This is a genomic window from Variovorax paradoxus EPS, from assembly GCF_000184745.1.
GTDB classification, from domain to species: Bacteria; Pseudomonadota; Gammaproteobacteria; order Burkholderiales; family Burkholderiaceae_C; genus Variovorax; species Variovorax paradoxus_C.
Genome location: NC_014931.1, coordinates 2,032,000 through 2,143,191 on the forward strand (window position 1 = coordinate 2,032,000; position 111,192 = coordinate 2,143,191).

104 protein-coding genes and 1 pseudogene (2 of these 105 cut by a window edge) are annotated in these 111,192 nt (G+C 66.8%); 36 read left to right on the forward strand and 69 right to left on the reverse strand.

Annotated elements, in window-relative coordinates:
• The 3 genes in view from VARPA_RS09240 to VARPA_RS09250 are tightly spaced (each overlapping or abutting the next) and all read left to right on the forward strand, a layout consistent with a single transcriptional unit that may run on beyond the window.
• A protein-coding gene (locus tag VARPA_RS09240; RefSeq protein WP_144298958.1) for an autotransporter outer membrane beta-barrel domain-containing protein crosses the window boundary here: on the forward strand, positions 1-1,468 show its end. The gene continues 1,640 nt to the left of window position 1, outside the view; the window shows 1,468 of its 3,108 coding nt (coding positions 1,641-3,108); its start codon lies off the left edge, out of view; it ends in the stop codon at positions 1,466-1,468.
• A complete protein-coding gene (locus tag VARPA_RS09245) occupies positions 1,468-2,094 on the forward strand; it encodes a hypothetical protein (RefSeq protein ID WP_013540291.1) in 627 nt (208 codons plus the stop codon). The genes VARPA_RS09240 and VARPA_RS09245 overlap by 1 nt, the downstream gene beginning before the upstream one ends.
• A complete protein-coding gene (locus VARPA_RS09250; RefSeq protein WP_013540292.1) occupies positions 2,091-3,248 on the forward strand; it encodes a serine hydrolase domain-containing protein in 1,158 nt (385 codons plus the stop codon). The genes VARPA_RS09245 and VARPA_RS09250 overlap by 4 nt, the downstream gene beginning before the upstream one ends.
• Positions 3,249-3,252: 4 nt before the next feature.
• Here VARPA_RS09250 and VARPA_RS09255 read toward each other — a convergent pair whose 3' ends face one another.
• The 6 genes from VARPA_RS09255 to VARPA_RS09280 are packed head-to-tail and all read right to left on the reverse strand — an operon-like array spanning position 3,253 to position 7,438.
• Entirely contained in the window at positions 3,253-3,600 is a 348-nt protein-coding gene (locus tag VARPA_RS09255) for a DOPA 4,5-dioxygenase family protein (RefSeq protein ID WP_013540293.1), read from the reverse strand.
• Between the two features lie 7 nt (positions 3,601-3,607).
• Entirely contained in the window at positions 3,608-4,258 is a 651-nt protein-coding gene (locus VARPA_RS09260; RefSeq protein WP_013540294.1) for a DUF4166 domain-containing protein, read from the reverse strand.
• Positions 4,255-5,304, reverse strand: a complete 1,050-nt coding sequence (locus tag VARPA_RS09265; RefSeq protein ID WP_013540295.1) for a polyketide cyclase — start codon at positions 5,302-5,304, stop codon at positions 4,255-4,257. The genes VARPA_RS09260 and VARPA_RS09265 overlap by 4 nt, the downstream gene beginning before the upstream one ends.
• Positions 5,305-5,336: 32 nt before the next feature.
• Positions 5,337-6,293, reverse strand: coding sequence for a class I SAM-dependent methyltransferase (locus tag VARPA_RS09270; RefSeq protein ID WP_013540296.1), 957 nt, complete (start codon positions 6,291-6,293; stop codon positions 5,337-5,339).
• A 59-nt stretch (positions 6,294-6,352) separates the two neighbouring features.
• The gene (locus VARPA_RS09275; RefSeq protein ID WP_013540297.1) at positions 6,353-6,784 is read right to left on the reverse strand and encodes a thiol-disulfide oxidoreductase DCC family protein; all 432 of its coding nucleotides are present in this window, start codon (positions 6,782-6,784) and stop codon (positions 6,353-6,355) included.
• Positions 6,785-6,844: 60 nt separating this feature from the next.
• On the reverse strand, positions 6,845-7,438 hold the full coding sequence (locus VARPA_RS09280; protein ID WP_013540298.1) for a GbsR/MarR family transcriptional regulator: 594 nt from the start codon (positions 7,436-7,438) through the stop codon (positions 6,845-6,847).
• 118 nt (positions 7,439-7,556) lie between these two features.
• Between VARPA_RS09280 and VARPA_RS09285 the strand changes: the two genes are divergently transcribed.
• Complete coding sequence (locus VARPA_RS09285) at positions 7,557-8,654, forward strand: PA0069 family radical SAM protein (protein WP_013540299.1); 1,098 nt, start codon at positions 7,557-7,559, stop codon at positions 8,652-8,654.
• A 69-nt stretch (positions 8,655-8,723) separates the two neighbouring features.
• On the opposite strand, the gene VARPA_RS09290 is transcribed toward VARPA_RS09285, so the two are convergent.
• From VARPA_RS09290 to VARPA_RS09315, 6 genes are all read right to left on the reverse strand, one after another.
• Positions 8,724-10,067: an MFS family transporter gene (locus VARPA_RS09290; RefSeq protein ID WP_013540300.1), complete on the reverse strand. Its 1,344-nt coding sequence runs from the start codon at positions 10,065-10,067 to the stop codon at positions 8,724-8,726.
• Positions 10,068-10,200: 133 nt separating this feature from the next.
• A complete protein-coding gene (locus VARPA_RS09295; protein ID WP_013540301.1) occupies positions 10,201-10,818 on the reverse strand; it encodes a response regulator transcription factor in 618 nt (205 codons plus the stop codon).
• Positions 10,815-12,977 (reverse strand): ATP-binding protein, encoded by a 2,163-nt coding sequence (locus VARPA_RS09300; RefSeq protein WP_013540302.1) that lies wholly within the window; start codon positions 12,975-12,977, stop codon positions 10,815-10,817. Before VARPA_RS09300 ends, VARPA_RS09295 begins: the two co-directional genes overlap by 4 nt.
• An 82-nt stretch (positions 12,978-13,059) precedes the next feature.
• Positions 13,060-14,472 carry an efflux transporter outer membrane subunit gene (locus VARPA_RS09305; RefSeq protein WP_013540303.1) on the reverse strand — a complete coding sequence of 471 codons (1,413 nt, stop codon included), beginning with the start codon at positions 14,470-14,472 and terminating at the stop codon, positions 13,060-13,062.
• Positions 14,469-15,722 carry an efflux RND transporter periplasmic adaptor subunit gene (locus tag VARPA_RS09310; protein WP_013540304.1) on the reverse strand — a complete coding sequence of 418 codons (1,254 nt, stop codon included), beginning with the start codon at positions 15,720-15,722 and terminating at the stop codon, positions 14,469-14,471. The genes VARPA_RS09305 and VARPA_RS09310 overlap by 4 nt, the downstream gene beginning before the upstream one ends.
• 4 nt (positions 15,723-15,726) lie before the next feature.
• A complete protein-coding gene (locus VARPA_RS09315; protein ID WP_041942834.1) occupies positions 15,727-18,948 on the reverse strand; it encodes an efflux RND transporter permease subunit in 3,222 nt (1,073 codons plus the stop codon).
• Between the two features lie 282 nt (positions 18,949-19,230).
• Between VARPA_RS09315 and VARPA_RS09320 the strand changes: the two genes are divergently transcribed.
• Positions 19,231-19,998, forward strand: coding sequence for a TetR/AcrR family transcriptional regulator (locus tag VARPA_RS09320; protein WP_013540306.1), 768 nt, complete (start codon positions 19,231-19,233; stop codon positions 19,996-19,998).
• A complete protein-coding gene (locus tag VARPA_RS09325; RefSeq protein WP_013540307.1) occupies positions 19,995-20,435 on the forward strand; it encodes a DUF2000 domain-containing protein in 441 nt (146 codons plus the stop codon). Before VARPA_RS09320 ends, VARPA_RS09325 begins: the two co-directional genes overlap by 4 nt.
• On the opposite strand, the gene VARPA_RS09330 is transcribed toward VARPA_RS09325, so the two are convergent.
• Positions 20,432-20,989, reverse strand: coding sequence for a GNAT family N-acetyltransferase (locus VARPA_RS09330; protein WP_013540308.1), 558 nt, complete (start codon positions 20,987-20,989; stop codon positions 20,432-20,434). The two genes, VARPA_RS09325 and VARPA_RS09330, sit on opposite strands and share 4 nt — an antisense overlap.
• A 4-nt stretch (positions 20,990-20,993) precedes the next feature.
• Positions 20,994-22,415: a decarboxylating NADP(+)-dependent phosphogluconate dehydrogenase gene (gene gnd / locus VARPA_RS09335; protein ID WP_013540309.1), complete on the reverse strand. Its 1,422-nt coding sequence runs from the start codon at positions 22,413-22,415 to the stop codon at positions 20,994-20,996.
• 140 nt (positions 22,416-22,555) lie between these two features.
• Here gnd and VARPA_RS09340 point away from each other — a divergent pair, with 140 nt between their 5' ends.
• Complete coding sequence (locus VARPA_RS09340) at positions 22,556-23,548, forward strand: helix-turn-helix domain-containing protein (protein ID WP_041942835.1); 993 nt, start codon at positions 22,556-22,558, stop codon at positions 23,546-23,548.
• 2 nt (positions 23,549-23,550) lie between these two features.
• Here the strand turns inward: VARPA_RS09340 and VARPA_RS09345 are convergent, their stop codons facing one another.
• The 5 genes from VARPA_RS09345 to VARPA_RS09365 are packed head-to-tail and all read right to left on the reverse strand — an operon-like array spanning position 23,551 to position 27,536.
• Positions 23,551-24,744, reverse strand: coding sequence for an MFS transporter (locus tag VARPA_RS09345; RefSeq protein WP_013540311.1), 1,194 nt, complete (start codon positions 24,742-24,744; stop codon positions 23,551-23,553).
• Between the two features lie 16 nt (positions 24,745-24,760).
• On the reverse strand, positions 24,761-25,483 hold the full coding sequence (gene arsH / locus VARPA_RS09350) for an arsenical resistance protein ArsH (protein ID WP_013540312.1): 723 nt from the start codon (positions 25,481-25,483) through the stop codon (positions 24,761-24,763).
• Complete coding sequence (gene arsC, locus VARPA_RS09355; RefSeq protein WP_013540313.1) at positions 25,467-25,898, reverse strand: arsenate reductase (glutaredoxin); 432 nt, start codon at positions 25,896-25,898, stop codon at positions 25,467-25,469. The genes arsH and arsC overlap by 17 nt, the downstream gene beginning before the upstream one ends.
• Positions 25,895-27,187: an arsenic transporter gene (locus VARPA_RS09360; protein WP_013540314.1), complete on the reverse strand. Its 1,293-nt coding sequence runs from the start codon at positions 27,185-27,187 to the stop codon at positions 25,895-25,897. The genes arsC and VARPA_RS09360 overlap by 4 nt, the downstream gene beginning before the upstream one ends.
• 19 nt (positions 27,188-27,206) lie before the next feature.
• Positions 27,207-27,536, reverse strand: a complete 330-nt coding sequence (locus VARPA_RS09365) for an ArsR/SmtB family transcription factor (protein ID WP_013540315.1) — start codon at positions 27,534-27,536, stop codon at positions 27,207-27,209.
• A 164-nt stretch (positions 27,537-27,700) separates the two neighbouring features.
• On the opposite strand from VARPA_RS09365, the gene VARPA_RS09370 reads away from it, so the two are divergent.
• The gene (locus VARPA_RS09370) at positions 27,701-28,429 is read left to right on the forward strand and encodes an alpha/beta fold hydrolase (protein ID WP_013540316.1); all 729 of its coding nucleotides are present in this window, start codon (positions 27,701-27,703) and stop codon (positions 28,427-28,429) included.
• A gap of 12 nt (positions 28,430-28,441) precedes the next feature.
• Here VARPA_RS09370 and VARPA_RS09375 read toward each other — a convergent pair whose 3' ends face one another.
• The 10 genes from VARPA_RS09375 to VARPA_RS09420 all read right to left on the reverse strand — a co-directional run bounded on the left by VARPA_RS09375 (position 28,442) and on the right by VARPA_RS09420 (position 35,626).
• Complete coding sequence (locus VARPA_RS09375) at positions 28,442-29,062, reverse strand: 3'-5' exonuclease (protein ID WP_013540317.1); 621 nt, start codon at positions 29,060-29,062, stop codon at positions 28,442-28,444.
• Positions 29,059-29,484, reverse strand: a complete 426-nt coding sequence (locus tag VARPA_RS09380; protein WP_013540318.1) for a TfoX/Sxy family protein — start codon at positions 29,482-29,484, stop codon at positions 29,059-29,061. Before VARPA_RS09380 ends, VARPA_RS09375 begins: the two co-directional genes overlap by 4 nt.
• Positions 29,481-29,870 (reverse strand): VOC family protein, encoded by a 390-nt coding sequence (locus VARPA_RS09385; protein WP_013540319.1) that lies wholly within the window; start codon positions 29,868-29,870, stop codon positions 29,481-29,483. Before VARPA_RS09385 ends, VARPA_RS09380 begins: the two co-directional genes overlap by 4 nt.
• Positions 29,871-29,895: 25 nt before the next feature.
• Positions 29,896-30,390: a GNAT family N-acetyltransferase gene (locus VARPA_RS09390; protein ID WP_234974980.1), complete on the reverse strand. Its 495-nt coding sequence runs from the start codon at positions 30,388-30,390 to the stop codon at positions 29,896-29,898.
• 45 nt (positions 30,391-30,435) lie between these two features.
• Positions 30,436-31,314 (reverse strand): S-formylglutathione hydrolase, encoded by an 879-nt coding sequence (fghA, locus tag VARPA_RS09395; RefSeq protein ID WP_013540321.1) that lies wholly within the window; start codon positions 31,312-31,314, stop codon positions 30,436-30,438.
• Positions 31,311-32,231, reverse strand: coding sequence for an alpha/beta fold hydrolase (locus tag VARPA_RS09400; protein WP_013540322.1), 921 nt, complete (start codon positions 32,229-32,231; stop codon positions 31,311-31,313). Before VARPA_RS09400 ends, fghA begins: the two co-directional genes overlap by 4 nt.
• 19 nt (positions 32,232-32,250) lie before the next feature.
• On the reverse strand, positions 32,251-33,357 hold the full coding sequence (locus VARPA_RS09405) for an S-(hydroxymethyl)glutathione dehydrogenase/class III alcohol dehydrogenase (protein ID WP_013540323.1): 1,107 nt from the start codon (positions 33,355-33,357) through the stop codon (positions 32,251-32,253).
• A 61-nt stretch (positions 33,358-33,418) separates the two neighbouring features.
• A complete protein-coding gene (locus VARPA_RS09410; protein ID WP_013540324.1) occupies positions 33,419-34,069 on the reverse strand; it encodes a glutathione S-transferase family protein in 651 nt (216 codons plus the stop codon).
• Positions 34,066-34,929 (reverse strand): aromatic ring-hydroxylating oxygenase subunit alpha, encoded by an 864-nt coding sequence (locus tag VARPA_RS09415; RefSeq protein WP_013540325.1) that lies wholly within the window; start codon positions 34,927-34,929, stop codon positions 34,066-34,068. Before VARPA_RS09415 ends, VARPA_RS09410 begins: the two co-directional genes overlap by 4 nt.
• 10 nt (positions 34,930-34,939) lie before the next feature.
• On the reverse strand, positions 34,940-35,626 hold the full coding sequence (locus tag VARPA_RS09420; RefSeq protein WP_041942836.1) for a Rieske 2Fe-2S domain-containing protein: 687 nt from the start codon (positions 35,624-35,626) through the stop codon (positions 34,940-34,942).
• 70 nt (positions 35,627-35,696) lie between these two features.
• Here VARPA_RS09420 and aroQ point away from each other — a divergent pair, with 70 nt between their 5' ends.
• A complete protein-coding gene (gene aroQ, locus VARPA_RS09425; RefSeq protein ID WP_013540327.1) occupies positions 35,697-36,137 on the forward strand; it encodes a type II 3-dehydroquinate dehydratase in 441 nt (146 codons plus the stop codon).
• A 10-nt stretch (positions 36,138-36,147) separates the two neighbouring features.
• Here the strand turns inward: aroQ and VARPA_RS09430 are convergent, their stop codons facing one another.
• The 19 genes from VARPA_RS09430 to VARPA_RS09520 form a co-directional block, all read right to left on the reverse strand.
• A complete protein-coding gene (locus VARPA_RS09430; protein ID WP_013540328.1) occupies positions 36,148-37,698 on the reverse strand; it encodes a SpoVR family protein in 1,551 nt (516 codons plus the stop codon).
• Between the two features lie 61 nt (positions 37,699-37,759).
• Positions 37,760-39,052: a YeaH/YhbH family protein gene (locus tag VARPA_RS09435; protein ID WP_013540329.1), complete on the reverse strand. Its 1,293-nt coding sequence runs from the start codon at positions 39,050-39,052 to the stop codon at positions 37,760-37,762.
• Positions 39,053-39,198: 146 nt separating this feature from the next.
• Positions 39,199-41,121 carry a PrkA family serine protein kinase gene (locus VARPA_RS09440; protein WP_013540330.1) on the reverse strand — a complete coding sequence of 641 codons (1,923 nt, stop codon included), beginning with the start codon at positions 41,119-41,121 and terminating at the stop codon, positions 39,199-39,201.
• 729 nt (positions 41,122-41,850) lie between these two features.
• Positions 41,851-42,990, reverse strand: coding sequence for a molecular chaperone DnaJ (gene dnaJ / locus VARPA_RS09445; protein WP_013540331.1), 1,140 nt, complete (start codon positions 42,988-42,990; stop codon positions 41,851-41,853).
• Between the two features lie 108 nt (positions 42,991-43,098).
• Positions 43,099-45,036, reverse strand: a complete 1,938-nt coding sequence (gene dnaK / locus VARPA_RS09450; RefSeq protein ID WP_013540332.1) for a molecular chaperone DnaK — start codon at positions 45,034-45,036, stop codon at positions 43,099-43,101.
• A 121-nt stretch (positions 45,037-45,157) separates the two neighbouring features.
• Positions 45,158-45,724, reverse strand: a complete 567-nt coding sequence (grpE, locus tag VARPA_RS09455; protein ID WP_080559369.1) for a nucleotide exchange factor GrpE — start codon at positions 45,722-45,724, stop codon at positions 45,158-45,160.
• A 154-nt stretch (positions 45,725-45,878) separates the two neighbouring features.
• Positions 45,879-46,229 (reverse strand): FKBP-type peptidyl-prolyl cis-trans isomerase, encoded by a 351-nt coding sequence (locus VARPA_RS09460; protein ID WP_013540334.1) that lies wholly within the window; start codon positions 46,227-46,229, stop codon positions 45,879-45,881.
• Positions 46,230-46,307: 78 nt separating this feature from the next.
• Positions 46,308-46,721: a winged helix-turn-helix transcriptional regulator gene (locus tag VARPA_RS09465; RefSeq protein ID WP_013540335.1), complete on the reverse strand. Its 414-nt coding sequence runs from the start codon at positions 46,719-46,721 to the stop codon at positions 46,308-46,310.
• Between the two features lie 179 nt (positions 46,722-46,900).
• Positions 46,901-47,752 (reverse strand): archaetidylserine decarboxylase, encoded by an 852-nt coding sequence (gene asd / locus VARPA_RS09470; RefSeq protein WP_041942837.1) that lies wholly within the window; start codon positions 47,750-47,752, stop codon positions 46,901-46,903.
• 112 nt (positions 47,753-47,864) lie between these two features.
• Complete coding sequence (locus VARPA_RS09475; protein ID WP_013540337.1) at positions 47,865-48,857, reverse strand: Bug family tripartite tricarboxylate transporter substrate binding protein; 993 nt, start codon at positions 48,855-48,857, stop codon at positions 47,865-47,867.
• Between the two features lie 47 nt (positions 48,858-48,904).
• A complete protein-coding gene (locus VARPA_RS09480; protein WP_013540338.1) occupies positions 48,905-49,969 on the reverse strand; it encodes a lactonase family protein in 1,065 nt (354 codons plus the stop codon).
• 10 nt (positions 49,970-49,979) lie between these two features.
• Positions 49,980-50,963 carry a Bug family tripartite tricarboxylate transporter substrate binding protein gene (locus VARPA_RS09485; protein WP_013540339.1) on the reverse strand — a complete coding sequence of 328 codons (984 nt, stop codon included), beginning with the start codon at positions 50,961-50,963 and terminating at the stop codon, positions 49,980-49,982.
• Between the two features lie 72 nt (positions 50,964-51,035).
• Positions 51,036-51,797: an SDR family NAD(P)-dependent oxidoreductase gene (locus tag VARPA_RS09490; protein WP_013540340.1), complete on the reverse strand. Its 762-nt coding sequence runs from the start codon at positions 51,795-51,797 to the stop codon at positions 51,036-51,038.
• Between the two features lie 20 nt (positions 51,798-51,817).
• Positions 51,818-53,395, reverse strand: a complete 1,578-nt coding sequence (garD, locus tag VARPA_RS09495) for a galactarate dehydratase (RefSeq protein WP_013540341.1) — start codon at positions 53,393-53,395, stop codon at positions 51,818-51,820.
• Positions 53,396-53,414: 19 nt separating this feature from the next.
• A complete protein-coding gene (locus tag VARPA_RS09500) occupies positions 53,415-54,710 on the reverse strand; it encodes a TRAP transporter large permease (protein WP_013540342.1) in 1,296 nt (431 codons plus the stop codon).
• A gap of 8 nt (positions 54,711-54,718) precedes the next feature.
• The gene (locus tag VARPA_RS09505) at positions 54,719-55,207 is read right to left on the reverse strand and encodes a TRAP transporter small permease (RefSeq protein ID WP_013540343.1); all 489 of its coding nucleotides are present in this window, start codon (positions 55,205-55,207) and stop codon (positions 54,719-54,721) included.
• A 143-nt stretch (positions 55,208-55,350) separates the two neighbouring features.
• Positions 55,351-56,328: a TRAP transporter substrate-binding protein gene (locus tag VARPA_RS09510; protein ID WP_013540344.1), complete on the reverse strand. Its 978-nt coding sequence runs from the start codon at positions 56,326-56,328 to the stop codon at positions 55,351-55,353.
• Between the two features lie 65 nt (positions 56,329-56,393).
• The gene (locus tag VARPA_RS09515) at positions 56,394-57,284 is read right to left on the reverse strand and encodes an SMP-30/gluconolactonase/LRE family protein (protein WP_013540345.1); all 891 of its coding nucleotides are present in this window, start codon (positions 57,282-57,284) and stop codon (positions 56,394-56,396) included.
• Complete coding sequence (locus VARPA_RS09520) at positions 57,274-58,101, reverse strand: NAD-dependent epimerase/dehydratase family protein (protein ID WP_013540346.1); 828 nt, start codon at positions 58,099-58,101, stop codon at positions 57,274-57,276. Before VARPA_RS09520 ends, VARPA_RS09515 begins: the two co-directional genes overlap by 11 nt.
• A gap of 171 nt (positions 58,102-58,272) precedes the next feature.
• Between VARPA_RS09520 and VARPA_RS09525 the strand changes: the two genes are divergently transcribed.
• The 8 genes from VARPA_RS09525 (at position 58,273) to VARPA_RS09560 (ending at position 66,835) form a co-directional block, all read left to right on the forward strand.
• Entirely contained in the window at positions 58,273-59,130 is an 858-nt protein-coding gene (locus tag VARPA_RS09525) for a FadR/GntR family transcriptional regulator (protein WP_013540347.1), read from the forward strand.
• Positions 59,131-59,254: 124 nt separating this feature from the next.
• Positions 59,255-60,244, forward strand: a complete 990-nt coding sequence (locus tag VARPA_RS09530; protein ID WP_013540348.1) for a Bug family tripartite tricarboxylate transporter substrate binding protein — start codon at positions 59,255-59,257, stop codon at positions 60,242-60,244.
• A 148-nt stretch (positions 60,245-60,392) separates the two neighbouring features.
• A complete protein-coding gene (gene kdgD, locus VARPA_RS09535) occupies positions 60,393-61,304 on the forward strand; it encodes a 5-dehydro-4-deoxyglucarate dehydratase (RefSeq protein ID WP_013540349.1) in 912 nt (303 codons plus the stop codon).
• Positions 61,305-61,367: 63 nt separating this feature from the next.
• Positions 61,368-61,823: a nuclear transport factor 2 family protein gene (locus VARPA_RS09540; protein WP_013540350.1), complete on the forward strand. Its 456-nt coding sequence runs from the start codon at positions 61,368-61,370 to the stop codon at positions 61,821-61,823.
• A gap of 13 nt (positions 61,824-61,836) precedes the next feature.
• A complete protein-coding gene (locus VARPA_RS09545; RefSeq protein ID WP_013540351.1) occupies positions 61,837-62,823 on the forward strand; it encodes a Bug family tripartite tricarboxylate transporter substrate binding protein in 987 nt (328 codons plus the stop codon).
• Between the two features lie 15 nt (positions 62,824-62,838).
• Positions 62,839-64,197, forward strand: coding sequence for a glucarate dehydratase (gudD, locus tag VARPA_RS09550; protein ID WP_013540352.1), 1,359 nt, complete (start codon positions 62,839-62,841; stop codon positions 64,195-64,197).
• Between the two features lie 49 nt (positions 64,198-64,246).
• Positions 64,247-65,344, forward strand: a complete 1,098-nt coding sequence (locus VARPA_RS09555; protein WP_013540353.1) for an SMP-30/gluconolactonase/LRE family protein — start codon at positions 64,247-64,249, stop codon at positions 65,342-65,344.
• Between the two features lie 54 nt (positions 65,345-65,398).
• Positions 65,399-66,835: an aldehyde dehydrogenase family protein gene (locus VARPA_RS09560; RefSeq protein WP_013540354.1), complete on the forward strand. Its 1,437-nt coding sequence runs from the start codon at positions 65,399-65,401 to the stop codon at positions 66,833-66,835.
• Between the two features lie 89 nt (positions 66,836-66,924).
• Here the strand turns inward: VARPA_RS09560 and VARPA_RS09565 are convergent, their stop codons facing one another.
• Complete coding sequence (locus VARPA_RS09565; protein WP_013540355.1) at positions 66,925-68,481, reverse strand: glycine betaine ABC transporter substrate-binding protein; 1,557 nt, start codon at positions 68,479-68,481, stop codon at positions 66,925-66,927.
• A gap of 109 nt (positions 68,482-68,590) precedes the next feature.
• Between VARPA_RS09565 and VARPA_RS09570 the strand changes: the two genes are divergently transcribed.
• A complete protein-coding gene (locus VARPA_RS09570) occupies positions 68,591-69,682 on the forward strand; it encodes an ROK family protein (protein WP_049794372.1) in 1,092 nt (363 codons plus the stop codon).
• Here the strand turns inward: VARPA_RS09570 and VARPA_RS09575 are convergent.
• The 5 genes from VARPA_RS09575 to VARPA_RS09595 are packed head-to-tail and all read right to left on the reverse strand — an operon-like array spanning position 69,666 to position 76,305.
• Positions 69,666-71,204, reverse strand: coding sequence for an efflux transporter outer membrane subunit (locus tag VARPA_RS09575; RefSeq protein WP_013540357.1), 1,539 nt, complete (start codon positions 71,202-71,204; stop codon positions 69,666-69,668). The two genes, VARPA_RS09570 and VARPA_RS09575, sit on opposite strands and share 17 nt — an antisense overlap.
• A 15-nt stretch (positions 71,205-71,219) precedes the next feature.
• A complete protein-coding gene (locus VARPA_RS09580; RefSeq protein ID WP_013540358.1) occupies positions 71,220-72,338 on the reverse strand; it encodes an ABC transporter permease in 1,119 nt (372 codons plus the stop codon).
• Between the two features lie 18 nt (positions 72,339-72,356).
• Positions 72,357-73,493: an ABC transporter permease gene (locus tag VARPA_RS09585; protein WP_013540359.1), complete on the reverse strand. Its 1,137-nt coding sequence runs from the start codon at positions 73,491-73,493 to the stop codon at positions 72,357-72,359.
• Positions 73,490-75,289 carry an ATP-binding cassette domain-containing protein gene (locus tag VARPA_RS09590; RefSeq protein ID WP_013540360.1) on the reverse strand — a complete coding sequence of 600 codons (1,800 nt, stop codon included), beginning with the start codon at positions 75,287-75,289 and terminating at the stop codon, positions 73,490-73,492. Before VARPA_RS09590 ends, VARPA_RS09585 begins: the two co-directional genes overlap by 4 nt.
• Entirely contained in the window at positions 75,289-76,305 is a 1,017-nt protein-coding gene (locus tag VARPA_RS09595; protein ID WP_013540361.1) for an HlyD family efflux transporter periplasmic adaptor subunit, read from the reverse strand. Before VARPA_RS09595 ends, VARPA_RS09590 begins: the two co-directional genes overlap by 1 nt.
• Before the next feature lie 99 nt (positions 76,306-76,404).
• Between VARPA_RS09595 and VARPA_RS09600 the strand changes: the two genes are divergently transcribed.
• A complete protein-coding gene (locus tag VARPA_RS09600; RefSeq protein WP_013540362.1) occupies positions 76,405-77,118 on the forward strand; it encodes a TetR/AcrR family transcriptional regulator in 714 nt (237 codons plus the stop codon).
• On the opposite strand, the gene VARPA_RS09605 is transcribed toward VARPA_RS09600, so the two are convergent.
• The 3 genes from VARPA_RS09605 to VARPA_RS09615 are packed head-to-tail and all read right to left on the reverse strand — an operon-like array spanning position 77,096 to position 80,324.
• A complete protein-coding gene (locus VARPA_RS09605) occupies positions 77,096-78,475 on the reverse strand; it encodes a phospholipase D-like domain-containing protein (RefSeq protein ID WP_013540363.1) in 1,380 nt (459 codons plus the stop codon). The genes VARPA_RS09600 and VARPA_RS09605 overlap by 23 nt on opposite strands.
• A gap of 34 nt (positions 78,476-78,509) precedes the next feature.
• Positions 78,510-79,175: a glutathione S-transferase family protein gene (locus VARPA_RS09610; protein ID WP_013540364.1), complete on the reverse strand. Its 666-nt coding sequence runs from the start codon at positions 79,173-79,175 to the stop codon at positions 78,510-78,512.
• Positions 79,176-79,202: 27 nt separating this feature from the next.
• Positions 79,203-80,324: a 5-methyltetrahydropteroyltriglutamate--homocysteine S-methyltransferase gene (locus VARPA_RS09615; protein WP_013540365.1), complete on the reverse strand. Its 1,122-nt coding sequence runs from the start codon at positions 80,322-80,324 to the stop codon at positions 79,203-79,205.
• Between the two features lie 147 nt (positions 80,325-80,471).
• Here VARPA_RS09615 and VARPA_RS09620 point away from each other — a divergent pair, with 147 nt between their 5' ends.
• The 9 genes from VARPA_RS09620 to VARPA_RS09660 all read left to right on the forward strand — a co-directional run bounded on the left by VARPA_RS09620 (position 80,472) and on the right by VARPA_RS09660 (position 90,400).
• Positions 80,472-81,581: an aromatic ring-hydroxylating dioxygenase subunit alpha gene (locus VARPA_RS09620; RefSeq protein WP_013540366.1), complete on the forward strand. Its 1,110-nt coding sequence runs from the start codon at positions 80,472-80,474 to the stop codon at positions 81,579-81,581.
• Positions 81,578-82,351, forward strand: a complete 774-nt coding sequence (locus VARPA_RS09625) for a GntR family transcriptional regulator (protein WP_013540367.1) — start codon at positions 81,578-81,580, stop codon at positions 82,349-82,351. The genes VARPA_RS09620 and VARPA_RS09625 overlap by 4 nt, the downstream gene beginning before the upstream one ends.
• Positions 82,352-82,390: 39 nt before the next feature.
• Positions 82,391-83,377 (forward strand): PDR/VanB family oxidoreductase, encoded by a 987-nt coding sequence (locus VARPA_RS09630; RefSeq protein WP_013540368.1) that lies wholly within the window; start codon positions 82,391-82,393, stop codon positions 83,375-83,377.
• 404 nt (positions 83,378-83,781) lie between these two features.
• Positions 83,782-84,966, forward strand: coding sequence for an ABC transporter substrate-binding protein (locus tag VARPA_RS09635; protein WP_013540369.1), 1,185 nt, complete (start codon positions 83,782-83,784; stop codon positions 84,964-84,966).
• Positions 84,967-85,290: 324 nt separating this feature from the next.
• Positions 85,291-86,163: a branched-chain amino acid ABC transporter permease gene (locus VARPA_RS09640; RefSeq protein ID WP_013540370.1), complete on the forward strand. Its 873-nt coding sequence runs from the start codon at positions 85,291-85,293 to the stop codon at positions 86,161-86,163.
• Position 86,164: 1 nt separating this feature from the next.
• Complete coding sequence (locus VARPA_RS09645) at positions 86,165-87,178, forward strand: branched-chain amino acid ABC transporter permease (RefSeq protein ID WP_013540371.1); 1,014 nt, start codon at positions 86,165-86,167, stop codon at positions 87,176-87,178.
• Positions 87,175-87,969, forward strand: coding sequence for an ABC transporter ATP-binding protein (locus tag VARPA_RS09650; protein WP_013540372.1), 795 nt, complete (start codon positions 87,175-87,177; stop codon positions 87,967-87,969). Before VARPA_RS09645 ends, VARPA_RS09650 begins: the two co-directional genes overlap by 4 nt.
• On the forward strand, positions 87,962-88,666 hold the full coding sequence (locus VARPA_RS09655) for an ABC transporter ATP-binding protein (protein ID WP_013540373.1): 705 nt from the start codon (positions 87,962-87,964) through the stop codon (positions 88,664-88,666). The genes VARPA_RS09650 and VARPA_RS09655 overlap by 8 nt, the downstream gene beginning before the upstream one ends.
• A 33-nt stretch (positions 88,667-88,699) precedes the next feature.
• Complete coding sequence (locus VARPA_RS09660) at positions 88,700-90,400, forward strand: tannase/feruloyl esterase family alpha/beta hydrolase (protein ID WP_013540374.1); 1,701 nt, start codon at positions 88,700-88,702, stop codon at positions 90,398-90,400.
• 7 nt (positions 90,401-90,407) lie between these two features.
• Here the strand turns inward: VARPA_RS09660 and VARPA_RS09665 are convergent, their stop codons facing one another.
• From VARPA_RS09665 to VARPA_RS09675, 3 genes and pseudogenes are all read right to left on the reverse strand, one after another.
• Positions 90,408-91,133, reverse strand: a complete 726-nt coding sequence (locus tag VARPA_RS09665) for a DsbA family protein (RefSeq protein WP_013540375.1) — start codon at positions 91,131-91,133, stop codon at positions 90,408-90,410.
• Positions 91,127-92,020: pseudogene (locus tag VARPA_RS09670) on the reverse strand (MBL fold metallo-hydrolase); the annotation flags it as partial. The gene VARPA_RS09665 and the pseudogene VARPA_RS09670, both read right to left, overlap by 7 nt.
• Positions 92,021-92,135: 115 nt before the next feature.
• Positions 92,136-93,053: a LysR family transcriptional regulator gene (locus tag VARPA_RS09675; protein WP_013540377.1), complete on the reverse strand. Its 918-nt coding sequence runs from the start codon at positions 93,051-93,053 to the stop codon at positions 92,136-92,138.
• Between the two features lie 109 nt (positions 93,054-93,162).
• Here VARPA_RS09675 and VARPA_RS09680 point away from each other — a divergent pair, with 109 nt between their 5' ends.
• The 3 genes from VARPA_RS09680 to VARPA_RS09690 are packed head-to-tail and all read left to right on the forward strand — an operon-like array spanning position 93,163 to position 96,327.
• On the forward strand, positions 93,163-94,110 hold the full coding sequence (locus VARPA_RS09680; RefSeq protein ID WP_013540378.1) for a hydroxymethylglutaryl-CoA lyase: 948 nt from the start codon (positions 93,163-93,165) through the stop codon (positions 94,108-94,110).
• Positions 94,107-95,306, forward strand: a complete 1,200-nt coding sequence (locus VARPA_RS09685; protein ID WP_013540379.1) for a CaiB/BaiF CoA transferase family protein — start codon at positions 94,107-94,109, stop codon at positions 95,304-95,306. The genes VARPA_RS09680 and VARPA_RS09685 overlap by 4 nt, the downstream gene beginning before the upstream one ends.
• Before the next feature lie 34 nt (positions 95,307-95,340).
• Positions 95,341-96,327: a tripartite tricarboxylate transporter substrate binding protein gene (locus tag VARPA_RS09690; RefSeq protein ID WP_013540380.1), complete on the forward strand. Its 987-nt coding sequence runs from the start codon at positions 95,341-95,343 to the stop codon at positions 96,325-96,327.
• A gap of 10 nt (positions 96,328-96,337) precedes the next feature.
• Here VARPA_RS09690 and sugE read toward each other — a convergent pair whose 3' ends face one another.
• The 3 genes from sugE to VARPA_RS09705 are packed head-to-tail and all read right to left on the reverse strand — an operon-like array spanning position 96,338 to position 99,067.
• On the reverse strand, positions 96,338-96,658 hold the full coding sequence (gene sugE / locus VARPA_RS09695; RefSeq protein ID WP_013540381.1) for a quaternary ammonium compound efflux SMR transporter SugE: 321 nt from the start codon (positions 96,656-96,658) through the stop codon (positions 96,338-96,340).
• Between the two features lie 29 nt (positions 96,659-96,687).
• On the reverse strand, positions 96,688-97,818 hold the full coding sequence (locus tag VARPA_RS09700; RefSeq protein ID WP_013540382.1) for an HPP family protein: 1,131 nt from the start codon (positions 97,816-97,818) through the stop codon (positions 96,688-96,690).
• Between the two features lie 13 nt (positions 97,819-97,831).
• Positions 97,832-99,067, reverse strand: coding sequence for a multidrug effflux MFS transporter (locus tag VARPA_RS09705; RefSeq protein ID WP_013540383.1), 1,236 nt, complete (start codon positions 99,065-99,067; stop codon positions 97,832-97,834).
• 138 nt (positions 99,068-99,205) lie between these two features.
• On the opposite strand from VARPA_RS09705, the gene VARPA_RS09710 reads away from it, so the two are divergent.
• Positions 99,206-100,381: a hypothetical protein gene (locus VARPA_RS09710; RefSeq protein WP_013540384.1), complete on the forward strand. Its 1,176-nt coding sequence runs from the start codon at positions 99,206-99,208 to the stop codon at positions 100,379-100,381.
• A 107-nt stretch (positions 100,382-100,488) separates the two neighbouring features.
• On the opposite strand, the gene rpoD is transcribed toward VARPA_RS09710, so the two are convergent.
• A complete protein-coding gene (gene rpoD, locus VARPA_RS09715) occupies positions 100,489-102,825 on the reverse strand; it encodes an RNA polymerase sigma factor RpoD (protein WP_013540385.1) in 2,337 nt (778 codons plus the stop codon).
• A 299-nt stretch (positions 102,826-103,124) separates the two neighbouring features.
• On the reverse strand, positions 103,125-105,116 hold the full coding sequence (gene dnaG, locus VARPA_RS09720) for a DNA primase (protein WP_013540386.1): 1,992 nt from the start codon (positions 105,114-105,116) through the stop codon (positions 103,125-103,127).
• A gap of 86 nt (positions 105,117-105,202) precedes the next feature.
• Between dnaG and VARPA_RS09725 the strand changes: the two genes are divergently transcribed.
• The gene (locus VARPA_RS09725; protein WP_013540387.1) at positions 105,203-106,156 is read left to right on the forward strand and encodes a YihY/virulence factor BrkB family protein; all 954 of its coding nucleotides are present in this window, start codon (positions 105,203-105,205) and stop codon (positions 106,154-106,156) included.
• Here the strand turns inward: VARPA_RS09725 and VARPA_RS09730 are convergent.
• Together VARPA_RS09730 and VARPA_RS09735 are read right to left on the reverse strand one after the other, a co-directional pair.
• Entirely contained in the window at positions 106,104-106,862 is a 759-nt protein-coding gene (locus VARPA_RS09730; RefSeq protein ID WP_013540388.1) for a 3-hydroxyacyl-CoA dehydrogenase, read from the reverse strand. The two genes, VARPA_RS09725 and VARPA_RS09730, sit on opposite strands and share 53 nt — an antisense overlap.
• 130 nt (positions 106,863-106,992) lie before the next feature.
• On the reverse strand, positions 106,993-107,544 hold the full coding sequence (locus VARPA_RS09735; RefSeq protein ID WP_013540389.1) for a phasin family protein: 552 nt from the start codon (positions 107,542-107,544) through the stop codon (positions 106,993-106,995).
• 178 nt (positions 107,545-107,722) lie between these two features.
• Here VARPA_RS09735 and VARPA_RS09740 point away from each other — a divergent pair, with 178 nt between their 5' ends.
• Together VARPA_RS09740 and VARPA_RS09745 are read left to right on the forward strand one after the other, a co-directional pair.
• Positions 107,723-108,649: a histone deacetylase gene (locus VARPA_RS09740; protein ID WP_200861453.1), complete on the forward strand. Its 927-nt coding sequence runs from the start codon at positions 107,723-107,725 to the stop codon at positions 108,647-108,649.
• Positions 108,646-109,095 carry an acyl-CoA thioesterase gene (locus tag VARPA_RS09745; protein WP_013540391.1) on the forward strand — a complete coding sequence of 150 codons (450 nt, stop codon included), beginning with the start codon at positions 108,646-108,648 and terminating at the stop codon, positions 109,093-109,095. Before VARPA_RS09740 ends, VARPA_RS09745 begins: the two co-directional genes overlap by 4 nt.
• 72 nt (positions 109,096-109,167) lie before the next feature.
• On the opposite strand, the gene VARPA_RS09750 is transcribed toward VARPA_RS09745, so the two are convergent.
• Together VARPA_RS09750 and VARPA_RS09755 are read right to left on the reverse strand one after the other, a co-directional pair.
• The gene (locus VARPA_RS09750; protein WP_013540392.1) at positions 109,168-109,575 is read right to left on the reverse strand and encodes a hypothetical protein; all 408 of its coding nucleotides are present in this window, start codon (positions 109,573-109,575) and stop codon (positions 109,168-109,170) included.
• 56 nt (positions 109,576-109,631) lie between these two features.
• A complete protein-coding gene (locus VARPA_RS09755; protein ID WP_013540393.1) occupies positions 109,632-109,865 on the reverse strand; it encodes a CsbD family protein in 234 nt (77 codons plus the stop codon).
• A gap of 182 nt (positions 109,866-110,047) precedes the next feature.
• Between VARPA_RS09755 and pncB the strand changes: the two genes are divergently transcribed.
• Positions 110,048-111,192, forward strand: the 5' portion of a protein-coding gene (gene pncB, locus VARPA_RS09760; RefSeq protein WP_013540394.1) for a nicotinate phosphoribosyltransferase. It continues 76 nt past the right edge of the window; 1,145 of the gene's 1,221 nt are visible here — the first part of the coding sequence; its start codon is at positions 110,048-110,050; the stop codon falls past the right edge of the window.

Sequence of the window (111,192 nt, forward strand, 5' to 3'; positions counted from 1 at the left end):
GCTCGACATCCAGAGTTCGACGAATGCGGCGACCGTCAACCTGGGGGACGGCGCCACCTTTCGCATCCTCAGCGATGTGCGCAACGGCGTGGCCGACAGTATTCGGTTCGGCAGCGGCGTGAGGGGCTTCAACGCGACCGGAACGCAGGTGGTCAACGTGGTGTACGACCCCGCGCTCAACGACACGAGCTGGGTCAACGCCGCGACGACGAAGACCGGTACGGTGATCCCGGCAAGCAAACCCATCGTCGTGATCGACGCCACGGCGGCCGGCGGCGGCACGGCGCGGCTGCAGGCCGTCCAGGGCGCAACGAGCTCGTGGACCTACGAGAACGACCTGGTGCGCTTTACCTACGCGCCCAATGTGGCGCTCAGCGCGGACGGCAGCCAGGTCGTGCTGAACGGCTTGACCATCGCGGGTTCGGGCACGGCCGCGGCGACCGGCACCGATGGAGCGGCCGGCATCGTGAGCGGCAGTTCAGGGTTGATCGCAAGCGCGGTCGGTGCTGCCGGTGCTGCGGCGAGCATCACACCCTCGGAGTCCGTGAAGACCGCCGCCGAGGCCGGCGACAGCCTTCGCAATCTCTGGGCGCTGCGCGCCAACGGCATCGCGCGCCGGACCGAGGCGCTGCGTCGCGACACAGCCCCCGAAGCCACCGGCATCTGGGCCGAAGTGGACGGCGGCGGCTTCGATGCGCGCACGGGCTACGCGAGGTCGTACAGCCAGAGCTATGGCGCCCTGTCCGCCGGCGTCGACCGGCGCCTGGGCGACCTCGGCGGCTGGAAAAGCCATGCCGGCGGCTCCGTGAGCTACATCAATTCGAGCGCCGGCTATGAGCGTGGAAACGGCAAGGCCTCCGCGATCGAACTCGCCGGCTACGGCATGTGGGTCAACGGCCTCGGCACCTATGTGCAGATCGGCGCACGCACTGCGTCGCTGGAGAACAAGTACGCGTCCACCGATTCGCTTTCGCGGCGCGTCACCGGCACCTACAAAACCCAGGGCTACGAGGTCAGTGCCGAAGCCGGGCATCGCTTTCCGCTGCCGCAAGACGCCTTCGTGGAGCCGCAGGTCGCGCTGACCGCCAGCCGCCTGGCGGCCGACGCGCACACCGCAAGCAACGGCGTTGCCATCAGCCAGGAGGGCCTCGACGCGGGCTCGGTCAGGGTCGGCATGCTGCTGGGCAAGTCGGTGCGCTTTCTCGAGCTGAGCGGCGACGTGTATCTCAGGCTCTCGGCGATCAACTACTTCGGCGACAACCTGGCGATCACGGCGGCCAAGGGCGGCGGCAGCCTTCCCGTCGAGACCGAAAGCCGCAACGGCACCGGCGGCGAAGTCGGGCTGGGCGGCCGCTTTGCCTTTCTGCCGCGCCGGGGCTTTGTCTACTTCGAGGCGTCCAGCCTCGCGGCCAGGGGCATCCGGCGGACGTGGACCCTGCGCTCGGGTCTTCGCTACGAGTGGTCCTGATGGAAAATCCGCATCAACGGGCGGCCGCGCGTCGGCGCGGCCGGGGCGCGTGGGCGGCACTGCTGTTCGCCGTCGGCGTGGCTTTCATGCCCGGCCTCTCGACCGCCGCCGAGGGAGACGGCAAGAACTTCGCCTGGGGCACGCAGGTGACGCGGGACAACGTCGCCTTCGAATTCCAGGAGGCCAGGTATGCCAACCTGGTTGTCGACAGCAGCGGCGGCGAATCGCCCAGGCAATACAAGGGCGACTTCGTCCTGCTGCAGGTCAACATCACGAACACCGCGGAGCAACCGCTTTTCGCGCGCTTCCAACCCGTGTTCCGATTGATCGATGCCAAAGGGGCGCTCTACGAGCCGCACGAACTGCTGACGAAGCTGGTCAACCCGCCACAGGAAGGCCAGGTGCCTTTCGGCGATCCGCTTGCAGCGGGGCAGAGCATGCAACGGCGCGTGCTCTTTTCCGTGCCGAAGCAGCCCTACAGGGCCGTCGTGATCGTTCCACGCAGCACCGAAAAGGCCGACGACGGCGTCGTGACGTACGCGGGGCCGTACTTCTTCTATGACCTGGCACCGCTTCGTTCTTCTTTGCCGGCAAGGAGCGCCAGGACGGCTCCGAAGAACCCATGACCAATCCCCGCTCTGTCGGCCGCCGGATGCCAGGCAGCACCGCCTGCCCGCTGTGGATGCGGACGCTGTACTGCGCCGGCGCCTTCGCACTTCTTCTCGCGAGCGGGTGCGCGGCGACAACGCCCGCACCGCAGGCGACATTCCCGAGCGCGTCCTGGGAGGCAACGCCCGAGGCGGAACTCGGGCCGGCCTGTCGCCGCGACCTCGACGCCACTCGCGACTACGTTCGCACGCTGGACACGACCGCCCTCATGGCCGTGCAGGGTGGCCGCGTGCTGTTCAGCCAGGGCCCGGTCCAGGCGGTCAGCATCGTTTTCTCGGTGCGCAAGAGCGTGCTGTCGATGATGTACGGCAAGTACGTGGTGAACGACACCATCGACCTCGACCGCACGCTGGCGGATCTGGGCATCGACGACACGGGTGGCCTGCTGCCCATCGAACGGCAGGCGAGATTGCGCGACCTGCTCGCCGCGCGTTCGGGCGTCTACCACGCGGCCGCCAACGGTGGCGACGATGCGGCCGCCGCACCTGCACGCGGCTCCAAGGCGCCGGGCAGTTACTTCCTCTACAACAACTGGGACTTCAATGCCGCCGGCACCGCCTTCGAGCGCCTGACCGGGCGCGGCATCTATCAGGCCTTCGCGACGGATCTGGCCGCGCCGCTGCAACTGGAAGACTTCGATCCCGCCCGCCACAAGCGCAGCGGCAACGCCAGCCGGTCGGAGCACCTGGCCTATCCCTTCTTCCTGTCCACGCGCGACATGGCGCGCCTGGGCTACCTGATGCTGCGCCAGGGCAACTGGCGCGGGCAGCAACTGGTTCCAGCCGACTGGGTGGCGCAGATCACGCGGCAGACCACGCCGGCCGCGCAGATGCATCCGGCGCACACCGCGCGGCGCGGTTTCGGGTACGGCTACCTTTGGTGGCTGCTCGAAGAACCGCCGGACTCACCGCTGGTCGGTGCCTACATGGCTTGGGGCGTGCACGGCCAGTACATCCTCGTCGTGCCGAAACGGGCGATGGTGATCGCGCACAAGCGCCAGGTGCCGGTGGCCGGCAACTGGGATGTCAGCTGGGTCGGCCCGACCGAGTTTCTGCGCGCCGCGCGCATGCTGGCCGCGGCACCCTGCCGGGCAGGCGAAGAGCAGCGCTGAAGCGTCAGCGCCGGAACATCCGCAGATCGAGCGCGCTTTCCTCGCCGAGCCACATCGCATGCGCCGTGTGGTCGGCGAGGTCGTCGCCCGTCACGCCGTGCACGAAGATGTCGAGGCCGTTGCGGTTGGCATCGAGCCACCCAATCACCTGATCGAACTCGGCCGCGTCGAAGGCGAGCTGGCAGCTCCAATGCGGATGCGGGCCCACGAGCCGCTCGTGCACGCGGCCGACGACGACCATCAACTCGCGGCCCGCGCGCTCGCAGAGGTCACGCGCTTGTGCCACCGTGGCGGGGGCGAAGTAAACGTGGGCGTGGTACTGGGGGTAGAGGTTTTCGGGGCGGCGCGGCATGGTGCGCTCATTGTGATCCCGTGCGCGATGCCGGGGACGAAGGCAGGTGAAAGCGCCCGCTGTAGCGGAACACGTCGCCGAACCAGCGGTGGCGCAGCAGCATCTTCATCGTGAAGTGCTCGGGGCTCGTTGGGTCGGGCCGTTCCTCGACATAGGCCGTGCCCATGAAGAGCCCGAGCGGCAGCGGAATGCGAAGGCCCGCGACGCGCCAGATGTAGCCCTGGTCGCGGAACACCAGCGCGCCGTCTTCCGCACTCACCGCCAGGCGCATGCCGATGCCGAAGCGCACGTACTCGATGACCTCGGCGCCGTGCGCGGCGGTGTGTTCCATGTGCGAGCGAAAGTGAAAGGGCTTGCGGCCCGCGAAGTGGAAGACGCGGTCCCAGTACAGGTTGGCATCGCCAGGGCTGCAGCGGTAGTGCACTTCGATCGGCACGTCGGTTCCGGTGTACGGCACGAGCGCGCCGAAGAGGCGACCGAAGGGCATCAGCAGCGCGGCCCATGGCGCGTGATGCACCTCGTTCATGGTGCCGCGGACGCACACGTAGTCGTCGGAGAACGGCGTCATCGTGTAGTGGCGGCGGATCACGTCGCCGAGCTTTTCCCAGGCAGATCCGAGCGCCTGCTGGAAGACGGGCTGCGTGTGGTTGCGCGTCATCCCGCCACCGCCATGGCGCCTTCGCTGCGCACCTTGTAGAAGTGCAGGATGTGCTCGGAGAAATCTCCGAGCAGGAACTGCGCGACGCGGTCCGCATACCAGTTGAATCGCGTGCTCACGCGCCACGACACGTCGATGCGCAGTTCGGTGCCGCCGTCGCGGGGCGTCAGCGTGAAGGCCGAGTCGCGCAGGTCGAAGTAATGGCCGCCGATCACGACGTGGTCGTCGAGCGCGCCCGCGGGGAACGAGTCGGGCGCGAAGCGGTACTGCCACTTCATGTGCTGCTGCGGCTGCCACTCGGTGACGAGTTCCTCGAAATGCACGTCCTTCTGCCATTGCACCTGGCGCACGCGGCCCTCGGGCGTTTCGTGCGTCACGCCGGCCACGGGCATCGGCACGCCGATGCGGTAGGCCCAGGCATCGCCGACTTCGTCGGGGCGGATGTCGCGCGCATTGTTCAGCTCGTGCCACACGCGCTCGGCGGGCGCGGCGATGAAGAGCGTGCGCGAGGTGTTCGAGAACAGGTCCGGGTTGGGCAGATGCGGCTCGATGGCGCCGAGCGCCAGCGGCAGCATCGCGAAGCTGTAGAGCGCGGGCTTGGGCCAGTTGGTGACGCGGCACACCAGCCCCATCGCCAGGCCGCCGACGCTGCCCATGACCGCGAAGAGCGGCACGATGACGACGGCGCAGATCATCCCCTCGATGAAGACCAGCAGCGTGCCGATGACGAAGAGCGCGGTCGACACCCACGGCGCCCAGATGTAGTAGCCCCAGCTTCGCCGTTCCATGCGCTCGGCCATGTACACCGTGACGGCGCCGCACACCGCGGGCGCGAGGTAGATGAAGGCACCGAGCATCGCCGAGAACGGTCGGCCCGGCCCGCCGCTGAAGGCGATGCGCAGCACGAGCGCGGCGGCCGCGCCGACCAGGAGCGGCCAGAACCACGCGAAGGGCATGCGGCGGCGGGGTTTGTCTTCGTTCTCGTGTGGATGGGCGTCCAGAGGAGCGAGCTCGGAGAGCCTGCTTTCTTCGGGTTCGGTGCTCATGGAAACGTCTTCTCCTCGTGTGTTTTGTTTTTTCAGCAGCCGGCGCGTCTGGCGGTCACCATGCAGTAGTCGAAGTCGCGCCAGAACATGCCCAGCGCGAGCGCGCAATAGCTCGCGACGATGTGCTTGCGGCGCCATGGGCTCAGCCTGCCGCGCGCCTTCCAGAGTTCGGCCAGCGTGAAGCGCGTCGCCAGCACCGGGATGTGCAGCGCGCTCGGCGCAACGCGCCAGCGCAGCGACTTGCATTCGATGTCCTCGAAACCGTTGTCGCGCAGGGCCGCGGTGAAGTCGTCGCGCACGGCGAGCGTGGGCACGGCCCAGCTGTCGGCCCAGAGGCGGTGCAGCCAGGCGGCGATGCGGCCGGGGTTCTTGCGCAGGAGGAAGCCATCGACCACCACGAGCCGCGCGCCGGGCTTGAGCAGGCGCGCGGCCTCGCGCACGAAGTCGGCCTTGGCCGCGCCTTCGGCATAGCAGGCGCTCTCCACCGCCCAGGCGCCGTCGGCTTGCGCGGCAGGCAGGCCGGTGCGGGTGTAGTCGGCTTCGATGTGGGCCATGCGGTCGGCCACGCCGGCTGCGGCATCGAGCCGCGCGGCGATGCGGTTCTGCACGGGCACGTTGGTGACGGTGACGGCGTAGAGCGAGGCGTCGTCGCCGACCAGCGTGCGCGCGGTGGCGCCGGCGCCGCAGCCCATGTCGATCACGCAGCGGCGTTGCCGGCCCGCGGCGGGTTGCGATTCATCGAGCCGCAGCGCGCGGCCGACGGCACGGTTCATCTCCACCAGCATGCCTTCGCGGCGCAGCGGGTTGAGCCCCGCGCGCCAGAAGCCGAAGTGCATGTTGTAGCTCGGGCTCCAGGCGCTGTAGTCGACCGCGACTTCGGTGAAGTAGTCCTGCGTTTCCTCGGCCGTGATGGGGGCGCCCGTGGTGTTCACGGGTGCGTGCGTCGCACTGGCCGGCATGCGGAAGTCGGGCTGGAAGACGGTGGGCATCGAGGCTCCTTCTGGCGTTGGTTCTTGTGATTCCCTGGGGGCGTGACAGCGTGATCGGTTCAGAGGCCGCACTGGTCGTCGGCGCAGTTGGTGGGCGCGATGGCGCCGCGGCCCGCGAGACGTGCGACAAGCCAGCGCGGCAGCCGGTAGCGGTTGCGTGCGAGCAGGGCATAGGCGCGGTCGGCGAGCGCGCCGACGATGGGCAGGTCGAGCAGTGCGCCTCCCGCCGGCATGCCCACGGCCGCGCGGCAGGCGCGGATCGCCGCAACGCCGGAGAGCACGCGTCCGGATGCATCGACCGCGTGCATGGCCGTCATCAATGCCTCGCGCGGGGCGGGACCGGCAGAGAAGCCGAGGGGCGAGCAGTCGACGAGGTTCAGCCGGCCGGCCGCATCGCGTGCATGCATGGCGCCCATTTCCGCCACGCACAGCGGGCAGGTAGCGTCGTAATAGACGGTCAGTGGATAGATGGCGGGGGCGATGCGCGTCATGGTGTTCTTGGCTCTCGATATTTCAGTCAAAACAGAAATAGACAGGCAAAAAAAGAGAACTCAGATCATCGGCAGGCTGGCGTGGTGCGCGTCGGGGTCTTCTCCCTTGCCGGTTGGTGCTGCGGGAGCCGCATCGCCACGCACGAACTTCTGCACGCTGGCTCCGAGCGTCAGCACCTTGTCCAGCGTGCCGGGCGAAAGCCGCAGCATCTCGTCGGCCCAGGTGGCGAGCTTGTCCATGAGTTCCATGGTGGAGCGGATGCGGTCCTGCGCATCGGCCGGCTCCTTCTGGAAATCGGGGCTGGAGACCAGCTCGCGCAGCACGCGGATGGTGGGATCGAATTCGCGCTCCTTGCGCTCACGCACCACGGTGCGGAACAGCTCCCACACATCGACGCTGGTCTCGAAATAGTCGCGCCGGTCGCCCAGGATGTGGGTGATGCGCACGAGGTTCCAGGCCTGCAGTTCTTTCAGGCTGTTGCTGATGTTGGAACGGGCCACGCCCAGCGTTTCGGAGAGTTCCTCGGCGTGCATCGGCTTGCCGTGCGCAAAGAGCAGCGCGTGGATTTGCGAAACGGTGCGGTTGACGCCCCACATGGAGCCCATTTCGCCCCAGTGGACGACGAACTTGCGTTGAATTTCTGTGAGTTCCATGGCGTCGAGTCTAGGATTTCCTGAATTTCTGTCAATAGAGAAATAGAAAAATCACCGGCCGCTGATGAATAGTGAAATACTGTATGAATACACAGTAAATTCATCGAGAGGATTTGCCATGCCACCCGCATCCCCCGTTCCCATTCACATCATCAAAGGCCGAGGTGCAGCCACGCGGCTGGCGCACCGTTTCTCCAAAGACGAGCGCAACGCGTTCGACGACGGCTGGGGCACGCTCGAAGAGGGCGTGGCCGAGGCCGGGGAACTCATGCCTCTCGCGACCGAGGTGCGCTTCGAGGACGTGAAGTCGGTGCTCACCGAAAACGACTCGCCCGACATCTACTTCGATCGCGCGCTCAATCCGTACCGCGGCTGCGAGCACGGCTGCATCTATTGCTTCGCGCGGCCCACGCACAGCTACCTCAATCTCTCGCCCGGCCTCGATTTCGAGACCAAGCTCATCGCCAAGCGCAACATCGTCGAGGTGCTGCGCGCCGAACTCGGGCGCAAGAGCTACCGGCCGAGCCAGATCGCCATCGGCACCGCCACCGACTGCTACCAGCCGATCGAGCGCGAGTTGCGGCTCACGCGCTCGGTCATCGAGTTGCTCCAGGAAGTGCGGCATCCGTTCGCGCTGGTCACCAAGTCGAGCGCCATCGAGCACGATCTCGACCTGATCGCGCCGATGGCGGCCGAGCACCTCGCCGCGGTGTACGTGACCGTGACCACGCTCGACGGTGAACTCGCCCGCAAGCTCGAGCCGCGCGCCGCCGCGCCGCACCGTCGGCTGCGCACGATCCGCACGCTGGCCGAAGCGGGCGTGCCGGTGGGCGTGAGCGTGGCGCCGCAGATTCCCTTCGTGACCGAAGACATGGAGCACGTGCTCGAAGCCGCCTGGGAGGCTGGTGCGCGCAGCGCCTTCTACACGGTGGTGCGGCTGCCGTGGGAGGTGGCGCCGCTCTTCAAGGAATGGCTCGCGCTGCACTACCCGCAGCGCGCGGACCGCATCATGGCGCGCATCCACGAGATGCGCGGCGGCAAGGACTACGACGCCGATTTCGCCACGCGCATGAAGGGCTCGGGCCTGTGGGCCGACCTGATCCACCAGCGCTTCCAGAAAGCGACGAATCGCCTGGGCTTCAATCGAGAGCGCATTCCGATGGACACCACCGCGTTCCGGCCGCCGGGGGCGGCGGGGCAGGGCAACCTGTTCTAGCGGATCTGCGCGCGGTGGCGGCCTTCGCTCGGCGCCGTTCGAGCATCAGGCCGTTTCTGTGTTCTGCTCTTATTTGTCGTGATGCAGATACGTCGCGCGGCGCGGCAGCAGCAGGCTGACCGCGAAAACCACCGCCATCATGGCTGTCACGTACCAGTAGAAGTACGACTCGTGGCCGATCGACTTCAGGCCCAACGCCACGTATTCCGCGCTGCCGCCGAAGATGGCGTTGCCCACCGCGTACGACAGCCCTACGCCCAGCGCGCGCACTTCGGGAGGGAACATCTCGGCCTTCACGATGCCGCTGATCGAGGTGTAGAAGCTCACCACCGCCAGCGCCACCACGATCAGGATGCCGGCGAGCAGCGGGCTGGTCACGTTCTGCAGGCTGGTCAGCACGGGCACGGTGATCAATGCGCCGAGTGCGCCGAACAGCAGCATGTTGCTGCGCCGGCCGATGCGGTCCGACAGCGCGCCGAAGAGCGGCTGCATGCACATGTAGATGAAGAGGCACGCCGTCATCACGTTGCTGGCCGTCTTGATCGACATGCCGGCCGAGTTCACCAGGTACTTCTGCATGTAGGTGGTGAAGGTATAGAAGATCAGCGAGCCGCCGGCCGTGTAGCCCAGCACCATGAAGAAGGCGCGCTTGTGATGCTTGAACAGCTCGCCCATGGTGCCGGCGCCCTTGACGGCGCGGGTCTCGGTGCTGGCCGTCTCGGTGAGCGAGCGGCGCAGCATGAGCGCCACCACCGCGGCCACCGCGCCCAGCACGAAGGGAATGCGCCAGCCCCAGGCCTTGAGTTCGGCGTCGTCCAGGAACTGCTGCAGCACCACCACGACCACCACGGCCAGCAACTGGCCGCCGATGAGCGTCACATATTGGAAAGACGAGAAGAAGCCGCGCTGTCCGCGCATCGCCACTTCGCTCATGTAGGTGGCCGTGGTGCCGTATTCGCCACCGACCGACAGACCCTGCAGCAGCCGCGCGGCCAGCAGCAGCACCGGTGCCGCCGCGCCGATGCTGGCGTAGGTGGGCAGGCAGGCGATGACCAGCGAGCCCACGCACATCATCGTCACCGAGACCACCATCGAGGTCTTGCGGCCCTTGCGGTCGGCCAGCCGGCCGAAGATCCAGCCGCCGATCGGGCGCATCAGGAAGCCGGCGGCAAACACGCCTGCCGTGTTCAGCAACTGCGCCGTCGGGTCCGACTTGGGAAAGAACGCGGGCGCGAAGTAGATGGCGCAGAACGCGTAGACGTAGAAGTCGAACCACTCCACGAGGTTGCCCGACGAGGCCGCGAAGATCGCGAAGATGCGCTTGCGCTTTTCCTCGAAGGTGTAGGGCGTGGAAGACGTGTCGGGGGCGGATGCGTCCGGGCTGGAGGCACCGGCGCTGGCGATGGCGGTCATTGGAGGTCCTTGTCTCTGGGCGCGGCCCGTGGGACCGCTTGAAGCTTGTCCCCGGAGTCTCTTTCGCCGCCGCCGCGCCGTCGTCCGTAGCCGCCCGCCGCGCTGCTACGTACGTGTACGCAAGGGTAAATACCTAGAGTGCGTGTTCCCGCAGGAACCGGTCGAGCTCGTGGCTGTTCGACAGGCCCAGCTTGGCGAACACGTGGGCGCGGTGCGTCTCCACCGTGCGCAGTTCCAGCGGCGCGAGTTCGAGCGCGATCTTCTTGTTGGGCTTGCCCTCGGCGACCAGCCGGGCCACCTGCATCTCGCGCGGCGTGAGCTTGGCCCACAGCAACTGCGCGGCCTGCCGCGCCTGCCGGCGCACGGCAATGGCTTGTGCCTGCTGCAAGGCCTTGGCGATGCTCTCGAGCAGGCGCTCGTCGTTGCAGGGCTTCTCGAGCCAGCCGAACGCGCCGTTCTGCACCGCCTCGATGGCCATCGGAATGTCGCCGTGGCCGGAGAGGAACAGCACGACCAGCGGGCTGTCCTGTGCGCGCAGCGCGTCGAACACCTGCAGGCCGCTCATGCCTTCCATGCGCAGGTCGAGCACGACGCAGCCCGCGCGCTGGATGTCGGCGCTGGCCAGGAACGCCTCGCCCGAGGCGAAGGTCTGCACCGCGTAGCCGCGCGACAGCAGCAACAGGCCCAATGATCGGCGCACGGCCTCGTCGTCGTCGACCACGCACAGGTTGTTGGCAAGGGTGGCATTCACGTCGATACCTCCAGTTCCAGGGTGAAGACCGTGCCGCCGCCGGGCCGGTCCGCAAAAGACAGCCGCCCGCGGTGGGCCTCCACGATCGTGCGGCAGATGTTCAGGCCCAGCCCCAGCCCGCCGGCCTTGGTGGTGAAGAAGGGCGCGAACACCTGTTCGGCGAGCGACGCATCGATGCCCGGGCCGCGGTCGGCCACGCGGATGTGCACGCGGCCCTCGACCACCTCGGCCTCGACCTCCACCATCCGCAGTTCGGGCGACGTGGCCTGCATGGCCTGCAGGCTGTTGGACAAGAGGTTCAGCAGCACCTGCTCCAGCAGCACGCGGTCGCCGCGCACCGTGGGCAGAGCGGGCGGAATGCGGACCTCGGCGCGCACCTGCCGCAGCCGCATCTCGCCTTGCAGCAGCGCCATCGCATTCGCCACCAGCGCGCTCACCGCGCAGTCCTCGGCACCGGCCGTGCGCTGGCGCACGAAGCCGCGGATGCGCCGCACGATCTCGGCGCTGCGCTGGGCCTGCGCCACGGTCTCGTCGAGGCTGTCGGCCAAGAGCGCCTGGTTGCCCTGCTCCGCGAAGGCCTTGGCGGCGCTCGCGAAATTGCTCAGCGCCATCAGCGGCTGGTTCAGTTCGTGGGCGAGGGTGGAGGCCATCTCGCCCAGGCTCGCCAGGCGCTGCGCGTGCTGCAGCTGCTCGTCGTTCTCGCGCTGGCGCAGTTCGGCGCGTTTCTGCGCGGTGATGTCCACCACCGAGCTCATCCAGCCGCTGTGCTGGCCGCCGGCATCGATGAGGCGCGCGGTGTAGACCATGGTGATCACCTCGTGGCCGTCCCGGTGGCGCAGGCGCGATTCGAAGCCCGAGAGGTCGGTCTGCCCGCTCAGCATGGTGTCGTTGTGGCGCCAGTGCTGCGCCACGTCGTCGGGGTGCCAGTAAGGGTAGGGCGGCAGCCGCCCGAGCAGCTCGTCGGCGCCGTAGCCGACCATCTCGCAGAAGGCCGGGTTGACGTAGATGATCCGGCCCTCCAGGTTGCGCGCGCGCATGCCGACCAGCAGCGAGTCTTCCATCGCCTTGCGGAAGGCGTGCGCCTCGTCCAGCGCGCGCGTGCGCTCGCGCACCCGCTGCTCCAGGTCGCGCCGTGCATCGCGCTGCTCGGCGAAGCGGCGCTCTCGCAACTGCCAGTACAGCCCGCCCAGCAGCAGCACGCCGGCACCCAGCAGCCCGAGCATCCAGGTGCGCTCGCGCGCGGCGGTCACCTCGTCGTGGTCGGCCATCACCGTCAGGGTCCAGCCGAGATCGGGCAGCGCCTCGTCCACCGCGAGGAAGCGGCGCGACCGGCTATCGATGTCGGTGCGCACGAGGTAGGCGGGCTTCTCGCCGTCGCCGCGTTCCACGGTCCAGGGCACCGCCGGGAAGCGGTTGCGGTCGCCGTACTGCTGGTGGCGCTGCACCTCGCCCAGGTCCGCCTCGCTCAGCGCCCGCGTGGCGCGGTACATCCACGATGGCACCGAGCTCAGGAACACGATGCCGTGGGCGTCGGTCAGGAGGATCGGGTCACGCAGGAACGCCCACGCCGCCTGGCGCAGGACGACCTTGGCCGCCATCACGCCCAGCACCGCACCGCTCTCCGAACGCACGGGCGCGGAAACGAAAAGCCCGGGCTCGCCGGTGGTCTGGCCAACGCCGTAGAACAGGCCCTGGCGCCCCGCGAGCGCATCGATGAAGTAGGGCCGGTTGGCATACGACTGGCCGACGAAGCTCTGCGGCGTGGCCCAGTTGCTCGCCGCGAGCGTGAAGCCCTGCGGGTCGATCAGGTACAGCACGTCGGAGCCCGCATCGCGGTTCACTTCCTCGATGTAGCGGTTCGCGCGCTGGCGCACGGCCGCGTCCTGCGGATGCGCGAGCGCGGCGAGCACGTCGGGGTGCATGCCCGCGGTGAGCGGCAGGTAGCCGTACTTGCCGGCGGTGTCGCGCAGGCCCAGCACATGGACCTCCATCGCGCGGCGGATCGAGTCCGTCTGGAAGGCCGTTTCGCGGTTCGCGGCCCACTGGCCCGCGGCGGCGATCAATGCCACGGTCAGCGCGATGGCCGTTGCCCAGGCGAACAGCGCGCGGCGGCCGGAGCGGGCGTGGGAAGTCGGCGGTTCAGGCGTGAGAGGCGGCATGGGAAGCGGGGCCGGCGGGCGCGGCGGATGAGATTCTGCACGCGGCGTCCTCTGGGGCCCGCGCCCCGCGCGCCGCAATCGCTCAGGCCGGCGCGTCCCAGTCGCCGCCGAGCGCCTTCACGAGAAACACAGAGGTCAGCAAGCGCTGGCCTTGCAGTTGCGCAGCCTGCCGCTCGACGGTCAGCAGCGACTGCTGCGCGGTGATCACATCGAGGTACGTCGATGCGCCGCCTTCGTAGCGGCTGGTCGCCATGTCGAGCACCCGGCGCGCGGCGGCAACGGCGGCCTGCGCCTGCGTGGTGGCGCTGTCGAGCGCGGAAAGGCCGGTGATGCCGTCTTCCACTTCCTGCATCGCGACGAGCACCGTGCGGCGGTAGTTGCCCACGGTGGCGTCATAGCCGGCCTTGGCGAAATCGACGTTCGCGCGCACGCGCCCGCCGTCGAACAGCACCTGCGTGGCCGACACGCCCACCGACCACAACAGGCTCGGCCCGTTGAACAGCGACTCGATCAACCGGCTGTCCACGCCCACGGTCGGCGAGATGATGAAGCTCGGGTAGAAGGCCGCGGTTGCCACGCCGATCTGCGCATTGGCCGCGGCCATCGACCGCTCGGCCGAAGCCACGTCGGGCCGGCGCTGGAGGATTTCGGACGGCACGCCCAGCGGCACCGCGGGCGGGCGGATCTCGCGCAGGTCCACCGGCAGCGCGAAGCTGGGCGCGGGCGTGCCGGTGAGGGTGGCGAGCGCGTGCTCGTACTGCGCGCGCTGCTTCTTCAGCACATCGACCTGCGTCAGCGTGGTCTCGAGCAGCGCCTGCTGCTGCGCGACGTCGAGGCCCGACACGGCGCCCAGGTCGTGCCGCGCGGTGACCAGTTCGAGCGCGCGGCGCTGCAGGCCGATGGAGCGCGCGAGCACATCGAGTTCGATGTCGGTCGAGCGCAGGTTGAAGTAGTTGTTCGCCACGTCGGCGGTGAGCACGAGGCGCGTGTTCGCGAGGTCTGCGGCCGATTGCTCGGCCGATGCCGTCGCGCCTTCGACGGTGCGCTGCACGCGGCCCGCGAGGTCGAGCTCGTAGCTGGCGTTGAGCGACAGCGCAAAGTCGTTCTGCACCGTCGATGCGTTGGTGGTTGCGTAGTTCGTGAGCGGACGGTTGGCGGAAATCTTCAGGCGCGAGGCGCGGGCGCCGAGGCCCAGCTGCGGAAACCGGCTGGCCGAGCTTGCATCGAGATTGGCGCGCGCCTGGGCGAGCCGCGCGTTGGCGATGACCAGCGTCGGGCTGCCGGCGAGGGCCTTGTCCTGCAGCGCATCGAGCTGCGCATCGTTGAAGCGCTTCCACCATGCGCCCTTATCGGCCACGTCGTTAGGCGTGGCCTGGCGCCAAGGCGCTTCGAGCTTCCAGCTGACGGGCAGCGGTGTCTCGGGTGCCTTGTAGTCGGGGCCGACCGCGCAGCCCGCGGCCAGCAGCGCCGCGGCGGCAATGACCAGCAGTCTCACGCCGGTTCCTTCTTGGCGGGCGCCTTCGGGTCCGCGGGTGGTGCGTCGGGCGCCACCGTCACCACATCGCCTTCGGCCAGCGAGTCGGAGGGGTTGAGCACCATCCGGTCGTTGGTGCCGAGGCCGTCGATCACCTCGACGTTCTCGCCGTAGTTCCGGCCCAGCGTCACGGGGCGCAGGCCGATGCGGCCCTGCGCATCGACCACCGCGATGCGCGTGCCCTCGGCGCGGAACAAGAGCGCATTGGCCGGCACCGTGATCGTGCGGGCCGCGGCCAGCGGCAGCGACACCTGCACATAGGCGCCCGGCAGCAGCGCGCCGTCGCGGTTGGGCAGCGACACCTCGACCTGCATCATCCGCGTGGTCGCGTCGATGGCGCCGGAGGTGCGCGCCACTTCGCCCTTGAACGTCTGGCCCCGCAGCTCGGCCTGCGTCACCACCACCGGCTGGCCGGCCTTCACGAGCTGCGCGTAGGCCTGCGGCACGTTGATGTACACGCGCAGCGGATCGGTCTGCGCCAGCATGAAGAGCGCCCGCCCGGCGCCGCCGCCCGCGCCCGCATCGATCAGGTCGCCCACGTCGACGTTGCGGCGCGTGATGACACCCGCGAACGGCGCGACGATGCGCTTGAAGCCCTCGGTCTGCTTCAGGCGCTGCACGTTGGCATCGGCGGCCGCCACGTTCGAGGTGGCCTGCGCGACGGCGCTGCGGCGCTCGTCCAGGTCCTGCTGCGAGACCACGTCCTTCTTGCGCAGGTTTTCCCAGCGCTCGGCCGTGCTCTGCGCGAGCGCGAGGCCCGAGGCGGCCTGCGCGCGCGCGGCCACGGCTTGCGAGAGCTGCTGGTCGATTTCCGGCGTTTCGATTTCCGCGAGCAGCTCGCCCTTTTCGACGCGGCTGCCGATGTCCTTGGTCCAGCGCTTGAGGTACCCGCTCGCGCGCGCCGAGATCGGCGACTGCACGAAGCCCTGCAGCGTGCCCGGCAGCGCCAGCGTCTGGCCAGCGGTGGGCGTGCGCGGCAGGGCGGTCTGCACATGGAGCTTGGCGCGCTCCGAGGTGCCCGCTTCGAGCGCACGCGCGTTGGCGATGCGCACGAACACCGTGCGCGCCGCACCGAGCGCCAGCAGCACGAGCACGATCACGACGAGCCAGCGCGTGCGCTTCACGATCTGCCGGCGGCGCAGCAATTCGCCCTCGCCCTCTTCGACGGCGATGGGGTGGATGGCCAATGCCGAGTGGCGTTGCTCCGTCATGAAATCAGTTCTCCTGGGGCGCTGCGCCCGCTGGCGTGTGACCCGAATGGCCGGCTTCTTCGCGTGCCGCCTTGCGATGCGCAAGCCGACTGTGCACCCCCGCGAACACGGCGGGCACGAAAAACAATGTCGACACCGTGGCAAAAAGCAGGCCACCGATGACCGCGCGGCCGAGCGGCGCGTTCTGCTCGGCGCCTTCGCCCAGGCCGAGGGCCATGGGGATCATGCCGATGATCATCGCCAGCGCCGTCATCAGCACCGGGCGGATGCGGGTGGCGCCGCCTTCGAGCGCCGCCGAGAGCGGCGGAATGCCGGCCTGCAGCCGTTCGCGGGCGAACGACACCAGCAGGATGGAGTTGGCCGTGGCCACGCCCATGGTCATGATCGCGCCCGTGAGAGCGGGCACGCTCAGCGTGGTGCCGGTGATGAAGAGCATCCACGCGATGCCCGCGAGCGCCGCTGGCAGGGCGGTGATGATGATGGCCGCATCGAGCCATGACTGGAAGGTGACCACGATCAGCAGGTACACCAGCACGATCGCCATCGCGAGCCCCACGCCCAGGCCGATGAACGACGACTGCATCGTCTGCACCTGCCCGCGGATGGTGACCTGGCTGCCGCGCGAGAGCTTGGGCCGCATCTCGTCGACCAGCACCTGCACCTTGGAGGCGACGCTCGCAAGGTCGGTGCCCTGCACGCTCACGTAGACGTCGATGACCGGCGCGATGTTGTAGCGCGACATCACGGCCGGCTGGCGCGCCGCCTGCGCATCGACCAGGTTACCGAGGAGCTGCTGCGAGGCGCCGCTTGCGGCCGCTGTACCGCCCGTGCCCACCGGAATGTTGAGCAGCGAATCGAGCGAGTCGATGTTGTATTGCGGCGTCTGCACCGCGATGCTGTAGACCACGCCGTTCACCGGATTGAGCCAGAAGGCAGGCGCCGTCTGCGAACTGCCCGAGAGCGCGATCAGTACGTTCTGCCCTACGTTGGCGGCCGTGAGCCCGTACTGCTGCAGCCGCGTGCGGTCCATCTGCAGGTTGAGGCTGGGGCCGTCGAGCCGCTGATGCACATGTGCATCGACCGCGCCCGGAATCTGCTTGATCGCTTTCGTGAGCTCGGCCGCGCGCGCCGCGTTGCCCGCGATGTCGGCGCCGCTGAACTGCACGTCGATGGCCGCGGGCAGGCCGAAGTTCAGGATCTGCGTGACGATGTCCGCGGGCTGGAAGAAGAACTCGATGCCCGGAAATCGCTTGGGCAACTCCGCGCGCAGCAGCGTGACGAACTCCTCGGTGGGCCGGTGGCCGTCCTTCAGCGATAGCAGCAGTTCGGCGTCGAAGGTGCCGATGGTGCCGGCGTTGCTGTACGAGAGGTTGATGCCGCTGTTGGGAATGCCCAGGTTGTCCAGGATGGTCTCGAGCTGGTCGGCCGGCACCAGCTCGCGGATGGCGACTTCGACGCGATCGGTCAGGCGCGCTGTTTCCTCGATGCGGGTGCCAGTGGGGGCACGCACGTGCAGGCGGATCTGGCCGGCGTCCACGGTCGGGAAGAAGTCGCGGCCCAGCACCGGGTACAGCAGACAAGAGAGCAGGCAGAAGCCGAGGAAGAGACCGATGAAACCGCCGCGCTTGGAGAGCACCACCGACAGCAGCAGCGTGTAGGCGCGGCGCACGCGTTCGAAGCGGCGATCGAAGCTCTGATAGACGCGCTGCAGTGCGCTCGGCTTCTTGCCCTCGACCGGCTGCGCATGCACGCCGCCCATCAGCAGCATCACCAGCGTCGGCACCAGCGTGCGCGAGAGCAGGTACGAAGCCAGCATCGCGAATACCACCGCCTCGGCCAGCGGCACGAACAAAAAGCGCGCCACGCCCGAGAGAAAGAACATCGGCACGAACACGATGCAGATGCACAGCGTGGAAACGAAGGCGGCGCTGCCGATCTCCCCGGCGCCGACCTCGATGGCTTCCCGCAGCGGCGTGCCCATGTGCAGGTGGCGCTCGATGTTCTCGATGGTCACGATCGCCTGGTCCACCAATATGCCCACCGAGAGCGCGAGGCCCCCCAGCGTCATGAGGTTGAGCGTTTCGCCGAGCGAATACAGCACCAGGATCGAAGCCAGGATCGACAGCGGAATCGTGAGGCCGATGATGAGCGTGCTGCGCCAGTTGCCAAGGAACAGCAGCACCATCGCCGCCGTGAGCGCGGCCGCCAGGATGGCCTCGAACACCACGCCCTTGACGGCCGCCTTCACGAACACCGACTGGTCGAAGAGCGGCGTGACCTTGATGTCCTGCGGCATCGACTGCGTGGCGATCGGCAGCATGGCGCGGATGTTCGCCACGATGTCCAGCGTGGAGGCGCCGCCGTTCTTGAGCACCGACAGCAGCACGCCGCGCACGCCGTCCTGGCGCACGATGTTGGTCTGCGGCGAGAAGCCGTCGCGCACGTAGGCCACGTCGCGCACGTAGACGGTGGCGCCGTTCACGGTGCGGATCGGCAGGTCGTTGAGTCCCGCGATGGCATCGGGCGAGCCGTTCATGCGCACGCCGTACTCAGTGGCGCCGAACTTGGCGGTGCCCGAGGGCAGGATCAGGTTCTGCGTGTTGATCGCGTTCACAACGTCCGACGGCGCGAGGCCGCGTGCCTGCATCGCCTGGGTGTCCAGGTCGACAGAGATCAGCCGGTTCTTGCCGCCGTAGGGAAAGGGAATGGCCGCGCCCGGCACCGTGATGAGCTGCGGGCGCAACTGGTTGACGGTGGCGTCGAAGAGCGAGTTTTCAGACCGGGTGGGGCTGGAGAGCGCCAGCTGGATCACCGGTACGCTGGAGGCCGAATACTTGATGACCAGCGGTGGCGTGATGCCCGGCGGCAGCTGCCGCACCTGCGCCTGCATGGAGGCCACCACCTGCGAGATCGCCATCTCGATGTTGGCCGTGGGCTGGAAGAACACCTTGATGATCGACACGCCCGCGAGCGACTGCGATTCGATGTGCTCGATGTCGCTCACCGTGGTGGTGAGCCCTCGCTCGACCTGGCCCGATATGCGCTGGCCCATCTCCTGGGCCGGCAGGCCCGTGTAGTTCCAGATGACGCTGACCACCGGGATGTTGATCTCCGGAAAGATGTCGGTGGCCATGCGTGCCAGGACAAAAGGCGTGGCCAGCACGATCAGCATCGCCATGACGATGAAGGTGTAAGGGCGACGCAACGCGAGCTGGACCATGGACAGGGCTCTCTGCTTCCGGCGGAAAAAGGTTTCGCATCATAAGGAAGTAGATTTAAGTTTGCTCCCGCCATTTCTTTGGTGTGGCGCTTTACCAAAAGCTCGCATGTGGACGCAGTTCGGCTTGTGGCTGCGAGGTGCAGGGGGCGCAGCGCCGGCCGCAGTTTTCGGCGTGTTGCTCATCTTCGGCAGCGAGTCCAGGGTATCTAAGCGAGGCTCAATTTATTATGGTGTGCAATGATATTGAGAGTGAAATATGATTAAGCAACACTCAAAAACTCATTCGCCATGCCTCGAGACGACATCGCCAGTGCGCCGCGTTCCGCACGCACCGAGAAATCCGGCCGCCGCATCGAGAGCCTGCTCGCGGTAGCCAGGGAAGTCTTCGCCGAGAAGGGCTTCGAGCGCGCCACCACGCTGGAGATCGCCCAGCGCCTGGGCGTCTCCGAGGCCACCGTGTTCACCTACTTCGGCAGCAAGCGCGAGCTGTGCCTGGAGGTCATCCGCCGCTGGTACGACCAGATCTCCGGCGAGGTCGAGCGCGAGCTGCCGCAGATCAACGGCCTGCGCGCACAACTGGCCTTTGTCGTGCGCAAGCACCTGGTCAACCTGATGGGCGAGGGCGCCGGCATCTGCGCGCTGGTGCTGAGCGAAGGGCGCACGGCCGACGCGGCGTTCGGCGGCGTCATCGCCGACCTCAAGCGCCGCTACACCGCGCCGTTCATGCATGCGCTGGCCGCTGCACGCGAAGCCGGCGAGCTGCGCGAGGGCGTGCCGCTGCGGCTGCTGCGCGACATGGTCTTCGGCTCGATGGAGCACGTGCTCTGGGACTACGTCGTCTCCGGCAAGAAGCCCGACATCGAGGAGACCGCATCGCAGCTCACCGACCTGCTATGGAGCGCCTTCGTGCCCGCCGATGCGTCGCTGCATGCGCTCTCGCAGTTCCGCGCCGAGGTCGGCCATGCGCTGCGGCGGCTCGACGCGGCCGTCCCTTCGTCGCCGTCATCGCCTTCATCGCCTTCATCGTCTCCCACGCCTCGCAAGGCTTCTTCATGAACGACTCTGTACTTGCCCCTTCGCCCGCAGTGCCCGAACGCTGCGTGATCGTCGTCGACAACGCACTGCCCGCCGGGCTCGCCGCCAACGCTGCAGCCGTGGTGGCGCTCACCGTGGGCCAGCGCCATCCGGGGCTTGTCGGCGCGCCGCTGCTCGATGCGTCGGGCGGCGTGCATCCGGGCTTGATCCCCATCGGCATCGCCGTGCTCGGCGCGAGCCAGGAGGAACTGGCCGCGGTGCGCCACAAGGCCATGGCGACCACCGAATGCGACGTGGTCGACTTTCCGGTGCAGGGCCAGCAGACCACCAACTACGCAGCCTTCGGCGACGCCGTGGCTGCGGTGCCTGGGGAGGCGCTCCGCTACGTTGCGGTGGCGCTCGTCGGCGAGCGCAAGCCGCTGGGCAAGGTGGTGTCGAAGCTCGGATTACTTGGCTAGGAGCGCGCGGGCGCATCGAGCGCCAGCCGCAGCCGCGTGACGTTCGGATTGCCCGGGTCGCGCTGCACCTTGAACCCCAGCTTGCGCGCGAGCGCCAGCATGCCGACGTTGTCGTAGAGCGTGATGTCCGCCAGCTGCTTCACGCCAGCTTCGGCGGCTGCGTCGATCAGCTTGCGCATCAGCTTCATGGCAACGCCGCGGTGCTGCCAGGCATCGCCGATCACGACGGCGAATTCGGCGACGTGCGCTGTATCGGGAGTGTCGCCGCGCACATAGCGCACCACGCCCATCTGCTGCTCCGCGCCATCGACCATGGTGGTCGCGATGAGCGCGAGCTCGCGGTCGTAGTCGATGTGGGTCATGCGCCAGAGCTCGTCGGGCTGGGGCTTGCGCGGCGAGAGGAGACGGTGATAGCCGGTTTCGTTCGACAAACCCGCGACGAACGCCGTGTGCATCGGCAGGTCGTCGGCGTGGATCGGGCGGATGCGAACGTGCGTGCCGTCGGCGAGGTGCCAGTCCTCGATGAGGTGACTGGGGTAGCCGACGGCGGGCATGGCATCAGCCGATGACTTCGGGCCAGTCGGTGTGGAAGAACTGGCCTTCGGGCTTGTCGGTGCGCTCGTAGGTGTGCGCGCCGAAGAAGTCGCGCTGCGCCTGCAAGAGGTTCGCCGGCAGCCGCTCGGTGCGGTAGCTGTCGTAGTAGGCGAGCGAGGCGCTGAACGCCGGCACCGGAATGCCGTTGCTCACCGCCAGCGCCACCACTTCGCGCCAGTTCTGCTGCGTGCGGTTCAGCAGGTCCTTGAAGAACGGATCGAGCATCAGGTTGGCCAGCGCCGGGTCGGTGCGGAAGGCGTCGGTGATGCGGTTCAAAAAGCGCGCGCGGATGATGCAGCCGCCGCGCCAGATCGACGCGATGCCGCCCAGGTCGAGCTTCCATTCCTTCTTGTCGCCCATCGTCTTGATGAGGTCGAAGCCCTGCGTGTAGCTGATGACCTTCGACGCATAGAGCGCGTCGTGCACCTTGGCCACCAGCGCCTTCTTCTCAAGAGAGAGTTCGACCTTCGGCCCCTGCAGCACCTTGCTGGCGGCCACGCGCGCCTTCTTCTGCGACGAGAGCACACGCGCCTCGACGGCGGCGTTGATGGTGCTGATCACCACCGCGTTCTCTGCCGCGTTGATGAGCGTCCACTGGCCCGTGCCCTTCTGGCCGGCCTTGTCGAGGATCAGGTCGACGATGGGCTTGCCCGTTTCGGGGTCCTTCTGCTCCAGCGCCTTGGCGGTGATCTGGATGAGGTAGCTCTGCAGCTCGCCGTCGTTCCACTCGTTGAAGATGGCGGCCATCTCTTCGGTCGTGAAGCCTGCCGCCTTGAACAGGCTGTAGGCCTCGCAGATGAGCTGCATGTCGCCGTACTCGATGCCGTTGTGCACCATCTTCACGTAGTGGCCCGCGCCGCCCGGGCCGATGTGAATGACGCAAGGCTCGCCGTCCACCTTGGCCGCGATGCTCTCGAAGATCGGCTTCATCACCTCCCAGGTGGAAAGCGGGCCGCCCGGCATGATCGAGGGCCCCTTGCGCGCGCCTTCCTCGCCGCCCGAGACGCCCGCGCCGATGAAGCGCAGGCCCTTGCTGCTCAGGTACGCGTCGCGTCGCTCGGTGTCGGTGTAGAGGCTGTTGCCGCCGTCGATGACGATGTCGTCCTTCTCCAGCAGCGGAATGAGTTGTTTGATCACCTGGTCCACCGGCGCGCCGGCCTTGACCATGATCTGGATCTTGCGGGGTTTGGCGAGGCTCTGGACGAACTCTTCGAGCGTCTTCGCGCCGACCAGCTTCTTGCCCGGGTTGTCGGCGATGAAGGCTTCGGTCGTGGCCTCGGTGCGGTTGTAGACGCTGACCTGGAAGCCGCGGCTCTCCACGTTCAGCACCAGGTTCTGGCCCATGACGGCCAGGCCGATCAGTCCGAAATCGCTTTTCTTGCTCATGTTTTCCCGGAGCCCTTCCTTGGTATGCGGTTGATGACGGTTGGATGTGGCGGTCATTGTGCCGGGGCCACCGGAGGGCGGCGTCCGAGCGCGTCTATACCCGCTTGGCAAACGGGCCCGGGCTGGCTATGTTGGGCGGGATGACCCCCGCCGCCACCGCCGCTGCTTCCGCACCCGTCGCCATCCACGCCTGGTCGACCGACGCCGTGCCGCCGTCGCAGCGGCTGGACTACTGGATCGGCGCCGTCTGCGAGGGCTTTCTCGAAATGGACGTGACCAGCACCGAGGCCGGCGCGTTCGGCGCGACGCTCGAATCCGCGCCGCTCGGTTCCATCGGCGTGAACCGGGTGCGCGGCACCGCGCAGGACGTCTACCGCACGCGCCGCGCCATCGCCCACAGCCGCAGCAACTATTACTACCTGCTCTGCAAGACCGATTCGCCGTGGGTGGCCGTGCAGGAAGAGCGCTCCGCCCGCATGCTGCCGGGCGACGTGGTGCTGGTGGACTCGCGGCGTTGCTATGCGTTTCACTTCCTGCAATCGGCCGACACCCTTTCGTTGGAGTTGCCGACCGCCTGGGTCGAGTCGTGGCTGCCCGATGCCGGCGACCTCGTGGCGCGCCGCATCGACGGGCGCAGTGGCTGGGGCGGCGTGCTCAGCGCCTTCGCCCAGCAACTGACGCCCGAGGCGGCCGCGAAGCCGCCGCTGATGCCGGCGTTGCTGACCGACCAGTTGGGTGGCCTGCTCTCGTTGGCGTTCGGGCAGCAGACGCCGGGGGCGACAGTGGCGTCTGACCAGGGCGGCCGCGCGGCCCTGCGCCGGCGCGTGCTCGACGCGGTCCGCGAGCGCCATGCCGAGCCGGGCCTCACGGCCGCGGGCGTGGCGCGCGAGCTGGGCATTTCGGAGCGCAGCCTGCACCGCTGCCTGGCCGAGGGCACCACCACCTTCGCGACCGCGCTCACGGGCTTTCGCATGCAGGTGGCGCAGCGCATGCTGGCCGATGCACGCTTCGACCGGTTGAGCATCGCGGAGATCGGGTTCCGTGTCGGGCTCTGCGATGCCTCGCATTTCGTGCGGCAGTGCCGGAGGCACCTGGGGCGCACGCCGGGGGAGTTGCGGCGCCTTCGTGCCTGAGGTCAGGGCGAGGCGGGTTCCTTCCTTCGCATGTCCGTCGCCATGATCCAGAGCGCCAGGAAGGCAGACAGGCCGAGCAGCGCCGAGAACCACAAGGCCCCGTCGTGCCACCGTTCCACCGCCAGCCCGAACAAGAAGGGTGCGCCGGCCTGAACGATGCGCGCCGGCACCATGAGAAGCCCTTGTCGCTGCCCATAGCCCTTGGCGCCGAAGATCAACAGCGGAAGCGTCCCGATCGCGATGGTCAGGATGCCGTTTCCCAAGCCATGCAGCACCGCGAAGGCCGTGGCCGCCGATGCGCCGAGCATGCCTAGACAGAGCGCACCGAGCGGGTGAGCGAGTGTTGCCAATCGGGCCGACAACAACGGATGCGCGCGCCGAAGGAAAGTGAACTCGATCACGCGTCCCGCAACCTGGGCCGGTCCCACCAAGGCGGCGATGCCGACCGCCGCGCCCAGCGCAGCACCGCTGGCCAGCAGCAGTTCTGGCAGGTGCGCGGCCATTGCCGTGCTGATGAACCAGGTCACTGCGAAGACGTAAGCCATCAGGAACGCGGCGCGGCGCTGCTGCGCCGGGGCAAGGTCGGCGCCCACGCCCTGGTCGGCGACAGTTGCCTCCTTCGAAGCCTGATCGGTCCGGCCGACGCGCGGCAGCAGCACATTGAGTGGAAGGCCGACCACCAGATGCAATGCCGCCCACACAAGACAGGCCCCACGCCAGCCCACGGTGCTTTCCAGATAGGCCGACAACGGCCACCCTACCGTGCTCGCAAAGCCTGCGAGCAAGGTGATGCCGGTGATTGCTATCCGCGCATCCTGTCCATGCAGGCGTACAACGGTGGCGAACGCCGCCTCGTAGAGTCCGCTGCCCATGGCCAGGCCCATCAACGCCCAGGCGACGAAGACATGGCTGCCATGCGTGGCTTGGCTCAGCGCTGCCAAGCCCGCGGCGAACACCAAGTTGCTGGCGATGAGCACCGGTCGTCCGCCCAGGCGATCGATGAGCCGCCCGGCACAGGGTCCGATGCCGGCGGCAACGAGCAGTGCCACCGAGAAGGCGCCGAAGACGGTGGATGCCGAGATGCCGACGTCTTTCCCGATGGCACCGGCCAGCACCGCGGGAAGGTAGTACGACGAAGCCCACGCCAAGGTCTGGGCCACACCCAGCATCACCGTCGTCGTGGTCTTGCTTTGCAACTCGGGCTCGCCTGGCTCAGATGCTGCGCAGGTTGACCCGCTTCGACAACGCTTCGGCACTCTCGCGCCGCTCGCTGTAGCGGTCGACCAGGTAATCCGCGCAGTCGCGCGTGAGCAGCGTGAACTTCACCAGCTCTTCCATCACGTCGACCACGCGCTCGTAGTACGGCGAGGGCTTCATGCGCCCGTCGTCGTCGAATTCGAGGAAGGCCTTCGCCACCGACGACTGGTTGGGGATCGTGATCATGCGCATCCAGCGACCGAGCACGCGCAACTGGTTCACCGCGTTGAACGACTGCGAGCCCCCCGACACCTCCATCACCGCGAGCGTCTTTCCCTGCGTGGGCCGCACGGAGCCGACGGCCAGCGGAATCCAGTCGATCTGCGCTTTCATGATGCCGGTCATCGCGCCGTGGCGTTCGGGCGATGTCCACACCATGCCTTCGGACCATTGCGCAAGCTCGCGCAGCTCCTGCACCTTCGGGTGGTCTTCAGGTTCGCTGTCGGGCAGGGGCAGGCCGCGCGGGTCGTAGATGCGCGGCTCGGCGCCCATCGCGCGCAGCAGGCGCGCGGCTTCCTCGGTCAGGAGGCGGCTGTAGGAGCGCTCGCGCAGCGATCCGTAGAGCAGCAGGATGCGCGGCGCATGCGTTGCGCGCGTTGTCGGCAGCAACTGCTGCAACCCGGGTTGGAGAAAGGCCCCGGCGTCGAGGTTGGGTAGATCGTCAAGGATTGGCGACACGTTGGCCCTTTGCGTCAATGACGGCTTCGCCGTCTTCCTTGGTGAACGCGCCTTGCTGCGGTCGCGGCAGGATATCGAGCACCGCTTCGGAAGGCCGGCACAGGCGCGTGGCAAGCGGCGTCACCACGATCGGCCGGTTGATGAGGATCGGATGCTGCAGCATGAAATCGATCAACTGCTCGTCGCTCCACTTCGCATCGCCGAGGCCGAGTTCGCCATACGGCGTTCCTTTCTGGCGCAGTACCTCGCGCACCGGCACGCCCATGTCTGCAATCAGCCTTGTCAGCGTGGCGCGGTCGGGCGGGGTCTTCAGGTACTCGACGACCTTTGGCTCGTCGCCGGTGTTGCGGATCAATGCGAGCACGTTGCGCGACGTGCCGCAGGCGGGGTTGTGATAGATGGTGATGTCGTTCATGGCAGGGAGAGGTTCACCCGGAAGGCCAGTGCCGCGAGCGTCGCGAACAACACCGGCACGGTCAGCACGATGCCGACCTTGAAGTAATAGCCCCAGGCGATGCGCATGCCCTTCTTTTCGAGCACATGCAGCCAGAGCAGCGTGGCGAGGCTGCCGATGGGCGTGATCTTCGGGCCGAGGTCGCAGCCGATCACGTTGGCGTAGACCATCGCGTCCTTCACGAGGCCGCTCGCGCCCGACGCATCGATGGAGAGAGCGCCGACCAGCACCGTCGGCATGTTGTTCATCACCGAAGACAGCGCGGCGGCGAGAAAACCTGTGCCCAGGGCCGCGCCCCAGACGCCGCCTTGCGCAAACACGTTCAGCAGCGAGGCGATGTGGGCCGTGAGACCCGCGTTGCGCAGCCCGTAGACCACGAGGTACATGCCGAGCGAGAACACGACGATCTGCCATGGCGCGCCATGCAGCACCTTGCGCGTGCTGATGACATGGCCGCGCGCAGCCACCGCGAGCAGCAGCGCCGCACCGGCGGCAGCCACGGCGCTGACCGGCACGCCGAGCGGTTCGAGTCCGAAGAAGCCCACGAGCAGCAGCACCAGCACGACCCAGCCCGCGCGGAATGTTGCGGGGTCTCGGATCGCATCGGCCGGCGCCTTGAGCTGCGCCACGTCGTAGCGCGCGGGAATGCCGCGGCGGAAGTACAGCATCAGCATCACGAGGCTCGCGGCCACCGCCGCGAGGTTCACAGGGACCATCACCGACGCATAGGCGTTGAAGCCGATCCCGAAGAAGTCGGCCGAGACGATGTTCACCAGGTTCGACACGACCAGCGGCAGGCTGGCCGTGTCGGCAATGAAGCCGGCCGCCACCACGAACGCGAGCGTGGCGGCGGGCGTGAAGCCGAGTGCGACGAGCATCGCCATCACGATGGGCGTGAGGATCAGCGCCGCGCCGTCGTTGGCGAAGAGCGCCGACACCGCGGCGCCCAGCAGCACGATGAATCCGAAGAGCAACCGGCCGCGTCCGTCGCCCCATCGCGCCACGTGCAGCGCGGCCCATTCGAAGAAGCCCGCTTCGTCGAGCAGCAGGCTGATGAGGATGACGGCGACGAAGGTCGCGGTCGCGTTCCACACGATACCCCAGACGACCGCGATGTCGGCGAGCTGGACCACGCCGGAGAACAGGGCGATCGCCGCGCCGAGCGATGCACTCCAGCCGATGCCGAGGCCTCGCGGCTGCCAGATGACGAGCACGAGCGTGAAGACGAAGATCAGGACGGCCGGCAGCATTCGGGCGAAGGCTCTTGTCTCAGCAGTTGCAGGCCGCGGCCTTGCTGCCGTCGACCGCGCAGGCTTCGCCTTCGCAGCAGTTCTCGCTGAGGTAGCCCTGCAGGGCATTCATCCGCTCGAACGATGCGCGGTAGATGAGGTTGCGGCCCTGTCGCTCCTGCGAGATCAGGCTTGCGTGCACGAGCTCCTTGAGATGGAAGGACAGGCCAGTGGCCGAAACCTCCAGCGCCTCGGTCAGCGCGCTGGGGGTGAGGCCCGCGGGGCCGGCCACCACGAGGGAGCGGAATACCCGAAGGCGAATAGGCTGGGCGAGGGCAGCCAGCGATCGGACGACGTCGTTTTCTTCCATTATTCAAGTATCTTTGAATTATTGAATGAAGGCAACCCTGCCGATCTGCCAACCCTGCCCGTGACACGAATCGGCCATTGCGCTGGCGCGGATCGGCCATCCATGGCGCATGCGCGTTCCTACAGTCGCGTTGCCTCAAACCCCCAACCAAGAAGGAGACACCCATGCCCGACACCTATGTTCTCGTCCACGGCGCCTGGCACACCGGCGCCGAAATCGAAGCCGTGGCCGATCACATGCGCAAAGCCGGCCACACGGTGCATTGCCCGACGCTGGCAGGCAACCGGCCGGGCGACGACCGCGCGATCACCAGCCTCGAAGACGCGATCGCCTCGGCCGTGCGCTACATCGAGGAGAAAGATCTGACCGAAGTGCGCCTCGCAGGCCACAGCTATGGCGGCATGGTGATCTCGGGCGTGGCGGACCGCATCGCGCAGCGGCTCAAGCGGCTGGTCTACATCAACGCCTTCGTGCCGCTCGATGGCGAATCGCTCAACGACATGGTGCCGCCGCATTACGTCACGATGTTCGACGCCATCGCCGGCGCGAACGGCAACGCCGTGACCTTGCCGTTCGAGGTCTGGCGCGATGCGTTCATCAACGATGCCGACCTCGCACTCGCGCAGGCCGCCTACGACAAGCTGAACCCGCACGCGTACCGCACCTTCACCGACAAGATCCAGCTGAAGCAGCCGCTGGCCGCTCTTGCGCTCGGCAAGTCCTACGTCAATTGCCAGCAGGACATCGCGCTGCCGCACAGCCTGCCGTGGCATCCGCGCCTGTCGGAGCGGCTGGGGCTTTTCAGGCTGGTGGAGTGCCCCGGCAGCCACGAGATGTTCTTCTCGAATCCTGCGCGGCTCGCGCAGGCGATCCTGGAGGCGGGGCGGGACTGAAGCCTCGGGGATTCAATCGCCAGCAAACAGCGCGTCGTACACGCGGATCGACGCATAGGCATCGTTCGCCGCGTATCGGATCTGCGATTCCGTCAGCTGCTTGTTGGCCCAGTTCGAGGTGGTCGCCTTGCGCGACTTCATGAAGCGGCGGTCGAACACCAGCGCCACCGCCGTCTTCACGCCCACCGACTTGCGGTAGCCGCGGCGGCGGAATTCGTTGTCGATGTCGTACACCGCGCCGGGCTCGATATTCAGGCGGTTGCGGATCAGCGTGAGATCGGTCGAGAGGCCGAAGCCGACCTTCTTCAATTCGGTCGAGGCGATCAGGGCGGCGACCACCGGGTTGCATTCGGTGCGATGCAACTGGAAGAGCCAGGCCCTGTCGCGCGTCGAGAACTGCACCACGTGCGGTCCGCCCGAGACTTCGTTCTTCGCGAAGGTGGGCTTGGATTCGGTGTCGAAGCCGGCGACACCGGCGGCCAGCAAGGTGGCGGCCGCGTGTTCGGCCTCCTGCAGCGTGGTGACGACGACGATGTCCTTCAGGTCCAGGCCCTCGAAGGGCTCGAGCAGGAGGATCTGCTCGCGTTCGGGGAGGGGCTGCAACGACGACGAGGAGGAGGTGTCGTCGCTCACCGAGAGGCTGCTTTCTTGGTCTTCACTGGGACTTTCTTTGCGGGTGTCTTTTTCGCAGCGGTTTTCTTCGCTGCGGTCTTGGGCTTTGGCTGCTTCGGAGGCTGGCCCGAACGCAAGGCGGCTTCGTAGGCAAGGCGGCCCCAGCGCGCGGCTTCTTCACGGTCTTCGAAGAAGTCGGCCGGGGCTTGCCGGTACGACATCGGCATCTCCTTGCCCTGCCGCACATAGGTGAAGGGCGGCAGGTTCAGCCGGTCGAAATGCTCGGCGCTGCCGGCATCGGACTTGAGGTACAGCGTGTCCTTGAAAACGAGCGCGATCATGCGGCCCTCGTGCCACACGCCGTGGCCACCGAACATGCGGCGCGTCTGGATGCGGCCGAGGCGCTCGAAGACCTCGTGCAGGCTCTGGACGAAATCGCTCATGCGGTGATCTCGACGCGGTTGCCGTCGGGGTCGAGCACCACGCTCTCGTAGTAGCCATCGCCGGTGCGGCGCGGGCCGTCGAGCAGCGGATAGCCGTCGGCCTTCAGCCGTTGCGTGAGCGCATCGACCGCGGCATCGGAGCCCACGCTGATCGCCAGGTGCGTCCAGCCCATGCGCTGCGCGCCGGCCTCGGCGGCGACGGGCGCGAGCGTGCTCGTCGTCATCGCCTCGATGCGCGCGCCATCGCCCAGGCTCAGGAAGCAGGAGGCGAAACCCTTGGCCGGATTCACATAACCCGCGCCGGCCGTCGCGCCGAAGTAATCGACATAGAAGCGCTTGCAGCGTTCGAGATCGGTGGTCCAGAGTGCGATGTGATCGATGCGCATGACACAAGAAGAAGGTGAGGGCCGCTCAGCCAATCCGCCATGGCGGGCGCGAGGGCGACCAATGGTAGGCGATGCGTTCGCGCCCGCTGGTCGGATGCCGGTCGACCGTGCCGCGCACGAGGCCGTAGCGTTCGTAGAAGCGCTGTGCGGCGGTGTTGGTGGTGGCCACATGGAGCCGCCATCCCGTAGGTATGCGCACGCAGGCTTCATCGAGCAGCGCCTGCCCGAGGCCCTGGTTGCGCAGGTGCGGCTCGACGAAGAGTTGCGCCACGTACTCGCGCCGCTCCAGCAGCACCATGAACGCGAGCACCTGGCCATCGCGCTCCGCGAGCACCACTTCGGCCGGCGGCACGAATTCGGTCTGCACGCGCTTGAGCCAGTGCGAGATCGGTTCGGTGAAGGCGGCGTTGCGGTTGGCCGAGATCCATGCGCGCCGCCAGATGCCGGCCAACACGATGCTCTCTTCGGCGGTGCCATCGCGCGACCGCAGGTGGAAGGCGGGGATTTGGGCGGCGGACATGCGTTTCATGATACGGCGGGCGTCCGCCGCAGTCGATCAGGGCCGCTAGGCGTGCAGCGATTGCGCGTGGTGCGCGATGTGGTCGGCCATGAAGCTCTGGATGAAGTAGTAGCCGTGGTCGTAGCCCGCGTGCCGGCGCAGCGTGAGCGGCTGGCCCGCGGCGAAGCAGGCCGACTCGAACGCCTCGGGATGCAGTTGCTCCGCGAGGAATTTGTCGGCCAGCCCCTGGTCGATGAGGATGCCTTGCGGATACGGCGCGACGGTCTGCGACTGCATGAGCGCGCTCGCGTCGTGCGCGAGCCACTGCGCGCGGTCCACGCCCGGCGCGCCGAGATAACCGCTGAAGGCCTTCTCGCCCCATGGGCACTGGGTAGGCGCGCAGATCGGCGCGAAAGCCGACAGCGACTTGAAGCGCCCCGGATGCCGCAGCGCCAGCGTGAGCGCGCCATGGCCGCCCATCGAGTGGCCGAAGATGCCGATGCGCTGCCCGTCGATCGCGAAGTGCTGCGCCACCAGCGGCAGCAGCTCGTGGACGATCCAGCTCTCCATGCGCCAGTGCGTGGCCCAGGGCTCGCGCGTGGCGTCGAGGTAGAAGCCGGCGCCGATGCCGAAGTCCCAGTCGTCCTTCGCGCCGGGCACGCATTCGGCGGCGGGGCCGCGCGGGCTGGTGTCGGGCGCGATCAGCGCAAGGCCCAGGCTCGCGGCCATGCGCTGCGCGCCGGCCTTGATGGCGAAGGTCTCCTCGTTGCAGGTGAGGCCTGCAAGGTACAGCAGCGCCGGCACCGGCCCGTTCGCAGCCTGCGGCGGCAGGTAGACCGAGAAGCGCATCGGCAGCCCGATCTCTTGCGAGGCGTGTTCGTGAAAGCTCTGCACGCCGCCGAAGCAGGGGTGTTCCGAAAGGGTCTTGGGGGTGTGATCGGTCATGTCTTTTCGTTGCGCAGTGCGGGCACCAGTTCGAGCACCGCATCGGCAAAGGTGCGCGGCGCTTCCTGCGGAAGGTTGTGGCCGGCGCCGGGCACGAGGCGGTGCGAGCGCGGTCCGCTGAAGCGGTGCGCGTGGGCCGATGCATCGGCCGGTGGCCGCACGCCGTCGTCGATGCCGTCGAAGGTGATCGCCGGCACGGTGATCGCAGGCTGCGCGGCGAGGCGACGTTCGATGTCCGCATACGCCGGGTCGCCGGGCACGAGGCCGAAGCGGTGGCGGTACGAGTGGATCACCACATCGATGAAATCCGGATGGTCGAAGGCGGCGGCGCTGCGCTCGAAGGTGGCGTCGACGAACTGCCATGTCGGCGACCACAGTTTCCACAGCAGCTTCGCGATCGCCTTGCGGTCCTTCATGAGCCCGGCGCGGCCGCGTTCGCTGTGAAAGTAGTACTGGTACCAGAGGCTGTATTCGTTCTCGGGCGTGTCAGGCTCCATCGCCTTGGCGATGTTCTGGATGTTGTAGCTGTTGAGCGAGACGAGGCCCGCGCAGCGCTCGGGCCACAGCGCGGCGACCACGCAGGCGGCGCGGCCGCCCCAGTCGTAGCCGGCGAGCACCGCGCGGTCGATCTTCAACGCGTCGAGCAGCGCGAGCAGGTCGGCGCCGAACGCCGCCTGTTCGCCCGAGCGCGGCGTGGTGTCGGAGAGGAAGCGCGTGCCGCCGTAGCCGCGCATGTACGGCACGATCACGCGGCAGCCCTGGTCGGCGAGCATCGGCGCGACTTCGGCGTAGGTGTGGATGTCGTACGGAAAGCCGTGCATCAGCAGCACGGGCGGCCCGTCCGCGGGGCCGGCTTCGTGGTACGCGATTTCGAGGACGCCCGCCTCGATCTTGCGGAGGGGTTCCATGCGGTTCATGGCGAACGCCTCCTGTCGATCAGTAAAGAACCACGCCGCGAATCGACTCGCCGCGCTTCATCAGGTCGAAGCCCTTGTTGATGTCTTCCAGCGGCATGGTGTGCGTGATCAGGTCGTCGATGTTGATCTTGCCTTCCATGTACCAGTCCACGATCTTCGGCACGTCGGTGCGGCCGCGTGCGCCGCCGAAGGCCGAGCCTTCCCACTTGCGGCCGGTGACCAGCTGGAAAGGCCGCGTGCTGATTTCCGCGCCCGCTTCCGCCACGCCGATGATGATGCTGCGGCCCCAGCCCTTGTGCGTGCATTCGAGCGCCTGGCGCATCACCTTGGTGTTGCCGATGCACTCGAAGCTGTAGTCGGCACCGCCGTCGGTCAGCTGCACGATGGCATCGACGACGTTCTCGGTGTCTTTCGGGTTGATGAAGTGCGTCATGCCGAACTTGCGGGCCATGGCTTCACGCTCGGGGTTCAGGTCGACACCGATGATCTTGTCGGCACCCACCATCTTGGCGCCCTGGATCACGTTGAGGCCGATGCCGCCGAGGCCGAACACCACCACGTTGGCGCCGGCTTCCACCTTCGCAGTGAAGATCACCGCGCCGATGCCGGTGGTCACGCCGCAGCCGATGTAGCAGACCTTGTCGAAGGGCGCGTCCTCGCGGATCTTGGCGAGCGAGATTTCAGGCGCGACCGTGTAGTTGCTGAAGGTCGAGGTGCCCATGTAGTGGGCGATGGGCTTGCCGTCGAGGCTGAAGCGCGAGGTGCCGTCGGGCATCAGGCCCTTGCCTTGCGTGCCGCGGATCAGCTGGCAGAGGTTGGTCTTGCGCGAGAGGCAGAACTTGCAGTGGCGGCACTCGGGCGTGTAGAGCGGGATGACGTGGTCGCCCTTTTTCAGCGTGGTGACGCCGGGGCCGACATCGACCACGATGCCCGCGCCTTCATGGCCCAGGATCGCCGGGAAGATGCCTTCGGGGTCGGCGCCCGAGAGCGTGTAGTAGTCGGTGTGGCAGATGCCGGTGGCCTTGATCTCGACCAGCACTTCGCCGAACTTCGGTCCTTCGAGGTCCACGGTTTCGATGGTGAGCGGGGCTCCGGATTTCCAGGCGACGGCGGCTTTGGTTTTCATGGCGGGTTCGGGGGAAAGAGGGAGAAAGAGGGGGGTGAGTGAGGCGAGGGCCCAAGAATACTCAGGCAGGGCCAGCAGGGAAGATACCCGACATCCCGATGAACCCGGGGAGGTGTCGGAAATCCCAGACCCAGTTCCGGAGGGCGGGAAACTCGTCGAGCGAGATGCCGCCTTCGCCCGCCAGTGCGACATACGGGAAGCAGGCGAGATCGGCAATCGTCGGCTCGGGCGCCGCAGCCAGCCATCGCAGGCCCGCGCTGGCCTGTTCGGCGAGGTGGTCGTCCAGCACGCGGAACACGGCGCGCGCGCCGCTGCGGCAGGCGTCGATGTCCAGGTGGTGGTAGCCGAGCGCGTCGTGCAGCCGGGCAGCCGAGGCGGTGCGGGTGATTTCGTCGGCCGTGGCGAGCCACATCGCAACCTGGCCGCGCAGCTTTGCGTCGTCCGGATACCAGCGGTGCTGCGCGTCGTGGCGGCTCGCGAGGTAGACCAGGATGGCCTGTGCGTCGCGCAGCACGAAGCCGTCGTCGTCGATCACCGGGAGCTGCCCGAGCGGGTTGACGTTCGCGAGGAACGCGGCCGACTTATGCGCGCGGCCCGGATGGAAATCGACCGGCACCGCTTCGTAGGCCATGCCAAGCCACGCCAGCATCTGGCGGACCTTGAAGCAGTTGCCCGAGAGCGGGTAGTCGTACAGCTTCAGCATCGTCGTCATGCGGCGGCCCTCGTGCCGAAGCGCATGCCGCGCTCGCGCAGCCAACGCCGGTAGGTGACCGAGGAGGTGTCGCCGCGCGTCGGCGTCTCGGCGCGGCCTTCGAGCGGCATGCGCTTGAAGGCGTGGTTCTCCAGGATCGGCTTGTCCTGTCCGAAGATCGTCTGCTGGAAGGCGACGAGCTCGGCGTCGGTGGAAACCTCGTCGAAGCAGGCGAGCATCGTGTGCGCGAGCACGTGCTCGTCGTCGATCGGCTGCAGGAAGAGGGCGATGGCGTCCTGCGCGCCGGGGCGTGCGCTCGACTTGTAGAGCATGGCCGACAAGGGCTGCATCACGCGGTACTTGTAAAGCACATCGGCGCCGCTGTCGTGCGCGGCCGAGGCGCGCGGCTGCCAGAAGCGGCAGTCGGTCGCCCAGATCTCGTTGGTGGCAGGGTCGATGTCCACCTGGTAGGGCGCCACCTCGGTGTGCGGCACCTTGCCGAGGTAGTCGGCGTGCACGAAGGGGAAGTGCGCCATGTCGAGGAAGTTCTCGATCACGCGCAGGCCTGAGACTGCAACGCCGATGCCGCCGCAATCGACGGTGCGGCGGCCGGGCTCGGTGTACTCGGGGAACGCGAAGAGCGGGCGTGCGGGGCGGCCGCTCGGGCAGACCCATAGGTAGCCGTAGCGCGATTGCACCGCCAGCGGCTGTGCGGCGAGGCGGCATTGCGGCGTGCCGTCGGCATCGGCCCAGAGCGCCAGCGTTTCACCGAGCAGGCGGGTCGTGTACGGCCGTTGTTCGGAGGCGCCGGCGAGCGCGCTTGCGGGTCCAACGACGAGCCAGTCGTCGAGCATGTTGGGATCGTCGGTGACGAAGGGCATCGCGACTCCTTCAGCCCTGGGTTTCGATGGCGCTGCGCAGGTTGCGCGCGGCCGTGTGCAGGGTCTTCATCGCGTCGGACCCCGGAGGTGCCTCGGTCCACAGATGGACGAAAGTGAGTTGCGGCTGCGCGTCGAGCACGAGCGCAACAGATTGCACTTCTTCGAGCGCACCGCGAAATGCGCCCGTTGCCGCGTCGGCCGCAAAGCCCTGCTGTGCGAGGGCGTCACGCACGTCATGCGCGCCGGCTCGCAGCGTCAGCGTGCGGCAGAAGTGCCAGCCGGCCGGTATGGCATCGGCCAGCGATGGCGGCGCAGCAGACGCGTCCTCGGCAACAAGATTGACCCACAGCATGCCGGCCGCATCGACCGCGCCGAACACCTTGGCGCAGACGTTGCGCGGCGCCTGCATCGCCGGGTGCGCCGGAATGTTCACGCACTGCCCGTTGCCCGCGGCGTACTGCCAGCCGTGGTAAGCGCAGGCGAGGCGGTCTTCGATCACCTGGCCGAGCGTGAAGCGCACGCTGCGGTGCGGGCACCGGTTGTCCCAGGCCTGCGCCGCGCCGTCTGCCGAACGCCAGAGCGCGAGCTCCTGGCCTTCCGCGAAGCCGGCGACGATGTTGGCGCCGGGGCGCAGATCGGCCGAACGGGCCACGGGGTGCCAACGAGGCATGTCGTGGGGAGCAGGGTCAGTGTTCATGGTGTGGATTTCGCAGGGCCGTCGGGCGACCATAATTGTCGTCTCCGCCTCGACCAGACCCCGATTCACCATGAAGAAAATCCTCGTTCTCAACGGCCCCAATCTCAACCTGCTCGGCACGCGCGAGCCCGAGCAATACGGACGCGACACGCTGGCCGATGTGGAGCAACTGTGCAAGGACACGGGCGCGAAGCTCGGCGTGGAGGTCGAATGCCGCCAGTCGAACCACGAAGGCGTGCTGATCGACTGGATCCAGGAAGCGGGCCGCGAAGTGGCCGCGGGCAACATGCTCGGCGTGGTGATGAACCCCGGTGCCTACACCCACACGTCGATCGCGCTGCACGACGCGATCAAGGGCGCGAGCGTGCCGCTCATCGAGCTGCACATCTCGAACGTGCATGCGCGGGAAGAGTTTCGCCACAAGTCGTATATCTCGCCCGCGGCGCGCGGGATCATCGTGGGGCTGGGGGTGAAGGGCTACCCGCTGGCGATTGCCGCGCTGGTGCCCTGACCCTGACCCGTTAGTACATCTGCTTGGGCGCCGTAGCCTTCCAGCTGCGGCTGATACGCCCCGCACTGTCGATGCTTTCGAGGTGCACATCGAAACCCCAGAGCCGCGCAACGTGCTTGAGCACTTCTTCCGCTCCGTCGTGCAGCGGCAGATTGTTGCGCTGCGTGTGCCGCAGCGTCAGCGACCGGTCGCCGCGCGTCGCGACGCTCCACACCTGGATGTCGGGCTCGCGGCTGCTGATGTCGTACTGGCGTGAGAGCGATTCGCGCAGCGACTGATAGCCGCTGTCATCGTGGATGGCGGACACCTCGAGTTCGGCCTCGCTCTGGTAGTCGCGGATCGCGAACAGCCGGAAGTCGCGCATCGTCTTCGGGCTCAGGAACTGGCCGACGAAGCTCTCGTCCTTGAAGTTGCGCATCGCGTAGTCGAGCGTCTTGACCCAGTCGGTGCCCGCGAAATCGGGGAACCAGCGACGGTCTTCCTCGGTGGGCTTCTCGCAGATGCGCCGCAGGTCGGTGAACATCTTGAAGCCCAGCGCATAGGGATTGATGCCGCTGTAGGCGCGGTGGCCCACCGGCGGCTGGAAGATCACGCCCGTGTGCGAGCTGAGCCATTCCATCATGAAGCCGTCTGCCAGTTGGCCGCGCTCGTACATGGTGTTGAGCAGCGTGTAGTGCCAGAAGGTGGCCCAGCCTTCGTTCATCACCTGCGTCTGGCGCTGCGGATAGAAGTACTGCGCGATCTTGCGCACGATGCGCACGACCTCGCGCTGCCAGGGTTCGAGCAGCGCCGCGTTCTTCTCGATGAAGTACAGCAGGTTCTCTTGCGGCTCCGAGGGAAAGCGGCGCGTGGCGTCGGACTCGGCCGCCTGCTCGGCGCGCTTGGGCAGCGTGCGCCAGAGGTCGTTCACCTGCTGCTGCATGTGGCGTTCGCGGTCGGCGCGCTGCGCGCTCTCTTGCGCCAACGACCGCTTCTGCGGACGGCGATAGCGGTCGACGCCGTAGTTCATCAGCGCATGGCAGGAGTCGAGCAGTTCCTCGACGGCATCGAGGCCGTGCCGCTCCTCGCATTCGGCGATGTAGTGGCGTGCGTACACGAGGTAATCGATGATCGACGACGCATCGGTCCACATCCGGAACAGGTAGTTGCCCTTGAAGAAGCTGTTGTGGCCGTAAGCCGCATGCGCGATCACCAGGGCCTGCATGGCCATGGTGTTTTCTTCCATGAGGTAGGCGATGCACGGATCGGAGTTGATGACGATCTCGTACGCCAGGCCCATGTGGCCGCGCTTGTAGTTCTTCTCGGTCGCGATGAACTGTTTGCCGTACGACCAGTGGCGGTAGATCATCGGCATGCCCACGCTCGCGTAGGCATCCATCATCTGTTCGGCGGTGATCACTTCGAGCTGGTTGGGGTACACGTCCAGACCGAAGCCCTTGGCGGTCTTGGCGATCTCGGTGTGGTACTGCTCGATCAGCTCGAAGGTCCAGTCCGAGGGGCTGGGCAGGCGCTCCAGCCTCAGGCCCGAGGGCGGGCGGTCAGTGGCGGCAGTGGTGTTCATTGGAGTACCTCCGTGCTTCGCACTGCGGTGCGAGCTTGCTTGGGGCGGCCCGGCGCGGCGTTCATGAGGTGACCCCTTCCTTCTTGAACAGGTCGCGGAACACAGGGTAGATGTCTTGCGCGTCAGCGACCTTGCGCATCGCAAAGTTGGGCTGCACGCCTTCGAGCTGCGCGTATTCCTGCCACAGGTTCTGCTCGGTCTCTGCCACCTGCACATAGGCGTAGTAGCGCACCACCGGCAGGATGTCGTTGACCAGCAGCTCGCGGCAGCGGCCGCTGTCCTGGTGCCAGTTGTCGCCGTCGCTGGCCTGTGCGCCGTAGACGTTCCATTCGCCGCTCGGGTAGCGCGCCTTGATGATCTCGTCCATCAGCACCAGCGCGCTCGAGACCACGGTGCCGCCGGTCTCGGTCGCGTGGAAGAACTCTTCCTCGGTCACTTCCTGTGCCTGCGTGTGGTGGCGCAGGAAGACCAGGTCGATCTTCTCGTAGTGCCGCGTGAGAAACATGTAGAGCAGCATGAAGAAGCGCTTGGCCATGTCCTTGCGCGCTTCGTCCATCGAGCCCGAGACGTCCATGAGGCAGAACATCACCGCCTTCGCGCTGGGCACCGGCGTCTTCACGCGGTTGCGGTAGCGCAGATCGATCGGGTCGATGTAGGGCACGTGCCGCATCGTGCGGCGCAGTTCGGCGATGCGCTCCTCTGTTTCGCGGATTTCCGTCTGGATCAGCGCCGAGGCGGCCTGCGGATGCGCCTTCAGGTGTTCGAGATGCAGCTCCAGCCGCTTGAGCTCCTTGCGTGGTTCGCCGCCCAGCGCGATACGGCGCGCGAGCGCCCCGCGCATCGAGCGCACCACGTGCAGGTTGTTGGGCGAACCGTCGCTCGTGAAGCCGGCGCGGTGGCTCTTCCACTCGGGCACGTCGGCGATCTGCGTGCGGATGAGGTGCGGCAGCGCGAGGTCGTCGAAGAAGACGCGCATGAACTCCTCGCGCGTGAGGCGGAAGACGAAGTCGTCCTCGCCTTCGCCGCTGTCGCCCGCCTCGCCGCTCCCGGAGCCGCCGCTGCCCTGGCCGTCGGGGCGTGCGATGCGGTCGCCCTTCAGGTACTCCTGGTTGCCCGGATGCACGTACTCGCGGTCGCCGCCGCGGGCGTGCCCGAACACCGGTTCGGACACGTCGTGGCGCGGCAGGGTCACGTCTTCGCCTTGCTCCAGTTCGCGGATGTTGCGGCCGCTGACGGCACGCCGCACCGCCTCCTGGATCTGCCCCTTGTAGCGCCGAAGGAAGCGCTCGCGGTTGCCAATGGACTTGTTCTTGCCCGATAGCCGGCGGTCGATGATCTGCTGCAGGATGGCCACGATGTCAAACCTCCATTCAAAGACGGGTCACGACGCATTCCTTCGTCGAACACCGAGGAACCGGCTTCGCCGGGCCTCTGGTGTTGCCCCCGGTAGGGGGTTGGCGAAGCGACACGAAGTGCGCGTAGCCTGGGGGCGAGCCATAGCTATGAACTCTTGCGAACGCGCAGATACCACTCGCACAAGAGGCGCACCTGCTTGGCGGTGTAGCCCTTCTCGACCATGCGCGTGACGAAGTCCTCGTGCTTCTTCTGCTCGTCGGCGCTGCTCTTGGTGTTGAAGCTGATTACCGGCAACAGTTCTTCGGTGTTGGAGAACATCTTCTTCTCGATCACCGCGCGCAGCTTCTCGTAGCTGGTCCACGCCGGGTTGCGCCCCGCGTTGCCGGCCCGTGCGCGCAGCACGAAGTTGACGATCTCGTTGCGGAAGTCCTTCGGGTTGCCGATGCCCGCGGGCCGTTCGATCTTCTCGAGCTCGGCGTTGAGCGAGGCCCGGTCGAACACTTCGCCGGTGTCCACGTCGCGGAACTCCTGGTCCTGGATCCAGTAGTCGGCGTAGGTCACGTAGCGGTCGAAGATGTTCTGGCCGTACTCGCTGTAGCTCTCCAGGTACGCGGTCTGGATTTCCTTGCCGATGAACTCGGCATAGCGCGGCGCCAAGAGCTCCTTGATGTAGCTGATGTACTTCTGCTCGACCTCCGGCGGGAACTGCTCGCGCTCGATCTGCTGCTCGAGCACGTACATCAGGTGCACCGGGTTGGCGGCCACCTCGGAACTGTCGAAGTTGAAGACCTTGGAGATGATCTTGAAGGCGAAGCGCGTGGAAACGCCGCTCATGCCCTCGTCGACGCCCGCGTAGTCGCGGTACTCCTGGATCGACTTGGCCTTGGGGTCGGTGTCCTTGAGGTTCTCGCCGTCGTACACCTGCATCTTGCTGAAGGTGCTGGAGTTCTCGGGTTCCTTCAGGCGCGTGAGCACCGAGAGCTGCGCCATCATGCGCAAGGTGCCGGGGGCGCAGGGCGCCTGGGCCAGCGACGAGTTGCGCACCAGCTTCTCGTAGATCTTGATTTCTTCCGAGGCGCGCAGGCAGTAGGGCACCTTGACGATGTAGATCCGGTCGAGGAAAGCCTCGTTGTTCTTGTTGTTGCGGAAGGCCTTCCACTCGCTCTCGTTGCTGTGCGCGAGCACGATGCCGTCGAACGGAATGGCGCCGAAGCCCTCGGTGCCCTTGAAGTTGCTCTCCTGCGTGGCCGTCAGCAGCGGGTGCAGCACCTTGATGGGCGCCTTGAACATTTCCACGAACTCCAAGAGGCCCTGGTTGGCCAGGCAGAGGCCCCCGGAGTAGGCGTAGGCGTCGGGGTCGTCCTGGGCGTAGGTCTCCAGCTTGCGGATGTCGACCTTGCCGACCAGCGAGGAGATGTCCTGGTTGTTCTCGTCGCCCGGTTCGGTCTTGGCGACCGCGATCTGCCGGAGCACCGAGGGGAAGCGCTTGACCACCTTGAACTGGCGGATGTCGCCCCCGTATTCCTCCAGGCGCTTGACGGCCCAGGGAGAAAGAATTCGATTCAGGTAACGGCGCGGGATGCCGTACTCCTTTTCAAGGATCTCGCCGTCTTCGAGCGCATCGAAGAGGCCGAGCGGCGATTCGTTCACCGGCGAACCATGGATCGCATAGAAGGGCACGTGCTCCATGAGCTGCTTCAGCCGCTCCGCGATCGAGCTCTTGCCGCCGCCGACCGGCCCGAGCAGGTAAAGGATTTGCTTCTTTTCCTCCAGCCCCTGCGCGGCGTGGCGGAAATAGGACACCACCTGTTCGATGGCGTCCTCCATGCCATAGAACTCCTTGAACGCCGGATAGATCTTGATGACCTTGTTGGCGAAGATGCGGGAAAGCCGGGGGTCGTTGCGGGTATCGACCAGCTCGGGCTCGCCGATGGCCTTGAGCATTCGCTCGGAGGCGGTGGCGTAAGCGGTGGGATCGCGCTTGCAGATATCGAGATATTCCTGCAGGGAGATCACCTCCTCGCGGGTGCGCTCGTAGCGGGCGGCAAAGTTGCTGATCACATCCATGGTCACGCCTCCATCAGGTCAGTGGGGCTTTTGGCCCCGGAGCCTGCAGCAAAGGCAATGCGCGCATTTAAAGGTGCCCGCCCCCGCTGCATGCGGTGAAAAACTCCCTACAACATTCTGCTAACAATCAGGATAAAGCAAACATTCAAAGCGGCAAATGTTTTATTTATTGGGGACCCCGCTCCTGAGTAAAGTTCCAAAAAATACAAACTAGTTTTCAAAATCTCAGATAAATTAAAAGGCTCGCTTGCGCAATTCTCTCCGGGTGAAATGCCTATATCGAACGGCATTGGTGTTTTCCCGAGAACACAACACCTATTGAGCGCAGTAGCTCAATAAGAAATGTGCCCTCCAGCAATAACGCGCGATCTGTCGTTTGGTTTATTGCACATCCGAAAATTATCTAAAAGCAATCCTCGCGCCACTTTTTCATGAGCGGCTGGCGCATGCCGGCGTGGGAAAGCAGCGCAGCGCCCGGTCGGTGCGTACCGTCACGGTGCGGCGGGCACCGGCTCTGTGCTCTACGGCGCTTGCAAGGGTCTGGATGCACCGGCTTGACGAAGCGCGGCTGGGCGTCGCAAGGAAAGACGGCAAAGCAGACCCCGCAGACGAAGAAAAGCCCCGAGGCCCTGAAGCAACCGGTGCTCACAGAGGCTCGAGGCCTGATCGTTCCCGCACACCCTTGGTGCTGGGCGTAACGGGTCTGGGGTCTGTCTTCTCTCTCTCAGATCAGCTGAAGAATTCCTTGGCCTTGTCGAACCAGCCCTTGTCGGTCGGGCTGTGCTTGTCGCCGCCCTTCTTCAGAGACTCGTCCAATTCCTTCAGCAGCTTGCGCTGGTGCTCGGTGAGCTTCACCGGCGTCTCGACGCGCACATGGCAGTACAGGTCGCCCGGATAGCTCGAGCGCACGCCCTTGATGCCCTTGCCGCGCAGGCGGAACTGCTTGCCGCTTTGCGTGCCGTCGGGAATGTCGATGGCCGCCGCGCCCTTGAGCGTGGGCACGCTGATCTCGCCACCGAGCGCCGCAGTGGTCACGCTGACCGGCACCACGCAGTGCAGGTCGTCGCCGTCGCGCTCGAAGAGCTCGTGCTTCTTCAGGCGGATTTCGATGTACAGGTCGCCCGGAGGTCCGCCGTTGGTGCCCGGTTCGCCGTTGCCGGTGCTGCGGATGCGCATGCCGTCGTCGATGCCGGCGGGGATCTTCACTTCGAGCGTCTTGTTGTTCTTGATCTTGCCCTGGCCATGGCACACGGTGCAGGGCTCGGGAATGATCTTGCCGCTGCCGTGGCAGGTCGGGCAGGTCTGCTGCACGCTGAAGAAGCCCTGGCGCATCTGCACCGCGCCCGCGCCGTGGCAGGTGGTGCAGGTGATCGGCTTGGTGCCGGGCTTGGCGCCCGAGCCCTTGCAGGTGTCGCAGTTGTCCCAGCTCGGAATGCGGATCTGGGCTTCCTTGCCCTCGGCCGCTTCCTCGAGCGTGACTTCCATCGCGTAGCTCAGGTCGCTGCCGCGGAACACCTGGCGCCCGCCGCTCTGGCGGCCGCCGCGCGCACCGCCGAACACGTCGCCGAAGATGTCGCCGAAGGCTTCCGCGAAGCCGCCGAAGCCTTCCGCGCCGGGGCCGCCGCGCATGTTGGGGTCGACGCCGGCGTGGCCGTACTGGTCGTAGGCCGCGCGCTTTTGGCCGTCGGACAGCATTTCGTACGCTTCCTTCACCTCCTTGAACTTGGCCTCGGCGTCCTTGCTGGTGTCGCCGTGGTTGCGGTCGGGATGGTGCTTCATCGCTAGCTTGCGATAAGCCTTCTTGATTTCGTCGTCGTTCGCGTTCTTGGGGACGCCGAGGGTTTCGTAGTAGTCGCGTTTGGTGGCCATGGCAGGTCGATCAGGGGGCTCGGGAGGCAGCGGGAACTCGGGTGGCTTGAAGCGAGAAAGGCTGGAGCACCCCGTGGGGTGATCCAGCCTTGGTCAAGCGGCTGGCGATCAGCCCTTCTTGACTTCCTTGACTTCGGCGTCGACCACGTTGTCGTCGGCCTGCGCATGCGCAGCAGCTTCCGCGCCAGCCGGTCCGCTCGCTGCCGAGGCGCCCGCCGCGGCTTGCGACTCGGCGTACATCTTTTCGCCCAGCTTCTGGCTGGCCGTCATCAGCGTGTTGGTCTTTTCCTCGATCACGGCCTTGTCTTCACCCTTGAGGGCTTCTTCGACGTCCTTGATCGCGGCTTCGATCGCTTCCTTCTCGGCGGCCTCGAGGCTCGCACCGTGCTCGCCCAGCGACTTCTTCACGCTGTGAACCATGGCTTCGCCCTGGTTACGGGCCTGCACGATCTCGAGCTTCTTCTTGTCGTCTTCGGCGTTGAGCTCGGCGTCCTTCACCATCTTCTGGATCTCGTCTTCGCTCAAGCCCGAGTTCGCCTTGATGGTGATCTTGTTTTCCTTGCCCGTGCCCTTGTCCTTCGCGCCGACGTGCAGGATGCCGTTGGCGTCGATGTCGAAGCTCACTTCGATCTGCGGCGTGCCGCGCGCTGCCGGCGGAATGCCTTCGAGGTTGAACTCGCCCAGCGCCTTGTTGCCCGAGGCGATCTCGCGTTCGCCCTGGAACACCTTGATCGTCACGGCCGGCTGGTTGTCTTCCGCGGTCGAGAAGGTCTGCGCGAACTTCGTCGGGATCGTGGTGTTCTTCGTGATCATCTTGGTCATCACGCCGCCCATGGTCTCGATGCCGAGCGACAGGGGGGTCACGTCCAGCAGCAGCACGTCCTTGCGGTCGCCCGAGAGCACCTGGCCCTGGATGGCGGCGCCGACGGCCACGGCTTCGTCGGGGTTCACGTCCTTGCGCGGTTCCTTGCCGAAGAAGGCCTTCACCTTTTCCTGCACCTTGGGCATGCGGGTCATGCCGCCGACCAGGATCACGTCGTTGATGTCGCTCACGCTGATGCCGGCATCCTTGATGGCCAGGCGGCAGGGCGCGATGGTGCGCTCGACCAGTTCGTCGACCAGGCTCTCCAGCTTGGCGCGGGTGAGCTTGATGTTCAGGTGCTTCGGACCCGAGGCATCGGCCGTGATGTAGGGCAGGTTGATATCGGTCTGCGCGCTGTTCGACAGTTCGATCTTGGCCTTTTCAGCAGCTTCCTTCAGGCGCTGCAGTGCCAGCACGTCCTTGCTCAGGTCGACGCCCTGTTCCTTTTTGAACTCGGCAATGATGTAGTCGATGATGCGCTGGTCGAAGTCTTCACCGCCGAGGAAGGTGTCGCCATTGGTCGACAGCACTTCGAACTGCTTCTCGCCGTCCACGTCTGCAATTTCGATGATCGACACGTCGAAGGTGCCGCCGCCCAGGTCATACACGGCGATCTTGCGATCGGCCTTGTCCTGCTTGTCCAGGCCGAAGGCCAGGGCCGCAGCGGTGGGCTCGTTGATGATGCGCTTGACGTCCAGGCCCGCGATGCGGCCGGCATCCTTGGTGGCTTGGCGCTGTGCGTCGTTGAAGTACGCCGGCACCGTGATCACGGCTTCGGTGATGGTTTCGCCGAGATAGTCTTCGGCGGTCTTCTTCATCTTGCGCAGGATGTCGGCGCTGACCTGCTGCGGCGCCATCTTCTTGCCGCGCACTTCGACCCATGCGTCGCCGTTGTCGGCCTTGGCGATGGTGTAGGGCATCAGGTCGATGTCCTTCTGCACTTCCTTTTCCTCGAACTTGCGGCCGATCAAACGCTTGATCGCGTACAGCGTGTTCTTGGGGTTGGTGACCGCCTGGCGCTTGGCCGAGGCACCGACCAGCACTTCACCGTCTTCCTGGTACGCGACGATCGACGGCGTGGTGCGGGCACCTTCCGAGTTCTCGATCACACGCGTGGTGTTGCCTTCCATGATCGACACGCACGAGTTGGTGGTGCCGAGGTCGATGCCGATGATCTTTGCCATGTTCTTTACTCCTGAAAGCCTGAAAAAAATGTTGTTATGAACTTGTGGATAACCCGGCTCGATTCAAGGGGATGGAGCGGGGATTTCCTGTGGGAATCGTGTGTGCGGATGTGCGGACGACTTACTTCGGCGCGCTGACCGTGACCAGCGCCGGGCGCAGCACGCGCTCGTTGATGGTGTAGCCCTTCTGGAGCACGCTCACCACGGTGTTGGGTTCCTGCTCGGGAGCGGGCACCACCGAGATGGCCTGGTGCTGATGCGGATCGAACCTGGTGCCTGCGGCGGGCGCCACTTCGATCACCTTGTTGCGTTCGAGCGCGCTCTTCAACTGGCGCAGCGTGGCTTCGGCGCCTTCGCGGATCTGCTCGGGGGTGGCGTCCTTGATGGCGAGGCCGGCTTCCAGGCTGTCGGTGACCGGGAGCAGGCTTTCGGCAAAGGCCTCGACCGCGAATTTGCGGGCCTTGGTGATTTCGTCGTCGGCGCGGCGGCGGGCGTTTTGAACGTCGGCCTGGGCGCGCAGGTATTGATCGGCCAATTCGGCGTTCTTGGCTTGCAGCGCAGCCAGCTCGCCTTGCGCCGCGGCCAAAGCGTCGGCTTCATTGGCGGCCTGCGCGGCCTCCAGTTCTTCGGGACTGGGCTCGCCTTGCAGCATTTGTGAATTCTGTGCGGATTGTTGCGGGTCAGACATTTTTCAAAGAACGGCGTGCGCCGGAAAACAAACGATAGCCAGCCACTTGGGGCTGGCCAGAGGCATTTCAAGCGAAAAAATGCGGAAAAAGGGGCCGTGGAGGCATGAAAAAGGCCCGAAATCGGGCCTGTTCGCCAACGTGGGCAGTGAGCGATCAGTGCGCGTCGAGCAGTTCGACGTCGAACTTCAGCGTGGCGTTCGGGGGGATCACGCCACCGGCGCCGCGGGCGCCATAGCCCAGCGATGCGGGAATGATCAGCGTGCGCTTGCCGCCGATCTTCATGCCGGCGACGCCTTCGTCCCAGCCCTTGATGACCTGGCCTGCGCCCAGCGAGAACGCGAAGGGGTCGTTGCGGTCGCGGCTCGAATCGAACTTGGCGCCTTGCACGCCGTCGTTGTAGAGCCAGCCGGTGTAGTGCACATGCACGTGCTGGCCAGCCTTGGCTTCGGCGCCGGTGCCGACTTCGGTGTCTTCGTACTGGAGGCCGGAGGGAGTGGTAGGCATGGGAAAACGCTCCTTGCGTCGATGAATGGTGAATTGGATCGAAGGCGCGGAGTTTACCGATGCCGGCTGACGGCCTCTTCAGTTCGTCGTGTCTGCGGGCGGTGCGGGGGGCGGGGGAGGCGGCGAGGAGGCCGGAGGCGCAACGGGAGCGGCTGGCGCAGTGGCCGCGGGAGCAGCCGGTGCGGCCGCCTTCTTGAGCTGCCCCAACTGCCATTTGCCGGCAAAGGCCTGCAGGTCGGACAGCCGCTTGAGCAGGTCCTGCCCGCTCAAGGTGAGGCAATAACCGTCGCTGCCGTGGCTCACGATGCCGGCCTCGCGCAGTTCCTTGATGCGGGTGTTCAGGGTGTTGGGAGTGATGCCGCCCACGCTGTCCTGCAGCAGGCGAAAGGTCTGGGCATGGCCGTCGCGCAGGGCCCAGAGCACACGCAGCGCATAGCGGGCTTCGAGCAATGCGAGCAACTGGCTGACGGCTGCGTTTTCCTTGGTACTCATCGACATCATCTCCTCGAAGCTGGGCGGGCCGCTGGCCTGGGGCTGGCCGATGCCGCGCGCTCTTGTTTGTGATTGGTTATGGACCGTCCCGCTGGCCGGCGACTATAGCGCAAACGATGTGGATGCTACTAGTTTTATAGCTGTAAGGGCATGCTGCATGCGGGCTGTGAGACAAAGCCTCACAAATTCGTGTAGTCGGCCATGGCTTCGCCCAAGCGGATCGCGCGGGTGGGCGACCAGTCGGGGTTGAACGCCAATGCAGGCGCCGGGAACAGCATGACGACGGTGGAGCCGAGCAAGAAACGGCCCATCTCGTCGCCCTTCTTGATGTCGATCTGCTGGTCGTTGTAATGCCACTCGCGCAACTCGCCCACGCGCGGCGGATTCACCACGCCGTGCCACACGGTGGCCATGCTGCCGACGATGGTGGCGCCCACGAGCACCAGCACGAAGGGGCCGCGCGCCGATTCGAAGACGCACACCACGCGCTCGTTGCGCGCAAAGAGGCCGGGCACGCCGCGCGCGGTGGTCGGGTTCACCGAGAACAGGTCGCCGGGCACGTGGATCATGCGCACGAGCCGCCCGTCGCACGGCATGTGGATGCGGTGGTAGTCCTTGGGGCTCAGATAGAGCGTGGCGAAGCTGCCGTGCGCGAACTTCGCGGCCAGCGCGGCGTCGCCGCCGACCAGCGCGGTGGTCGTGTAGTTGTGGCCCTTGGCCTGGAAGATCTGGTCGCCCTCGATCGCGCCGAACTGGCTGATGGCGCCGTCCACGGGGCTGACGAGGTCGGCCTGCGCGAGCGGGCGCATGCCGGGCTTGAGCGCGCGCGTGAAGAACTGGTTAAAGCTTTTGTAGTGCTCGATGTCGGACTCGAGCGCCTCGCCCATGTCGACACCGTACTTGGCGACGAAGCGGCGAATGATCCACGTCGTGACGGCACCGCGTTCCTTCCCCGCGACCCAGCCGGCGAAATTGGTCAGGGCCTGCTTGGGGAACAGGTATTGGGGCAGAACTGCGGAGCGGTCGGACACGTTGTGGGAAGCCTCGAATGCGGATCGGAGGGGCATTCTATAAAGCGCCCTCCCCAAGAAGCGTAGGAAACTTCCCTCGGTTGTGCGTGGGTGCCGGCCGGCGGCGAACTACTTACTCCGCCTTGATGCCGGCAGCCTTGATCACCCCGGCCCATTTCTCGACCTCGGCCTTCTGGAACGCCGCGATCTGCGCCGTCGAGAGATCCGCTGGCTCCATGCCGAAGCCCTTGAGCTTGTCCTGCATTTCGGGCGTTGCGAGGATCTTGCGGATCTCCGTGTGCAGCCGCTCGACGACCGGTGCCGGCGTACCGGCGGGCACGAAGATCGCCTGCCACGACACCACTTCGAAATCCTTCAGCCCAGCGATGCCCGATTCGGCCACCGTCGGCACGTCGGGCATCGAGGCCAGGCGCTTGGCCGAAGTGACCGCAATCGCGCGCAGCTTGCCGCTCTGGATGTGCGGGCCCGCCACCACGGTCGTGTCGAACATCATGTCGACCTGGCCGCCGATCACGTCCTGGATGGCCGGGCCGCTGCCCTTGTAGGGAATGTGCGTGAACTTCACGCCCGACTTGAAGGCCAGCAGCTCCAGTGCCAGGTGCTGCGAGGTGCCGGTGCCAGCCGAGGCCGACGAGAGCCCGCCCGACCTCGCCTTGCTCGCATCGAGCACGTCCTTCAGCGTCTTGTAGGGGCTCGCCTGGTTCACCACCAGCACCACCGGGTTGGTGCCGATCAGCGTCACCGGCGCGAACGACTTCTGCGGGTCGTAGCCGATTTTGGGATACAGGCTCACGTTGATCGCGTGCGAACTGATCGTGCCGCCCACCAGCGTGAAGCCATCGGGCGCCGCGCGCGCGCCCACTTCCGAGCCCACGCTGCCGCCGGCGCCGCCCTTGTTGTCGATGATCACGCTGGTGCCCAGCACGGTGCCCAGCTTCTGCCCGATCAGCCGGCCCAGCACGTCGGTGGTGCCGCCCGCGGGAAAGGGCACGAGGTAGGTGATGGCCTTGCCCGTGGGCCAGGTGTTGCTGCTCTGCGCGAACGCGGGCAGTGCCGTGGCAAGCGAAGAGGCGAGGGCGGTTTGAATCAGTGTGCGGCGTTGCATGTCGTTGTCTCCAGTGTGTTGATAGGCAATGGGCGGGCTTCAGCCGTTCAAGGCAGATCCACGATCTCGATCCAGTTCGGGTTCTTGCCCACGGCCAGGCGCTCGGGCTTGCCGAGCGCGCCCGTCGCGGCATCGATGGCGTAGAGCGAAATGCTGTGCGACTCCTGGCCGGCCGCGATCAGGTAGCGGCCGCTCGGGTCGATCGCGAAACCGCGCGGACCTTTCTCGGTCGGCGTCTGGCCCAGCGGCTGCAGCTGTCCGGTGGCGGCGTCGACCTTGAACGCCGACAGCGTGCTCGACGTGCGCTCCGACGCATACAGGTAGCGGCCGTCCGGCGTCAGGTGCAGGTCGGCGGCCCATGGCTTGCCGGTGAAACCGGTGGGCAGCGTGGTCGTGCTCTGCTCGAGCTTCAGCGTGCCGCGCGTGGCATCCCACGCGAACACGTGCAGTGCCGCGTCGAGCTCATCGAGCAGATAGACGTGGCGCTGCGCCTTGTCCCAGACGAAATGGCGCGGGCCGGCTTTCGCCGCGGTCGTCGTCAGCGCCGGATCGTTCGGCGACAGCAGGCCCTTATCGGCATCGAAGCGCCAGCTGGAGATGTTGTCTCCGCCCAGGCTGGTCGCGAGCACGTAGCGATTGGCGGCATCCGCATGGATCGCGTGCGCGTTGGGCCCCGTCTGCACCAGTTGCTGGATGGCGCCAACGGTGCCGTCCTTGCCGATGGCGTTCACCGAGATCTTGCCGCCCTGGTAGGAGGCCGCAAAGAGCCACTTGCCGCTCGCATCGAGGTCGATGTTGGCCATGCTGTCGGCCAGCGGCGCCTCGCCGAGCTTCTGCAGCTTGCCGGTGCCGGCGTCGATCGACATCGACGCCACGCGAAACGGCTGCGAACGCAGCGCGGCGTACAGCACGCGCTTGTCGTGGCTCACCGCCATCGGCATCACCGTGCCGCCGACGGCGAGCGTCTGCACCGGCGTGAGCGTGCCCTTGTCGCGGTCGAGCGCGAGCACCGAGATCTCCTGGCTGTCGGCGTTCGACACGTAGACCCAGGTGGCGGCAGAGGCTTGGCCGGCGACGGCCAGCCACAGCAGCGATGCGATGGTTTTTCTCATGACCGCGTGCTCAGGGCTTGATGTTGAGCTTGGTGATCAGTTGCTTGAAGTAGACGTTGTCCTTGGCCAGCGTCTCCTTGAACACGGCGCCGTCGGTGTAGACGTAGCCCAGGTTCTGCTTGTCCATCACCTCGTGCATCAGCGGCTCGGCGGCCGTCTTGGCGGTGATCTCGCGCAGCTTGGCCATCACCTCGGGCGGCGTGTTCTTTGGCGCGCCGATGCCGCGCCAGGTGCCGATCGACAGGTCGATGCCGCGCTCCTTGGCGGTCGGCACCTTCTCGAAGCCCTTCACCCGTTTGTCGGCCATCACCATCAGCACCTTGAGCTTGCCGCCCTGCACATGCGTCGTCACTTCGGCCGGGCTCACGGCCACGGCTTCGATGTGGCCGCCCAGGAGGGCGAGCACCGCGGGCGCCGCACCCTGGAACGGGATGTGGCCGAACTTGGTGCCGGTCTTGTCTTCGAGCGCCGCGGCCGCCAGGTGCCAGATCGAGCCGTTGCCCGAATTGCCCACGCGGATGCTCTCGGGCGATTTCTTCGCGGCGGCGAGGAATTCTTCGATGGTGTTCCACGGCGCATCGGCCTTCACGGTGATCGCTGCCGGATCGGCATTGAGCTGCGCAATCGGCTGGAAGTCGTCGTAGTTGAACTTGGCCAGGCCCAGGTGCGGCAGCGTGAGCAGCTCGACCGTGAGCACCGCGAGCTTGTAGCCATCGGGCTTGGCGTTGATCACCTCGGTCCAGCCGATGGCGCCGCCCGCGCCGGGGCGGTTGACGATCACGATGCTCTGCGAGATGTGCTTGCGGCTCGCTTCCGAAAAAGCGCGCGCGAGGCCGTCGGTGCCGCCGCCCGGCTGGTAGGGCACGAGCAGTTCGATGGTGCGGTTCGGGAAGTCGTTGGCGGCCTGCGCGAAGGCTGCCGGGGCCAGCCCGAGCGAGAGCGCGGCGGTGGCCGAGATGGCTGCAAGGCCGCGAACGAGGTTGCTTCTTTTCATGATGTCTTTTGTCTCCGTTGTTGATCTGATCCTCGAACGGCCCCTTGGCGAGGGCCGTCTCTCCAAAAAATCTCAGGGCATGTACTGCCCGCCGTTCACCTCGATGACCTGGCCCGTCACATAGCCCGAGAGCTGCTCCGAGGCGAGATAGAGAAAGGCACCCACGCATTCCTCGGGCTCGCCGATGCGGCCCATCGGAATGCTCGCCCTGAAGTTCTCCAGCATTGCGGGCGTCGAAAAGCGGTCTTGAAAGGGCGTCTGGATCACGCCCGGCGCGACCGCGTTCACGCGGATGCGGTCGCCCACCAGTTCCTTCGCGAGGCCGTGCGTCGCGGTGCTCACGAAGCCCTTCGATCCCGCATACAGATACGCGGCCGGCCCGCCGCCGGTGCGCGCCGCGACCGAGGTCACGTTGATGATGTTGCCGCCGCCCTGCGTGCGCATCAGCGGCACCACCTCGCGGCAGAACGCGAGCACCGAGCGCGCGTTGATGTGCATCACCTCGTCGAACAGCGCATCGTCGAACTCGGCGATGGGCACGCGCTTGACCAGGCTGCCGGCGTTATTCACCAGCACGTCGATGCGGCCGAGCTGCGCCGCGCTCTCTTTCACGCAGGCGCGGATCGCACCGGTGTCGCGCACGTCGGCCTTTACCGTGAATGCGGTGCCGCCGGCGGCGCGGATGGTTTCCACCACCTGGTTCGCGGCGTCGGCCGAGCTGTTGTAGTGCACCGCCACGCGCATGCCGCGCGCGGCGAAGGCGATGGCCACCGCTGCGCCGATGCCGGTGCTGGCGCCTGTGACGAGCGCGGTCTTGTCCTTGAGGTCTTCCATGGATGCTTCCTTTCGATGTGTCAGGTCACGGGTGCGGGGTTGAACAGCACGAGCGCGTTGTGCAGCTTCCAGTGCTCCGCCCAGGTCTTCTTCTTGCCGCTGGCCACGTCGAGCATCAGACGGAACAGCTCCCAGCCCACGTCCTCGATGGTTGCGTCGCCGTCGGCGATGCGGCCCGCGTTCACGTCCATCAGGTCGTGCCAGCGGCGTGCGAGGTCGCTGCGCGTGGCGACCTTGATGACCGGCACTTCGGCGAGGCCATAGGGCGTGCCGCGGCCGGTGGTGAAGATGTGCAGGTTGATGCCCGCGGCCAACTGCAGCGTGCCGCAGATGAAATCGCTGGCCGGTGTGGCGGCGTAGATCAGGCCCTTCTGCTTGACCTTCTCGCCGGGCGAGAGCACGCCCGTGATCGGCGCGGAGCCCGACTTCACGATCGAGCCCATCGCCTTCTCGACGATGTTGGAGAGCCCACCCTTCTTGTTGCCCGGCGTGGTGTTGGCGCTGCGGTCCACGCGGCCCTTCTGCAGGTAGGCGTCGTACCAGGCCATCTCGCGGATCATGGCCTCGGCCACTTCGGGCGACGAGGCGCGCGAGGTGAGCTGGTCGATGCCGTCGCGCACCTCGGTGGTTTCCGAGAACATCACGGTGGCGCCTGCGCGCACCAGCAGGTCAGTCGCAAAGCCCACGGCCGGGTTCGCGGTCACGCCCGAGAAGGCATCGCTGCCGCCGCACTGCACGCCCACCACGAGTTCGCTCGCGGGCACTGTCTCGCGCCGGCGCGTGTTCAGCCGTGCGAGGTGCACCTCGGCCTGGCGCATCACCGAATCGATCATCGACATGAAGCCGACGTGCGCGTCGTCCTGCAGGCACACGACGTCGAGCGGCGCATCGGTCGCGCCTTCGCCGCGCTGGTCCGTGATCGGAATGGTGCCGGGCGGCAGCAGGCGCTCGGGTTGCAGCTTTTCGCAGCCCAGGCTCACCACCATCACCTCGCCGCCGAAGTTGGGATTCAAGCTGATGTTGCGCAGCGTGCGGATCGGAATGATCGCGTCGGGCGCGTCGATGGCCACGCCGCAGCCGTAGCTGTGCTCCAGCGCCACCACGTCGTCGACGTTCGGAAATTTCGGCAGCAGTTCGGCCTTGATGCGCTGCACCGCGAACTCGGTGACGCCGGCCACGCACTGCACGGTCTGCGTGATGGCCAGGATGTTGCGCGAGCCTACCGAGCCATCGGCGTTGCGGTAGCCCTCGAAGGTGTAGCCCTCCAGCGGCGGCAGGGCAGGGGGCTTGACCGTCGCGATGGGCAGGCCGTCGAGCTCGGGCGCCGTCGGCATGCGCATCACGCGCTCATGCACCCAGCTGCCGCGCGGCAGCGCCTTCTGGGCGTAGCCGATCACCACGTTGTAGCGAACGATGGCATCGCCGTCGGCCAGGTCGGCGAGTGCCACCTTGTGGCCTTGCGGCACGTTGTCCACCAGCACGAGGCCGTCGGCGAACGTCGCGCCTGTCTTCAGGCCGCCGTCGTTCGCGACGATGGCGACGTTGTCGGCCGCATGGATGCGGATGTAGAGCGGGGGGCGGGTGTTCGTCTCGGCCATCGTGGGGCCCTTTCTTTTTTTACTTCACCACCATGAAGAGGCCGGGCAGCCAGGTGGAGAACGCGGGGACAAAAGTGACCACGCCGAGCGCGAAGATCAGCGCGCCGTAGAACGGCCAGATGGTCTTCATCACCGTGCCCACCGACACACCGCCGATCGCGCAACCGACGAACTGCGTGGTGCCCACCGGCGGGGTGTTCAGGCCGAGCGCGCAGTTGATCAGCATCACGACGCCGAACTGCACCGACGTCATGCCGTAGTGCTGGGCGATCGGCAGGAAGATCGGCGTGCACAGCAGAATCGTCGCGGCCATGTCCAGGAAGGTGCCCAGCACGAACAGGATGATGTTGATGAGCAGGAAGATCATCCACGGCGTGGTCGTGATCTGCGAGAGCATCTGGCCCGTGAGCTCGGCCACCCCGTACAGGCTGATGAGGTAGCCGAAGGTGCTCGAGATACCGATCAGCAACAGGATCACGCCGGTGGTGCGCACCGCCTTCGATGCGGCCTTGATGAAGTGCTCCCACTTCAGCGTGCGGTACACGAAGATCGTGAGGCCCAGCGCATAGAGCACCGCCACCGCTGCCGATTCGGTCGCCGTGAAGATGCCCGACAGGATGCCGCCGAGGATCAGCACCACGATGAAGAGACCCGGCAGCGCCGCAGCGAACGAGCGCGCCACGATGGCCCAACCCGGGAAGCTGCCGGCCGGGTAGCCGCGCTTCACCGCCACCAGGTAGGCGGCCGCGAGGTTGCTGATGGTGAGCACGGCCGCAGGCAGCAGCGCCGCGAGGATCAGCGCCGCGATCGACACCTTGCCGCCCGCCGCGAGCGAATAGATGATCAGGTTGTGGCTGGTCGGCATCAGCGCGCCGACGAGCGCTGCGTGGGTCGTCACGTTGACCGCGTAGTCGGCGTGATAGCCCTCCTTCTTCATCATCGGGATCATCACGGCGCCCATGGCCGAGACGTCCGCCACGGGCGAACCCGAGACGCCGCCGAACAGCGTGCAGGCCACCACGTTCGACATGCCCAAGCCGCCGCGCACATGGCCCACGAGGTTGCGCGCGAAGTTGACGATGCGGTCCGCGATGCCGCCGTAGAGCATCAGCTCGCCGGCGAAGATGAAGAACGGAATCGCAAGGAACGAGAAGATGCCCATGCCCGAGGTCATCTGCTGGAAGCCGACCGCGAGCGGCAGGCCCTCATAGAGCAGCGTGGCCAGGGCCGAGAGGCCGATCGAGAAAGCAACCGGCACGCCCAGCAGCAGGAAGACCGTGAATGAGAGGCAAAGAATGAGGAGAGGAATCGTCATGATGCTGTTCAGCCCCAGGCGGGTTCTACTTCGCGGCCTTGGGCCAAAGCGATGATGTGTTCGATCGAGAACATCACGATCAAGACGCCGGCGATCGACGCGGGCACGTATTTCCAGCCTTCCGAAATCCACAACGTGGGCAGTCGGTAGTCCCACACCGATTCGGCGAGCGAGGCGCAATTCCAGGCCATGGCCAGGCCGAAGATGAGGATGAGCGCGTGGATCAGGTATTCCATCTTCAGGCGCAGCCAGTCGGGCGCGAGCACGAGGAACGATTCGAGGCCGATGTGGCCGGCATCGCGCACGCCGACGGCCACGCCGAACATCGTGACGTAGATCACCAGCAGCAGCGCAAGGCTTTCGGCCCAGGTCGGGGTGTTGTTGAGCACATAGCGGCCGAACACCTGCCAGCTCACCGCGCAGATCACCGCGACGAGACCGAGGATGCCCAACCACATGCAGGCACGGGCGAGGGTGCGGCAAAGTTTGGTGTACATGAAGGTTCTTCTCTCTCTTACTCCCTCCCCCTCTGGGGGAGGGTTGGGGTGGGGGCAAGCGGCGTTGCCATGCCAGCGCCGTCGTGCCCCCATCCCGGCCTTCCCCCAGCGGGGGAAGGAGCCAATTCAACCGACTGACTTGCTTACTTCGTGTCCTGCACGCGCTTGACCAGGTCCTTGAGCTTCGCGTCGGTGATGAACTTGTCGTACACCGGCTTCATCGCGGCCTGGAACGGCGCCTTGTCAACTTCGATGATCTCGGCGCCGCCGGCCTTCACCGTGGCCAGCGATTTGATTTCGCGCTCTTCCCATTGCTTGCGCATGTAGGGCACCGACTCCTTGGCGGCCTGGCGGATCCAGCCTTGCTCCTCGGCGGAGAGCTTGTCCCACACGCGCTTGGAGAACAGCAGCATCTCGGGCGCCATCGAGTGCTCGGTCTTGCTGTAGTACTTGGCCACTTCGAAGGCGCGGGCGCTTTCGTAGGTGGGGTAGTTGTTCTCGGCGGCGTCGATCAGGCCAGTCTTCAGGCCCGTGTACACCTCGCCCATGGGCATCGGCGTGGCGTTGGCGCCCATTGCTTCGAGCATCGAGACCCACAAGTCGGACTGCTGCACGCGGACCTTCAGGCCCTTCATGTCGGCAAAGCTGCGCACCGGCTTCTTGGCGGTGAACATCGAGCGCGCGCCGCTGTCGTAGTAGGCCAGGCCGACGAAGCCCTGCTTCTCGCACGACTTCAGGATTTCCTCGCCGATGGGGCCGTCCAGCACCTTGTGCAGATGGTCGACCGAGCGGAACAGGAAGGGCATGGTCGGCACCTGCGTCTCGGCGCAGATGTTGTTCATCGGGGCGATGTTCACGCGCACCATCTGCAGCGCGCCGATCTTGGTCTGCTCGATGGTGTCTTTTTCGCTGCCGAGCGAGCTGTTGTTGAACACCTTGATGGTGTGCTTGCCGCCCGACAGCGCCTTCAGGCGCTCGCTCATGAACTTGACCGCGGTCACGGTGGGGTAGTCGTCGGGGTGGATGTCGGCCGAGCGGAATTCGGTGGCGCTGGCAGCCAGCGTGGTGAGCGCGGCTGCGGCGCCCACGGCAAGTGCGATCAGGGTCTTGTGGAACTTCATTTGTCTCGTCCTCTGGTGGTGGTTATCGAAAAGAAAAAGGAAAGGGGAAGCGGAAGGAAAAAAGCTCAGCTGCCGAAGGTCGGTTCCGGCACGCCCTGTACGCCGGGCCGCAGGGCAAACACGCCGCCGGCCAACGGCTGGTCTGCTAGGTCGATGCCGCCGGGGCGGATCGAGGTGACGAAGAGCGTGTCGAGCGCCGGGCCTCCGAACGCGCACATCGCGGGCTTCTTCACGGGCACTTCGAGCGAGCGGTCCAGCCGGCCGTCGGGCGTGAAGCGGTGCACGAGGCCGGCGTCGTTGCCGCAGATCCAGTAGCAGCCGTCCACGTCGATGGCCGCGCCGTCGGGGCGGCCGGGCAGGGGCTTCATGTCGACGAAGAGACGGCGGTTGCTCGGCGTGCCGGTCTCGGTGTCGTAGTCGAAGGCCCAGATCGCCTGCACGCTCGGGTGCGAGTCCGAGAGGTACATCGTGCGGCCATCGGGGCTGAATGCGAGGCCGTTGGGCACGATGAGATCGTCCAGCTGCTGGGTCGCGTTGTCGCCGCCCTTGCCGTAGCTGTAGAGGCGGCCGACGCGTGCGCCAGCGGCCATGTCCAGCAGCATCGTGCCGGCCCAGAAGCGGCCCTGGCGGTCGCAGCGGCCGTCGTTGAAGCGCATGGCCGGTGCGGCGTGCGCGACGGGCGCGAGCGAGGTGGCTGCGAGCGTGCCTTCGGCCTTGGGCTGCAGCGAAAACAGACCGCTTTCCATGCCGGCGATCCATGCGCCGGGCTGGTCGGCGCGCGGCGCGATGCAGGCGATCATTTCATTCGCATGCCACTGCGCGTGGCCTTCGCTCGCATGCCAGCGGTTCAGTGCGCGCGCGGGAATGTCCACCCAGTAGAGCGCCTGCTCCGCGGCATGCCACACCGGGCTTTCGCCGGTGCCGTTGCGCGCATCGAGAACGAGCTCAGCCTTCATCGCCGAACGGGCCTTGCGCGGTGAAGGCGCCGCCCTGGTAGATGGCGTTCGGATCGGTCGGCGCCACCGGCGGCTGCGCCTCGACCTTGTCGCGGAACACCTCGGAGCCGTCCTGCGGCACGAAGCCCAGGTGCGCGGCAGCGCTGTTGTCCCACCACACGTCGCGGTTGGCCGACATGCCGTAGACGACGGTGTGCTTCACGTCGGGCGTGAAGAGCGACTTCTCGATCAGCGTCGTCAGGTCGCGGTAGCTGAGCCAGGTGCTCATCATCCGGCGGTTGAGCGGCTCGGGGAACGACGAGCCGATGCGGATGCTCACCGTCTCGATGCCCCAGCGGTCGAAGTAGAACTGCGCCATGTCCTCGCCGAAGGACTTGGACAGGCCGTAGTAGCCGTCGGGCCGGCGCGCCGCGTGCGCATCGATGTGCTCGGTCTGCTTGTAGAAGCCGATCACGTGGTTGGAGCTCGCGAACACCACGCGCTTGACGCCGTGGCGGCGCGCGGCTTCGTAGACGTTGAAGATGCCCTTGATGTTGGCTTCGAGGATTTCCTCGAACGGCCGCTCGACCGACACGCCGCCCAGGTGCACGATCGCGTCGCAGCCTTCCAGCAGCGCATGCACCGCGGCCTTGTCCGAGAGATCGCAGGGCACGACTTCTTCGCTCGCGTCGGCGGCCGGTGCCAGCGATGCGATGTCCGAGAGGCGAAGCACCCTCGCATAAGGCTTGAGCCGCTCGCGCAGCACCTTGCCGAGGCCGCCGGCGGCGCCCGTCAGCAGCAGCCGATCGAGCTTGTTGTTGGAAGCTTGTGGGGACATCGACGTTTTTTCGGGTGTGATGAAGGGTGAAGCGGTGGAATGCTTTCGCCGGAGCCGCCGTTACGATGCCGGGGCAGTCAGGTCGCAATACGTCACGAAACGGCCGTCAGAGCAATCCAGGTGATGAGTTATCTGTTGTCGTACAACTAATTGGAGATTATTATCGTGGCCATGGTCCAGACGACTGCGGGTAATCCCTTGGTAACCGATGCGGCGACAGAAGTCGCCGGTGGCGCCCCCTTCGTGGGGCGGCCGCGCCAGCGTGCCCGCGGTCTGGCGCACGGGCTGGTGGAAGACCTGGGCGAGAAGATCCGCAGCCAGTCGCTGCGCCCGGGCGACAAGCTCCCCACCGAGTCGGCCATCATGCAGGCCTATGGTGTCAGCCGCACCGTGGTGCGCGAGGCGCTCTCCAAATTGCAGGCGGGCGGGCTGGTCGAAACGCTGCATGGCGTGGGCACTTTTGTTCTGCAGCCGCGGCCGGGCGGGGTGTTTCGCCTCGATCCGGGCGAAATTGCCGCTTCCGTCGATGTGCTGGCCGTGTTGGAGCTGCGCATCAGCCTCGAGACGGAATCCGCCGGGCTTGCCGCGAGCCGGCGCACCGAGGAGCAACTGGTCGCCATGCGCCAGGCACTCGATGATTTCGAGCACAACGTGACGATCGCCGGCGACACCGTCGCGCCCGATTTCCGCTTTCACCTGCAGATCGCGCAGTCGACCGGCAACCCGTATTTCGCCGACATCATGCGGCACCTGGGCACCACGATCATTCCGCGTACGCGCATCAGCGCCATCCGCATCCAGGACGGCGGCGCGTACCTGAGCCGCGTCAATCGCGAGCACGAAGAAATCTATGCGGCCATCGCGCGCCGCGATCCCGAGTCGGCCCGCGCAGCCATGCGCATCCACCTGACCAACAGCCGCGAGCGCCTGCGCATGGCGCAAGAGGCCGCGCAGCAGCAAAAGGCGAAAGCCGAAGGTTCGGGCGCGGCTGGCAAGGGCGGCGGCGACGCCGCTTCGTCCGACAACTAACCCCTTCGCGGAATTTTTTGGGACCAAGTCTGGACAACTTGTTTTTGTAGTTGTACGATGACTGATCTCTCGCTCTGACCTCGGGCGAAGCCATGGCACACATCGAACAACTGGAGGCATCCGCATGACCATCAATCGACGCGGCGCACTGGGCGCCGCCCTTGCCACGACCCTGGCCGCCAGCCTGCCGGCGCGCACCTTTGCGCAGAGCGGCGGCGGCAACTGGCCTTCCAAGCCGATCCGGCTCATCGTTCCTTATCCGCCGGGCGGCTCGTCCGACATCATTGCGCGCTCGATCAGCCAGCCGCTGTCGGACGCGCTGGGCCAGCCCGTGGTGATCGAGAACCGCGCGGGCGCCAACGGCAACCTGGGCGCCGACATGCTCGCCAAGGCCCCGGCCGACGGCCACACGCTCATGTTGTGCGACCTCGGCGCGCTGGCCATCAGCCCGTCGCTGTACCCCAAGCTGCCTTTCGACCCGACCAAGGACCTGCGCAGCGTGGCCATGCTGGCCTACTCGCCGCACCTCCTGGTGGTGCATCCCTCGGTGCAGGCCAATACGCTGAAGGAACTGGTCGAACTGTCGAAGAGGAGCGATTTCAACTTCGCCGTGACCGCCAGCGGCAGCACCGCGCACCTGGCCGGCGTCGAACTGCAGCGCAAGAGCGGCGCCAAGTGGGAATACGTGCCCTACAAGGGCGGCGTGCAGGCCGTGCTCGACACCGTCGCCGGCCAGACGCAGGTGCTGATGAACGGCATGCTCGCCACCTACCCGCATGTGCAGAGCGGCAAGCTCAAGCTGATCGCGGTGTCCAAGCCCACCCGCATGCCGTTGATCGGCAACGTGCCGACCATCTCGGAGCAGGGCGTTCCCGGCTACGAGTCGGGCACCTGGCAGGGTGTGGTCGCCGCGCGCGGCACGCCCGATGCGGTGGTCGCCCGGTTCAACAAGGAACTGGTCCGCATCATCCGCACCCCCGACATCCGTGCCCGCCTGGCAGGGCAGGGCGCCGAGGTCGTGACCATGAGCGCGCCCGAGCAGGACCAGTTCTTCGCCAAGGAGCGCGCGCGCTGGGCGCAAGTCATCAAAGAGGCCAACGTCAAGCTCGACTAGTCATGTTTGCCCCCCGGCTTTTCACTCGCTGCGCTCCGTGTAATTCGCCACCCCTTAAGGGGGAGGCGCGGCTCGCCTTGGGGCGGCCCGGCGGCGGCCGCCTTCCCGCTTTCTGAATTTTTCTCTTAACTATTTCCTGGAATTCCCGATGAACCCGCAAGAACTCAAGACCATCATGGGCTCCGGCCTGCTCTCGTTCCCGTTGACCGACTTCGACAGCAACGGCGACTTCAACAAGAAGGGGTACGTCGAGCGCCTCGAATGGCTGGCGCCCTACGGCGCGAGCGCGCTGTTCGCCGCGGGCGGCACGGGCGAGTTCTTCTCGCTGACCGGCGACGAGTACCCCGGCATCATCCAGACGGCCGTCGACACCTGCCGCGGCGTGGTGCCGATCATTGCCGGCGCTGGCGGCCCGACGCGCTTTGCCATCCAGTGCGCGCAAGCGGCCGAGAAGGCCGGCGCGCACGGCGTCCTGCTGCTGCCGCACTACCTCACCGAAGCCGGCCAGGAAGGCCTGGCCGCGCACGTCGAGGCCGTGTGCAAGAGCGTGAAGTTCGGCGTGATCGTCTACAACCGCGCGTCGAGCCGCCTGAAGCCCGACACGCTCGCGGGCCTGGCCGAACGCAACCCGAACCTCGTCGGCTTCAAGGACGGCGTGGGCGACATCGAGGCGATGGTCGCGATCTACCAGAAGATGGGCGACCGCTTCGCGTATCTCGGCGGCCTGCCGACCGCCGAGGTCTATGCCGCGGCCTACAAGGCCATGGGCACGCCGGTGTACTCGTCGGCCGTCTTCAACTTCATCCCCAAGACGGCGATGGACTTCTATCACGCGGTCGCCAACGACGACATGGCCACGCAGCACCGCCTGCTGAAGAACTTCTTCATGCCCTACCTCGAGCTGCGCAACCGCACGCCGGGCTACGCAGTGAGCATCGTCAAGGCCGGCGCCAAGATCGTCGGCCACGACGCGGGCCCGGTGCGCGCACCGCTCACCGACCTCAAGCCCGCCGAGATGGAAGAGCTGAAGGCGCTGATCGCCACGCTCGGCCCACAGTAAGAAGCCTCGGAAGTTTCGCTTTGCCGTCGACGACACCAATTCACAACAACAGGAGATAACGACATGCTCATCAAGAAACTCTTCCTCATCGCCGCTTCGGCCATCGTGTTCACCGGCTGCGCCATGATGCCCGCGGGCGGTGGCGCGTCGGACCAGGCGTCGGTGGCCGCGGCCGCCGAGCGCCTGCGCATCGCCATGGTCGACCCGACCGCCGCCGCGCTCGGCGCGCTGGTGGCCGACGACCTGAGCTACGGCCACTCGGGCGGCAAGGTCGACACCAAGGCCAGCTTCATCAGCGACCTGCTCGACGGCAAGTCGGACTTCGTGACGATCACGATCACCGAGCAGACCATCAAGGTGGTCGATGCCAACACGGCCATCGTGCGCCACTCGCTTGCGGCCGACACCAACGACTCGGGCAAGCCCGGCAAGGTCGCGCTGAAGATCCTCGGTGTCTGGCAGAAGCAGGGCGGCAACTGGAAGCTGCTCGCGCGCCAGGCTGTTCGCCTTCCCTCCTGATCGGGAGCAACGGATGAAGAGACGAGAGCTTCTTGCGACGGGCCTCGTGCTCGCCGCCACCGCGATGCTGCCCCTGCATGCCTCGGCGCAAGCCGACGCATGGCCGCAGCAGAAACCCGTGACCATCATCGTGCCGTTCCCCGCCGGCGGCTCCACCGACATGGTGGCGCGCGCGCTGGCGCTGCAACTGCAGACCAGGCTCGGCGGCAGCTTCGTCGTCGACAACCGCCCGGGCGCCACGGGCACCATCGGCACCGGCTTCGTCAGGCGCGCACTGCCTGACGGCTACACGCTGCTGGTGTCGTCGCTCGGCGCCTTCGTCGTCACGCCGCACCTGCAGAAGAGCGTGCCCTACGACGCGACGAAGGACTTCGACTACATCAGCGTGCCCGTGCAGGCGCCCAACGTGCTCGTCGCGAATGTCGCGCGGCCCGAGCACACCGTGGCCGACGTGCTCGCGCTCTTGCGCAAGACGCCGGGCAAGGTCTCGTTCGCGAGCTCGGGCAACGGCTCCTCCGATCACCTGTCGGCCGAACTCTTCTGGCAGCAGACCAAGACCGAAGGCGTGCACGTGCCCTACAAGGGCGGCGCGCCGGCGGTGAACGACCTCTTGGGCAACCAGGTCGACTTCTCGTTCCAGAACGTGAATGCCGTGCTGCCGCACATCCGCGCGGGCAAGCTGCGCGCGATTGCCGTCACCGGCGACAAGCGCTCGCCCGTGCTGCCCGACGTGCCCACGCTGGCCGAGGCGGGCGTGAAGGGCGCGGAGGTCTATTCGTGGCAGGGCATGGCCGCGCCGAAGGGCCTGCCGCCTGCGCTGAAGAAGAAGCTGAGCGACGCGGTCATCGCCGCGATGCAGGACCCCGAGACGAAGAAGCGCATGCTCGACCAGGGCCTCGAAATCGTCGCGAGCACGCCCGAAGACTTCACCGCTTTCCAGTTGCGCGAATGGGCGCGCTGGAAGACATTGATCGACACCCGCCACATCACTGCCGACTGAGGCCCCAGCCCGAAGATGACAAGTCCTGAATCCGTTTCCAAAGTCGTGTCGGGCGCGCCCGTCGTCACCGGCATGCGCGTGGTCCCCGTCGCGGGCCACGACAGCATGCTGATGAACCTGAGCGGCGCGCACGGCCCGTTCTTCACGCGCAACCTCTTGATCCTGACCGACAGCGCCGGCCACACCGGCGTGGGCGAAGTGCCGGGTGGCGAGAAGATCCGCCAGACGCTCGAAGACGCGCGCGACCTCATCGTCGGCCAACCCATCGGCCGCCACAACGCGGTGCTCAACAGCCTGCGCAGCGCTTTCGCCGGCCGCGACAGCGGCGGCCGCGGCCAGCAGACCTTCGACCTGCGCGTGACCATCCATGCGGTCACCGCCGTCGAGGCCGCGCTGCTCGACCTGCTGGGCCAGTTCCTCGAAGTGCCCGTTGCGGCCCTGCTCGGCGAAGGCCAGCAGCGCGACGCGGTGCAGATGCTCGGCTACCTCTTCTACGTGGGCGACCGCACGAAGACCGACCTGGCGTACGAGACTGACCCGGGTGCGGACAACGACTGGTTCCGCCTGCGCCACGAAGAGGCGATGACGCCCGAGGCCATCGTGCGTCTCGCTGAAGCGACGCATGCGCGCTACGGCTTCACCGACTTCAAGTTGAAGGGCGGCGTGCTGCGCGGCGAGGAAGAAGTCGAAGCGATCCGCGCGCTGCACGAACGCTTTCCGAAGGCGCGCGTCACGCTCGATCCGAACGGCGGCTGGCTGCTGGCTGACGCGATCCGCCTGTGCCGTGACCTGCACGGCGTGATGGCCTATGCCGAAGACCCGTGCGGCGCCGAAGGCGTGTTCTCCGGCCGCGAAGTGATGGCCGAGTTCCGCCGCGCCACCGGCCTGCCGACCGCGACCAACATGGTCGCCACCGACTGGCGCGAGATGGTGCACAGCCTCTCGCTGCAGTCGGTCGACATTCCGCTGGCCGATCCGCATTTCTGGACCATGCAGGGCTCGGTGCGCGTGGCGCAGCTGTGCCAGGCCTGGGGCCTCACCTGGGGCTCGCATTCGAACAACCACTTCGACGTGTCGCTCGCGATGTTCACGCACGTGGCCGCTGCCGCACCCGGCAAGGTGACGGCCATCGACACGCACTGGATCTGGCAGGACGGCCAGCGCCTGACGAAGGCGCCGCTGCAGATCGAAGAGGGCTTCGTGAAGGTGCCGACGCGCGGTGGCCTCGGCATCGAACTCGACATGGCCGAAGTCGAAAAGGCGCACCAGCTCTACCTGAAGCACGGCTTGGGCGCGCGCAACGATGCGCAGGCCATGCAATACCTGATCCCCAATTGGACCTTCGACAACAAGCGGCCCTGCATGGTCCGCTGAGTGCCCGGTGCCTTTGCGCGTCGGCGGCTTCGACATCCCAGGAGACTGCATGAACAACCACATGGATCGCCGTCGCCTGCTCCAGGCGGCCGCCGGCTCGGCACTCGGCGCGGTGGCTGCCGCCGCGGGCGCCCAATCGTTTCCCTACAAGCCGCAGCAGCGCTACCCCGACCCGGCAGTGCTGATCCTCGATCCGAGCTTCGCCAAGTACCGCCTCTACAGCAGCACGCTCGAGCAGGTCGGCACGGGCATGCGCTGGGCCGAAGGTCCTGTGTACATGCCGCGCGAAGGCTGGCTGATCTGCAGCGACATCCCGAACAACCGGCTGATGCGCTACGAGGAAAAGACCGGCGAATTCAAGGTCCACAAGTCGAACGTCAATCACTGCAACGGCAATACGCGCGACCGCCAGGGGCGCCTGATCAGTTGCGAGCATTCGCTGACGCGGCGCGTGGTGCGCACCGAGCACGACGGACGCATGACCGTGCTGGCCGACCGCTTCCAGGGCAAGCGGCTGAATGCGCCGAACGACGTGGTCGTGAAGTCGGACGACACCGTGTGGTTCACCGATCCGCTCTTCGGCATCTCGGGCACCTGGGAAGGCGACCGGGCCACGCCCGAGCAGGCGACGACCAACGTGTACCGGCTCGCGCCCGACGGCCAGCTCTCGGCAGTGATCACCGACCTCGTCAACCCGAACGGCCTGGCCTTCTCGCCGGACGAAAAAAAGCTCTACGTCATCGAATGGAAGGGCACGCCCAACCGCAGCCTCTGGAGCTACGACGTGGCGGCCGACGGCAGCGTGTCGAACAAGGCCAAGCTGATCGACGGCGTGGGCGCGGCCGCGCTCGACGGTTTTCGTGTCGACCGCGACGGCAATATCTGGATGGGCTGGGGCTGGAACGGCGCGTTGGCGTCCGAGCCCACCGATGCCGGCAACGGCATGAAGGTCTATCAGCCGCTCGCGAAGTCCGAAGACCTCGATGGCGTCAAGATCTTCAACTCGCAGGGAAAGCCCATCGGTTTCATCCGCCTGCCCGAGCGCTGCGCTAACCTCACGTTCGGTGGCCCGAAGAACAATCGCCTCTACATGGCGGCCAGCCATTCGCTGTACGCCCTCTACGTGGAGTCCGAAGGCGCCACCTAGCCGCCGGACTTCAGAAAAACCATCACCGCAACAGACAAACAAAGGACATCGACGATGACTGAATTCAACAACCTCATCAATGGCGAATGGCTGGCTGGCAAGAGCTACAGCCCCAACGTCAACCCCAGCAACCTGGCCGACGTGCTGGGCCAGTACACGCAGGGCGATGCAGCGCATGTCGATGCCGCCGTGGCTGCTGCCACCGCAGCCTTCCCGGCATGGGCCACGGGCAGCATCCAGGCACGCTCGGACGCGCTCGACAAGATCGGCACCGAAATCCTCGCGCGCAAGGAAGAGCTCGGCACGCTGCTCGCGCGCGAAGAAGGCAAGACCAAGGCCGAAGGCATCGGCGAGGCCACGCGCGCGGGCCAGATCTTCAAGTTCTTCGCGGGCGAGTGCCTGCGTCTTTCGGGCGAACTGCTCCCCTCGGTGCGCCCGAACATCGGCGTGGAAATCACGCGTGAGCCGGTCGGCGTGGTCGGCCTCATCACGCCGTGGAACTTTCCCATCGCCATTCCCGCCTGGAAGATCGCGCCCGCGCTCGCCTTTGGCAACTGCGTGGTGCTCAAGCCCGCGGACCTCGTGCCGGGCAGCGCCTGGGCGCTGAGTGAAATCATCAGCCGCTCCGGCATTCCGGCCGGCGTGTTCAACCTCGTGATGGGCCGCGGCAGCGTGATCGGCGAGGCGCTGGTCAGCCACCCCGGCATTCATGCGATCAGCTTCACCGGCTCGGTGGGCGTGGGCCGCAACATCGCGATCCAGTGCGTCACCAACCACAAGAAGGTGCAGCTCGAAATGGGCGGCAAGAACCCGCAAATCGTCCTCGACGACGCCGATCTCGCGCAGGCCGTGGAGCTCAGCGTGCAGAGCGCGTTCTATTCGACCGGCCAGCGCTGCACCGCATCGAGCCGCCTGATCGTGACCGAAGGCATCTACCCGAAGTTCATCGAGGCGATGAAGACGCGCATGGCCAAGATCAAGGTCGGCGACGCGTTGGCGCAGGGCACCGACGTGGGCCCGGTCTCCTCGAAGTCGCAGCTCAACCAGGACATGGAATACATCGCCATCGGCAAGGGCGAAGGCGCCACGCTGGCAGCCGGCGGTGAACTCTTGAAGCTGGAGACCGACGGCTACTACATGTCGCCCGCGCTCTTCAGCGAATCGGCGGCCGGCATGCGCATCAACAAGGAAGAAATCTTCGGCCCGGTCGCGAGCGTGATCCGCGTGAAGAACTACGAAGAAGCGCTGGCCACGGCCAACGACACCGAGTTCGGCCTCTCCGCCGGCATCGCGACGACTTCGCTCAAGTACGCGACGCACTTCAAGCGCCACAGCCAGGCTGGCATGGTGATGGTCAACCTGCCGACGGCCGGTGTGGACTATCACGTGCCGTTCGGTGGCCGCAAGGGTTCGAGCTACGGCCCGCGCGAGCAGGGCAAGTACGCGCAGGAGTTCTTCACCACGGTGAAGACGGCCTACACGCTGGCCTGATCCGCAAAACCGTTCGGGCTGAGCCTGTCGAAGCCTCGCGCGGCGCTTCGACAGGCTCAGCGTGAACGGCTAGGGGCGGCGCGACTGCCTCATTGCGGAAGCGAAGATGGCGGTGCGCGTCGGCGACGGCGCATCGTCCACTCGATCAGTTCGAAGATCCCTTCGCTGATCAACGCCATCGCCGCAGCCGGCAGTGCGCCGGCCAGCAGCAGTTCGCGGTCATTCAGTGCGAGGCCGGTCACGATGCGCTCGCCGAATCCACCTGCGCCGATGAATGCCGCAATCGTCGCCGTACCGATGGCAATCGCGGTGGCCGTGCGCACGCCCGCCAACAGCGTAGGCAGCGCCAGCGGCAGCAGCACGAGCTGAAGGCTCTGCGGCGGCGTCATGCCGAGCGCGGTGCCCGCGAGCCGCAGCCCGTTCGGCACTTCGGCCAGACCCGTCACCGTGTTGCGCATGATCGGCAGCAGCGAGTAGAGGGTGAGCGCGATCAAGGCCGGCAGCGCACCGATCGCGCCGAGCATCGAAATCAACACCGCCAACAGCGCCAGCGAAGGCACCGTCTGCATCAGGCTCGCGATGCCGAGCACCACGGCACGCAGCCGCACATGCGAGAACACGAGGATCGCGATCGGCACGCCGATCAGGATCGCGATGCCCACCGACACTGCCACCAGCAGCAGGTGCTGGCGCGCGAGCTTCCAGAGGTCGGGGCCGAAGAGCTTGGCGGTGAAGCCGCGGCGGGTGTCCTGCGCTGGCGCCGCTCCTGTCTTGCCGGTGCCGGCGATGAAGTCGCGCGCGATCACGTCGAAGGGCACGCTCTGCAGTTCGGCGCGTGCGTTCATGGCGATCATCGCGTGCTCGTCGACCTTGCCTTCGAGCGTCTGCAGCGCGGCCCATGCTTTCGGCAGCCTCGTGGGCAGATCGAGCTTGTAAAGCACCACCGCGTCGTAGCGCGGAAAGTACCGCCGGTCGTCCTCCAGCACGCGAAGGCCCAGGTGATCGATCTTCGCGTCGGTGGTGTAGATGTCGATCGCATCGATCTGCTTGGCGGCCACCGCTTCATACGCCAAGCCATGGTCGAGGCCGGTCGGCGTTTGCGTGAACCCGTAGCGAGCGGCCAGGCCCTTCCAGCCATCGGCACGGCCGAGGAATTCGTTCGAAAGGCCGAGCTTGAGTTCGGGGTGCTTCGCAAGATCGCTCAGCGTGCGAAGCCCGAGCCGCTCCGCATCGGCCGCACGCACGGCCAGCGCATAGCCGTCGTTGAAGCCCAGCGGAATCGCCACGCCCAAACCCATCGGCGCAAGCGCTGCGTTCATCGCCTCGCGTGTGTCCGCCGGCGAGCCCTTGAGGATTTCGAGCGCGATGGTGCCGGTGTACTCGGCATAGAGATCGATGGCGCCCGAGCGCAGCGCTTCGTAGACGATGGCCGTGTTGCCCAGCCCCTGCCGCACGACGGGCGGCGACGCGGTATGCGGCGCCGCCGTCTGCGCGAGCAGCTCGGCGAGGATGTACGACTCGGTGAAGCGCTTGGAGCCGACGCGCAGCGCCTCGTCCGCGGCCTGCGCGGGGCCGGAGACCGCGGCCATCCAGGCCATCGAGAACAACAGGGCGGCGCGCCAGAGGCGGCGGGGCAGGTGCAGCATCGGGGCAGTGTATAGAGAACACCTCGTTCGGCGTACCCGCCGCTCTCCTACACGCCGTGGTGTGCGGAGCCGATGCATGCCAGGGCGCGCGCGGGCCATAGTGAATGCCATGAAGCCCAAGACCGCCAAGAAGAAATCGACCCGCACCTCGAAAGAGGATCTGCCCGGCCCCGACGTTCACGGACTGCGCGAGTTGCCCGGTCTGACGGTCGAGGGCTACAGCCTCCAGCTACGCGACAAGGACGGCTTCGTCGGCGACCAGGCCAGCCAGACGGCTTTCAGGGAACTGCTCGAACGCTGGCGCAAGCGCAGCCGCAAGAACAACGGCAAGGACCCGCTCGGCGGCCAGCACTCGCGCGATCTCAGCAAGCGCGAACTCGACCTCGCGTTGCAGGAAAAAAAGGAGTTCGACGCCGGCTACGTGATGCACGCGGCCGTCTCGGAATTTTCGGAAGAGCTGGCCTCGGTGATCCAGCGCTTCTTGCGCCAGCCTTCATGGCACAACGTGCAGCGAATCGTCGTCGGCGGCGGCTTTCCGGAGAGCCATGTGGGCGAGCGGGCGGTTCTGCAGACCGGGGCCATCCTCGAAGACCTGGGCGTCCATGTGCAGCTCGGGCGCCTCTCGCACAACGTCGACGACGGCGGCCTGATCGGCTGGGTGCACCTGGCGCCGCGCGAGATGCTCAAAGGGCACGACGCCATCCTCGCGGTGGACATCGGCGGCACCAACGTGCGCTGCGGCATCGTCAAGACCCGCCACCGCAAGGCGCGCGACTTCTCGCTCGCGAAGGTGGTGCGGCGCGAGAAATGGCGCCATGCGGACGACGAGCCGAACCGCAGCAACATGGTCGAGCACATCGCCGACATGCTCGAGGACATGGTGCGCTACAGCGAGCGCAAGAAGATCCGGCTCGCGCCCTTCATCGGCATCGGCTGCCCCGGGCTCATACGCCCCGACGGCTCGATCGCTCGCGGCGCGCAGAACCTGCCGGGCGACTGGGAAAGCCACGCCTTCCATCTGCCGAGCGCACTGTGGCGCCGCATGCCGATGATCGGCTCCGGCCCCACGCTGGTGCTGATGCACAACGACGCCGTCGTGCAGGGTCTGAGCGAGCTGCCCTTCATGCGCGACGTGCAGCACTGGGGCGTGCTGACGATCGGCACCGGGCTCGGAAACGCGAGCTTCACGAACCGGCGCTGAGCTCCTTCATCGACGGCACGCCGCCCGCGAGCGCCTTGTAAACGCACACCAGGTTCACCGAGAGCCGGCTCGTGCTCTGCGCCTGTTCTCGGCGCGCCTGCAGCAGCGCACGCCGCGCGTCGAGTTCGACGCTGAAATCGGTGAGACCGTTCGCATAGCGCGCATGCGCGAGCGTGAGCGCATCGTGGCTCTGGCGCTCGCGCTCGACGAGTTCGGCATGGCGTTGGCGCTCGGCACTGTAGGCGTTGAGCGCGGTGTCGATCTCGTGCCAGGCCTTGAGCACCATCTGCTGAAAGGCGACGGCCGCCTCCTGCTGCTGTAGCTCGCGCAGGTCGACAGTGCTGCGGCGGCGGCCGTTGTCGAAGATCGGCAGGCTGAGCGACGGGCCGACATGCCATTGCCGGCCGCCCCAATCGCCGAAGCGCTCGCTGCCGACCGACTCGTAGCCGAAGCCCGCGCCCAGCGTGACGCGCGGATAGAGATCGGCCACGGCCACGCCGACGCGCGCGGTGGCGGCATGCAATTGCGCTTCGGCCGCAGCGATGTCGGGGCGGCGCCGCGCGAGATCGGCGGGGAGGCCGAGCGCGAGGTCGGGCAAAGGTGGCGCATCGCCCGCGCTGTCGGTGGCAGCGTCCGCAAGTTCCGTGTTCAACCTGCCGGGTGGCGCGCCGATCAGCAGCGTGATGCGGTTCATCGCATCGGCCTCCTGCTGCAGCAGCGCTGGAATGCGCGCGCGCAGTTCGGCCAGCAGGGTGCGCTGGCGCACCGGGTCGAGGTCGGTGACGAGGCCGCCATCGGCGCGCGCCTGCACGAGTTCGAGCGACTCGGTGGCGGCCGCGATGTCGGCGCGCGCGATGCGCAGTTCGCGCTGCATGCCGCGCAGTTCGAAGTAGTTGCGCGCGAGTTCGGCCTGCACGCTGAGCTTGGCTTGCTCCAGCATCGCGGCTGACGCGGCCGCATCCGCGTCGGCGGCCTCTACCGCACGACGCACGCGGCCCCAGAGGTCGATTTCCCACGAGGCATCGAAGCCGGCCTGGTAGAGGCTGTAGGGCTCGCTGAGCGTGCGGATCAACTGATCCTTGTTGGCAACCGAGGAGCCCAGCGCATCGATCATCCGCGTGGCCGCGCCGCTCTCGCTTTGCCGTTGCCGCGTGACGCCCGCGCTCGCGTTGACCTGAGGGCCGCGCTGGGCGGCCGCGGTGGCGCGCTGCACGCGACTCTGCGCGAAGCGCAGCGCGGCGGTCTGCAGGTCGGGGTTGGCGGCGAGCACCATCGCCTGCAGCCGGTCGAGCACCGGATCGTTGAAGGCCTTCCAGTCGCCGGATGTGATGGATGCCGTCGCGGGCGCCGCACTGCGTTCTGCACCCAGCAACGTGGGCGAGCCGCCGTGCCAGCTCGACCAGTCCGCGGGCGTGCGCGGTTCCGAAGGCTTGTGGTCTGGACCCACGGCGCAACCGCCGATGAGAAGTGCCAGCGCGGCAGCGGCCACGGCGTTGCATGTGAAATGGAAAGTGAGAGGCATGAGGTGCTCCCGTTATCAGACGAGACGACTGCGAAAGAGCCAGGCCGCCAGCGGCAGCGTGACGACCGCGATGATCGAAAGCGGAATCAGGTTGTGCCAGACCGTGCCCAGCCCGACGCCTTCGAGGTACACGCGCTGCACCAGGTCGATGGCGAAGCGCAGCGGATTGGCCATGGTGATCACCTGCAGCACATGCGGCATGTTGCGCACCGGCGTGGTCAGGCCCGACAGCAGCATCATCGGCATCAGCAGCACGAAGGTGTAGAGCATGGCCTGCTGCATGTTGGCCGACACGGCCGAGATCGACAGGCCGATACCCACGCTCGCCACGGTGAAGAAGATGAGCCCGGTGTAGAGCGTGACCAGCGAGCCCGCCATCGGAATGCCGAACCAGAAGAGCGCCACCACGAGGATCAGCGATGACTGCGCGAGCCCGACCAGTACCGGCGGCAGCGCCTTGCCGATCATGATTTCGAGCGGCGACATCGGCGTGACCAGCAACTGGTCGAAGGTGCCTTGCTCGCGCTCGCGTGCCACCGAAAGCGCGGTGAGCAGCAGCGTCTGCAGCATGCTGAGCGCGGCGATCATGCCGGGCAGGAGGTTCCAGCGCGTCTCCAGGTTCGGGTTGAACCAGGCGCGCGATTCGATGACCAGCGGCACGGGCGGTGCGCCCGCGCGCGTGCGCAGTTCGGCGTTGTAGCGCTCGACCACCGCGCTCACGTAGCCGGCTGCCGAGCCCGCGGTGTTGGAGTTGCGCGCATCGAGGATCAGCTGGATGGCGGCGGGCTGCCCCGCGCTGAGTTGTCGCTCGAAATCGGGCGCGATCTGGATCACCAGCAGCGCCTTCTCGGTGTCGATCACCTCGCGGATGTCGCCCTGCGTGCGCAGCGTGGCCACGCGTTGGAAGACGCCGGTGCTGTCCAGGCGCGCAATGAGTTCTGTTGCCGCGCCGGTGCGGCTCTGGTCGAGCAACGCATAGGGCACGTTCGCAAGATCGTAGGTCGCGCCGTAGCCGAAGATGAGGCTCTGCAGCAGCGCGGGCGCGAAGAGGATCGTGCGCGTTGCCGGGTCCTTCAGGATCGCGAGCAGCTCCTTCTTGCAGAGGTTGGCGATGCGCAGCAGGAAATCGATCATCGTGTTTTCCTTCGCGCCTCAGTCAAGGCTCTTGCGCGTGACGGCGCGTGCGATCAGCAGCAGGCCGACGGCGTAGCACAGCAAGATCCCGCAGTTGCGCCAGATGAGCGGCCAGACGTCGCCCGCGAGGAACAGCGTCTTGATCAGGTCCATGAAGTAGGTGGCCGGCAGCGCATGGCCGATGACGCGCACGGCCGTGGGCACGTTGCGCAGGTCGAAGAGAAAGCCCGACAGCATCATCGAGGGCATGAAGGTCGCGATCAGTGCGATCTGGCTCGCGAGGAACTGGTTGCGCGTGACCGACGAGATGACCAGGCCCAGGCTCACGGCCACGATCAGGTAGAGCATCGAGCTGAACACCACCACGACGAGCGAGCCGTACATCGGCACCGCGAAGAGGAAGCGCGCGGCCAGGAGGCACAGCGCCAGCCCCAGCATGCCGACGCCGAAGTACGGAATGATCTTGGCCAGCAATATCTCGACCGGCCGCACCGGCGTGACGAACAGCGCCTCGAGCGTGCCACGCTCCCATTCGCGCGCCATCACCAGCGCGGTGAGGAAGGCGCCGACCAGCGTCATGATGAGCACGATGAGCCCCGGCACCAGGTACCAGGTGCTCGTGTTCGCGGCGTTGAACCACATGCGCTGCTCGACGGTGACGCTGCCCACGGGCGGCGCGTCGGCGCCCGTCGTGCTGCCGAGGCGGTCGGCCCGCCGCACGGCCGTCTGGGCGAGGGCGCCGCTCACGTAGGCGAGGATGATGGTCGCGCGGCCCGCGTCGGCGCCATGCACGATCAGCTGCACGCGCGCGTTGCCCGCGGCCAGCGCGCGCGAGAAGTCGCTCGGGATGCGCACGATGCCGTCGACCTTGCGCTCGCGCATCAGTTCCTCGGCGTCGTGCATCGAGCCCAGCAGTACCGGCGCGATGGTGGGCGAGAGCTGCAGGCCGGCGATGGCTTCGTGCGCCGTCGGCGAGGCGTCTTCCATCACCACGGCCACGGGGGCGTTCTTCACGTCCAGCGACATGCCGTAGCCGAAGATCAGGATCAGCACCGTCGGCAGCAGGATGCCGATCGCGAGGTTGCTGCGGTCGCGCAGCAACTGGCGGAATTCCTTCCGCGTGAGGGAGATGAGGCGTGACCAGAAGCCGCTCATGCCGTGGTTCCTTCACGCTGCTTCGCCGGGGTTTCCTTGCCCCTGCGCCGCGCCTTCTCGACGATGCCGATGAAGGCCTGTTCCATGTCGATGCGCTTGTCGCCGTCGTCGCCGTCCAGCGCCTGCGCGCGCACCTCGCGTGGTGTGCCGATGGCGAGCACCTTGCCGGCGTCCTGGATCACGATGCGGTCGCAGTACTCGGCCTCTTCCATGAAGTGCGTGGTGATGACGATGGTGGTGCCGCCTTCGGCCAACGCGGTGATGCGGCGCCAGAACTCGCGGCGCGCGAGCGGGTCGGCGCCGCTCGTGGGTTCGTCCAGGAACAGGATCTCGGGCTCGTGCAAGAGGCCGGTGGCCATCGCGAGGCGCTGGCGGTAGCCGCCGGGCAACTGGCCGCTGGGTGTGTCGAGTTCGCGTTCGAGGTCGAACTGGCGCAGCACCGTGTCCATGCGGTCGCGCAGCCGCTGCCCACGCTGGCCGTAGGCGCCGCCGAAGAACGAGAGGTTTTCACGCACCGTGAGGTTGCCGTAGAGCGCGAACTTCTGCGAGACGTAGCCGATGCGCTGGCGCGCCTCTGCGCGCGCATGGCGCAGGTCCACGCCGGCTACGCGCAACTGGCCGCCGCTCGCAGGCAAGAGGCCGCAGAGCATGCGGAAGGTGGTGGTCTTGCCCGCGCCGTTGGGACCGAGTAGGCCGAAGATTTCGCCGCGCCGCACCGAGAAGCTGGTGCTCGCGACGGCGACGAAGTCGCCGAAGCGGCGCACGAGGTCTTTCACTTCGATGACGACTTCGTCGGAGTTGCCCTTGGCGCGGTTCGCCGTCGCGGCTGCGGTCGTGATTGGCGCGGATGCTTGCTGCGTGCGCAGCAGCGTCATGAAGCCGTCTTCGAGTCGCGGCGGCACCGGCTCCGCGTGCGCGCCAGCCAGCAGCGTGGCGAGCGCCGCATCGTCCGTGTCCTTGCGACGGATGAAGTGCACCTCGCCGCCTTGCGGCACGGCATCGACGATGTCCTGCTGCGCATCGAGCAGGCGGGCCTGCATCAGGCGTGGCGGTTCGCCCTCCGGCGGCGCGGCGATGAAGCACAGGCCCTGTGCATGGTCGCGAATCTCAGCCGGCGTGCCTTGCGCGAGCAGCTTGCCCTCACGCAGCACGAACACATGGCTGCAGCGCTCGGCCTCGTCGAGGTAGGCGGTGCTCACGATCACCGACAGTTTTTCGTCGTCCACCAACTGCTGCACGATCTGCCAGAGTTCGCGCCTCGAGAGCGGATCGACGCCCACGGTCGGCTCGTCGAGCAGCAGCAGGTCGGGCGAGCGCACCAGCGTACAGGCCAGGCCCAGCTTCTGCTTCATGCCGCCCGAGAGCTTGCCCGCGGGGCGGTCGGTGAAGCGGCCGAGGTCGGTCATTTCCATCAGCCGCGCATAGCGCTCGCGGCGCTTGTCCTTCGAGACGCCGTGCAGGTCGGCGTAGAGGTCCAGGTTCTCCTGCACGCTCAGGTCGTCGTAGAGGCCGAAGCGCTGCGGCATGTAGCTGATGCGGTCCTGCACCGCCTGCGGGTCGGCCGACACGTCGATGCCGAGCACACGCAGCTCGCCCTGGTCGGCTCGCATGAGGCCGGCCACCAGGCGCAGCAGCGTGGTCTTGCCCGCGCCGTCCGGCCCGACCAGCGCGGTGAGCGTCCCCGCGGGGATTTCGAGCGACACGCCGTCGAGCGCGTGCACAGCTTGCTTCGACGACTTGAGCGTGAAGCGCTTGTGCAGGGAGCGTCCGGCAACCGCCGGCCCGGTGGCGGACATCAGGGCTTGCCGGTGGTGTCGGAGAACTGCAGCCGCACGGTGGCCGGCATGCCCAGGCGCAGGCGGTCCTGCTTGTCCTCGACCATCACGCGGATCTCGTAGACGAGGCTGCTGCGCAGCTCCTCGGTCTGCACGGTCTTGGGCGTGAACTCCGCCACCGAGGCGATGTAGCCGACCTTGCCGGCGATGGCCTCGCCAGGGTGGCTGTCGGTGCTCACGCTGGCGGCCTGGCCCGGCTTCACGCGGCCCAGATCAGACTCGGCCACATAGGCGCGCACCCACTTGGGATCGGTGATCGCGAGCGTGAACGCCGGACGCTGCGGCGAGGCCATGTCGCCGGGTTCGAGCAGGCGGGCGCGCACCACGGCGTCGATGGGCGCCTTCAGTTCCGCTTCGGTGAGCTGGTGGTTCATGAGCGCGAGGTCGGCGCGCGCGGATTCGAGCTGGGCCTGCGCCTGCGCGATGTCTTCCTTGCGCGGGCCGGTGACGACGAGTTGCCGCGCCTTGCGTGCGTTGTCCAGTTGCGCGAGGGCCACCTTGCGCTTGGCCTGCGCGCTGTCGAGGTCCTGCTGGCTCACCGCACGGCCGGCGGTGGTCTGGCTGATGCCCTGCAGGCGCGCGAGCTGCTGCTGCGCGAGGTCGGCATCCGCCTGCGCGCCGGCCACCTGCGCGCCGGCTTGCGCCACTTCCTCAGGGCGGCTGCCGGTCTTCAGGCGCAGCAGGGCCTGCTCCTGTACGCCGATGCGCGCCTGCGACTGCGCCACGCGCAACGCCAACGTGCGGGTGTCGAGCCTGCCGAGCACCTGGCCTGCCCGGACGTGGTCGCCTTCGCGCACCGCGAGCTCGGCCACGCGGTCGTTGGCGTTGAAGGCGAGCGAGACCTGGCGCACATCGACGTTGCCGTAGAGCACGAGCCGGTCGGACGGCGCGGCCGAGCGGTGGGCGTACCACCAGCCGCCGGCCGCGGCGAGCAGCAGCGCGACGACAGCGACGGCGATGAGAGGTTTCTTGTTCATGGCGTGTTTCCTGCCGGTTTGCGGACTCGGATGCGGCCGGATGTTATCAAATTCAAATTTGAATTTGAAGTTATTTTTCAATTCGATTAACCTTGGCCCATGGCCACCAGCTCTTCCAGTACTTCCGTGCGCGCGCAGCGCACCGACGGCAACACCACGCGCCTGCACATCCTGGAGACCGCGGGCCAGCTGTTCGCCGAACGCGGTTTCGCCGATGCCACGAGCAAGGAAATCTGCACCCGCGCCGGCACCAACATGGCCGCGATCAACTACCACTTCAACGGCCGCGACGGGCTCTACGAGGCCGTGCTGATCGAGGCGCACCGACAGGTGGTGAGCATCGACGAGCTGGCCAGCCTCGCCAGCGCATCGAGCGATCCGCGGCTCAAGCTGCGTGCGTTTCTCACGCACCTGATCGAGATGGGCAGCCAGCCCAAGGCGCCCTGGGGTTTCCGCGTGGTGCTGCGGGAAGCCCTGTCGCCGTCGCCGGCGCTGCCGATGATGATCAAGCGCGCGGTGCTGCCCAAGGCCAAGCTGCTGCGCGGCCTGCTCGGTGCCATCGTGGGATTGCCCGACGACCATCCGGCGGTGCAGCGCGCACTGCTGTTCACCGTGCTGCCGTGCATCGTGATGATGGTGGCGCCCAAGGACCTGAGCAACAAGGTGCTGCCGGCGCTGAAGGACACCCAGGCCCTGGCCGACGACCTGATGCGCTACGTGCTTGCCGGTCTCGATGCGGTGGCGAAGGAAGCCAAGGCCGCTGAGCCGGCCGAGTCCGTGGCAGCGCCGGCTAAAGCTGGAAAGCGACGGTAAGCAGCAGCCCCTCGGCCACGTCGCGCACGAGGCCCGGCCGCCGCGCGCGATACGGCTCCCCGGCCGAGGCGGTGGTGTCGATCCACTCGGCCAGCCAGTCGATCTCGTTCGCGCCGTAGAACACGACCGCCGCCTCGTGGTTCAGCAGCAGGCTGCGCAGATCGAGGTTGATCGAGCCGCACATCGCCAGCTCGTTGTCGACCACCACCGCCTTGGCGTGCGCCATGAAGGGCAGCATGCGAAAGCTCACGCCCGCGCGCGCCAGGTCGCGCATGGCGCGGGCGCGCACGAAGTCGGCCAGGCGATGGTTGGATTGCGCGGGCATCGCGATCGTCACCTGCACGCCGCGCCGGGCCGCCAGCCGCAGCGCATCGCGCAGGCCGTCGCCGGGCACGAAGTAGGGCGTGATCGCGAGGATGCGGTGCTCGGCGCGAAAGCACGCGTCGATCAGCAGCGCATGCGCCGTGTCCTCGGTCTGGTCGGGGCCGCTCGGCAGGAACTGGGCCATCGCGGTGCCGGGGGCTTCGAGCAGGTCGTCGCAGGTGATGGCCCGCGCCTTGCGCACGCGCACCGAGCGCCAGTCGTGATCGAACTGGCGTGCCGCAGCGGCCGCCACGCTGCCGCGCAGGTCGAAAGAAAGATCGCGCCAGGCCTCGGGGTGCTTGTCGTTGCCGGTGAAGTATTCGCCCGCGAGATTGCGCCCGCCCGACCAGAGCCAGCCGTCGTCGGCGATGGTGAACTTGCGGTGGTTGCGCAGGTTGCGCGGCCCGGTGCGGCGCAGGCTGAAGAAGGGACGGAACACCGCCACCTCGCCGCCCGCCGCGCGCAGCAGGTCGAAGTGATGGCGCGGCAGCGAGAGCGCGCCGAAGCCGTCGAGCAGCACCCGCACCTTGATGCCGTCCCGCGCACGCTGCGCGAGCCGTGCCAGCACCGCATGGCCCAGCGGGTCGTCGCCGATGATGAAGGTGCACACGTCGATGCGCTCGCGCGCGCCGTCGATCACCTCGAACAACGCGAGCCGCGCCTGCTCGCCGTCGGCATGCAGGCGCACCGCGCAACGCCCCGGCGGCGCGAGGCCGAAGCTCTCGATCAGGTCGGCCGCCCAGTGCCCCGGCGGCACCGAGCGCGGCGGCCGCGGCGAGCCGGCCGGGCGCAGCTTGCGCTGGCCGAACAGCAGGTAGATCGGGAGGATCAGGTAGGGCATCAGCACCAGCCCCATCACCCACGCGATGGCGGTGGTGGGGGCGCGCTGCTCGCGGCGCGCGCGCGTGGTCAGTACGTAGACCAGCAGCGCAAAAGTGACGACGAGGAAATGCTGCGAGGGAGAGGGCAGCCAGTCGAACGCAGGAGTCGGCATGGGGCCGATGATGCCTCAGCGCGCCTGCAATGGATCAGCGCTGCAGGAAGGCGGGCACCTCGCGGCCCTCGGAGGCGAGGAACTTCATCATCGGATCGACCACCGCATGCACCGCGGGTCGGTCGCGCACGCGGTTGCGCCAGGCGATGAGGCGTGGCGTCGCATCGGTCATGCCGGCGCCCTTGCGGTCGGCAAAGATGCAGGCCATGTAGAAGGCGATGTCCGCGAAGGAGTAGGGGCCCGCGAGGTATTCGCGTCCGGCGAGCAGGCCTTCCATCTCGGCGTAGTAGCGCGCGCAGGCTGCGCACGCGGCGACGGCCGGCGCGCTCTGCATGTCGTTCTGCAGGCCGAAGAGCTTGATGACGTTCGGGAAGAACACCTCGTCGGCCTTCTGCTCCAGCTGCCGCGCCCGTGCCCGGTCGGCGATGCCTTCGGGCCACAGGGCGGGAGTGGGGTAGCGGTCTTCGAGGTATTCGAAGATCTGGGTCGAGTCGAACAGCGCCACCGCGTCGTCGACCAGCACGGGCACCTGCTGCTTGACGGCGTTGACCCGAAGCACCTCGGGGTGCTTCGGCTCGTAGGCGTCGTCCTTGGTGAACGGCACCATGACGAGGTCGAAGGCGACGCCTTTTTCGCGTGCCGCGATCTCGACCTTGGCGCCGAACATGCTGAGGGGGCCGGAATAGATGTGAGTCGTCATGCCCCCGACTTCACCAGAAACGGTGCCTCAGGTCGAGCCCCAGACCTCCTGCGCCGTCTCGACCACCAGGCGCAGCTTGTTGCGCTGCGCTTCCACTGCGATGTTGTTGCCATGCACCGTGCTGGAGAAGCCGCACTGCGGCGACAGCGCGAGCTGCTCGAGCGGCGCGTACTTGGCGGCGTCCTCGATGCGGCGCTTGAGCTCGTCCTTGTCCTCCATCTCGCCGAACTTGGTGGTCACGAGGCCCAGCACCACCGTCTTGCCCTTGGGCAGATAGCGCAGCGGCTTGAAGTCGCCCGAGCGGGCGTCGTCGTATTCCATGAAGTAGGCGTCCAGGTCCATCTCCTTCAGGAGCGCCTCGGCCACCGGCTCGTAGTTGCCGGCCGCGGCGTGCGTGCTCTTGAAGTTGCCGCGGCACAGGTGCATCGCGAGCAACATGCCCGGCGGCTTCTGCGCGACCACCTTGTTGATGAATGCGGCATAGCGATGCGGCAGTTCGTTCGGGTCGTCGCCGCGCTTGCGGGCGGCTTCGCGCATGTGCTCGTCGCAGAGGTAGGCAAGGTTGGTGTCGTCCATCTGCACGTAGGTGCAGCCGGCGGCGGCCAGCGAGCGCAGTTCGTCGCCATAGGCCTTGGCTACGTCGTCGTAGAACACCGGGTCGAGCTCGGGGTACGCGTCCTTGCTGATGCCGGCGCGGCCGCCGCGGAAGTGCAGCATGGTCGGCGAGGGGATCGTCACCTTGGGCGTGCGGCCCGCGGAAACCTGGCTCTTGAGGTACTGGAAATCGGCAAGCTGGATGTCCTTGACGTGGCGCACCTTGTCGATCACGCGCATCGCGGGCGGCGCCAGTTCCTCGGTGCCGTCGGGCTTGCGGATGGTGACCGGAATGTCGGTCTTCACGCCGCCCAACTGGTCGAGAAAGTCGATGTGGAAGTACGTGCGGCGGAACTCGCCGTCGGTAATGCTTTTGAGGCCGATGTCTTCCTGGAAGCGGACGATCTCGGTGATGGCCTTGTCTTCGACCGTGCGCAGTTGCTCGGGCGTGATCTCGCCCTTGGCTTTCTGCTCGCGCGCTTCGAGCAGGTATTTGGGGCGCAGGAAACTGCCGACGTGGTCGTAGCGTGCGGGCAGGGCGGCGTGCTGGGACATGGGGTGAACTCCGTCGTGGCTGATAACGAACGGAGCATCCTATCGCCTTCGAAAGTGACTTGTTTGTATACGTTGATGTCGGTATTTACCCTTGGATCAGGCGTTTCAAGCTGTCTATTTCATGATTTCTGTATACATTGGGTATTCATGAAAACGCCCACGACCGCCTTTCCACTGAACGCCTGGTACGCCGCCGCCTACGACGTCGAAGTGCGCCACGCGCTGCTGTCCCGCACGATCTGCAACCAGAAAGTGGTGCTGTTCCGCCGCACCGACGGCCAGGTGGCAGTGCTCGAAGACGCCTGCTGGCACCGCCTGATGCCGCTCTCGCTCGGCCGCCTCGAAGGCGACGAACTGGTCTGCGGTTATCACGGCCTCGTCTACAACAGCCAGGGCCGCTGCACCCACATGCCGAGCCAGGAAACGCTCAATCCCTCGGCCTGCGTGCGCAGCTTTCCGGTGGTCGAGAAGCACCGCTTCGTCTGGATCTGGCCCGGCGACCCGGCCAAGGCCGACCCGGCGCTCGTGCCCGACATGCACTGGAACGACGACCCCGCCTGGGCCGGCGACGGCAAGATGATCCGCGTCAACTGCGACTACCGGCTCGTGGTCGACAACCTCATGGACTTGACGCACGAGACCTTCGTGCACGGCTCCTCCATCGGCAACCGCGAAGTCGCCGAGGCGCCCTTCGTCGCCACGCACGGCGACCGCTCGGCCACCGTCACGCGCTGGATGGAAGGCATCGACGCGCCGCCGTTCTGGGGCGGCCAGATCCGCCATGCGCGCGGCTACACGGGCAAGGTCGATCGCTGGCAGATCATCCGTTTCGAAGGTCCGTGCACGGTGAACATCGACGTCGGCGTGGCCGAGGCCGGCAGCGGCGCGGTACCCAAGGACGGCAACCCCGGCGACCGCAGCAAGGGCGTCAACGGCTACGTGCTCAACACCATCACGCCCGAGACCGACAAGACCTGCCTCTACTTCTGGGCGTTCGCGCGCAACTACTGCCTCGGCGAGCAGCGCCTCACGCACGAGTTGCGCGAAGGCGTGGCCGGCATCTTCCGCGAAGACGAACTGGTGCTCGAAGCCCAGCAGAAGGCGATGGACGACCACCCCGACCACCAGTTCTACAACCTCAACATCGATGCCGGTTCGATGTGGGCGCGCCGGCTGATCGACCGCATGGTCGAGAAGGAAAAGCCCGCGCGCGCCGCGATCCCGATCCGGCCCGTCGACCAGAAGCAGGCCGCATGAAGGCCGCCGTGGTTTCCCCCATCGAACCCGGCGACACCGGCAGTTCGCAGGCCGTGAAGGCGCAGTTGCGGCTGCGCGAAATGATCCTTGCGGGCGAACTGCCCGGCGGTGCGCGCATCGCCGAAGTGGCGATCTCCGAACAGCTCGGCGTCTCGCGCACGCCGGTGCGCAGCGCGCTGATGCGGCTCGAACAGGAAGGCTTGCTCGAAGCGCTGCCCAACGGTGGGTACGCGGTGCGCACGTTCTCCGAGCGCGACGTGGCCGATGCCATCGAGCTGCGCGGCACGCTCGAAGGACTGGTCGCCCGTCTCGCGGCCGAACGCGGCGCGGCGCCCGTCGTGTTGCGTGAAGCGCGCGCCTGCCTGCAACGCATCGACGAACTGCTGCGCGAGCCCGCGCTCGACGATGCGGCGTTCTCCCGCTACGTCACGCACAACGAGAAATTCCATGCGCTGCTGTGCGAGATGGCCGGCAGCCCGGTCATCGCGCAGCAACTGGAGCGCGTGGTCAACCTGCCGTTCGCCTCGCCGTCGGGCTTCGTCATCGTGCAGGCCAATTCGCCGGCCGCGCGCGACATGCTCGTGATTGCGCAGGACCAGCACCTGCAGGTGCTCGACGCCATCGAATCCGGCGAAGGCTCGCGCGCCGAGGCGCTGATGCGCGAGCACAGCCGCATCGCGCGACGCAACCTGCGCGAGGCGCTGCACGGCACGCCGACCGCCGAGCAGCGCCCGCTGCCCGGCGTGCAACTGATCCGCCGCCGCGGCTGATCGCGACCGTTCTCTCTCTTTCTTTGTTGGTGTCCCCCGATGAAAAGCGATCTTCAATGGATGCAGGCGCAGGTGGTTGCGCTGCGCGATGTCACGCCCACGGTGCGCGAGTTCGAGCTCCGGCCCGAGTCGGGCTTTGCCGCGTCGTATGAACCCGGCGCCCACCTGCAGGTGCAGGTGATGACTGCGCAGGGCAGGCTGCAGACGCGCTCGTATTCGCTCGTCGGCGAGGGCGACGGCCAGTGCTGGCGCATCGCGGTCAAGCGCCTGGACGACGGCCGCGGCGGCTCGCTCGCGATGTGGCAACTGGCGCCCGGCGACCGGCTGCAGGTGAGCGCGCCGCAGAACCACTTTGCGCTCGACCTTTCCGCGCCCGGGTACCTGCTGGTGGCGGGCGGCATCGGCATCACGCCGCTCGTGCTGATGGCGCAGCGCCTCGGCGCCCATGCGAAGCGCAGCGGGGTGCCGGTGAAGATGCTCTACGGCGCACGCCATGCCGGCGAGTTCGGCTACCTCCCGCATCTGCAGGAGGCACTCGGCGAGAACGTCGCCGCGCACGAAGGCTCGAAGCCAATCGATTTCCAAGCCGCCATCGCCGAGCTGCCGCCCGGCGGTCAGCTCTACACCTGCGGCCCGGTGCCGATGCTCGAAGCCGTCAAGCGCGCCTGGGAGGCGGCCGGCCGCGCCCCGGCGGACCTGCGCTTCGAAACCTTCGGCAGCAGCGGCCGCCTTGCAACGCAGGCTTTCACGGTGCGCATCCCCCGGCACGACCTGTCGATCACCGTGCCCGCCGACTGCACCCTGCTCGATGCGCTCGACGCCGCCGGCGTGCAGACCCTCTCGGACTGCAAGCGCGGCGAATGCGGCCTCTGCGCCACGGACGTGCTCTCGGTCGAAGGCGAAGTCGATCACCGCGACGTGTTCCTGAGCGCCCACGAGAAAGCAGCCACCACCCGCATCTGCGCCTGCGTGTCACGCGCCGTGGGTACGCTCACGCTCGATTCCGCTTACCGCGCCGACAGTTGATATCCCCCGGCCGTTCGGGCTGCTCGCCCCCATTAGTTCGGGCCGTTCGCCCCATCCGTTCGGGCCGTTCGCCCCATCCGTTCGGGCCGTGCGCCCCATCCGTTCGGGCTGAGCCTGTCGAAGCCGTGCGCAAGGCTTCGACAGGCTCAGCCCGAACGATGGTGACATCAGCCCGAACGGTGGTGACATCAGCCGCAACGGTGGTGACATCAGCCGCAACGGTGGTGAGATCAGCCGCAACGGTGGCGGCGAAGAGTGCTGCGCGATCATCGCGCAGTTCATTTATTGATCGCGCAACAAAGGCCCGCGAGAGGGGCCGGCTAGGTGATTGCCTGCTCCGCCGAATGTTGCAAAGTGTTGAAAATAGCCCCGGTTTCGCATTCCGTCCCTCCTAGGAAAACCTCATGCAAAGACGCCACCTCATCCAGACCGCGGGCCTCTCGGCGATCGCGCTCGCCACCGCCTTCGCACTGCCGCTGGCCAGCGCGCAGAGCAACACCTTCAAGATCGGCCTCATCCTGCCGATGACCGGGCAGCAGGCCTCCACCGGCCGGCAGATCGAAGCCGCGGCGCGCCTGTACATGGCGCAGAACGGCGACACCGTGGCCGGCAAGAAAATCGAGCTGATCGTCAAGGACGACGTGGCCACGCCCGACGTCACCAAGCGCCTTGCGCAGGAACTCATCGTCAACGACAAGGTGAACGTGATCGCCGGTTTCGGCGTCACGCCGGCCGCGCTGGCCGCCGCGCCGCTGGCCACGCAATCGAAGACGCCGCAGGTCGTGATGGCCGCGGCCACGTCGAGCATCACCGAGGCCTCGCCCTACATCGTGCGCTCCAGCTTCACGCTGCCGCAGGTGTCGGTGGTCATGGGCGACTGGGCGCCGAAGAACGGCGTGAAGACGGTGGTCACGCTGGTGGCCGACTACGGCCCCGGCAACGACGCCGAGAAGTTCTTCAGCGAGCGCTTCCAGCTCAACGGCGGCAAGGTGATCGAGAAACTCCGCGTGCCGCTGCGCAACCCCGACTTCGCGCCGTTCCTGCAGAAGGTGCGCGACGCCAAGCCCGATGCGCTGTTCGTCTTCGTGCCCTCGGGCGCGGGCGCGGCGGTGATGAAGCAGTTCCTGGAACGCGGCATGGACAAGGCCGGCATCAAGCTGATCGCCACCGGCGACGTGACCGACGACGATCAACTCAACGACATGGGCGACGGCGCGCTGGGCGTGGTCACCTCGCACCACTACTCGGCCGCCCACCCCTCCGCGATGAACAAGAAGTTCGTCGAAGCCTTCCAGAAGGCCAACCCCAAGATGCGCCCGAACTTCATGGCCGTGGGCGGCTACGACGGCATGCGCGTGATCTACGAAGCGCTCAAGACCACCAAGGGCCAGGGCGGCGGCGAAGCGCTGCTGGCGGCCATGAAGGGCCAGGTCTTCGAGAGCCCACGCGGCCAGGTGCTGATCGATGCGCAGACCCGCGACATCGTGCAGGACGTGTACCTGCGCAAGGTCGAGAAGAAGGACGGGCAGCTCTACAACGTCGAGTTCGATGTGATCAAGGGTGTGAAGGACCCGGGCAAGGCGAAGTAATTCGGTGCCTCGTGGTGGGGGGCGTTCAGGGCAGCGATCCCGCCGACGGGGTACACGGCGAAGCGAATGTCCCCCGCTTCGCTCCTCCTTTATTTCGCTGCGCAAGGCACCCCATCGGCGGGATCGTTTCGGGGCCGGCGTTGATCAGCGATATGCCAGCAGCGTGCCCAAGTGCGCGGGGCATCGGGTGCTCCCCGCAGCGAAATCAAGGAGGAGGGGCGAAGCCCCGGGGGACATTCGCGGAGGGGAGTACCCGGTGGCCTGTGCACCCGCCCTGAACAACAGCATCCAGAACGAACGCACCCTCAGACGCAGACAACAGACATGCTGACCATTCTTTTCGACGGCATCGCCTACGGCATGCTGCTCTTCGTCCTCGCCGTGGGACTGGCCGTGACGCTCGGGCTGATGAACTTCATCAACCTCGCGCACGGCGCCTTCGCCATGGCCGGCGGTTATCTCACCGTATTCGCGATGCAGAAGCTCGGCATGCCGTTCCTGGCCTGCCTGCCGTTCGCGTTCATCGTCGTCGCGCTGGCCGGCGCGCTGCTCGAGCGCACGCTCTACCGTCCGATGTACGGCAAGCCGCATCTCGACCAGGTGCTCTTTTCCATCGGCCTTGCCTTCATGGCCGTGTCGGCGGTCGACTATTTCGTCGGCTCGTCGCAGCAGAACCTGCAACTGCCCGAATGGCTGCGCGGACGCAGCGAGTTCGGCGATGGCGCGTTTCTTCTGGGCATGGGCCACTACCGCATCTTCATCATTGCCGTGTGCGCGGTGCTCACCGTCGTGCTGCAGCTCATCCTCTCGAAGACGCGCTTCGGCAGCCGGCTGCGCGCCGCGGTCGACGACCCGCGCGTGGCTGCGGGCCTGGGCATCAACGTGAACATCGTGTTCCTCATGACCTTCGCCGTGGGCTCGGGGCTCGCGGGGCTGGGCGGTGCGCTGGGCGCGGAAATCCTCGGGCTCGATCCGACCTTTCCGCTCAAGTACATGATCTATTTCCTGATCGTGGTGTCGGTGGGCGGCACCTCGTCGATCACCGGCCCGCTCGCTGCCGCGCTGCTGCTCGGCATCGCCGACGTGGCGGGCAAGTACTTCATTCCGAAGATGGGCGCGTTCACCGTCTACCTGCTGATGATCCTGATCCTGATGTGGCGGCCGCAAGGGCTGTTCACGCGCAAGGGAGGGCGTTGAGATGAGCGCGCCTTCTTCGTCTTCTTCCACCAACACCGCAACCTACGAATCGGCCCTGCTGCGCACCGCGCGCTGGCGGCCTTGGGAGTTCGTGGTCTGGGCCGTGGCCTTCGCGTTGCCGCTCCTAATGCCCTCGCACTCGCTGCTGGTCAACGAGATCGCCATCGTCGCGCTGTTCGCGATGTCGCTCGACCTCATCCTCGGCTACACCGGCATCGTCTCGCTCGGCCATGCCGCGTTCTTCGGTTTCGGCGCGTATGCGGCCGCGCTGTTCGCCAAGCTCGTGATGCCGGACCCGACCGTTGGGTTGGTGTTCGCAACCGTGCTCTCGGCGCTGCTCGGCCTCGTGGCCAGCGTGACGATCCTGCGCGGCAGCGACCTCACGCGGTTGATGGTCACGCTCGGCACCGCGCTGCTGCTGCTCGAACTGGCCAACAAGCTCGACTGGCTCACCGGCGGCGCCGACGGCCTGCAGGGCGTGGTGATGGGACCGGTGCTCGGCCTGTTCGAGTTCGACCTGTACGGCCGGACCGCCGCCTGGTATTCGCTGGCGGTGATGCTGGTGCTGTTCCTCGTGATGCGCCGGCTGGTGCATTCGCCATTCGGCGCGACGTTGAAGGCGATCCGCGACAACCGGTTGCGCGCGATGGCCATCGGCATTCCGGTGGTGTCGCGGCTCGCGGTCATCTACACCGTGGCGGCCGGCATTGCCGGCGCGGCGGGCGCGCTGCTCGCGCAGACCACCGGCTTCGCCTCGCTCGACGTGCTGGCCTTCGACCGCTCGGCCGATGTGCTGCTGATGCTGGTGATCGGCGGCGTGGGCTGGCTCTATGGCGGCGTGGCGGGCGCGATCGTCTTCAAGCTGCTGCAGAACTGGCTCTCGGCCGTGACGCCGCAGTACTGGATGTTCTGGATCGGCCTCATCCTCGTGCTGCTGGTGCTCGTGGGGCGCGACCGCTTGCTCAAGCCGTGGACGTGGTTCGGCATGGGCAAGAAGAAAGGCGGTGCGGCATGACCATCACCACCACCCCCACCACCGCCGATACCGTGCTTTCGACGCAAGGACTGGTGATGCGCTTCGGCGGCATCACGGCCACCAACAACGTCACGATGGAATTGAAGCGGGGCGCACGCCATGCGCTGATCGGCCCGAACGGCGCGGGCAAGACCACGCTGATCAACCTGCTGACCGGCGTGCTCGTGCCGACCGAAGGCCGCATCACGCTGCTCGGCGAAGACATCACCACGCTCGCGCCGCACAAGCGCGTGGCGCGCGGGCTGGTGCGCACCTTTCAGATCAACCAGCTGTTCGACTCGATGACGCCGCTGGAGACGCTGGCGCTCGTGGTGTCGCAGCAGAAGGGCATTGCCGCGCAATGGTGGCGCCCGCTCGGCGGCACCAAGGGGATTGCGGAGCGGGCGGGGCAACTGCTCGAACAGTTCCACCTGTCGGATGTCGCGAAGCAACAGACCAAGTTCATGGCCTACGGCAAGCGTCGCCTGCTGGAGATCGCCATCGCGCTCGCCTGCGAGCCGCGTGTGCTGCTGCTCGATGAACCTGTGGCGGGCGTGCCCGCTGGCGAGCGCGAGGAGTTGCTCGAGACCGTGGCCGCACTGCCGGCCGATGTGTCGGTGCTGCTGATCGAGCACGACATGGACCTGGTGTTCAGCTTCGCCGACCGCATGACGGTGCTGGTCAACGGCACGCTCTTGACCGAGGGCGACCCCGAGACCATCGCCAACGATCCGAAGGTGAAAGAGGTCTACCTGGGCCATGGAACGGGAACGGAGGGCGCCCATGTCTGAGCTGCTGCGCATCGAGAACCTGAGTGCGGGCTATGGCGAAGCTGTGGTGCTGCACGACGTGGCGTTCGCGCTCGGCGAGGGGCAGACGCTCGCGCTGCTCGGCCGCAACGGCACGGGCAAGACGACGCTCATCAACACGCTGGCCGGCGCCACGCGGCAGCACGGCGGCACCATCGCGCTCGGTGGACAGGCACTGCACAAGCTGGCACCGCATCAGCGTGCGGCAGCCGGCATCGGCTGGGTGCCGCAGGAGCGCAACATCTTCAAGTCGCTCACGGTGCACGAGAACCTCACCGCGGTGGAGCGCCCGGGCAAGTGGAACCCGCAGCGCGTCTACGAGATGTTTCCGCGCCTTGCAGAACGCAAGACCAATCTAGGCACGCAGTTGTCGGGCGGTGAGCAGCAGATGTTGGCAGTCGGCCGCGCGCTGGTGCTCAACCCCAAGCTGCTGCTGCTCGACGAGCCACTTGAAGGCCTCGCGCCGATCATCGTGGAAGAGCTGCTGCGCGCCATCCGACGCATCACGCAGGACGAGGGGCTGGCCGCGATCATCGTGGAGCAGCATCCGCAGGCGATCCTCGCGATTTCCGATCACGCGGTGGTGCTCGACCACGGCACCATCGTTCACACCGACAGCGCGGCGGCGCTGCGCAGCCAGCCGCAGGTGCTCGAACGGCTGCTGGGCGTGGCGCGGTAGCGGCCTTTAAGGAACAACGAAGGAGACAGACAGATGACGGCCCCGAAGACAGTGTTTTGCGGGGGCGCCATGCTGGCGGCCGCCGCGTTGCTCGCCGCATGCGGCACTCCCACCGGGCCGAGGGCGCTCACGCTCGGCGGTGAGCCGGCAACGTCCTGCGCGGCCCTCGCTTCGCCGATCGCGCCCGCTGCGATCGGCCTGCCGAGTGGCGCCGCGACCATCGACTCGGCGACGCTCGTTGCCGCATCCCCGCTGGCGGTCGCGGAGCGCGGGCCCAGCCCCGCGTCGCGCATCACGCCGACGACGCCCGCGCACTGCAAGGTGCTCGGCCGCATCGCACCGCTCGATGCGAGCGCGCCGCCGATCCTGTTCCAGGTCAACCTGCCGCTCGCTTGGAACGGGCGCAGCGTGCAGTACGGCGGTGGCGGTTTCAACGGAACGCTGATCACCGGCCTTTCGCTGGTGCCGGCCGGCCGCTTCGACCAGCCGACGCCGCTCGCGCAGGGCTACGTGACCTATGGCACCGACTCGGGCCACCAGAACGTGCAGGGCCAGCCGCCGCAAGCTTTTGCGCTCAACGACGAGGCGCTGACCAACTTTGCGCACGCCTCGTACAAGAAGGTGCGCGACGTGGCGGTGGCGCTGATGCAGCGCGCCTACGGGCAGGCGCCGCAGAAGCTGTACTTCATGGGCAGCTCCGAAGGCGGGCGCGAGGCGCTCACCATGGCGCAGCGCTATCCGCAGGATTTCGACGGCATCTTCAGCCGCGTGCCCGTCATCAACTGGACGGGTCTGCAGCATGCGGGCACACGCAACGGCATCGCGACCTTTGGCGAAGGGTGGCTGCGGCCCGCGCAGGTGCAGCTGGTGCACAACGCGGTGCTCGCGTCATGCGATGCCGCGGACGGCGTGGCCGACCGCATCGTGTCGAACCCGGTCGCGTGCCTGCAGCGCTTCGATGCGGCCAGCCTGCGCTGCGCGGCCGGCACGAGCGGCGACAACTGCCTCAACGATGCACAGGTGCAGGCGGTGCGCACGCTGCGCTCGCCATGGCGTTCGCCCGTGCCGCTGGCCAACGGCGTGACCGAATATCCCGGCTGGGGCATCGGCGGCGAAGGCACGCCGGCCTTCGCCTCGATGGGCGGCTGGAACGCGTGGTGGACGGGCATCGCCGCACCGACCGTGCCGCCGCAGCCGAGCAACGGCATCGCGTGGTTCTACGGCAGCGGGGCGCTGCAGTACTTCTATGCGCGCAATCCGTCTCTCGACGTGCGCAACTACCGCGCCGAAGACTTCGCTGCGCGCATCGCCACTGTGTCGCAACTGATGGATTCGACCAACCCCGACCTTGCCGCCTTCAACGCGCGCGGCGGCAAGCTGCTGATGCTGGAGCACATGGCCGACTACGCGCAGAGCCCGTTCGCCGGCATCCGCTATTACGAATCGGTGGTGACGCGCATGGGGCGCGACAACGTGGACCGCTTCATGCGCCTCTATACCGCGCCCGGTGTGGACCACGTGGGCAGCGGCGCGCCGGCCAATGTCGACATGCTCGGCGCGCTGGCCGACTGGGTCGAGCGCGGCCGTGCGCCGGGCGGGCTGCAGCTCGTCGAACAGGAAGTGCAGCCGCCGTTCAAGACCATCCGCGCGCGGCCGCTGTGCGAGTGGCCGCTGTGGCCACGCTACGTGAGCGGCGATGCGTCGCAGGCGGCGAGCTTCCAGTGCGCCAAGTAGCGAAAGCCTAGATCGCGCAGCCGTCGGGGCCGCAAGCGGTGGGTGCTGCTCCTGCGGCCTGCGGCGGGGCGACGAAGGTGGCGAGTTGCGCCTTCCATCCGTCCGCGCGCCCGAACCACGGGCTGATGTCGATACGGCTTGCGGGGCCGTCGGCCGGCTCCAGCACGAAAGTCGGAAACCCCTGGCCGCCCGATCGTTGGAGCAATTGGCGGCTCGCCGCGATGTGCTGCGCGGTCGCCTCGCCGGACAAGCGCGCGAACGCGGATGCGAAAGCCTCGGCATCGAAACCGAGTTCGACCGCCAGCGCGTCGAGCACATCGGCATCCGCGATGCGGCGGCCTTCCACGTAGTGCGCCTGCTGCACGCGATGCGCCATGTCCAGCCCGCCGCCCGCACGCAGCGCTTCGGCCGCGAGGATCGCCGTGGTCGGGGGTTCGGAGTCCATCGTCGCACCGGTGTCGCGCAGCAGCCCTTCGAGGTAGCGCTCGCCAAAAGGCTGGCCGGTGAGTTGGGCAATGCGCAGGTCGTGCGGCTTGACGTACTCCCGCCATTGCGCGGTGATCGGGCGCCGGTTGGCGCCGGTCATCATGCCGCCGCCGTGGATTTCGACCCGGAGGCCCGGCACGTCGCGCGCCGCGTCGACCAGTGGGGCGACCGCGTAGCACCAGCCGCACATCGGATCGAAGATGTAGTGCAGCGTGGCTGCGTTCGGGGCGTCGTTCACTGCGGCCATTTCATTTCTCCCTTGATGACCTTGGCGCTCAGTTCGAGAGACGAGGCGTGTTCCAGCTTCGGGTAGCGCTTCTTCATCGCGGCGATGAGCGCGACCGAGTCCTTGGCCTTCTTCGCTTCGGTCTCGAAGGCCTGCAGGTAGCCGCGGGTGAACTTCACCGAAGCGAGCGAGTAGGGCGTGCTGCCATCCGCATTCAGCAGGTAGTGGCCGGGCACCACGGTCTTGGGGTGCAGGGCTTCGATGCGGCCGAGCGTCTTGAGCCACTCGCTGCGGGAAGCTGGTGTCTGCGTGTCGGCGATCCACACGTGGATGTTGGCCGACACCGGGATGCCGCCGGCCACCGTCTTGAGCGAAGGAATCCAGGCGAAGGTGCGCGCGGGCGTGGGGCCGTCGAGACCGACGATCTGGATCTTCTGGCCTTCGAGTTCGATGCTGTCGCCTGCCAGCGGCTGTGGAACGACCACCGCCTTGGGCGCGTTCTCCTTCAGGATCGGGCTCCAGTACGCGAGCTTGCCGTCCTTGGACGCCTGGATCGCGGCCACGGTCGTCGGCGTCGCGACGATCTTCGCGTCGGGAAAAGCGGCCTGGATCACGTCGAGGCCGAAGTAGTAGTCGGGGTCGCTGTGGCTGATGTAGACGGTGGTCAGCTTCTTGCCGCTGGCTTTGATCTTCTGCACCAGCGCCTCGGCGTCGTTGCGCTGGAACTGGGCGTCGATCAGCACCGCGTCGGTCTGGCCAGTAACGAGCTCGGACGACACCGGGAACATCGACTTGGTGCCGGGGTTGTAGACATCGAGCTTGAGCGGCCCGGCGGCGTTGGCCGCCAGCGGCGCGAGCGCCAAGGTGGCGGAAAGGGCGGCAGTGGAAATCAGGGCTCTGCGGAACATGGCGGTCTTTCGGTCGGTTGGATGAGGGTGACAGCGAACAGACCGGATGTTAGGTTGCGAAAAACGAAACAAAAACCACCGCCGCCGCAATGGATCGTTTCTGTTATCGGTCAGATCAGGCGTCTGCCTTGCGGTCCGTCGCACACCGTTCGAGGTGCGTGACCAGCAATTGCGCCGAGGGCGACAGCGCTGCTTCACTGCGAAAGCAGATCGCGAAGCGCCGTCGCGCCCAGTCGTCGGTGAGCGGCATCAGGCGCAGGCCGAACGCATCGGCGAAAGGCCGCGCTACTTCCGCCGGCACCACGCTGATGGCGAGGCCGGCGCGCACCACGCGCAGCGCCGCGTCGAAGTTGGACACGAGCACCCGGTACACGAGCGGCTTGCCGGCCACGGCCGCCTCGCGCGCGAGCATCAGCTGCACGGCGCTCAGCGCGGGCATGCCGACGAATTCGTGGTCGAGCACCTGCTCGAAGCGCACCGCGTCGTGGCGGGCCACGGGGTGCGATGGGTGGGCGACGATCGCCAGGTGGTCCGAGCGATAGTCGCGCCGCTCCAGTCCTTCGAGATCGGCCGCGTCCCAGCACAGGCCAATGGACGCGATGCCCTCGCGGATGCCGCGAACGATCTCGGGGCTCACGCGCTCTTCCATGTCGACGCGGATGTTGCGGTGCGCGGGGTCCTGCAGGAAACCGGCCACGTCCTCGGCCAGCGATTCGGCCATCACCGAGGCCGAGGCCAGGATGCGCACATGCCCGCGCGCGCCGCCGGCGTAGGCCGCCATGTCGCGCTCGATGCGGTGGGCGCTGCCGAGCATGGCGCGCGCGTGTTCGAGCAGGGTTTCGCCGGCTGGCGTGGGCACCACGCCGCGCCGTTTGCGCAGCAGCAAGGGCGTGCCGACCGTGTCTTCCAGCTGCGCGAGGCGCTTGCTGATCGCCGAGCCGACGATGCTGGCCTGCTCGCCGGCGCGCGCGATGCTGCGGGTTTCGCAGACGGCGACGAAGAGCCGCAGAGTGGTCAGGTCGAGGTCTCTCATGATGTTGGTGGTGTTCCGTTTTGGAAGCAATCGGCTTCCAAAATATACCTTCTGGACTGAATCGGAACTTCTAACATCGACGCCGTACCCCTCACGATGGAGACAAAACTTGATTCACGCCTTCCTGCCGCCCCGCGCGGTCGTTCGCGAAGTGGGCCTGCGCGACGGGCTCCAGAGCATCGCCCGCGTGCTGCCCACCGCGCGCAAGCTCGAATGGATCCGCGATGCGCACGCGGCCGGCCAGCGCGAGATCGAGGTCGGCTCCTTCGTGCCGGCGCACCTGCTGCCGCAGCTGGCGGACACGGCCGAGTTGCTGGCGTACGCCAAGACGCTGCCGGGCCTTTTCGCCTCGGTGCTCGTGCCCAACCTCAAGGGCGCCGAGCGCGCCATCGCGGGCGATGCCGACCTGATGATGGTGCCGCTCTCGGCGAGCCACGCGCACAGCCTCGCCAACCTGCGCAAGACGCCCGACGAGGTGGTGGCCGAGGTCGGCCGCATGCGCGCCGCGCGCGATGCCGCGGGCTCGAAGACGCTGATCGACGGCGGCGTGGGCACCGCGTTCGGCTGCACGATCCAGGGCCACGTCGACCCCGACGAAGTGCTGCGCCTGATGCAGGCGCTGCTCGACGCTGGCGCCGACCGCGTGAGCCTCGCCGACACGGTGGGCTACGCCGATCCTGCGATGGTCCGCAGCCTGTTCGAGCGTGCGTTGCGCATCGCGGGCGAGCGCCTCTGGTGCGGCCATTTCCACGACACGCGCGGCCTCGGGCTCGCCAATGTCTACGCGGCGCTGGAGGTCGGCATCACCCGCTTCGACGCCTGCCTGGCCGGCATCGGCGGCTGCCCGCATGCGCCGGGTGCGAGCGGCAACGTCGATACCGAAGACCTGGTCTTCATGCTGGAGAGCATGGGGGTTGCCACCGGCGTCGATCTGCCGAAGCTGCTCGACCTGAGGAAACGCGTGGCCGGCTGGCTCGATGGCGAGACGCTGCAGGGCACCGTGTGGCGCGCGGGTTTCCCGAAGACCTTTGCACCTGCGGAAGGCGTCGCGGTATGAGCACGGAAGAAAAACGCCTGCCGCTCACCGGCATCCGCGTGGTCGAGTTCACGCACATGGTGATGGGGCCGACCTGCGGCATGGTCCTCGCGGACCTGGGCGCGGAAGTGATCAAGGTCGAGCCGATCGACGGCGACCGCACGCGGCACCTGCTGGGCGCGGGCGCGGGCTTCTTCCCGATGTTCAACCGCAACAAGAAGAGCATCGCGCTCGACCTGCGCAATCCGCAGGGGCTCGAGGCGGCGCTGCGCCTGTGCGCCACCGCCGACGTGGTGGCGCAGAACTTCCGCCCCGGCACGATGGACAAGTACGGCCTGGGCTACGCCGCGCTCGGCAAGCTCAATCCGCGGCTTGTGTACGTGAACCACACGGGTTTTTTGCCCGGACCCTACGAGCACCGCACCGCGCTCGACGAGGTGGTGCAGATGATGGGCGGCCTGGCCTACATGACGGGCCGCCCAGGCGATCCGCTGCGCGCGGGCACCAGCGTGAACGACATCATGGGCGGCATGTTCGGCGCCATCGGCGCCATCGCCGCGCTGATGCAGCGCGCCGAAACGGGCAAGGGGCAGGAGGTGCAGTCCGCGCTCTTCGAGAACAACGTGTTCCTGGTCGGCCAGCACATGCTGCAGTACGCGATCACGGGGCAGGCGGCCGCGCCGATGCCCGAGCGCATCTCGGCCTGGGCGCTGTACGACGTGTTCACCGTGAAGGACGGCGAGCAGATCTTCCTGGCCGCGGTGAGCGACGCGCAGTGGACGGTGTTCTGCGACGCGCTCGGCTTCGACGACCTGAAGGCCGATCCGGCCCTGCGCACGAACAACGACCGCGTGCGCTTGCGGCCCACGTTGCTGGCCGACCTGCGCGTGCGCCTGGTCGACCGTTCGGCGGCCGAGCTGTCGGCGATCTTCGAGGCGCGCGGCCTGCCGTTCGCGCCGATCACGCGGCCCGAAGACCTGTATGCCGATCCGCACCTGAAGGCCACCGGCGGCCTCGCGAACATCCGCCTGCCCGACGGCGAGCGCGCCGGCGAGATGGCGCAGACCACGCTGTTCCCGATCACGCTCGGCGGCGAGCGCCTGGGCGTGCGGCTGCATCCGCCGACGCTGGGCGAGCACACGCGCGAACTGCTGGCCGAACTGGGCTACGAAGGCGCGCAGATCGCGGCGATGCAGGCCGACGCGGCCATCGCCTGATAGCTTCATCAAAAACAATACGAGAGACAAGACCATGACCCCGAACCTTTTTCCGATGAACCGCCGCGCGATGCTGGGCTTGGGCGCTGGCGCCGCGGCGCTCGCCGCATTCCCCGCGCTCGCGCAGGGCTCCGACAAACCGATCCGCTTCATCCTGCCGATCAGCGCGGGCTCGGGCGTGGACAACATCGTGCGCGCCGCCTCGGTGGCGCTCGGCAAGGCCTTCGGCCAGCCGGTGGTGGTCGAGAACATGCCGGGCGCGGGTGGCATCACCGGCACCGCGGCCATCGTCAAGGCGGCGCCCGACGGGCTCACGCTGGGCATGGTGTCGAACAACCATGTGATCAATCCGAGCGTGTTCAAGAAGATGCCGTTCGACGCGATCAACGACATCACGCCGATCAGCGTGGTGGGCGCGACGCCGCTGGTGCTGATGGTGAATCCGAAGCTGCCCGCCAAGAACGTGAAGGAGCTCGTGGCGCTGCTGCGCGCCAAGCCCGAGGGCTACAACTACGCCTCGTCGGGCAACGGCACCATCATCCACCTGGCCGGCGAGATGTTCATGGACGAGGCCGGCGTGAAGGCGCGGCACATTCCGTACAAGGGCACCGGCCCGATGGTGACCGACATGATGGCGGGGCAGGTCGAGATCGGCGTGGTCGCGCTGCCCGCGGTGCAGCAGCACATCAAGAGCGGCGCGCTGCGCGCCATCGGCGTGTGCGGACCCGCGCGCTCGCCGGCTGCGCCGGACATTCCGACGATCGCGGAGCAGGGCCTGCCGAACTACGCGGTCGAAGGCTGGTTCGCGGTGATCGGCCCGCCGAAGATGCAGGCGGCCGACATCAAGCGCGTGCACGACGCCGTGGCGGCCGCCTACACCAGCGCCGAGGTGCGCGAGGCGATGGACAAGCAGGGCAACGTCATCAAGCCCACTTCGCCCGAGGAAGCCGCGAGCTACTTCCGCAGCGAGGCCGCGCGCTATGCGGCGCTCGTGAAGAAGGCGAACGTGGTGCTGGAATAAGCCAGCAGATTCAGGCGGGGCTCGTGAGCTTGAGCCCGAGGATGCCCGCGACGATCAACCCCACGCACGCGAGCCGCGCCGCATTGGCCGGCTCGTGGAACAGCACGATGCCCAGGATCACCGTGCCCACGGCGCCGATGCCGGTCCACACCGCGTAGGCCGTGCCCACGGGCAGCGAGCGCATCGCCCAGCCCAGCAGCACCACGCTGAGAATCATCGAGATCACAGTGCCGACCGAGGGCCAGAACTTCGTGAATCCTTCGGTGTACTTGAGGCCGATGGCCCATCCCATTTCAAGCAGACCAGCCACCAGCAATACGACCCAGGCCATGCGCGCTCCTTGGTGAAAACAAAAGGGGTTCAGTTCTCCGGCCGCACGGCACGGTAGAGGGCGCGCACGAAATCGGACTGCGTGATCATGCCGGTGAGACGCTTTTCACCATCGATGATGGGGATATGGTGGTGGCCGCCTTCCGAGAAGAGCGGCACGAGGTCGACCACCGGCCGCTCGGCGCTGGCCACGCGCACCTGCCGCGTCATGATCTGGCCGACCACCTCGGGCTTGTTCGACACCACGGTGCGCGTCGCGCGGATGAGGTCGCGCAGCCGGCCCGCGATGCCTTCGTGGTGCTGCAGGTCGAGCTGCCGGAAGAAGTCGGCCTGCGTGACGATGCCCACCACGCGGCGCGTGCGGTCGGTCACCGGCAGCGCCTTGATGCGCTTCTCGTGCATCAGCGCCCAAGCCTCCTGCAGCGGTGTGCCGAACTCCACCGAGATCGGGTTGGGCGACATGATGTCGCCGCAATCGAGCGTGCCCAGGCGCCGCTTGTACGACTCGAGCTCGGTCTGCTGGATCAGCGATTCGAGGTCGTCGCGGCTGATGTCCAGCACCTGGTTGTAGCGGGCCAGCACCGCATCGATGTCGGCCTGGCTGAAGCGGGCGTCCGCGCGCGGCGGCTGCGCCACCTGCACATGCGGATAGCGCCGGCCGGTGAGCGAGTTGTAGGCCACGCCGGCCAGCACCAGCAGCAGCGAATTGGTGAAGAACGGAAAGAGCGCCGACGAGAAATGCGTGGTGTGCGTAAGCACCGCGAGCAGCGCCGCGGCGCCGCCCGGCGGGTGCAGGCAGCGCGCAAAGAACATCACGCCGATGGCGCCGGCCACCGCGATGGCGGCGGCGAGGGCCGGGTCGGGAATGAAGCTCACGCTCGCGATGCCGACCACCGCCGACAGCGTGTTGCCGCCGATCACCGACCAGGGCTGCGCGAGCGGGCTTGCAGGCACCGCGAACACCAGCACGGCGCTCGCGCCCAGCGGCGCGATCAGCCACACCGCGCTGCCCAGCGGCCCCGCCAGCCAGCGGCAGAGCACCGCGGTGACGAAGAGGCCGATGGCCGCGCCGCACACGGCGCGCAGGCGCTCGCGCATGTCGACGGTGGTGCGGCCTGGCAGCCAGGCGCGCGCGTAGGTCAGGACTGCGGAGAGCCGCATCGAGACGTTCCTTTCAGATCTCGTTGGCGAGGCTGCGCCCGATCTCCGGCCAGCGGCCGTGTAGCCAGACCCAGGCGACCAGCCCGATGGCGAGCATCAGCGTGGAGGTGACTGCAAGCGCCAACGTGGAGTGCATCACCAGCGGGGCGATCGCGCCGGCAACGACGCCGTTGGCGGTCGAGCCGATCACTGCCTGCAGCGACGAGGCCATGCCGCGGCGCTCGGGGTGCAGGTCGAGCACGAGCAGCGTGACCACCGGCACCATCAGCGCCCAGCCGAAGGCGAACACCGCGAGCGGCCACAGCGCCCAGGCCACGTGCGCGTCGAAGAAGAAGTTGGCCACCACGTTGACCACCGAGGTCACCAGCATGATCAGGAAGCCGTCGCGGATCTGCCGCTTGGGCGTGACCTTGCCGGCCATGCGGCCGCTGGCGCGCGCGCCGAGCATGATGCCGCCGATGGTCAGAAGGAAGAACCAGAAGAACTGCTGCGGCTGCAGCGCGAGGTGGTCGCCGAGGAACGCGGGCGCGGCCAGCACGTAGAGGAACATGCCGTTGAAGGGCACGCCGCTCGCGAGCGCGAGCAGCAGGAAGCGCGGATCGGAGCACAGGTCCCAGTAGCCGCGCATCAGGTGGCGCACATGGAACGACTGGCGGTGCGAGGCGTGCAGCGTCTCGGGCAGCAGCTTGTAGTTGGCGACGAACAGCACCACGCCCACGGCCACCAGGAACCAGAACACCGCGTGCCAGCCCGCATGCACGAACAGGAAGCCGCCGATGATCGGCGCGATGGCCGGCGCCACGCCGAAGTAGATCGTCACCTGGCTCATCACCCGCTGCGCCTCGGCGGGCGGGAACATGTCGCGGATCACCGCGCGCGAGACCACGATGCCGGCGCCGGTCGAGAGGCCCTGCAGCCCGCGGAAGAGCACGAGCTGCGTGATGGTCTGTGAGAGCGCGCAGCCCAGCGAGGCGATGGTGAAGACCGCAAGGCCCCACAGCACCACGGGCCGGCGGCCGAAACTGTCCGACAGCGCGCCGTGGAACAGGTTCATGAACGCGAAGCCGAACAGGTAGGCAGAGAGCGTCTGCTGCATCTCGGCGGGCGTCGCGCCGATGGAGCGCGCGATGCCCGAGAAGGCCGGGATGTAGGTGTCGATGGAAAACGGCCCGAGCATGCCGAGCACCGCGAGCAGGACGGCCAGCGCCCAACGCGGGGCCTGCCAGAGTTTGTCGGCGTCTGGATTCATGTCGTGATGGGAGAGAAGAATGGCGCGTGAGGTACGCACCGAAAGAGTGCGAGCGTAGCAGACGCGCCGAAGGGCCGCTGGCGCCGGCCGGCCACTAAACTGCGCGCCTGCACGCGTTGAAGAAGAAGGAGGGAAAAGATGATTTCGGAATTCCTGTCGATCACCCGCGGCGAACTCTGGCTGCGCAGCGGCGATGCCCCGCCGGTGCAGATCGAATCGCCATTTGCGCGCGAACTGCTCCAGCGCGAGGCCGACAGCCGCCGCACCACGTCATGGAAGCACGCGGAGCGCGAGGAGTCCACCGGCATGCTCTCGGGCGCATCGCTCTGGGGCCGCGGCGGACCGGGCGGGGCGATGGCGCCGGCGCGTTTCCTGCACGTCTGCCGCGGCGGGCCGCGCAGCATCTATTACGTGCTGACGGTGGGCCGCAGCATCGGCCTCTTTCGCTACGAACTCGACGACAAGCGCGAGATCCGGCTCTTCCACCGGCAACAAGCGCCGGTGCTCGGCCTCACCTACGTGCCCGAGACTCGCCACCTCGTGCTGGCCGTCGGCTTGCCTGACGGAACCGCGCAACTGGAGGTGTTCGACGAAGAGGGCAACGCCAAGGGCGCGATCACCGGCGGCGACAGCCTGGACGCTGCGCCGGCCGTGATGCCGGGCTCGGCCTCGACGCTGGTTTATCAGTCGTGCGGCGTGGCGCGGCATCCAACCCACGGCGGCGTCGTCGCTATGGCGCATTCGACCGTGAACTGGCTCGACTACAAGAGCGCGCAGATGGACAGCCTGCTGGACGACCCCGAATGGGATTTCATCGCCCCGCGCATCGCGGCCGACGGAACGCTCTACGCCATCCGTCGTCCGGTCGAAAAGCCGGCCCACGAGCGCGCCGGCGGCGCGGTGAAAGACACGCTGATGATGCCGCTGCGCCTGGGCAAGGCGGTCTTCGGGTACCTCAACTTCTTCTCGATGATCTACGGCAAGGAGCCGCTGCGTTCGGCAGGCGGGCCGCGCACCCCCGAGCTCGACCAGGACCTGGGCCAGCTCTGGCTGCACGGCCGGATGATCGAGCTGTCGAAGGTGCGCAACGACCCGCAGTACGCGGGCAACCTGGTGCCGGGCTCGTGGCAGTTGATCGCGCAGGAAGGCCGCCGCGCGAACCCGCGCGTGGTCGCCTCGCACGTGGCGCACTTCGATCTCGCGCCGGACGGCACGGTGCTCTACAGCAACGGCTACGACATCTTCTCGTGGTCGCGCGGCGAGCAGCGCAAGCTGAACCGGGAAGCGCTGGTGGAGGGGCTCGCGGCGCTCTGAGAACGAACGGCGCATCGGCCAAAGAAAAAGGCCCGGAACCGCGTGTGCGGTTCCGGGCCTTTTTTTGAGCCTGTCCGGCATTGCTGCCGGACAAAGCCGTTGGCTCATCAGAGCGTATCGATGAAGCTGCGCAGCTTGTCCGAACGCGACGGGTGCTTGAGCTTGCGCAGCGCCTTGGCTTCGATCTGGCGGATGCGCTCGCGGGTCACGTCGAACTGCTTGCCGACTTCTTCCAGCGTGTGGTCGGTCGACATCTCGATGCCGAAGCGCATGCGCAGCACCTTGGCTTCGCGCGGCGTCAGCGAGTCGAGGATGTCCTTGACCACGTCGCGGAGGCCCGCCTGCATTGCGGCTTCGATGGGCGCCGTGTTGCTGCTGTCCTCGATGAAGTCGCCCAGGTGCGAATCGTCGTCGTCGCCGATGGGGGTTTCCATCGAGATCGGCTCTTTCGCGATCTTCATGATCTTGCGGATCTTGTCTTCCGGGATCTCCATCTTGGCGGCCAGGATGCCGGCGTCGGGCTCGAAGCCGAACTCCTGCAAGTGCTGGCGCGAGATGCGGTTCATCTTGTTGATCGTCTCGATCATGTGCACCGGAATACGGATGGTGCGCGCCTGGTCGGCGATCGAGCGGGTGATCGCCTGGCGGATCCACCACGTGGCGTACGTCGAGAATTTGTAGCCGCGACGGTATTCGAACTTGTCGACCGCCTTCATGAGGCCGATGTTGCCTTCCTGGATCAAGTCGAGGAACTGCAGGCCGCGGTTGGTGTACTTCTTGGCGATGGAGATCACGAGGCGCAGGTTGGCCTCGATCATTTCCTTCTTGGCATCGCGCGAAGACGATTCGCCTTCGTTCATGCGCTTGTTGATGTCCTTGAGCTGCGTGAGCGGCACCACCACTCGCGACTGGATGTCGGCCAGGCGCTGCTGCAGTTCCTGCACCGGCGGAATGTTGCGCGCGAGCACGGCACTCCAGGGCTTGCCGGCGGCGGCCTGCTTCTCGACCCACTTGAGGTTCAAGAGGTTCGACGCGATGCGATTGCCGTTCTTGTCGTAGCCGCTGAAGTCGCGGATGAACTCGTCCTGCGGGAAGCCGCACTTGTCCACGATGATGCGGCGCAGTTCGCGTTCTTTCTTGCGAACGTCGTCCACCTGCGTGCGCACCAGGTCGCACAGCTTCTCGATGGTCTTGGCCGTGAAGCGGATGGTCATCAGCTCTTCGGACAGGGCCTCCTGGGCCTTGACGTACGCGGGCGTGCCGTAGCCTTCCTTGTCGTAGATCTTGTGGACCTTCTCGAACATGCCGGCGATGCGGTCGAAGCGCTCGAGCGCGTCGCGCTTGAGTTCTTCGAGCTTCTTGGTGAGGGCCTTGGAGCCGCCCTTGCCGTCGTCGTCGTCTTCTTCGTCGAATTCGTCGAAGTCTTCTTCGGCCACGTAGTCGTCGGCCTCGTTGGGGTTCGAGAAGCCGTCCACGATGGTCGAGATGACGACCTTGCCTTCGCGGATTTCATTGGCCAGGCGCAGGATCTCGGCGATGGTGGCGGGGGAGGCCGAGATGGCTTCCATCATGGCCATCAGGCCGCCTTCGATGCGCTTGGCGATTTCGATTTCGCCTTCGCGCGTCAGCAGCTCGACCGTGCCCATTTCGCGCATGTACATGCGGACCGGGTCGGTGGTGCGGCCGAATTCGCTGTCCACCGTGGACAGGGCCGCTTCGGCTTCTTCCTCGGCTTCTTCCACCGTGGTGGCGGTGGGCGCGGTGTTGTTCAGCAGCAGGGTTTCGGCGTCGGGCGTTTGCTCGTACACCGCCACGCCCATGTCGTTGAGCATGGTGACCACGACTTCCATGGTCTCGGCGTCTACCAGCTTGTCGGGCAAGTGGTCGGAGATTTCGCCGTGCGTGAGGTAGCCGCGGGTCTTGCCCAGCGTGATCAGGGTCTTCAGGCGCGAGCGGCGCTTGGCCAGGTCTTCTTCGGAGAGCACGGTCTCGTCGAGGCCGAACTCCTTCATCAAGGCGCGTTCCTTCGCCTTGCTGATCTTCATGCGCAGCGGCTTGACCTTTTCTTCAGTGGTCGTGGCAACCGCCGGCTCGTCGCCGGCCAGGTCTTCCTCGATGTCCGACAGGTCGACGTCGCTCTCGGGCGCGTCATTGCCGGCCTTGGGCTTGCGGCCGCGCTTGGCGCCGGTGGCAGGTGCGGCGGCACCGGCAGCCTTGGGGGGGCGCCCGACTTTTTTGGCGGCGGGAGCGGCGACTTTCTTGGGATCGTCGAGGGTGGTCGTTTTCGTGGGCACGGTTTTCACTTTCGTTGCGGATGCCGATTTGGACGCGGCGGCACCCGTCTTAGATGCCGACGTAGTGCCGGCTTTCAACGGTTTCTCTGCTACAGGCTTTTTGGCGACGCTTTTGGCGAGTGAAATAGCAGGCTTCTTTGAACTGGGCATACGACCTCGTTACGACAAGAATGGACAAGCGGAAATCACAGGCGCACCGCCATTCAGGCAGCGCCACCGAGCCCGCGCACAGGCACGGACATAAAACAATTGGGAAAGAGGAAATTAATTCCTCAGCAGACAAGATGTCGGGCGAACATTTGGTGTGCAGTCCTTGCGGTTATTGACCCTTTCCGCCGGAATTTACCGTTGGAGTGCGTTGCGCTAGGGGTCGGCCCGGAGGTGCTGCTGTCGCTCTTGTCTGATTTCGCCAGTTGCGAAGCCCTACATTATAGCGTATTGCACAAATTTCAAGCAGTTTCTGAACCGCGTGGACTCAGGCGGTTGCGCAATTCCAACCGCCGCGCCTCGAGCGCCTTGTAGCGCTCCAGCGCTTTCGGGTCTTTTCCGACGGCGGCGATGGCTTCGCTTTGCTGGGCCTTGAGCCGATCGTCCAGCATGAAGTCGAGCACGCTGGAAAGCTCCTTCGCCGCGTCGGCGAGATGCTGCTCCTCCTCGCCCTCAGGCACCGGCACTGCATCGGCGACGTTCATGAGCCGTTCGGCCAGCGCTTCGAAATCCAGCCCTCGCATGCCTTCGCGCAGCGCCGCCCAGGGTTGCACACCGTGCTCGTGCAACTGGCTGTCGAGCCAGGTGAAGAGCGCGCCGTGCGTGCCGGGCAGGTCGCACAGCATCAGATGGAGTTCGTGCGAGAGCGCATCCCACTGCGCCATGTTCGAGAGCAGCAGCCGCACCGCCACGTCGGGCCGGCTCGGCGGCTTGCCGCGACCGCGCAATGGCTCGATAGGCTCTTCGAACTTGCCACCCCAGCGCTTGCCCTTGACGAACTTGCGCGGCTTGCTATCGGTTTCATAGCGCGGCGCCTCAAATTCCATCGGCGGCGGCATGTCCGGATAGTCCCCGCCATCGCCGCTGGATTCGCTGTAGCGAGGTGAAGGCGGGGCCGCGACCTTGCGCGGGCCGGGCGTGGAGGCCCAAAGGTCCGAAAGCGCTGCCGCATCGAGTTGCACCAGCGTGGCGATCTCGCTCAGCAACTGCCGCTTGAGCGCGCCATCCGGCATCGCACTCCAGAGCGGGCGCACGTTGCTGGTCATGTGGGCCCGGCCTTCGGCGGTGGTCAAGTCGCAGCCTTCGCGGGCGGCTTCGAGCATGAAGCGCGACAGCGGCGTGGCCTCGGCGACGAAGCGGGCGAAGGCCTCGGCGCCGTGTTCGCGGATGAAGCTGTCGGGATCGTGCTCGGCAGGCAGGAACAAGAACTTGATGCTGCGCACATCGGTGGCATAGGGCAGGGCGCCGTCGAGTGCCTTGCGCGCGGCGCGGCGGCCTGCGGCGTCGCCGTCGAAGCTGAAGACCACCGATTCGGTGAAGCGGAAGAGCTTCTGCACATGCTCGGTCGTGCAGGCGGTGCCGAGCGTGGCCACCGCGTTCGGAAAGCCCAGCTGCGCGAGGGCGACCACGTCCATGTAGCCCTCGGTGACCAGCGCATAGCCGCGGTCGCGGAAGGCGGCGCGCGCTTCGTACAAGCCGTAGAGCTCGCGGCCCTTGCTGAACACGGGCGTTTCGGGCGAGTTCAGGTACTTGGGCTTTTCGTCGCCGAGCACCCGCCCGCCGAAACCGATGCATTCGCCCTTGACGTTGCGGATCGGGAACATCACCCGGTCGCGGAAGCGGTCGTAGCGCTTGGCCTCGCTGGCCTCGAGCTGGCCATCTTCGGTGTTGACGATAACGAGGCCGCTCTCGGCGAGCAGCGGATCGTCGTAGTCGGGGAACACGCTGGCCAGCGCGCGCCAGCCCGCGGGCGCATAGCCGATGCCGAACTGCTTGGCCACTTCGCCGGAGACGCCGCGGCCCTTGAGGTATTCGATGGCGCCGGGCGCCTGCCGCAGCGACTTGCGGTACGCGTCGCCAGCCTTTTCGAGCACGTCGGTCAGCGTGGCCTGCTTCTGGCGCTGGCTCGCGGCGCGGGCGCGCTCGGCAGGGGAGGCGTCGTCCTCGGGCACCTGCAGGCCGTACTGGCCGGCGAGATCGTGCACCGCCTCGACGAAGCCCATGCCCGCGTGCTCCATGAGAAAGCCGATGGCGTTGCCATGCACCCCGCAGCCGAAGCAGTGATAGAACTGCTTGGTCGGGCTGACGGAAAAAGAGGGGGATTTCTCACCGTGAAAGGGGCACAGCCCCATGAAGTTGGCGCCGGCCTTCTTGAGCGGCACATAGCGGCCGACGATCTCGACCACATCGGCGCGCGCGATGAGTTCCTGGATGAATGAAGCGGGGATGGTCATGTAGGCGAAGAGCGGCAAATCATACGCAAGCGGCCGGCCTCCTGCGGGTGGGCGGCATACTGAACGCGATCCGGATTCCCATACGCATGACGACGCCCAACCCATTGCAACACGTCGCACCGCTGCTGCGCCACCCGCTCCGATTCTTCTGGGACGCCCTGAAGGCCTTCCGCGCCAACCAGGGGTTGCTGCTCGCGGGGGCGGTGGCGTATTACGCGCTCTTGTCCATCGTGCCGCTCCTGATCGTGAGCGTGATCGCGATGTCGCATGTCATCGAGCAGGCGGAACTGCTGCGCACCATCGGCCGGTATCTCGAGTGGCTGCTGCCGGGGCAATCGAAGGCGATCGTGACGGAGCTGTCGAGCTTCCTGGACCACCGCGACGTGATGGGCCCGGTGCTGCTGGTGACGATGATCTTCTTCAGCTCGCTCGCCTTCAGCATCCTCGAAAGCGCGATGGCGGTGATCTTTCACCATCGCAAGGCCGACCACAAGCGCCACTTCCTGGTCTCGGTGGCCATGCCGTACATCTACATCCTGTGCCTGTGTGTCGGGCTGCTGCTGGTCACGCTGGTGTCGGGCGCGTTGCAACTGGTAGGGCAGGAGAGCGTGGACCTGTTCGGGCGCGAATGGTCGCTCTCGGGCGTGTCGGGGTTGCTGCTGTACCTGCTGGGACTGGGCGGCGAGATCTTCATGCTGACCTCGCTCTACCTCGTGATGCCGGCCGGCCGGATGTCGCTGCGCCACGCGCTGCTGGGCGGCGTGACTGCCGCGCTGCTTTGGGAGGCGACGCGGCGGGTGCTGATCTGGTATTTCTCGACGCTCTCGCAAGTGAACGTGGTCTACGGCTCGCTCACCACGGCGATCGTGGTGCTGCTGAGCCTGGAGATCGCCGCCACGCTCGTGCTGCTGGGCGCCCAGGTGATCGCCCAGTACGAGCGGCTGGACCGCACCGGCAGCACGGCCGTGCCGCCCGCAGTGCCCGGTGTCAGCGTGGAGGGAGTCGAATCGCTCCGTCCAGACGAATCACCTCGCCGTTGAGCATGTCGTTCTCGATGATGTGTTTCGCGAGCTTGGCGTAGTCCTCCGGGGTGCCCAGGCGCGAGGGGAAGGGCACGCTGGCGGCCAGCGCGTCCTGCACTTCCTGCGGCATGCCGAAGAGCATGGGCGTGCCGAAGATGCCGGGGGCGATGGTCATGTTGCGGATGCCGTTGCGCGCGAGGTCGCGCGCGATGGGCAGGGTCATGCCGACCACGCCGCCCTTGGAGGCGCTGTACGCGGCCTGGCCGATCTGGCCGTCGTAAGCCGCGACCGAGGCGGTCGAGATCAGCACGCCGCGTTCGCCGGTGGCTTCGGGATCGTTCTTGCTCATCGCGTCGGCCGCGAGACGGATCATGTTGAAGCTGCCGATCAGGTTGACCGTGACGGTCTTGCTGAAGACGGCCAGGGCGTGAGGACCGTTCTTGCCGACGGTCTTCTCGGCCGGCGCGATGCCCGCGCAGTTGACGAGGCCGACAAGCTTGCCGAGCTTCGTGGCGGCCGCAACGGCGGCTTGGCCATCAGCTTCTTGGCTCACGTCGCATTTGACGAAAACCCCGCCGATGTCCTTGGCGACGGCTTCGCCCTTTTCAGCCTGCATGTCGGCGATCACCACCTTGCCGCCGTTCGCGGCCAGCATGCGCGCCGCACCTTCGCCGAGGCCCGAAGCGCCCCCGGTCACGATAAAAACCTTGCCGTCGATCTGCATGAAAAGTCTCCTGAAATGAGACCCGCATTATCGAAGACGCTCGCCGTGCATAAAAAAAGGCCTCATCCGAAGATGAGGCCCTGAATTGGATCCGTGAGGACCCAAGGAGACAACTGGTTGTAGCCGGTGCTTAGCGCTTGCGCGAAGCGGTGGCCGTCTTGGCGGCGGCGACGGCTTGCGTCGACACGGCGTTGAAGTTGGCTTCGGCGACGTCGGAGGCTTGCTTGACCGCCTTCTGGACCGATTCGAATGCGTTGTTGGCGGCAGCCACGGCGCTCTTCAGGACAGCAACGGCGGTTTCCGAACCGGCGGGTGCGTTCTTGGAAGCGCTGTCGACCAGGCCGACGAAGGCTTGCTGGGCTTCAGAGGCCTTGGCTTCGAAAGCCTTGGAGAATTCTGCGCCGGTGCCTTGGGCAATGTCGTACAGGTGACGGCTGTAGGCGGCGGTCTTTTCGGCCAGGGGCTGGAACAGGCTGGCTTGCAGCGTCAGCAGTTCTTGAGCGTCCTTGACGTTCAGGGCGGCTTGGGCGGTGCCGGCGGCTTCGGCCAGGGCAGCCTTCGAAGCGGTCACGTTCAGTTCGACGAGCTTCTCGACGCCTTCGAAAGCCTTGGTGGTCAGGCCGAACAGGGTTTCGAGGTTTGCTTTTTGGGCGGCGAGGATTTGGTCAGCGGTCAGGGCCATTTGGGATCTCCAGAAGGGATGGTGGTCGATTCACGTTGCGCTGCGCCTCGTCGTCTTTGTTGCGGTGCAGCATGGCCTCAAGTATAGGCAGCTGAGTTCTGCGATCAAGGGGTTTTTGCTGCTGTGCAGCAATCTAGAGGGCGCTTTCTAAATCGGACCGCATCGCAGAATGCCGGGCATGCGCGCCTTCTATTCCGGTCAGTTCGTGTTGCCCCTGCCGCCGGGGCATCGCTTCCCCATGTCGCGCTACGCCTTGCTGCGCGATCGCCTCGAGGAGCATCTGCCCGCGGTCGAAATGGACCAGGCTCCCCGCGCCAGCGACGGCGAGCTGGCGCTGGCCCACACGCCGCAATGGATCGCCGCGATCAACGACGGCAGCGTGAGCCCGCAAGCGATGCGCGAGATCGGCTTTCCCTGGAGCGAGGCGATGGTCGAGCGCTCGCGCCGCTCCACCGGCGCCACCATCGCGGCCTGCCGCGCCGCATTCGCCGGCGGCATCGCGGCAAACATGGCGGGCGGAACACACCACGCCTATGCCGACAAGGGCGGCGGTTTCTGCGTCTTCAACGACGCGGCCGTCGCGGCCCGGCTGATGCAGGCGGAGCACGGCCGCACCGGCCGGCTGCTCAAGGTTGCGGTGATCGACCTCGACGTTCACCAGGGCAACGGCACCGCCAGCATCTTCCGCAATGACCCGAGCGTCTTCACGCTCTCGATGCACGGCCAGAAGAACTTTCCCTTCCGCAAGGAGGCCAGCGACCTGGACGTCGAACTGCCCGACGGCTGCGGCGACGCCGACTACCTCACTGCCCTGGAGCACGCCCTGGACGAACTCGACCGCCGCTTCTCTCCCGGACTCGTCATCTATCTCGCAGGCGCCGACCCCTTCGAGCGCGACCGCCTCGGCCGCTTGAAACTCAGCTTCGACGGCCTGGAGGCGCGCGACCGTCGCGTCTTCGACTGGACCTGGCAGCGCCGCATCCCGGTGGCCTTTGCCATGGCCGGCGGCTACGCCAGCGACATCGCCGAGACCGTGCAGGTGCAACTGGGCACCTTCCGGGTGGCCTTCGACTACTGGCGCCGCTGGCAAAATGCCGCGCGATGAGCTCCTCCTCCGCCGCCAAGCCCACCCCGAATTCCCGCAGCAGCTACCGTGCGTTCCGCAGCATCCCGACGCGCTGGGCCGACAACGACATGTACGGCCACGTCAACAACGTCGTCTACTACAGCTGGTTCGACACGGCGGTGAATGCCCTCCTCATCGAGCGCGGTGCGCTCGACATCCACCACGGCCAGACCATCGGCTTCGTGGTGGAGACCCAGTGCAACTACTTCGCGCCGATCGCGTTCCCCCAGACGGTGGAGGCGGGCATCCGCGTGGCGCAAGCCGGGCGTTCGAGCGTGCGCTACGAGATCGCGCTGTTCGCCGAGGGTGCCGACACCGCCGCCGCGCAGGGCCACTTCGTTCATGTGTACGTCGACCGGGCCACACAGCGGCCGATGCCGTTGCCCGAAGCCCTGCAACGCGTGGTCGATGCGCTGAAAGCCTGACCGCCGCGCCATGAAAAACGGCGCCCGAGGGCGCCGTCGTCTTTTGTCATGCGGCCTTCTGGCCGCGAAGGCTTACATCGCCTTCTTCATGGCCTTGATGTCGGCCTTGCCCTTTTCCTCGTCCGCCTTGGCCTGCTTCACGCAAGCCGACTTGGCGTCGCCGCTCTGGTCGTCGCACTTTTCCTTCGCGACTTCGTAGGTGGCCTTCACCTTCTCTTCGGCCACCTTGCGTGCGTTGCTGTCGCTCGGCTTGTATTGCTGTTCCAGTTCGGCTTTCGCGACGTCTTCCTTGCCCTTGGCTTCCTTCTGGCAGACGTCCTTGGCGTTGTCCTTCATCGTGTCGCACTGCGCCTTGGCGACCTTGTAGTCGGCCTCGATCTTTTCTTTCGCGACCTTGTGTTCGTCACCGGTCATCGCGCTGGCTTGCGTGGCGACGAAGCAGGTGGAAGCGAGGGCGAGCATGAGCAGGTGTTTTTTCATTGGAGTTTTCCTTCGAGGTTGTTGAAATCGTTTGTGTTTGTAGGTGGGTGTGGCGGTCAGTACTTTTCGTACCAGAGGGCATCGGGGGTGCGGCCATCGCGCGACTCCCATTCCTTCACCTGTTTCTCGGCTTCATCGCGGCTGATGCCGTGGCGTTCCTGGATGCGGCCGAGCAACTGGTCGCGCTTGCCGGCGATGACGTCGAAGTCGTCGTCGGTGAGCTTGCCCCATTGCTCCTTGACCTTGCCCTTGAGCTGCTTCCAGTTGCCTTCGATGGTGTCCTTGTTCATTGCGAATCTCCTTTGAGAGGTTGATTCGGCGGGCTGTGTCGCCGCCGTGAAATCAATGTCTCGTGCTCCATTCACCCTGACGGTAGGACGTGCTGTGCAGGCCGAGTAGGCAGAGGCCGACGCTGCCCGTGATAATCGAACGGACGCCGAAAAGTTTGAGACACCGCGCACCGACGACGACCATGATCATTCACAGCCTGCTCGACACCGACCTCTACAAGTTCACGATGATGCAGGTCGTTCTGCATCACTTCCCGGGCGCCCGGGTCGAGTACCGCTTCAAGTGCCGCAACCCCGGGGTCGACCTGGCGCAGTTCGCGGGCCAGATCCGCGACGAGGTGCGAAGCCTCTGTTCGCTGCAGTTCCGCGACGCCGAGCTCGCCTACCTGCGGTCCATGCGCTTCATCAAGAGCGACTTCGTCGACTTCCTCGGGCTTTTCCGGCTCAACGAGAAGTACATCAACATCATTCCCCAGCCCTCGGGCGAGCTCGAGATCCGCATCCAGGGGCCGTGGCTGCACACCATCCTGTTCGAGATCCCGGTGCTGGCCATCGTCAACGAGGTCTACTTCCGCAACACGCAGAAGAAGCCCGACATCGACGAGGGCCGCCGCCGGCTCGAGACCAAGATCACCCAGCTGCAGGACGCGGGCCTCGCCGACCTCAAGATCGCCGACTACGGCACGCGCCGCCGCTTCTCGAAGGACTGGCATGAAGAGGTGCTGCGCACCCTGAACTCGCGCCTGGGCGCCGTCACGCCGCCGCCGATGCAGGCCAAGCCCGGCGCGCGCCTGCCGCAACTCGCGGGCACCAGCAACGTGCTCTATGCGATGAAGCTCGGCCTGATCCCGCTGGGCACCATGGCACACGAATACCTGCAGGCCTGCCAGGCCCTCGGGCCGCGGCTGCGAGACAGCCAGATCTTCGGTTTCGAGAGCTGGGCGCGCGAATACCGCGGCGACCTGGGCATCGCGCTGTCCGACGTGTACGGCATGAGCGCGTTCCTGCGCGACTTCGACCTGTACTTCTGCAAGCTCTTCGACGGCGCCCGCCACGACAGTGGCGACCCCTTCCAGTGGGGCGAGCGCATGCTGGCGCACTACGTGGCGAACCGGGTCGATCCGCTCACCAAGACGCTCATCTTCAGCGACGGCCTCACGGTGCCGCGCACCATCGAGCTCTACCAGCAGTTCCGTGGCCGCTGCCAGCTGGCCTTCGGCATCGGCACCAACCTCACCAACGACCTGGGCTACGAGCCGCTGCAGATCGTCATCAAGATGATCAACTGCAACGGCCAGCCGGTGGCCAAGCTGTCGGACACACCGTC

Bases quoted from the DNA above. Each gene is read 5' to 3' on its own strand.
- gnd (WP_013540309.1), bottom strand. From the start codon at position 22,415: ATGAGCAAGAAAAGCGATTTCGGACTGATCGGCCTGGCCGTCATGGGC.
- VARPA_RS09330 (WP_013540308.1), bottom strand. From the start codon at position 20,989: ATGCCCGCCGTCGGCTACCCCAGTCACCTCATCGAGGACTGGCACCTC.
- kdgD (WP_013540349.1), top strand. From the start codon at position 60,393: ATGAACCCGCAAGAACTCAAGACCATCATGGGCTCCGGCCTGCTCTCG.
- VARPA_RS09530 (WP_013540348.1), top strand. From the start codon at position 59,255: ATGACCATCAATCGACGCGGCGCACTGGGCGCCGCCCTTGCCACGACC.
- VARPA_RS09475 (WP_013540337.1), bottom strand. From the start codon at position 48,857: ATGCAACGCCGCACACTGATTCAAACCGCCCTCGCCTCTTCGCTTGCC.
- VARPA_RS09390 (WP_234974980.1), bottom strand. From the start codon at position 30,390: ATGTCCGCCGCCCAAATCCCCGCCTTCCACCTGCGGTCGCGCGATGGC.
- VARPA_RS09725 (WP_013540387.1), top strand. From the start codon at position 105,203: ATGACGACGCCCAACCCATTGCAACACGTCGCACCGCTGCTGCGCCAC.
- dnaK (WP_013540332.1), bottom strand. From the start codon at position 45,036: ATGGCAAAGATCATCGGCATCGACCTCGGCACCACCAACTCGTGCGTG.
- VARPA_RS09460 (WP_013540334.1), bottom strand. From the start codon at position 46,229: ATGCCTACCACTCCCTCCGGCCTCCAGTACGAAGACACCGAAGTCGGC.
- VARPA_RS09480 (WP_013540338.1), bottom strand. From the start codon at position 49,969: ATGAGAAAAACCATCGCATCGCTGCTGTGGCTGGCCGTCGCCGGCCAA.
- VARPA_RS09525 (WP_013540347.1), top strand. From the start codon at position 58,273: ATGGTCCAGACGACTGCGGGTAATCCCTTGGTAACCGATGCGGCGACA.
- VARPA_RS09645 (WP_013540371.1), top strand. From the start codon at position 86,165: ATGAGCGCGCCTTCTTCGTCTTCTTCCACCAACACCGCAACCTACGAA.
- VARPA_RS09260 (WP_013540294.1), bottom strand. From the start codon at position 4,258: ATGACGCGCAACCACACGCAGCCCGTCTTCCAGCAGGCGCTCGGATCT.
- VARPA_RS09740 (WP_200861453.1), top strand. From the start codon at position 107,723: ATGCGCGCCTTCTATTCCGGTCAGTTCGTGTTGCCCCTGCCGCCGGGG.
- VARPA_RS09730 (WP_013540388.1), bottom strand. From the start codon at position 106,862: ATGCAGATCGACGGCAAGGTTTTTATCGTGACCGGGGGCGCTTCGGGC.
- rpoD (WP_013540385.1), bottom strand. From the start codon at position 102,825: ATGCCCAGTTCAAAGAAGCCTGCTATTTCACTCGCCAAAAGCGTCGCC.
- VARPA_RS09540 (WP_013540350.1), top strand. From the start codon at position 61,368: ATGCTCATCAAGAAACTCTTCCTCATCGCCGCTTCGGCCATCGTGTTC.
- VARPA_RS09280 (WP_013540298.1), bottom strand. From the start codon at position 7,438: ATGGAACTCACAGAAATTCAACGCAAGTTCGTCGTCCACTGGGGCGAA.
- VARPA_RS09685 (WP_013540379.1), top strand. From the start codon at position 94,107: ATGAGCACGGAAGAAAAACGCCTGCCGCTCACCGGCATCCGCGTGGTC.
- VARPA_RS09360 (WP_013540314.1), bottom strand. From the start codon at position 27,187: ATGCTGCCGGCCGTCCTGATCTTCGTCTTCACGCTCGTGCTCGTCATC.
- VARPA_RS09560 (WP_013540354.1), top strand. From the start codon at position 65,399: ATGACTGAATTCAACAACCTCATCAATGGCGAATGGCTGGCTGGCAAG.
- VARPA_RS09405 (WP_013540323.1), bottom strand. From the start codon at position 33,357: ATGAAAACCAAAGCCGCCGTCGCCTGGAAATCCGGAGCCCCGCTCACC.
- VARPA_RS09340 (WP_041942835.1), top strand. From the start codon at position 22,556: ATGACCCCCGCCGCCACCGCCGCTGCTTCCGCACCCGTCGCCATCCAC.
- VARPA_RS09710 (WP_013540384.1), top strand. From the start codon at position 99,206: ATGATTTCGGAATTCCTGTCGATCACCCGCGGCGAACTCTGGCTGCGC.
- VARPA_RS09705 (WP_013540383.1), bottom strand. From the start codon at position 99,067: ATGAATCCAGACGCCGACAAACTCTGGCAGGCCCCGCGTTGGGCGCTG.
- VARPA_RS09510 (WP_013540344.1), bottom strand. From the start codon at position 56,328: ATGAAGTTCCACAAGACCCTGATCGCACTTGCCGTGGGCGCCGCAGCC.
- dnaG (WP_013540386.1), bottom strand. From the start codon at position 105,116: ATGACCATCCCCGCTTCATTCATCCAGGAACTCATCGCGCGCGCCGAT.
- VARPA_RS09245 (WP_013540291.1), top strand. From the start codon at position 1,468: ATGGAAAATCCGCATCAACGGGCGGCCGCGCGTCGGCGCGGCCGGGGC.
- VARPA_RS09385 (WP_013540319.1), bottom strand. From the start codon at position 29,870: ATGCGCATCGATCACATCGCACTCTGGACCACCGATCTCGAACGCTGC.
- VARPA_RS09580 (WP_013540358.1), bottom strand. From the start codon at position 72,338: ATGATCGATTTCCTGCTGCGCATCGCCAACCTCTGCAAGAAGGAGCTG.
- VARPA_RS09545 (WP_013540351.1), top strand. From the start codon at position 61,837: ATGAAGAGACGAGAGCTTCTTGCGACGGGCCTCGTGCTCGCCGCCACC.
- VARPA_RS09520 (WP_013540346.1), bottom strand. From the start codon at position 58,101: ATGTCCCCACAAGCTTCCAACAACAAGCTCGATCGGCTGCTGCTGACG.
- garD (WP_013540341.1), bottom strand. From the start codon at position 53,395: ATGGCCGAGACGAACACCCGCCCCCCGCTCTACATCCGCATCCATGCG.
- VARPA_RS09310 (WP_013540304.1), bottom strand. From the start codon at position 15,722: ATGACGGAGCAACGCCACTCGGCATTGGCCATCCACCCCATCGCCGTC.
- VARPA_RS09660 (WP_013540374.1), top strand. From the start codon at position 88,700: ATGACGGCCCCGAAGACAGTGTTTTGCGGGGGCGCCATGCTGGCGGCC.
- VARPA_RS09650 (WP_013540372.1), top strand. From the start codon at position 87,175: ATGACCATCACCACCACCCCCACCACCGCCGATACCGTGCTTTCGACG.
- VARPA_RS09490 (WP_013540340.1), bottom strand. From the start codon at position 51,797: ATGGAAGACCTCAAGGACAAGACCGCGCTCGTCACAGGCGCCAGCACC.
- VARPA_RS09250 (WP_013540292.1), top strand. From the start codon at position 2,091: ATGACCAATCCCCGCTCTGTCGGCCGCCGGATGCCAGGCAGCACCGCC.
- VARPA_RS09270 (WP_013540296.1), bottom strand. From the start codon at position 6,293: ATGCCCACCGTCTTCCAGCCCGACTTCCGCATGCCGGCCAGTGCGACG.
- VARPA_RS09465 (WP_013540335.1), bottom strand. From the start codon at position 46,721: ATGAGTACCAAGGAAAACGCAGCCGTCAGCCAGTTGCTCGCATTGCTC.
- fghA (WP_013540321.1), bottom strand. From the start codon at position 31,314: ATGACCGATCACACCCCCAAGACCCTTTCGGAACACCCCTGCTTCGGC.
- VARPA_RS09605 (WP_013540363.1), bottom strand. From the start codon at position 78,475: ATGCCGACTCCTGCGTTCGACTGGCTGCCCTCTCCCTCGCAGCATTTC.
- VARPA_RS09615 (WP_013540365.1), bottom strand. From the start codon at position 80,324: ATGTCCCAGCACGCCGCCCTGCCCGCACGCTACGACCACGTCGGCAGT.
- VARPA_RS09585 (WP_013540359.1), bottom strand. From the start codon at position 73,493: ATGAGCGGCTTCTGGTCACGCCTCATCTCCCTCACGCGGAAGGAATTC.
- VARPA_RS09420 (WP_041942836.1), bottom strand. From the start codon at position 35,626: ATGAACACTGACCCTGCTCCCCACGACATGCCTCGTTGGCACCCCGTG.
- VARPA_RS09610 (WP_013540364.1), bottom strand. From the start codon at position 79,175: ATGACGACTCACATCTATTCCGGCCCCCTCAGCATGTTCGGCGCCAAG.
- VARPA_RS09365 (WP_013540315.1), bottom strand. From the start codon at position 27,536: ATGGAAGAAAACGACGTCGTCCGATCGCTGGCTGCCCTCGCCCAGCCT.
- VARPA_RS09640 (WP_013540370.1), top strand. From the start codon at position 85,291: ATGCTGACCATTCTTTTCGACGGCATCGCCTACGGCATGCTGCTCTTC.
- VARPA_RS09595 (WP_013540361.1), bottom strand. From the start codon at position 76,305: ATGAACAAGAAACCTCTCATCGCCGTCGCTGTCGTCGCGCTGCTGCTC.
- VARPA_RS09440 (WP_013540330.1), bottom strand. From the start codon at position 41,121: ATGGATGTGATCAGCAACTTTGCCGCCCGCTACGAGCGCACCCGCGAG.
- VARPA_RS09505 (WP_013540343.1), bottom strand. From the start codon at position 55,207: ATGTACACCAAACTTTGCCGCACCCTCGCCCGTGCCTGCATGTGGTTG.
- VARPA_RS09745 (WP_013540391.1), top strand. From the start codon at position 108,646: ATGAGCTCCTCCTCCGCCGCCAAGCCCACCCCGAATTCCCGCAGCAGC.
- dnaJ (WP_013540331.1), bottom strand. From the start codon at position 42,990: ATGGCCACCAAACGCGACTACTACGAAACCCTCGGCGTCCCCAAGAAC.
- VARPA_RS09370 (WP_013540316.1), top strand. From the start codon at position 27,701: ATGCCCGACACCTATGTTCTCGTCCACGGCGCCTGGCACACCGGCGCC.
- VARPA_RS09380 (WP_013540318.1), bottom strand. From the start codon at position 29,484: ATGAGCGATTTCGTCCAGAGCCTGCACGAGGTCTTCGAGCGCCTCGGC.
- VARPA_RS09320 (WP_013540306.1), top strand. From the start codon at position 19,231: ATGCCTCGAGACGACATCGCCAGTGCGCCGCGTTCCGCACGCACCGAG.
- VARPA_RS09750 (WP_013540392.1), bottom strand. From the start codon at position 109,575: ATGAAAAAACACCTGCTCATGCTCGCCCTCGCTTCCACCTGCTTCGTC.
- VARPA_RS09430 (WP_013540328.1), bottom strand. From the start codon at position 37,698: ATGAACACCACTGCCGCCACTGACCGCCCGCCCTCGGGCCTGAGGCTG.
- VARPA_RS09515 (WP_013540345.1), bottom strand. From the start codon at position 57,284: ATGAAGGCTGAGCTCGTTCTCGATGCGCGCAACGGCACCGGCGAAAGC.
- VARPA_RS09275 (WP_013540297.1), bottom strand. From the start codon at position 6,784: ATGACGCGCATCGCCCCCGCCATCTATCCACTGACCGTCTATTACGAC.
- VARPA_RS09500 (WP_013540342.1), bottom strand. From the start codon at position 54,710: ATGACGATTCCTCTCCTCATTCTTTGCCTCTCATTCACGGTCTTCCTG.
- VARPA_RS09625 (WP_013540367.1), top strand. From the start codon at position 81,578: ATGAAGGCCGCCGTGGTTTCCCCCATCGAACCCGGCGACACCGGCAGT.
- sugE (WP_013540381.1), bottom strand. From the start codon at position 96,658: ATGGCCTGGGTCGTATTGCTGGTGGCTGGTCTGCTTGAAATGGGATGG.
- VARPA_RS09290 (WP_013540300.1), bottom strand. From the start codon at position 10,067: ATGACCGCCATCGCCAGCGCCGGTGCCTCCAGCCCGGACGCATCCGCC.
- VARPA_RS09565 (WP_013540355.1), bottom strand. From the start codon at position 68,481: ATGCTGCACCTGCCCCGCCGCCTCTGGCGCGCCGCCCTGTTGTTCTCG.
- aroQ (WP_013540327.1), top strand. From the start codon at position 35,697: ATGAAGAAAATCCTCGTTCTCAACGGCCCCAATCTCAACCTGCTCGGC.
- VARPA_RS09570 (WP_049794372.1), top strand. From the start codon at position 68,591: ATGAAGCCCAAGACCGCCAAGAAGAAATCGACCCGCACCTCGAAAGAG.
- VARPA_RS09255 (WP_013540293.1), bottom strand. From the start codon at position 3,600: ATGCCGCGCCGCCCCGAAAACCTCTACCCCCAGTACCACGCCCACGTT.
- arsC (WP_013540313.1), bottom strand. From the start codon at position 25,898: ATGAACGACATCACCATCTATCACAACCCCGCCTGCGGCACGTCGCGC.
- VARPA_RS09700 (WP_013540382.1), bottom strand. From the start codon at position 97,818: ATGCGGCTCTCCGCAGTCCTGACCTACGCGCGCGCCTGGCTGCCAGGC.
- VARPA_RS09325 (WP_013540307.1), top strand. From the start codon at position 19,995: ATGAACGACTCTGTACTTGCCCCTTCGCCCGCAGTGCCCGAACGCTGC.
- VARPA_RS09265 (WP_013540295.1), bottom strand. From the start codon at position 5,304: ATGAGCACCGAACCCGAAGAAAGCAGGCTCTCCGAGCTCGCTCCTCTG.
- VARPA_RS09675 (WP_013540377.1), bottom strand. From the start codon at position 93,053: ATGAGAGACCTCGACCTGACCACTCTGCGGCTCTTCGTCGCCGTCTGC.
- VARPA_RS09665 (WP_013540375.1), bottom strand. From the start codon at position 91,133: ATGGCCGCAGTGAACGACGCCCCGAACGCAGCCACGCTGCACTACATC.
- VARPA_RS09755 (WP_013540393.1), bottom strand. From the start codon at position 109,865: ATGAACAAGGACACCATCGAAGGCAACTGGAAGCAGCTCAAGGGCAAG.
- VARPA_RS09635 (WP_013540369.1), top strand. From the start codon at position 83,782: ATGCAAAGACGCCACCTCATCCAGACCGCGGGCCTCTCGGCGATCGCG.
- VARPA_RS09630 (WP_013540368.1), top strand. From the start codon at position 82,391: ATGAAAAGCGATCTTCAATGGATGCAGGCGCAGGTGGTTGCGCTGCGC.
- VARPA_RS09575 (WP_013540357.1), bottom strand. From the start codon at position 71,204: ATGCCTCTCACTTTCCATTTCACATGCAACGCCGTGGCCGCTGCCGCG.
- VARPA_RS09600 (WP_013540362.1), top strand. From the start codon at position 76,405: ATGGCCACCAGCTCTTCCAGTACTTCCGTGCGCGCGCAGCGCACCGAC.
- VARPA_RS09300 (WP_013540302.1), bottom strand. From the start codon at position 12,977: ATGCCGCCTCTCACGCCTGAACCGCCGACTTCCCACGCCCGCTCCGGC.
- VARPA_RS09590 (WP_013540360.1), bottom strand. From the start codon at position 75,289: ATGTCCGCCACCGGGCCGGCGGTTGCCGGACGCTCCCTGCACAAGCGC.
- grpE (WP_080559369.1), bottom strand. From the start codon at position 45,724: ATGTCTGACCCGCAACAATCCGCACAGAATTCACAAATGCTGCAAGGC.
- gudD (WP_013540352.1), top strand. From the start codon at position 62,839: ATGACAAGTCCTGAATCCGTTTCCAAAGTCGTGTCGGGCGCGCCCGTC.
- VARPA_RS09410 (WP_013540324.1), bottom strand. From the start codon at position 34,069: ATGACGACGATGCTGAAGCTGTACGACTACCCGCTCTCGGGCAACTGC.
- VARPA_RS09620 (WP_013540366.1), top strand. From the start codon at position 80,472: ATGAAAACGCCCACGACCGCCTTTCCACTGAACGCCTGGTACGCCGCC.
- VARPA_RS09485 (WP_013540339.1), bottom strand. From the start codon at position 50,963: ATGAAAAGAAGCAACCTCGTTCGCGGCCTTGCAGCCATCTCGGCCACC.
- VARPA_RS09655 (WP_013540373.1), top strand. From the start codon at position 87,962: ATGTCTGAGCTGCTGCGCATCGAGAACCTGAGTGCGGGCTATGGCGAA.
- VARPA_RS09400 (WP_013540322.1), bottom strand. From the start codon at position 32,231: ATGAACCGCATGGAACCCCTCCGCAAGATCGAGGCGGGCGTCCTCGAA.
- VARPA_RS09690 (WP_013540380.1), top strand. From the start codon at position 95,341: ATGACCCCGAACCTTTTTCCGATGAACCGCCGCGCGATGCTGGGCTTG.
- VARPA_RS09285 (WP_013540299.1), top strand. From the start codon at position 7,557: ATGCCACCCGCATCCCCCGTTCCCATTCACATCATCAAAGGCCGAGGT.
- VARPA_RS09415 (WP_013540325.1), bottom strand. From the start codon at position 34,929: ATGCCCTTCGTCACCGACGATCCCAACATGCTCGACGACTGGCTCGTC.
- VARPA_RS09735 (WP_013540389.1), bottom strand. From the start codon at position 107,544: ATGGCCCTGACCGCTGACCAAATCCTCGCCGCCCAAAAAGCAAACCTC.
- VARPA_RS09555 (WP_013540353.1), top strand. From the start codon at position 64,247: ATGAACAACCACATGGATCGCCGTCGCCTGCTCCAGGCGGCCGCCGGC.